Source organism: Variovorax sp. GW821-FHT09A10 (assembly GCF_059418385.1).
Genome location: NZ_JBWKPT010000001.1, coordinates 498715 through 609395, shown reverse-complemented (window position 1 = coordinate 609395; position 110681 = coordinate 498715). Strand labels below are relative to the sequence as shown.

Below are 110681 nucleotides of genomic sequence, written 5' to 3'. Positions count from 1 at the left end.
ATCCGGCGAATAGCACCGATCCGGCCCTCGCATGGACAAGCGGAATGCCACGCCAAATACTTGCCCCACACGCCGCCGGTGCGGCGAGAGGGCAAGCATGCAGCTGGTGTCGCTTTACGAAATGGCCGGGCAGGTCGAGACGCGCAGGGTGCTGCGTCCCGGCCCGCGCGGCCCCCGCATGGAAATCACTTTCGCGGGAGCGCTCGCGGGGCGCGGGCGCCTGGTCGAGCTCTCGGGGCAGCTGAGCTGCACCTTCGTCGCCAGCCCCGAGTCGCCCGGCGTCTATGGATGGCGCGGCGAAGCCATCGGGTTCGGTGCTTCGGGCCCGGCCTTCACGGCGCACAGCTGCGGTGTGGGCACGCGGGACGGCGACCACTTCGTCTATCGCGGCGGCATGCGGCTGCGTGCCTTCGATCCGTCCTTGCACTGGCTCGAAGGGCTGGCCTGCGTCTTCGAGTACCGCCAGCACGCGACGACGCTCGCGGTGCAGGTCGGCTGCCAGGCGCTGGCGCCCGACGAAGGCTGAGCGCGCATTTCTCTTTTCCCCCTGTTCTTCGCAACGCATCCATCACCGGAGGTTTTCCATGCTCATGCACCAACTGCTCCTCGAGGGCGCCGAACGTCATCCCGACAAACCCGCCTGGACCTGGGTCGACCGTCAGCGAACGCTGAGTTACGCGCAAGCGGTGGGCGCCATGAACGACATGGCCGGTGCGCTCGCCCAACTGGGCGTGGTGAAGGGCGACCGCGTGACCGTGTTCGCCCACAACGGCATGGACTACCTGGCTGCGATGTTCGGTGCGTGGCGCATCGGCGCGATCGCCGCGCTCGTGAACGTGAAGTTCGCGGACGACCTGGCCTACTACCTGGCCGATCACACGCCCAAGGTCGTGATCTACACCCACGACATGGTGGAGGCCGTGAAGCGCGCGGCGGCGCAGGTGCCGGGCATCGCGCACCTGGTGTGCATGGACGGCGAACAGCCCGGCGCCCAGGCGTTGCCCCAACTGATGGCCGCGCGCTTCACGCCGCCGGCCGATCCCTGGGACGAGGCGGCCATCGCCCACCTGTCGTACACCTCGGGCACGACCGGCCGGCCCAAGGGCGCTTGCCTGGCGCATGAACCGACGGTGACGGCCGCGCGCTGCATCGCCGAGCGGCTGCGCGTGGGGCGCGACGACGTGTCCTTCGGCCCTACGGCGCTGTCCAGTTCGTACCAGCTGGTGGCCAACCTGTTGCCGCCGCTGGCGCAGGGCGCGAGCCTGCACGTCATGCGCTTCTGGGCGCAGGCCACGGGCTGGCAGGCCCTGGAGGACGCCGGCGCGACGGTGTTCGTCGCCAACCCGACCTTTCTGGAAGACCTGCTGGCCGAGAGCCGCCTGCGCGGTCGCGCGCCGGGCCGCCTGCGGCTGGGGCTGTCCGGCGGCGGCCCCGTGCCGCCGACGCTCAAGCGCGGTTGGCGCGACGCATTGGGGCTGCCGCTGGTCGAGAGCTTCGGGCAAAGCGAGCTCGGCGGCTTCATGGCCATGGGCAGGCCGGAGCTCGAGGCGGACGACCATCGGCTGATGCGGGTCGGACCGCCGCTGCCCGACAAGGAAGTCCGCATCGTGGACGGGCAGGACCGCCCCGTCGCACCTGGCGCCGTCGGGGAGATCGTCCTGCGCGGCGGCTTCATGGCGGGCTATTGGGGCCGCCCGGAAAAGACCGAGGAATCGACGCGCGGCGGCTGGTTGCGCACCGGCGACCTGGGGCTCATCGACCATGAGGGCCACGTCACCATGCGCGGGCGCCGCGCGGAACTGGTGATGGTCGGCGGCACACCGTGGTACCCCCGGGACGTGGAGGAAGCGCTGTGCCGCCAGCCGGGCATTCGGCAGGCCGCCGTCATCGGCGTGCCGGACGCAGCGCTCGGGGCGCGGCCCTGCGCTTTCGTGACGCTGCACGATGGCGCGCGCGTCGATGCGACGCAGCTCAAGGAGGCCATTCGCGCCGACGTGGCCTACACGCTCGATCCGCTGACGGTCGATGTGCTCGCCGAGTTGCCGATGACGCCGACCGGCAAGATCGCAAAGGGCGAGCTGGCCTCGCGGATCGCGGGCGCCGCCTGAGCGGTGCGTGGCGTGCGGCGCCGGGCCGCACGCCGGGAGCGGGTCAGGCGTCGAGCTCCCGGAAGTCGGGCAGCGTGGTGTCGATCAGGCGGCCCGCGCGCAAGACCTGTCGCGGCGCCTGCGGGCGGCTGCACAGTTCGTCGCTGTCGCGCCCTTGCAGCAGGACCAGGTCCGCCGGGCACCCGGGATGCAGCACGCCGTCCCAGGCAAGGCCCATGGCGCGGGCCGGTCGGCTCGTGATGCTGTCGATCCAATGTGCGAGCGGGTCCGGCAGATGCGCCGCGAGGGCCGTGACGGCGAGCACGTGGAGCAGGTCGAAGTCGGCGTAAGGCACGAAGGGGTCGCGCACGTTGTCCGACGCGATGCTCACCGGCACCCCCAGCGCGACGGCCTCCCGCACCGGCGCGATGCCGCGCGTGCGCGGCGTGCGCGGCATGGCACCGGGTTGCCGGTCCTGCAACTGGAGGTTGGCCAGCGGGAGGCTCACCAGATGGATGCCGGCCCGCACGAAGTCCTGCAGCAGGCTGTGCACGCGCGCCGGCGGCGCCACGGCCAGCGCGCAGCAATGGCCGCAGACGACGCGGCCGGCCCAGCGGTGCTGCAGGGTCAGGTCGGCGATGGTCTGCATGCCGGCCGTGTCGTCCAGCAGATGCTCGTCGACATGGAAGTCGAGGTTCAGGTCGTGACGCACCGCCAGTTCGAACACCCGCTCCAGCAGCAGCCGCTGCTTCGGCACCGGGTGCACCGAGGCGCCCAGGATGCCCGCCCCGGCGGCCAGCGTCCGGGCCACCTGCGCGCCCGCGGCGGCATCGGCGAACAGCGGCAGCGGGCAGATCGACGACAGCTGCAGCGCGATGCGCCCGGACCACGCGTCCCTCAGGTCCTGTGCCACGCGCCAGGCCAGCGGCGCGTCGCCATGGACCCAGTCGAGGTGCGTGCGCACCGCCCGCGTGCCGTGCGCGTGTGCGGTGCGCAGCGAAAAATCCATGCGCCGCCGCAAGTCGGATTCGGTCCACGTCGCCCGGTCGGCGGCCGAGCACGCGATGGCCTGCTGCAGGGAGTTGCCGTTGTGCGCGAGGCGGGGGCCGGTCTGGCTTTTGTCGAGGTGCGTGTGGGCCTCGACCCACGCGCTGGTCACGACGCCGTCGCGCAGGTCGATGGCCGCGCTCGCATCGGCGGGGGCACAGGCTTCGATGGCCCGCACGCGTCCGCCCTCGATGCACAGATGCGCGCGGTGCAGCCCCGGTGCGGCCACGGGCAGCTTCGCGCGCGTGGCGGGGTCGAGCAGGCGCCCTGGAATGCGCGCGTGGAGCAGCCAGGCCGGCTGCGCCCCTGCCACCAGGGCGCCGGCCGGATCGGTCTTCACCACGCGGGCTCTGCGCTCAGCCACGCCAGGGGAAGCCGGTCGATCTCGTCCATCAGCGAGGCGAAGCGTTCCGCGACATGCGCGATCACGCGGTGCCCTTTGTCGGCGGTTGCGCGGGTCGCATCGCCGCAGGCGCCCATCGGATTCAGGTCCTGGGTCTGCCAGGCGATGAGCCCGTTGCCCGCGTCGTAGGCCAGTTGCTCGAAGGTGCGCACGGCCAGGCGTTCGCGCGACTCGAAGTTGCGCGCCTCTTCCATCTTCACGAGCGTCGGGTGCAGCGCCAGCAGGATGGAGGTTTCGAGGTCGCCGGCATGCAGGCCGAAGCGCAGTTCGTCGGCGTCGATCAGCCCTTCGGGCAACCCCAGCCCGTACCAGTTGACGCACACCACCAGCAGGTCGTGCTGCTGGCGCAGGTCGCGTGCCACGATGTCCATCACCGAGGTCTGTCCGCCGTGGCTGTTGAACAGCACCAGCTTGCGCACGCCGGCCGCGGCCACGCTGGCGCCGATCTCCATCCAGTTGGCGGCCAGCGTGGCGGCCGACAGCGTGAGCGTGCCGGGATAGCGCGCGTGCTCGTTGCTCTTGCCGATCGGCTGCGCGGGCAGGAACAGCACGGGCGACTCCGCCGGCAGCCGGGCGGCGCAGGCGTCGACCATGCCGTTGATGATGGCCGTGTCGACCGCCATCGGCAGGTGCGGCCCGTGCTGTTCGATCGCCCCGACCGGCAGCACGGCAATCAGCCTGGAACGGTCGAGCTGTGCGAAGTCGCGGCTCGTGTAGTGCGACCACTGGCGAAAGGGAAGGCGCATGGCGGGAGCGGTCATGGGGGACGGCGTTTCCATGGCGCTCAGGCGACCCGTGCGGCGACCGGCACGGGCGGTGCCACCGGCACGCTGCGCACCGCGATGCGTGCCAGGCTGCGGGCGGAGCGGACTTCGGTTTCACCGTGCTCGCGCAGCAGCGCCAGGATGCGCCGCCGCATCGCCAGCCCGGGGCGGTCGGTGTACATGTGCGCTTCTTCCTCCCGCGAGGCCGAGAGCGGCACATCGGGCTCGACGCCGGCCAGGATCACGATGTCTTCGTTCGTGATGCGGCGGTCCATCTCGATGCAGTCGGCGGCAGGGACCTGCGCCTCGGTGTCGTTGCGGTAGATCCACTGGCACAGCATCGAATGGTCGTCGTCGATCGGCGTGGCGTACGTCACCAGCGAATGGATCAGGCCGTTCGGATACCGGATGCGCGACTTGCGCATGAACGGCAGGTACCACTTGCTTTCCATGTGCCGCGTGGAGTCATGTCCCTCGTCCTTCACCACGCGCTTGATGTGCGCGTCCGAGTTGACCACCGGCAGGTCGCCGCGCAGCGTGATCCCCTCGTCGGTTTCTTCCATTTCCGTGTCGCGCGGGCGCGGGTCCTGCAGGTTGCCGAAGGTGCCCTTGTGCACGAAGCTGGTATGGGAGAAATCGAAGAAGTTCTCCATCAGCCGCAAGCCGGACGCCTTGCACGGCTCGTAGAACTCCTGGATGCAGCGAAAGCCTTCGGCGCCGTCTTCCTCGAGGTCCGGGATGCTGTTGAGCGGGTTCATGTCGAGGCACACCCACACATAGCCGTAGCGCACCTGCGTCGCGTAGCTGGACACACGGTAGGGGATGTCCTTCGCGTCCGGGTTCTGCGGAATCTTGACGCAGCGTCCGCTGCAGTCGTAGGCCCAGCCGTGGTACGCGCACACGATGTTGTCGTCTTCCACCCAGCCCAGCGAGAGGCGGGCGGTCCGGTGGCAGCAGCGGTCTTCCATTGCGGCGTAGCCGCCTTCGGCGCGCCGCCACAGCACGATGTCCTCGCCCAGCAGCTTGAAGGGCATGGGGCGGCCTTCGTCCAGCATCTGCGCGGGCATCACCGGGTACCAGAAGCGGCGAAACAGTTTTTGTTGAGTGACGAGCATTGTTGTTCTCCTTGGGTTATGGATAGATCTGCTTGATGAAGCTCAGGTCGAAGACCCGGCGGGTGTCCAGTCCGGGCGGCAGGGCCTTCGCCGTCACCATGGATTGGTAGAAGGCGTCGATGCGTTGCTCGGTCATGATTCCGATGCGCCCGCCGGCGGCGTCGCCCGCATCGAGCAGGCCGTGCTTGCGGATCTGTGCCATCGAGAACGCGATCTGTTCGTCCGTCATCTGCGGGTTGTTGGCCTTGATGAGCCGCGCCGCCGGTTCGGGGTTGCGCATGAACGCGTGCCAGCCGTCGATGGTGGCGCGCACGAAGTCGGCCACCACCTTCGGGTGGTCGCGCACCATGCGCTGGGAGGTGTCGATCGAGTACTGGTAGCTGCTCCAGTCGAAGTCGGCGAGCAGCATGCAGCTGAGGTCGAGCTTCTCGCGCCGGAAGTGGAACTCGTCGGTCGAGATGTAGCCTTGCTGGACCATCTTCGGGTTCTGCAGCAGCGGTCCGTAGCCCACGTCGAAGGGGCGCAACTGCGAGTCGTCAAGGCCGTACTTCGCCTTCAGCCACGGCCAGAAGCTGCCGCGCGCGGCCTGCGAGATGCGCAGCGGCGCGCCCTTGAGCTCGGCCGGGCTGCGGTAGGCGCCTGTGTGCATGACCAGGCACTGCGGATCGCGCTGGAAGATTGCGGCGACGCTGACCAGCGGAATGTTCTCGCGCGCCGCGTTCAGCGTGCGCATCGTCCAGCCGTTGCCGAAGTCGGCGCGGTCGGAAACCACCAGCTGCATGTTGTTGGTCTGCGGGCCGACCTGGGTGATCTTCACGTTCATCCCGGCCCTCTCGTAGATGCCTTCGGCGACGGCCGCGTAGTAGCCGCCGTGCTCGGCGGAGGCGAAGAAGCTCAGCGCGACGGTGACATCCCGCTTGGGGGGCGGCGAGGCCGTTTGCGCCCGCACCGCAGCTGACAGGGTGATCAGCAGGATGGCGCAAGTCGCCATGAGGGGCCGAAGGGAGCGAGAAGGCATGGGGACTCCTGTGGGGGTGAGGGAGGGATCGATGCGCGCCGCTGTGGACGCGGGCGTCATGGCTCGTGTCATTGCTCGCTGGTGGCCGTGCTCTCGTGCCAGGCGCCGAGCGCCCGGTTCGACACGAAGACCATGAGCGCGAAGAGCACGATGCCGGTCAGTGAGATGAGGAACAGCGCGGCGAACATGCGCGGCACCTTCAACTGCACGCCCGACTCCAGAATCATGAAAGCCAGACCGGACTGCGCGCCGCCCGTGCCGGCCACGAACTCCGCCACCACCGCCCCGATCAGCGCGAGGCCGCTGCTGATGCGCGCCCCCGCGAAGAAGTAGGGCAGCGCCGCTTTCACCTTGAGGCGCCGCAGCGTCTGCAGGCTGGAGGCCCGGTAGATCTGGAACAGGCTGACCAGGTTGGCCGGCACGGAGCGCAGGCCGAGCGTGGTGTTCGCGATGATGGGAAAGAGCGCCGTGATGGTGGCGATGGCGACGAGCGCAACGAAGGTGTTGCTGATCCAGATGATGACCAGCGGCGCGATGGCCACCACGGGCGTGACCTGCAGCACGACCATGTAGGGCATCACACCGTTCTCCAGCACGCGGCTTTGCGCGAGTGCGAACGAGACCGCCACACCGATCACCACCGCGGCGACGAAGGCCATGCAGGTCACCTTCAGCGTGAACATCAGCCCGGTGAGCAGCAGCGTGCGGTCTTTCACCAGCGCCTCCAGCACATCCAGGGGTCCCGGAAGAATGAACACGGGGATCTTCAGCAGGCTGACCAACCCCTGCCACAGCAGCAGCAGCGCGATGCCGATGCCGACGGCCGGCAGGCGGCTTTTCTTCCAGTCAATGCGCCGCATGCTTTTCTCCTCCGAGCCGGCTGGCCCGTTCGAGCGCTTCCGTCAGGCGCTCCATGTGCCGAAGGTAGTCGTGCGACACGCGAAAGGCCGGGCCGCGCGGATAGGCGCTGTCGATGCTCACCTCGTCGATCACGCGGCCGGGCCGCGCCGCCATCACGATCACGCGCGAGGACATGTAGACGGCCTCGTGCAGGCTGTGCGTCACGAACACGGTGGTCAGCCGGCGCTCGTGCCAGATGGTGAGCAGGTCGTCGTTGAGGCGGTTGCGCGTCATCTCGTCCAGCGCACCGAAGGGCTCGTCCATCAGCATCAGGTTGGGCTCCGTGACCAGCGCCCGCGCGATCGACACCCGCATCTGCATCCCGCCCGACAGTTCGCGCGGGTAGGCTTTCTTGAAACTCTCCAGGCCCACCAGCGCGAGCGCCTCGTCGACCTTCCGGTCGCGCGTCTTGCGGTCGAAGCGATTCATCAGCTCCAGCGGAAGGGCTACGTTCTCGCCGACGCGCGCCCAGGGCATGAGGGTCGCGTCCTGGAAGACGAAGGCCAGCCGCTGGTCTTCGCGTTCGAGCACGGGCGTGTCGCGCTGCCACCAGCGGATCGAGCCGCTGCTGACCTGGCCCAGGCCCGCCAACAGGCGAAGCAGCGTGCTCTTTCCGCAGCCCGAGGGACCGAGCAGGGTGACGAAGTCGCCGTCGTGGATGTCGAGCGAAGCGTCCGCGAGCGCCACGGTGCCGTTGGCGTAGCGCTTGTCGACAGCGACGACCTCGATCACCGGCGCCCGTTCGTGCGGCGCGTGTGCCACCGGTGGCACCTCATGCAGATGTGCGGCTTGTCTCACTCGGCTTGCTCCTTCAGCGTGGGATTCGACTTAGTATCCCGAGGCGCCTCCCCCACGTCCATGCAACAGCCGGATAGCACCTATGCAGCAAAAGAGAAACGACAGCGGCGAACTCAATTTCTATCTCTTGAAGTGCCTGGTGGCGCTGGTCGATCACTCGCATGTCTCGCGTGCTGGCGACGCACTCTCGATCAGCCAGCCGGCAATGAGCCGCGCCATGGCGCAGCTGCGCGAGGTGACCGCCGATCCGATCCTGGTGAAGGGCGGGAGCGGCCTCATCCCCACGGCCAAGGCCATCCAGTTGCGCGAATTCGCCGAGCGCATCCTGAAGGAGATGGACCAACTGCTCGGCAACGCCGTCGCCTTCGATCCGAATGCAACGCGCTACGCGTTCCGCGTCGTCGTCACGGACTATCTGGAGAGTGTGTTCATGGGGCCGCTGGTGCAGCGGCTGGGCGCGAGCTTTCCGAGCATCTCCGTCTCGGTGCGGCACCCGCTGCATCCGTCGCAGCTCAACAAGGTGCTTGAAGCGGGGGAGGTCGATTTCTGCATCGGCATGTTGCCGCCCAGCCTGCGCGACCTGCGCCACCGGCTGCTGTTTCGCGACCGCGTGGTGTGCCTGGCGCGCGAGGGGCATTGGGCCGACGGGAAGACGCTCACGACCGAGGCGTTCGCGGCGCTCGACCACATCGTGATCATGCCGACGGTGAACTGCTTTGGCGATACGGTCGATCAGGCGCTGGAGGCCAAAGGGCTGCGGCGCAACCGCCGCTTCGTCACGCCGAACTACCTCACCGTGCCGGAGCTCGTGGAGAAGTCGGACATGGTGGCGCTGCTGCCGATGTCGCTGGCGGTGCGCTTTCGCGAACGCTTCAGGCTTTGCGAACTGGCGACACCGCTGGAGGTGCCGGCCTACGACGTCTACCTTTACTGGCACGACCGGACGCACCAGCATCCGGCCCACCTGTGGTTTCGCGATCAGGCGATGCAGACACAGGCGCTACAGGTCCAGAACCAGCAGCGCGCTGCGTGAACGCGCGCTGCAGACGGCGACGTGGGTCTGCCTTTCTCTGGCGCTGAGGCACGAGTCTCCATGCACCGGGTCACCGTCGATGTAGCGCGTGACGCAGGTGCCGCACACGCCTTGTTCGCACGATGTCATCAGTGGCACACCGGCGCCTCGCAGCACCGAGAGAAGGGACTGATCGGCCGGCACGTGAAGGCGCTGCCCGCTCTGCGCGAGTTGTACGTCGAAGGGGGCGCTGTCGCGGGCCGGCTCGCGTGTGACGGGCGCGAAGTGCTCGCAATGCAGCGTCGCTTCAGGCCAGTCGCGTGCGGCCTGAGTCACGGCATTCATGAAGCCGGCCGGCCCGCACATGTAGAGTTGTGAACCCGCAGGCGGGCTGCCCAGCAGCGTACCGAGATCCAGTTTGGGGCCATGCGGTGCATCGAAATGCAAGCGCACCCGATGGGCCCAGGGGGCGGTGCGCAGGCGCTCGGAGAAGGCCAGGTGCGCCTGGCTTCGCACGAAGCAACACAGCTCGAAGTCCGTTTTCTGATTCCACAGCTGTTCGGCCATCGACAGCAGCGGCGTCATGCCGATGCCCCCGGCGAGCAGAAGGTGTCTGGCGTCCGGTGCATCGAGCCTGAAGTTGTTGCGGGGCCGGCTGATGCGCAGCCGGTCTCCCGGGGCGATGTGCGCGTGCATCCACGCGGAGCCGCCGCGCCCAGTGGCTTCCCGCTTGACGGCGATGCGGTAGTTCTGCCCGTCGGCAGCGTCGTTGCACAACGAATACTGGCGCAGGCCTATCTCGCCCGCTTGGACGTCCACGTGAGCACCTGGCTCGAACGACGGCAGCGGATCAGGGGTCGCGGAAACCAGCGTATAGCTTTTCACGTCTTCGCATTCCTGCTGGACATCGGCGACGAGAACTTCGATGCTTTTCATTTCTTCTCTGCTTTCTCTCCAACGCGGCTTGCAGGAGTGGTTCCAGTTTGTGAGCGGCGTGGTGCAGAGTCCATCTGTCTTCCGAATTTGCGCTATCCACGTGCGGAATGCGCCGGGTCGAGTCGCCCCCCTTCGGCGCTGGTGTCCAAGCTGTGTCGTTGTCGAAGCGCTCCCGAACCTTGCAGGCCCTGCCGCAGTCAACAACCCAGGACAGCTTCGGCGCAGCGCCGACCCAGGAGCGGGGCAAGGATCACGCCGGGGTGCGCGACCACGGCATACAAGCCGTCGATCTTTCCCACAGCGCCGCAAAGTGGCCTGCCGTCGGTGGTCATGGGACGTTGCACGGCGTTGATGGACAGAAGCGATGGCGCCGTCGCGGCCCCAAGCAGATGCGCAATGGCGTGGCCCGTTCGCGCGGCAAGGGCAGGAAGGCCGGCCTCGCCTTCTTCTGGACAGTCGGCAGCAGACACAAGGCCGCCTCCCAGGGCGGGGCGCAGCTCCATGTCCTGCGCGCAGATCAGGTGGCGAATGCCGTGCGCCTGCGCACCGAATCGAATCAACACGGCCGGCGATGCATGGACCGGAAGGTCGACGCCGACCGTCGCGGCCAGCGTGCGCGCGCCATGGCCGTTGGCGAGCACCGCCGTGTCGGCAGGCAGGGTCTGCCCTTCGATCACGACACCTGTGATCCGATGGCCTGCGGCTTCGATGGCTTGAACCGTTCCGTGGCGGATGCATGCCCCCGCAGCCTGCGCGCCTGCCAGCAGTTGGCGCGCGAAGGCGGCGGGCTCCAACGCGAAGTCGCCGGGCGCCCAGGCAGCGAGCGGGGGTGGCTCTGCAAGCAGCGGTTCCATTGCGGCGACCTGGGCGCGAGTGAGTCGCTCCATCCGCGTGCCGGCGGCTCGATGCTCGGCAATCATGGCGGCCGTTTCATCTTCCGTAGACCCCCAGAGCAGCGCGCCGCGCGCTGCGATCGGCAACGGGCCGAGTTCGCGCGCGAGACGGGCGAACGCCTCCAGTGCCTTCAACCGCTCGGCGAACGCTGTCGGGTTGTCGGAAGGCGTGCTTGCACTGGCGCCCACCCATCCGAAAGAGGAGGCGGTTGCAGAGGAGCGATCGTCGGGGGCGCGTTCAATCAATGTGACTGCGGCGCCTGCCCTGGACAGATGCCACGCGGCCGACGCACCCAGGATGCCGCCGCCCACCACGATGACCTTGCTTCTGTGTTTCACGGAAGGGGCGGGCTCGATGGCCGAGCCAGCACAGGCGCTTCATGCCGTGACGCCACTTCGGGCACGCCATCCAGCGTGGCCCGCGCCCTGGCAAAGCAATCCACGTCGGCCGGCAAGGCCACACCGCTTTGCGCAGAGCGGGTCCAGATGTGGCTCGTGAGTTCGACCGCGTTCGGATCGTCGTAGCACCCGCGCGAGATGGCACGCATGTCGGGCCAGCGTTCGAAGGTCAGGCCCATCGTCGTGCCGCACGAGGGGCAGAAATGAACGAAGACCTGCTTGTGGCTGCCATCCGAGTGATGTGCGTACTGCCGCAGTTCGCCGTCGTTGAACTGCACGGCGTCCATCGGAAAGAGGGACTCGGCGTAGAACGACGTGCCGGTCATGCGCTGGCAGAAGGTGCAATGGCAGGCGAACGTGCGCAGCGGCGGCTGGCTCGTGCTGAATCGGACCTTGCCGCAGAGGCAACCCCCTTCAAGTACAGCTGGCATACGGCACCCAAAAAGAGAGGATTCTGCCCCGGCAGTTCTTTGGGGTCGACGAGCGCGCGTAGAGCGCGCAGTGGCGCGATTCGGTCATCTGACCAACGACACAGAGCGGCAGCTTGCCGTCAGTGCTCCCTTCGTGCGTGGATCACGCGTCGTTGTGGGCGGCTACTGAATAGGACCAAACTAGATCAGTGGTCTTGGTAGTGCAGGACTTTTGAAGGGTAGCAATCAGCAGTCGAACGGCGAAGGATTGGCCGTACGAAAATTCCTTCATGACTTTCTCATCTTCGGACCAAGCATCATGGTGATGATTCCAGAACTCCAGTTTTGCCGCTCCATGGACGAACTTTGATCGGAGATCATAGAGATTGCCTACGACGTTCCGACGATCTTCCCAAGAGCCAAGCCAAATCTTGGACTTTTCTGAGAGTTGACGCCTCAAGTCCCCAACACCATCACAGTAGAAGGCTTCAAGCCCTTGCATGGCACGGAAGAGCACGTCGCCGTGACGTAGCCAAGTCAATCCAACAACGTGGCTGAAAGATGCGAGTGCTCGCTGAATGCGGGAAGTGGCTAGGCCGCACTCGAGCATTCCAACGGACTTCGCCCATCGGGCGACATCTTGAATAGCGATCTGTTCCAGTGGTGGCCAGGTTGGATCGCTAGGTTCAGGAAAGCTCAGTTCTCTATAAGTACCCTTGCTATGTATCGAGTAGGACGCGAGCCCTTCGGCGCTAGCTAAGCCAGCAAGACAGTCGATGTAACCTGGGGCGGACAGCTCAGACAAGAGTTGCAAATTCTCGACAACCCTAGATAGATCCATGGCAGCGCAGGCCGCGATAAATTCTGGCTCCAGGTCCGCGACCTTCTTGGAGTTGGCTTCTGCGAGAGAAGTCAGGTCTATCGAGATGTCTGCATCCAGCCTGACATACTCACAGAGCTTGGTGTTGGCCATGAAGCTTCGTTCTGCCATCCACTGAAGCACATCGTCCGGCGGATCTGCGAATTCAAAACCGCGCAATTCAACAGTACTGCTTAACGTACGGCAAGCAGTCTCAAGGCCGGACACCCAAGAGTCTCGAGCGACGGCGTACGCACACTGCCGTTCTGGATGGAAGATCGATGGAGTGCGGAGGGCGATCCAAGCTGTGGCTTGCGAGCTATGCATTTGCGACGCCTAACGTTTGGCATGAGCGGCAGGTACCCAGCGGTCCGGGACGACTGTCTGTTCGATGGAAAGGTTAGCCCCTACCCGCTCGCCCGTAGTGGGCAACGATGAATTCTGCCTGCAACTCATACTGGTCAAGGAGACGCAGTCAAAAGGAGGTCCTCAAAGGTACTCCTTCCTATCCAGCCCAAGTGTGCGCATGGGACGGTAGTGCGACCGGTGGGCGCTCAGGCCAGCCCGAGCTCCTTGGCCTCGGCTTCGTAGTTCGGGTACGACGCCTTCATCGTCGCGCCATTGAGGATCATCTCGGCCACCAGCGTGCGCGATGGCATCTCGTACACCTGGGTGCGTATCCACACGGACTCGGTGCGCGCGCTTTCGCTCAGCGCGATGATTTCGCGCTCGAGTTCGTAGTCCTGATCCACGAAGAGCGGGCCCTTGATCAGGCGAATCTCCTGCCCGGCGAACAGGCCCACCGCCGGCTTGCGCCCGCTCAGTTGGGCCTCGGCGCTGGTGGAGCCGAGCAGCACGCTGATCATCTCGGTCGGGATGATGGCCCGGCCCCAAGGCGAACCCTTGCCGCCTTCGGGCGTGTACCAGTCGCAGGGCTCGGTGATGACCTTGAGCTTGTCCGCCAACGTGAAGGGGTAGTGGTCGCCCATGTGCTGGTCGAAGCCCATGCGGATCTTCTCGACGACGGCGCCGCGCTGGCCCACGCGCAGGTCGCGGTTGATGACCAGTCCCTGGGCCGGGCGCAGCTTCGCGATGCGCTGGCGCAGCTCGTGCGGGTGCTGCGAGGCATCGCCGATCGATGCGGTGCCGGTCAGCACCGGCGTGCCGTCGGCCTTCTCGGCACGCAGGCGAACGAAGGTGGCGCCGGGTGCGGGCAGGTCGACAAAGGCACGCACCGATTCGCCCTCGACCACCATGTTCTGGTAATGAGCGCTGATGCAGCCGGTCTCGAACCAGGCCTGGCCGAACACGTGGAACAGCAGGGGATCGAACTGGCTGAAGTGCGTCGGCCCTTCGATCGGCCCGGCGCGCAAGCCCAGGTTTTCCGCCGTCGCGTCGTCATGGATCGATTTGTGGTCGTCGTAGGTCTGGTCGGCCAGCATCTGACGCGGCTGGCGCAGCGGGCCGCACAGGCCCAGGGCGGTGGTGGTGAAAGGCGAGGTCATGGGGGGAGGGCTCCGTGTAGCAGGCGGCAGGCGGCAGTCGAATTCGCGATGATGGCAAAGTCTGTGCGCCGCGCCTGTCGCCTAGGGAACGCCCGATGCGGCCGCGCAGGCCCACGCGGTCAGCGCACCACCATCGCCAGGAAAACCACGATCAGCAAAGCCAGGTAGACCTTGGCGTGGAGTCGGTCTGGAATGCGCCCGATCCACAGTGCGGCGACGCGAATGCCGATCCAGGAGCCCACCACGAGCGTGGCCGCCGCGCGCACGTCGACGTACCCCAGATGCCATGGCCCGAACGACGGCGTCGATGTGGTCGACAAGGCCACGTAGGTGGCCGTGCCCGCCAGCGCCACCGGCAGGGACAGCGGGTTGGCCATGGCCGTCGCGCGGCGCATCTCGATGCCGCGACGGCGCATGAGGGGCACCGTCATCACGCTGCCGCCGACCCCGAGGAATGCGGCGATGCCGCCGATCACCAGCCCCGACAGCGTCGTGGCCGTGGCAGAGGGCGCTGTCTTGGGCGCCGCAGCCGGCGAAAGAAAACCGGGCCGGAGCCAGCAGTCCCCGATGGTCAGCGCGAGGTACGCCGCAAATGCCCAGCGCAGCCATTCCCCATGCACCGCGGTGGCGGCCAGCGCACCCAGCACCGCACCGGCACCCAGGGTGCCCAGCAGCGGGCGGACTTGCGACCAGTCCAGCGTCCCTGCACGCTGATGACGCCAGGTCGCCAGCAGCGCGCCGAAGATCATCACGCACGTGGAGGTGGCGACGGCGATCTGCATGGCCGACTGCCCGATGGCGCTGTCAGGCGCGTTCAGCTGGGACAAGAGCTGGTACAGCAACGGGACCACGACGAACCCACCGCCGAAACCGAACAGCACAGTGGTGACGCCCGTCAGGCATCCACACACCACCAACAACAGATACAACGACACGAGCAACTCCATCGACACAGAAAGAAGCCTCGAGGCTAGAGCGGGGCGGCTTGGCGCGCGTGCGCGCTTCGGTCAACAATATTTGCGTTCCGGCCAACCCACCGATTCGCTGTGCGCAACCAGTCCCTCGACGCCCTCGACCTCACGCCGCGTGCCGTTCTGGCCATCGGCACCGACTACGCGCCGGGCACCGTGCTCGAAATGCACAGCCATCGCCGCGCCCAGTTTCTCTATGGCGCGACCGGGCTGATGGAGGTGGGCACGGACGATGGCGCGTGGGTCGTTCCGCCTCACAGCGGCGTCTGGATTCCCGCCGGCAAGCCGCACCGGGTGAAGATGGTGGGCGTCAGCACCCGCAGCCTCTACATCGAGCCCGCAGCGGCACCGCGCGAGGGTTCGCTGTGCGAAGTGCTGGCGGTGTCGCCCTTGCTGCGGCAGCTGCTGATCGAGGCCATCGACGTGCCGGCGCTGTATGACGAGCGGGGCCGCGATGGCTTGTTGATGTCCCTGGTGCTGCAGGAGGTGCGCCGTGCGGCTGCATTGCCCTTCTTTGCGCCGCTGCCCAGCGATCCACGCCTGGCGGCGTTGTGCATCGCGTTCCTGCACCAGCCCGACGTGCGCACGCCTCCGCTCGCCTGGGCACGGCAGCTGCACCAGAGCGAACGCACGTTCAGCCGGTTCTTTCGCTTGCACACGGGCATGACGTTCGCCGAATGGCGCAGCCAGGCCTGCCTGCTTTCGGCCATGGCCCAGTTGGCCACGGGCCAGTCGGTGACCACCGTGGCGCTTCAGCTGGGCTACGACAGCCCGGGGGCCTTCTCGACGATGTTCCGAAAGCGGCTCGGGCAGAAGCCGTCGGCGTTCATGGCGACGTGACGTGCCTCATGGGGCGCCGGGCGGTCGCCCGCCTCATTGCGCCTCGACGCCCAGGTCGCGCATCCGCCGGGTGATGACGTTGAACTCTTCCTTGTACGACGCCGCGAACTGCTCGGGCGTGCTGTTCATCATCTCGAAGCCACGGCTCACGAACAGCTGGCTGACGTCGGGCGAGCCGACGATGGCGCGCACCTCGCGGGCCAGCTTGTCGACGATGGGCTGCGGCGTCTTCGCCGGTGCCAGCAGCCCGACCCAGACGTTGGTGTCGTAGAGCGGGTCCTTGAAGCCCAGTTCGCTCATGGTCGGGACCTGCGGGAGCGTGGTGGAACGCTGGCGCCCCAGCACGGCCAGCGGCACGACCTTGCCCGTCGGCACATGCTGCATGGCGCTGGGCACCGACGACAGGCCGAGGTCGATGGTGCCCGACAGCAGGTCGGTCACCACGGGCCCTTCGCCGCGTTGCGGCACATGGACCATGCCGGCACTCAGTCCGCGGTTGAGGCTCTCACCGGCCAGATGGCCCAGCCCGCCGACGCCCCAGGACCCGTAGCTCAGTTTCACGCCCTTGGCCACCTTGGCCTTCAGGTCTTCGATGCTCTTGATGCCGGTGCCGGGGTGCGTGGAAATCAGCGCCGGGCTGCGCACCACCTGCGTGACGCCGACGAAGTCCTTCTGCGGGTCGTAGGCCAGGGTCTTGAACAGCGCCGTGTTGTTGATCTGCGAATCGGTGATGGTCATCAGCAGCGTGTAGCCGTCGGGCTTGGCGCGGCCGACTTCGCCGGCGCCGATGGCGCCCGCCGCGCCCGCCTTGTTGTCCACCACCACGGGTTGCCCCATCGATTTCGAGAGGCGGTCGCCGAGGGTGCGCGCCACGAAGTCGGTCGCGCCGCCGGCCGCGTAGGGCACGACGAGGCGGATCGGCCGCGAGGGGTAGCTTTCCTGCGCGGCGATGGGCAGCGCCAGCGTGATCGCTGCGCAGGCGGCCGTCATTTTTCTGAACATGGTTGTCTCCAGTGGTGGGGTTGAGTTGTCTGCTTGTTATTGGGGGGCGTCAGAGATCGAGAACGAGCACGGCGCTGCGTGCGCGGGACACGCAGGGCAGGATGCAGGTGTGGCGGTCGCGCTCCTCGTCGCTGAGCACGAAGTCGCGGTGCTCGGCCTCGCCTTCGAGCAGCGGCACCTCGCAGCTGCGGCACATGCCTTCGCGGCACGAGAAGGGAACGCTGACGTTCGCACCTTCCAGTGCATCGAGCAGGCTCTGCTGCGGTGCGACCTCGATCCGCTGGCCGCTGCGATGCAGCACCACGGTGAAGCTGCCGGCCGGTGCCACGGGCGCGGCGTGTTCCGGCGGCGCGAAGCGTTCGAAATGGGTGGCCGCCTTGTCGATGCCGACAACGCCTGCGGCTGTGCCGACCGCGTTCATCAACCCTTCCGGGCCGCAGCAGTAGACGTGCGCGCCCGGGGCTGCACGGCGCAGCCAGCCCGCCAGATCGGGCGGCGTGCCTGCCGCTTCCTGGTCCACGTGCAGTTGCACGCGGTCAGGGTGGCGCGCCAGCGTCCACGCATAGGCGGCACGGGCCCGCGTGCGCACGCAGTACAGCAGCTTCCAGGGCCTGGCGTGGGCCTCGCACCAGAGGATCATGCTCAGGAGGGGCGTGATGCCGATGCCGCCGGCCACGAACACATGCTCGGTGGCGGCCGGGTCGATGCGGAACAGCGCGCGCGGCGCGCCCACCTCGAGCACATCGCCCACGGCAAGGCGCTGGTGAACGAAGGCCGAGCCGCCGCGCGAGGCTGGCGCCAGGCCCACGCCGAGCACGTAGCGGTGGCGCTCCAGCGGCGAGTTGGCCAGCGAATACTGTCGGCGGATGTCGCCGGGCAGCAGCAGGTCCACATGGGCGCCCGCGGTGAAGGGCGGCAGCACGGCGCCGTCCTGCGCACGCAACTCCAGGCCGAGCACATCCTGCGCCTCATGCGTGAGGCGGGTGACGAGGAGCTTCATGGCTCAGGCCCGGGCGGGTTCGGGCGCTGCTGTGGCGGCGGGGCGGCCCGCAGCTTCTTCGAGCGCTTCTTCTTCCAGCCGGCGCGAGACTATCCAGCGGAACTGGTTCAGCGCGGCGTCGATGCCGAAGGCCATCATCTTGAAGCCGGGCGCCAGCGCCAGGCTCTGTTGCTGCGCGGTGATGATGTCGCGGTCTTCGTCGAAGGCGTCCACCACGGCCTGGTGGATCGAGTGCGTGACTTCGGGTTGGTCGATGGCGAAGTTGTGGGGATGCGCGAAGAAGTAGTGGGTGGAGTTTTCCGTCTCGGGCGTGATGGCCTGGCAGCCGCGAAACTCGATCGCGCCTTCGCGATTGCCTTCGGCGGCGCCTTGGCCGGTGGGCGCCATGCCGGAGTCCATCAGCAGGATGGCGGGGAGGGTGAAGTTGTAGATGTTCCACCGGTCGACCCTGCTGCCCCAGTCCTTCACCGCCTGGGCGAACGGCGGCGGCTCGGTGTCGAGGGCCCAGCGGGTGATGCGCACGCCGTGGTCGATGCGTTCGACCTTGGGCTGGGCGGCGGCGTAGTCCGCACTGCCGCCCAGCGTGGTCGGGTGCACGAAGGGCAGGTGGGAAAAGTCCAGCAGGTTGTCGCAGATCAGCAGGTAGTTGACGTCGTAGTGGATGTAGCCGTCCAGGCTGCGCCAGTGCGGGTCGTCCAGCCAGGGCGTGTCGGGAATCAGCGCCGGGTCGGCCTTGTCGGGGGCGCCCATCCAGATCCAGACCCAGCGGTGGCGCTGCACCACGGGAAAGGTGCGCACTCGGGCCTGGATGGGAATGCGCTTCTGGGCCGGCGCCTCGATGCACTGGCCCGAGGCGTCGAACTTCAGGCCGTGGTACATGCAGCGCACGCAGTTGCCTTCCCGCCGCCCCACCGACAGGGGGGCGCCGCGGTGGCAGCAGCGGTCTTCCATGGCGACGATCTCGCCGTCGTCCTTGCGGTACATGAGAACGGGCACGCCGATGATGGTGCGGGCGAACAGGCCCTGCGGCGTGAGCTCGTTGTCCCAGGCAGCCACGTACCAGGTGTTTTTGATGAACATGGGGCGTCTCCTTTGTTGTTCGCCGCGTTCGGGTCACGGCATGGGCACAGCGTAGGGCGAGGGTTCTCATGTATCAACGTCATGCCAGTCATTCCTAGAATGCGCCGCATGCATGCGGAAAACCTCGACCTGAACCTGCTGGCGGTCTTCGACGCGATGTTTCGCGAGGCCAATGTCACCAAGGCCGCGCAAGGCCTCGGGCTGACGCAGAGCGCGATGAGCCACGCGCTCAACCGGCTGCGTGCTTTTTTCGACGACCCCTTGTTCGTCAAGGTCGGCAGCCGCATGGCACCCACGCGCAAGGCCGAGGGCATGCGCGCCGCGGTGGTCGAGGTGATGGCCACCGTGCGCCAGCAGATCCTGGCCGGCGCCCGCTTCGAGCCTGCGCTGGCGCAGCGCATCTTCACCCTGTGCCTGACCGACATGGGCGAGCTGGTGTTCCTGCCCCCGCTGCTCGAGCGCTTCAAGAAGGAGGCGCCCGGCTGCTCGCTGCGCACGCTGCAGGTGCCGCTCGAGCAGGTCGAAGGGCTGCTTGCGTCGGGCGAGGCCGACCTGGCGGTGGGGTCCATCCGTGCGGCGCCCGAAGGGCTGTTTCATCAGCGCCTGTTCCTGCACCCCATCGTGACCATCGCCAGCACGCGGAACAAGGACATCGGCGCCACCCTCACGCGCGAGCGCTTCGAAGCGATGCGGCACATCGTGGTCTCGCTCACCGGCCATCTGGCGGAGAGCTACGACAAGGTGCTGGAAGACCAGGGCATCCGCCGCACCGTGGCCGTGACGACGCCCCATTTCCTGATGGTTCCGCTGCTGATGGACCAGCATCCGGATCTGCTCGCGACCGTGCCGCGCGAGCTGGGGGAGGTCTTCGCCCGCATGGGCACGGTGCGCATCTTCGAGCCGCCGGTGCCCGTGCCCGAGTTTCAACTCAACCAGCACTGGCATCCGCGCTTTCATCACGACCCGGCCGTGGTTTGGCTGCGCGATGTGATGAAACATACCTTCGAGCACTACCCGCACATCACCACGCAGGCCGCACCCCCGGCCAGGAAGAGGGTGCGAACCCCGTCGCGTTGACGCTCGCGGCGGCATCGGCTTTTTCTCCACCGCGAACCTCATCCAAAACCAGTTTCCCCGCGTACAGGTGCCTGTGGCACGCTTCCCGGCGTGCCTTTGCCGAGGAGCACACCGTCATGCCGCAGGACATCGCATTCGCCATCCGCTGGGTCGAACGGGGCCTGGTGCCCGACGCCGTGGTGCGCCGGGGCATCCGCCGCCTGCTGCGCGAGCGGCTGACCGAGCTGCACGCCGGCAACGCGCTGGCAGCGGCCGAGCTGACGCAGGACTTCGTTGCCGGCATGGGCGCGGCGCACCTGGCGCCGCTGCCCGAGAAGGCCAACGAACAGCACTACGAGGTGCCGGCCGCCTTCTTCGGCGAGGTGCTGGGCCAGCACCGCAAGTACAGCAGCTGCTACTGGCCCGAGGGCACGCGCACGCTCGAAGAGGCCGAGGCCGCCGCACTGGCCGCGACCTGCGAGCGCGCCGGGCTGGCCAACGGGCAGGACGTGCTGGAGCTGGGCTGCGGCTGGGGCTCGCTCACGTTGTGGATGGCCGAGCGCTACCCGGGAAGCCGGATCACGGCGCTGTCGAATTCGCAGTCGCAGCGCGCCTACATCGAGGCGCAGGCGGCTCGGCGCGGGCTGGGCAACGTGCGGGTGCTCACGCAGGACATCAACCGCTTCGACACCGACCAGCGCTTCGACCGCGTGGTGTCGGTCGAGATGTTCGAGCACCTGCGCAACTGGCCGCAGGCCTTTGCCAACGTGGCGCGCTGGTTGCGACCGCAGGGGCGCTTCTTCATGCACGTGTTCGCGCACCGCGAGGCGCCGTACCCCTTCGAGGTGCGCGACGCGAGCGACTGGATGAGCCGCTACTTTTTCTCGGGCGGCATGATGCCCAGCGACGACCTCGCGCTGTACTGCCAGGACGACCTGCGCCTGCTGCGCCGCTGGCGCTGGGCCGGCAACCACTACCAGCGCACGGCCGAGGCCTGGCTGCGCAACATGGACGAGCGGCGCGAGGCGCTGCGTCCGCTGTTCCAGGCCACCTACGGCGCCGACGCCGGCCTGTGGTGGACGCGCTGGCGGCTGTTCTTCATGTCGGTGGCGGAGCTCTTCGGCTTCGAGCAGGGGCAGCGCTGGTGGGTGAGCCACTACCTGTTCGAGCCGCGTCGCGCATGAGCACGCTGCAGATCGCGCTTGCGGGGCTCGGCTGGACCGCTGTGCTGGCCCTGCTGACGTGGCTTGTCAGCCTGGCGCGGCGCGATGCGAGCCTGGTCGACCGCGTGTGGTCCATCTGCATCGCGGGCGCGGGCTTCGTGTACCTGGCGCTGCTGCCGTCGACCGGTGCGCGCGGGTGGTGGATGGCGGTGCTCGCGGGGGCGTGGGCATTGCGGCTGGGCGTGTTCATCACGTGGCGCAACTGGGGCCACGGCGAAGACCGCCGCTACCAGGCGATCCGCGAACGCAACGCGCCGCACTTCGGATGGAAGAGCCTGTACCTCGTGTTCGGGTTGCAGGCGGTGCTGGCGTGGGTCGTGTCGGCGCCGCTGTTCGTGGGCATGGCGGCGGTGCCCACGTCGCTGGGTTGGCTGGACATGGCGGGCATCGCGCTGGCGTTGTGCGGCATGGGCTTCGAGGCCGTGGCCGATGCGCAGATGGCGCGCTTTCGTGCCGACCCCGCCAACCGGGGGCAGGTGATGGACCGCGGGCTCTGGCGCCACAGCCGGCACCCGAACTACTTCGGCGAGGCCTGCGTCTGGTGGGGGCTGTGGCTGATCGCGATGGCCGGCGCGGGCTGGGGTGGGGCATGGAGCGCGGTGTCGCCGGTGCTCATGACCTGGCTGCTGCTGCGCGTGTCGGGCGTGCGGATGCTCGAGGCCGACATCGGCGAGCGGCGGCCCGCGTACCGCGACTACATCGCGCGCACGCCGGCCTTCGTGCCGGGGCCGCGGCGGCGGTCCGTCGACCAGAAGGCGTGAGCGGCGCCGCTCTTTCTTTTGCTTGTTTGCGCGCCCGCGCACTGTTACAAAGAGCGTCTCCATGCGCTCGCCCACCTTCTTTTCCGTTTCATTGCTCTGGCTCGTCGTGGCCGCAACGGCCGCGCAGGCGGAGGTGGTGCGCTGCACCGACGCCGACGGCCGCATCGTCTACACCGACGGCACCTGCCCGTCGGGCACCAGGCAGTCGCGGCAGCTGCGGATCGACGAGCCGCCGCCCGCACCGCCGCGTGCCCCCAGCGAGGAAGCCGAGCCTCGCCGGCCGGACTACGCGGCACCGTCCGCACCGCCATCGCAGCCCACGCCCTCGGGGCCGGCGATCATTCCGCGCTACCCGGTGGGCGAGGCGCCCGCGGTCGATCCGGCACCGACCTACATCTGGGGCGGCGATCCGTACTACGGCCCGCCGCGCCCCGGGTATCACCCCCGGCCGCCGCGTCCACCGCACGACCCCGGGCCGCCGCCCGGCCAGCGGCCTTGCAATCTCGCGGGCATCAAGCGCAGCAACTGCTGAGCGCGTTCGTCGCCTTTGCCTTTTTCTTCATGACCGTTGCTGCGCCCGAGCGCCTTCCCCCGTGGGTCGTCCATTGCGACGGCAGTGCCATGCCGAACCCCGGACGCATGGGCGTCGGCGTCGTCATCACCCAACCCGACGGCACCCGCCACACCTTCTCGCAGGCCACGCACACCACGGGCTGCAACAACGAAGCCGAGCTGCGGGCGCTGACGCTCGCACTGCGCGAACTGCAGGCGCGCGGCGCCACGGCCGTGCAGGCCTACAGCGACAACAGCACGCTGGTGGAGCAGTTGAGCGGCGGGGCCGACGTGCGGCCGATCGTGCGCATGGCGCCGCTGTTCGACGAGGCGCGCACGCTGCTGCAGGGCTTCGACGAAGCGCACGTGCAATGGATTCCGCGCCACCGCAACGCCGAGGCCGACGCGCTTGCGCGGGCCGCGCTGGGCTTCGGGCCGAAGCCGCCCGCCAAGGCCTGGAAGAAGCGGCGGTAGACGCTGCGAAGCGGGGAGGGCGGCAGGTTCTATCATTCGGGTCGATTCAGAAACCCGTTTCCCCATGACCGAAGAAGCCACCTCCAAGCCCGCATTGCCCGATCACCTCTCGACCGATCCGCGCAGCCCGCACCACATTCCCGCCATTTTCGAGCACCCCATCGGCATCCGCTTCAACGGCAAGGACCGCCTGGACGTCGAGGAATACTGCATCAGCGAAGGCTGGATCAAGGTGCCCGCCGGCCGCACGCTGGACCGCAAGGGCTATCCGCTGCTGATCAAGCTCAAGGGCGCTGTCGAGGTGTACTACCGCGATTGATGGCTGGCGGCGCATCGCCGCCGTTCCTGCTTCTCTTCTCTTTCTTTCAACGCCACTGCAGCAGCAGCGACCACGGCTGCCGGCTCATGTGGCGATCGACGCACGCCACGCCGTCCGTCGTGCAGCCTTCGGGCAGGTAGCTCGGGTCCAGCAGCCGCGTACCGGGCGCGAAGGCCAGGCGCCGCCACGTGACCGACTGCAGCACGTTGCCACCCACGGTGTCGAAGCCCGCATCGTCCACGTTCACCACCACATCGCAGTGCATCGGCAACGGCGCGCCGCCCGTGGGGCGTCCGGCCAGCACCTCTCCGATCTTGTCGAAACTGTCGAGCGCAGCACCGCTTGCGCCGCGCGCCTGGCAGACCAGGTCGCCCGGGCGCGGCGGCGTGCGCATCAGGTCGCAGGCGCGCAGGGCCTGTGGTGTCGCGCGGCCCGCGGCCTCGTCGAGGCCGGCCTGCCATGCGGCGCCCGCGTAGTCGACGTGGGCCTCGGAAAAGACGAACTCGTCGGCGCCGAGACCGGCCTCGCGTGCGACCCAGCTGATGAATGCGGCGGACCAGGGCGTGTCGATCACCGCGACACGTTGCAGGGCCACCTCGAGGGCGCGCTGGTCCGACGTGTCCAGTCCCTGGTCGGGGCCGACGCCCAGGCCCTGCAGGCGCGCGGTGCTCGCCTGGTTCAGCGCCTCGGTCAACAGCGTGCGGTCGGCCGCGCGCAGGGCGCCGAAGCGCACGAGGTACGGCAGCCGTTCGTTCGGCGGATCGACCGCGCGCCAGTAGCGCAGCACGCGTTGCCATGCGGGCAGCGCACCGGGCGCATGGCGCGTGTCTTCCGCTTCCGAATCGCCGGACGCGGTGAGCCGGCCTTCGGCATCCATCGTCTGGCCGCCGAAGGCCGAATGTTCCTGCCGGGCCAGCGCCGCCATCGCAAGGGCGCGCGGCGGTGGCGGGATGTGCGAGGCCGTGGCAAGGCAGCCGGCGGCGGCCGTTGCGAAGGCCGGCATTGCCGTCAACGCCAGGGCAGCGAACAGCATGCGCGCGGCGTGGCGGGGCGCTTGTCTGTGAGTGGAGGAGGGCGGTGGCGGCATGTGAGGCGAGCATAGCGGGGGCGTTCGCGCAGCAAGCCAAGCAGAATGCGGGCTGCGCACCCTGAAGCGCCGGGTCGTCCGGTGCAGGCGCCCCCACGGTGAAGCTCAAGAAGATCCTGCTCCGCACCCTCGGTGTCATCGCCGGCCTTGCCATCGTGGGCTATGCCGCATTCCAGTGGAGCCCGTGGCCCTCGGTGCTGATGATCCGCTACGCCTTCGGCAAGGGATCGGACGCCGCATCGCAGTCGCTGCAAAAGCATGTGCCGCCCGGCATCTCGGCGGTGCTGGACCAGCCCTACGACGAAGCCGACCCGGATGCCTACCTCGACGTGTTCCGTCCGGCCTCGGCGGGCACCCGGCCATTGCCCACCATCGTGTGGGTGCACGGCGGCGCCTGGGTCTCGGGCCACCGGCGCGACGTGGCCAACTACGCGCGCGTGCTGGCGGGGCAGGGCTTCACCGTGGTGGCGGTCGGCTATTCGATCGCGCCCGGGGAAGGCTATCCAGTCCCCGTGCGGCAGGTGAATACGGCGCTGGGGTATCTCGTGCGCGAGGCGGCGAGGTTGGGCGTGGACCCGGCGCGGCTCGTGCTGGCCGGTGACTCTGCGGGGGCGCACATCGTCGCGCAGGTCGCAAACGCGGGGGCCGTGCCGGGCTACGCGAAAGCCGTGGGCCTCACGCCCGTCATCGCACGCGAGCAGCTGCGCGGCATGTTGTTGCATTGCGGCGCGTACGACGCGGCGCAGGCCAAGCTCGACGGCGCGTTCGGCGGCTTCCTTCGGACCGTGTTCTGGTCGTACAGCGGCAGCAAGGATTTCCAGAATGCGCCGGCCTTCGAGACCGCGTCGGTGCGCCGTTATGTGACCGGGGCTTTTCCGCCGTCGTTCATCACCGCGGGCAACGGCGATCCGCTCGAAGGGCAGTCGCGGTCGATGGCGCAGACGCTGGCCGCGAAGGGCGTGCAGGTCGACAGCCTGTTCTTCCCCGCCGATCAGACGCCGGCGTTGCCGCACGAGTACCAGTTCAACCTCGACGATGCGTCGGGGCGGCTTGCCTTGGAGCGCTCGCTGCAGTTTCTTCGGCGCGTCACGGCGCCGTAGCTGCATCAGCCCTGGGGCTTGCTCGGCAGGTCGCCTTCGCGCAGCTTGCGGCCGACCCACATCAGGCCGGTGGCGTAGTCGGCGCTGCCGACCTGGACGCCGCCTACAGTGCGCAGTGCGCCGGTGCCGTCATCGGTGGCCGGGCCTTCGCCCGTGAGGTCGCCGGGGACCAGCAGGCGGCCGTCTTTCAGGAAGTCGGCAATGCGCAACTGGCGCATGCCGCGGCCCCAATGCCAGTGCTGCTTGAGGTCGAAGGATGTCGGCGATGGCGCAGGTTTGGATTTCTTCACGGGATGTCGGGGAGAGGCTTGCGAAAGGTCGCGTCGGCGCGATCAAACGTACAAGTGAACGCACCATGAAAAAAGCCTGCTACCTTGTGGGTAGCAGGCTTTCCAGCGTTGCCGCGATGTTGGTTGGTGGGCCCTGAGTGACTCGAACACTCGACCTACGGATTAAGAGTCCGCTGCTCTACCAACTGAGCTAAGAGCCCTTGCTTTGAAAACCGTTAGTGTTTTCTGGCAAGACCACGAGTATATACCAATCTTTTTGGGACTTCAAAAAATTTCTGCACATTTGTACGAGAGCGTTAGGATGCGCGACCTTCGGGGCCCGACCCCACCCCCTATCCGAGGAGTTTTCGATGAGCGATGCAAGCAACACGCCCCATGTACTGATCACCGGCGCCGCGGGCGCGCTGGGCCGGGCCGTGGCCCAGCACTTTCTTGACCAGGGCGCGCGGCTCGCGCTGGTCGATCACCACGCCGGTCGCCTGGCCGAAGTCTTCCCGGGCCTGGACAACTCGCAGCACCTGCTGCTCGCCGGCGACGTGACCTCGGCGCCCGACATGGCCGCGCTCACCGGCCAGGTGCTGCAGGCCTTCGGCCGCGTCGATGCGCTGGTGCACATTGCCGGCGGCTTCGAGATGGGCGAGGCGACGCACGCGCTCTCGCGCGCGAGCTGGGACCGGATGATGAACCTCAACGCCTGGTCGTTCGTCGCCGTGACGCAGGCCGTGCTGCCCTCGATGATCGAGCGCCGCGCGGGCCGCATCATCGCGGTGACGGCCAAGGTGGCGGCGCGCGGCCTGCCGGCGATGGCGGCGTACATCGCGTCGAAGAGCGCGCTGCAGCGGCTGGTGGAGTCGATGGCGGCCGAGGCCGCGCCGCACGGCGTGAACATCAACAGCGTGGCGCCCAGCGTGCTCGACACGCCGGCCAACCGCCAGGCGATGCCCGATGCGAACCCGGCCGAGTGGGTGTCCACCTCGGTCGCGGCGCAGACCATCGGCTTCCTGGCATCGCCGGGCGCCGCGGCGCTGCACGGCCAGCATCTGACGCTCGACGCCTGACATTTCCCGTCGGCAACGCACAGCTGCAAACGAAAAAGGCCTTGGCGATTGCCAAGGCCTTTTTGCTGGGTCGGTTGGTGGAGAGGATGAGGATCGAACTCACGACCTCCGCATTGCGAACGCGGCGCTCTCCCAGCTGAGCTACCCCCCCAACACAGCTCGGATTTTATCGAGCTGCGCCTTTCCATGCACGCTGTCGTGCCAAGATGCCGGCTGGAAAAACTAGGAGCAAGCACCGCATGGAAGCGCACGATCCCGCCTGGCTGGAAGGCATGTACAACAACCTGGCGCGGGTGAAGGACCACCCCGCGTACTTCGCGCGCTGGGGGCGCGATTCCGCCGCGGCGCGCGACACCCTGCCGTGCCGCATCGATGTGCCCTACGGCACCGGCCCGAGCGAAACGCTCGACGTCTTCCCGGCGCCCGTGCCCGATGCGCCGGTGCTGGTCTTCATCCACGGCGGCTACTGGCGCGCCATGGACAAGAAGGACCACTCGTTCATCAGCCCCGCCTTCCACGACCGCGGCATCTGCGTGGTGCAGCCCAACTACGCGCTGTGCCCGGGCCCGGTCGACCAGCCGGTGACGGTGCCCAGCATCCTGCTGCAGATGGTGCGGGCGCTCGAATGGACGTGGCGCCACGTGGCGGCGCATGGCGGCGACCCGTCGCGCATCACCGTCGCCGGGCATTCGGCCGGCGGCCACATGGCGGCGGCGTTGCTGGCCTGCGACTGGAAGGCGGTGGCGCCCGACCTGCCCGCGCAACTCGTGCGCAATGCGTTGTCGGTGTCGGGCTTGTTCGACCTGCGGCCGTTGCAGCGCACGCCGTTCCTCAAGCACACGCTGAAGCTCACCGATGCCGACGCGCGGCGTGCGAGCCCGGCGCTGTGGCCTGCGCCGGCGCGCGGCCAGCTCTATGCGGCGGTAGGGGGCAACGAGAGCGCCGAGTTCCTGCGCCACAACGCGATGATCCGCGAGGCCTGGGGTCGACACACCGTGCCGGTGTGCGAGGTGCTGCCGGGGCTGGACCACTTCGGCGTGGTCGATGCGCTGGCCGATCCGGCCCACGCGCTGCACCGCTACGCGGTGCAACTGCTCGAGGCCTGAAAGAAAAGAGACGGGCGGACAGGCCGCCCGTCGTACTCACATCAGCAGGTGTTCGCCGGCGTTGTCGCCGCCCAGCGTGACGTAGTTGACCTTGCGGATGTCCATCAGCGTGCGGCCGCCCGCGTAGCTGATCGAGCTCTGCACGTCCTGCTCCATCTCGACCAGCGTGTCGGCCAGCTTGCCCTTGATGGGCTCGAGGATGCGCTTGCCTTCGACGTGCTTGTACTCGCCCTTGTTGAAGTCGCTGGCCGAGCCGTAGTACTCCTTGAAGAGCGTGCCGTCGACGTCGACCGTCTTGCCTGGCGACTCTTCGTGGCCCGCGAACAGCGAGCCGATCATGACCATCGACGCGCCGAAGCGGATGCTCTTGGCGATGTCGCCGTGGTCGCGGATGCCGCCGTCGGCAATGATCGGCTTGGTGGCCACGCGCGCGCACCACTTGAGCGCCGACAGCTGCCAGCCGCCCGTGCCGAAACCGGTCTTGAGCTTGGTGATGCAGACCTTGCCTGGGCCGATGCCGACCTTGGTCGCGTCGGCGCCCCAGTTCTCCAGGTCGATCACGGCTTCGGGCGTGCCGACATTGCCGGCGATCACGAACGACCTGGGCAGCTTGGCCTTGAGGTAGCCGATCATGTTCTTCACGCTGTCGGCATGGCCGTGGGCGATGTCGATCGTGATGTATTCGGGCACGAGGCCCTGGGCGACCATCTGGTCGACCGTGTCGTAGTCGGGCTTCTTCACGCCCAGCGAGATCGAGGCGAACACGCCCTTGCCCTGCATGTCCTTCACGAACTGGATGTTGTCCAGGTCGAAGCGGTGCATCACGTAGAAGTAACCGTTCTGCGCGAGCCACAGGCAGATCGACTCGTCGACCACCGTTTTCATGTTGGCAGGCACCACCGGCAGGCGGAAGGTGCGCTCGCCCAGCGTGACGCTGGCGTCGCATTCCGAGCGGCTTTCCACGCGGCATTTGCGCGGCAGCAGAAGGATGTTGTCGTAATCGAAGATTTGCATGACCAGGCTCCAGAAAGGAATCGTTGAGTGGAACGAATGAGCGCTTGGTCCGGCCGGTTCTCGTGGTCGCGTCATGAAAATGACGGCCAAAAAAAACCGGACGCAAGAAACTTGGGCCCGGTGATTGATTTTACGGCCATGGCGGTGATGCGCAAGTTGCCGGGTCGTATTGACCCTATGGGTTGCTGCGTATACCCGACGACCGTGGTGCGGTTCTTCGTCAGAACCGGTAGCCGATGCCCACGCCGAACAGCCACGGGTCGACCTTCACGGTCGACAGCTGCACGCCGGCCATGTTCACGGCGCTGCGGATGCGCAGCTTTTTCACGTCGAGGTTGAGGTAGGTGTTCTTCGCCACCTCGATGTCGACGCCGGCGCCCAGCGCGAAGCCGAAGCTCTCGTTCTGCAGCTGCAGGCGGCCGACCGTCGGCACCTGCAGGTTGACGCTGCTCAGGCGCGTGTAGTTCAGGCCCGCGCCGATGTAGGGGCGGATCTTCGCGGTGGGCATGAAGTGGTATTGCAGCATCAGCGAGGGCGGCAGGTGCTTGAAGCTGCCGATGTCCACCGGCCCACCCAGCGCGCTCTGCTGCACGGTGACCGTCTGTTTCTGCGGCACCGTCAGCACCAGCTCGGCGGCGATGTTCGGCGTGAAGAAGTAGGTGACGTCCAGCTCGGGGATGGTCTTGCTGTTGACCGTGATGGCATCGGCCGGAATCGACAGGTCGGCCACCGGCGCCGAGTGGTTCGCCGGCTTCAGGTACACGGCGCGGGCGCGCACCAGCCAGTTGCCTTGGGCTTCCTGTGCCGCAGCCGGCAGGGCCACCATGGCGCCGAGCAGGGCGGCGAGGCAGGCGGGGGCGAATTTCTTGGGCATGGGTTCTCCAGTGACGGCCGGCGCGCAGGGCCGGCAACTGGAAGGCAGTCTCCCGCCGGGCGGGACCACGTCGCTTGATCTGCCGCAAGAGCGGCAGGCCTGCGCAGGCCTGCGGACCCTGCCTTGATCCAGGTCATGCCCGCAGGGGCAACCGGGCCCGGCGGCGCCTGCGGCGGGGCAGCTTTCTACAATGGGCCCCATGCTCCCTCACGACCTGTTTTCCGGCGCGTCCGCAGCCGATACGGGCGGCCCTGCCTCGCCGTTGCTGAACAACCTCAACGCCGAGCAGCTTGCTGCCGTCACGCTGCCCGCGGGCAATGCCCTCATCCTTGCCGGTGCCGGCTCCGGCAAGACGCGGGTGCTCACCACCCGCATCGCGTGGCTGCTGCAGACGGGGCAGGTGTCCGCCGGCGGCATCCTGGCCGTCACCTTCACCAACAAGGCCGCCAAGGAAATGATGACGCGGCTGACCTCGATGCTGCCGGTGAACGTGCGCGGCATGTGGATCGGCACCTTCCACGGCTTGTGCAACCGCCTGCTGCGCGCGCACTGGAAGCTGGCCAACCTGCCTTCGACCTTCCAGATCCTCGACACGCAAGACCAGCTCTCGGCCATCAAGCGCCTGATGAAGCAGTTCAACGTCGACGACGAGCGCTTTCCGGCCAAGCAGACGCAGTGGTTCATCGCCGGCGCCAAGGAAGACGGCCTGCGCCCCGGCGACATGGAAGCGCGCAGCGACGACGACCGCAAGAAGGTCGAGCTGTACCAGCTGTACGAAGAGCAGTGCCAGCGCGAAGGCGTGGTCGACTTCGGCGAGCTGATGCTGCGCAGCTACGAACTGCTGCGCGACAACGACCCGGTGCGCGAGCACTACCAGCGGCGCTTCCGCCACATCATGGTCGACGAGTTCCAGGACACCAACCGCCTGCAGTACGCGTGGCTGAAGATGCTCTCGGGCCACACGGCGGCCGGCGGCCACTTCACGCCGGGCGAGCACAACAGCGTGATCGCCGTGGGCGACGACGACCAGAGCATCTACGCCTTCCGCGGCGCGCGCGTGGGCAACATGACCGACTTCGTGCGCGAGTTCGACGTGCGCCACCAGATCATCCTGGAGCAGAACTACCGCAGCTACAGCAACATCCTCGACTCGGCCAACGAGCTCATCAGCCACAACAAGAAGCGCCTGGGCAAGAACCTGCGCACCGAGCAGGGGCCGGGCGAACCGGTGCGCGTGTACGAGTCGCCCACCGACCTCGCCGAGGCGCAGTGGATGGTCGAGGAAATGCGCCAGCTGGCGCGCGACGGCTTCGACCGCAAGGAAATGGCCGTGCTCTACCGCAGCAATGCACAGAGCCGGGTGATTGAAACGGCGTTGTTCAACGCCTCGGTGCCGTACCGCGTGTACGGCGGCCTGCGCTTCTTCGAGCGCGCTGAAATCAAGCACGCGCTGGCCTACCTGCGCCTGCTCGAGAACAAGGACGACGACACCAGCTTCCTGCGCGTCGTCAACTTCCCGCCGCGCGGCATCGGTGCGCGCACGCTCGAAAGCCTGCAGGACGCGGCGCGCGCCGCCGGGCGTTCGCTGCACGACGCGGTGAGCGCGGTCGGCGGCAAGGCCGGCTCGAACCTCACGGCCTTCGTCGCCAAGATCGACGTGCTGCGCGAGCAGACCCAGGGCGTGAGCCTGCGCGAGATCATCGAGCTGGTGCTCGACCACAGCGGCCTCGTCGAACACTACAAGGCCGACCGCGAAGGCGCCGACCGCCTCGAGAACTTGGACGAACTCGTGAACGCGGCCGAAAGCTTCGTCACGCAGGAAGGCTTCGGCCGCGATGCCGTGGCGCTGCCGGTCGACGAGCTGCGCCAGTCGCCTGCGAGCCAGGGGCTCGACCCCAGCCGGCCGGTGCTCGACGAGCCGCTGGCACCCGATGCCGAAACCGGCGAAACGCTGAGCCCACTCGCGGCCTTCCTGACGCACGCGGCGCTCGAGTCGGGCGACAACCAGGCGCAGGCCGGCCAGGACGCGGTGCAGCTCATGACCGTGCACGCCGCCAAGGGCCTGGAGTTCGACTGCGTGTTCATCACCGGCATGGAAGAGGGCCTGTTCCCGCACGAGAACTCGATGAGCGATTTCGAGAGCCTCGAGGAAGAGCGCCGCCTGATGTACGTGGCGATCACGCGGGCACGCAAGCGCCTGTACCTGAGCCATTCGCAGACGCGCATGCTGCACGGCCAGACCCGCTACAACGTCAAGAGCCGCTTCTTCGACGAGCTGCCGGAAGGCGCGCTCAAGTGGCTCACGCCGAAGAACCAGGGCTTCGCGCCCTCGGCCTTCGGCTATGGCGGCGGCTACGGCAGCACGCGCGGCGGTGCCGGTGGCTACGGCGGTGGCGGTGGAAGCGGCGGTAACCGCTACGGTGGTGGCGGCAGCAGCGCCGGCAAGGACACCTTCGCCAGCCCGCCCGTGCCGCCGCAGAAGACCGCGCCGTCGCACGGCCTGCGCTCAGGCATGCAGGTGTTCCACAACAAGTTCGGCGAGGGCACGGTGACCGCGCTCGAAGGCACCGGCGACGATGCGCGGGCGCAGGTGAAGTTCGCGCGCCACGGCGTGAAGTGGCTGGCGCTGTCGGTGGCGAAGCTCACGCCTGTTTGAATTTGCTACAAAATTTGTAGCTGACTGCAAAGACGGGCCGGGCGTTAGAACGTCTTTTCTCCTGTAGCAGTCGTACACTCCGGGCTCGCCAAAACAAGGGGAGTCAGGGATGTGGTTCGTAGGCATGATGGCCGGCCTGTTCATTGGGGCGATGCTCGAATCGCTGCCCATGGCGTTGCTTCTCGCGCTTGTCGGCGCGCTCGTGTTCCAGAAGCTGCTCGGCAAGAAGAAAAAGGACGAGCCGCAGCGCACCGAGGCTGAAGGCGCGTTGTCGGATAGCCGCGTTGCCGGTACGCCGTCAGCAGACGGCATGCTGAAGCTGCAGCAGCGGGTGACCGAACTCGAGGCGCGTGTCGGCCAGCTCGAACGCCGGCTTGCGCAGGGCGCGGGCGAGGTGACCGTTGCCCCGGCAGCAACGTCGGTCGGCGATCTCGCCACCTCCATGGCCAGCACGCCGTCGGCCGAGTCGCCTTCATTGCCGCTGGGTCAACCGGCGACCGCACGCGCCGCCGAGATGGCGCGGCCCCGCATCTCGACCCTGCAGGTTCCGCGGCCGGCCGTCGTTGCCAAGGAGCCCGCTGCACAAGCGCCGGCCGCACCCGCCATTCCCACTGGCGACAAACCCGCCGCGCCACGTCCGCCGGAGACCGTCGCGGCCCCTGCACCGGTCACCGTGCCGCCGCTGGTCCGCCGTCCACCCCCGCCGCCTCCGCCGCCACCGGTCCCGCTGCGCGACCGCCTCCCCGCACCGATCGCCAACCTGATCTTCGGCGGCAACATGCTGGTGAAGCTCGGCGTGCTGATCCTGTTCCTCGGCCTGGCTTTCCTGCTGCGCTACACGGCCGAACGCGTCACGGTGCCGATCGAGCTGCGCTACGCCGCGGTCGCCCTGGTGGGCGCGGGCCTGCTGGTGCTGGGCTGGCTGCTGCGTCACAAGCGCGCGGGCTACGCGCTGATCCTGCAGGGCGCGGGCATCGGCGTCTTCTATCTCACGATGCTCGCGGCCATGAAGCTCAGCGGCCTGCTGCCGGCCAGCGTGGGCTTTGCTTTCCTCTTCGGCGTGGCGGTGCTCAGCGCCGCGCTGGCCGTGCTGCAGAACGCGCCGCTGCTGGCCATCGTCGCCGCGCTCGAAGGCTTCGCGGCGCCGGTGCTGGCATCGACCGGCTCGAACCAGCCGGTGGGCCTCTTCACCTACCTGCTGGTGCTCGACGTGGGCATCGTGCTGATCGCGTGGTTCAAGGCCTGGCGCGTGCTGAACCTGATCGGCTTCGTCGGCACCTTCACGCTGGCGGCCGGCTGGGCGCACAAGTACTACACCGACGACCAGTACGGCACCGTGCAGCCGTTCCTCGTCGTGTTCTTCCTGCTGTTCACCGCCATCGGGTTGTTCTTTGCGCGCCGCACGCTGTTCGACGCGCCGGTGCAGCCCGCGCAGCCGCTGGCCACGCGCGCGCTGGACACGCTGCGCCGCGCGGGTCGTGTCGACAGCTCGCTCGTCTTCGGCACGCCGATGGTCGCGTTCGGCATGCAGTACCTGCTGATGCGTCCGTGGGACTACGGCGCCGCGTTCTCTGCCATGGCACTCGCGGCCTTCTATCTCGTGATGGCCCGGCTGGTGTTCGCGACGCAGCCCAAGGGGCTCGCGCTGCTGGCGGAGGCCTACGCCATCGTCGGCGTGATCTTCGGCACGCTCGCCATTCCGCTCGGCCTCGAAGGGCAGTGGACCGGCGCGGCATGGGCGGTCGAGGCGGCCGGCATGTACTGGCTGGGTGCGCGGCAGGGGCGTGTCTATGCGCGCGCCTTCTCGTTCCTCGTGTTCGCGGGCGCCGTGTGGAAGCTGCTCGAAGCCACGCAGCCGGATGGGGCGGTGGGGCACCCGCTGCTGCAGGGCTCGGTGATCGGCCCGCTGCTGGTGGCGGTGAGTGCTTTCGCGATGTGGGCCATGCAGCGCCGCGCCAAGCTCGACGAGGGCGACAGCATCGAGGCCATCGTCGGCAGCGCCTTGCCGTGGCTCGGCATGGCTGCGCTCACGCTGCTGCTGTGGCAGTGGTTCACGCCGCCGTGGGCTGCGGCTGCGACGGCCGTGCTTGCGTCGGCCACGTTCGCCGTCGCCGTGCGCTTCGCGTTGCTGCCACTCACCCATGTGAGCTTCGGCATGCAGGCGCTGGCGGTGGCGGGCTTCATTGCCACGCTGCATCGCGCAGGCGACGGGCTCGATGCGAAGCAGGCGCTCGAAAGCGGCTGGCAAGGCGCCGCGGCTGCGTGCCTCATTGCGCTCAGCGTGCTCGGCAGCGCCGCCTGGTCGATGCGGCAGGCGCACCGCGCGGCACTGGCGCGTGGCGTGCAGCCCGTGTGGTCGCTCGGCAATGTGGTGGGCGTGATCGCGGGCGTGGGCCTGCTGCACCTGGCGATGCTGTTCCAGATCAGCCTCACCCAGGCCGCGCTGCTGTGGCCGCTGACCGCCACCGTCGTGCTGTGGGTCGCGCTGCGCATGGCGCACCTGCCGCTCGCGGCGTTCGCCGGCGTGCTGCATGCGGTCTCGGCGGTGCTCTTCATCGTGCTGGCGGAGGCGAGTGGCGACATGCGCACGCTGCGTCCCGCCTTCGGGCATCTGGGCTTCTGGACGCCGGTGGTGCTGGGCCTCACGGCGCTGCTGGCCGGCGACTGGCTGCGCGATGAAGCACGGCCGCGCGAAACCGGGGTCGTCGGCGCGGCGCGCAAGCGCTGGGTCAACGCGTGGTGCGCATGGCCTGCGGTGCTGTGGACGCCGGTGGTCTGGGGCCTGGGCTGGTGGCTGGTCGGCATGCTGGACGAAAGCGTCCGGGTGCTGAACCTCCGCGCGCTGGCGAGCCATGTGCCCGCAGTTGCAACGGCGGTGGTGCTCGTGACCTCCGTGCTGTCTGCGCTCGTGGCACACCGGCGCAACTGGTCGCAGCTCGGCCAGGCGACGATCGCCACGCTGCCCGGCTTCGGCCTGATCGCCGCCTACGGCATCGCAGGCGGGCCGACGCTGTTCTACGTGCCGTCGAGCGCACTCGGCTGGATCGCCTGGCCGCTGGCGCTCGTGTGGCACCTGCGCCTGCTGCGAGCGCAGAAGCGCTGGCTCGACGCGTCGGCGCTGACGCCGTTCCACGTCGCGGGCTTCTGGCTCTTCCTGCTGCTGGCGGCGCGCGAATGCCAGTGGCAGCTCGGCCGCATCGGCGCCGAGTGGTCGAGCTGGCAACTGCTGGGCTGGGCCCTCGTGCCGGCGCTCGTGCTGTGGGCGCTGCGCTCGCGCGTGCTGCTGCAGCGCTGGCCGCTCAGCGAATACCGCAGCGCCTACCTGGAGTTCGCTGCGACGCCGGTGGCGGTGTACCTGCTCGCATGGGTGTGGGTGACCAACGCCGTGAGCCCCGGCGATGCGGCGCCGCTGCCGTATGTGCCGCTGCTGAACCCGCTCGAACTCGCGCAATGGCTCGTACTGTTCGCGCTGGTGCTCTGGTGGCGCGCGCTGCCGCAGGGCTCGTTCGCGCGCGTGCAGCCGATGGTCGCGAAGGGCGCAGTCGGCCTCACCGGCCTCGCGCTGCTGACCGGCATGGTGCTGCGCACCTGCCATCACTACGCGGGCGTGGAATGGCGCTTTGACGCGCTCTACGCTTCGTGGCTCACGCAAGCGGCGCTGTCGATCACCTGGGCGATCTGCGGTGTGGTCGCGATGGTGCTCGGCCATGGGCGCCGGGTGCGCACGTTGTGGATCGCGGGCGCTGCGCTGCTTGGCGTCGTGGTGCTGAAGCTGTTCTTCGTCGAGCTGGCGGACCGCGGCGGGTTGTTCCGCATCGTGTCGTTCATTGCCGTGGGCGCGCTGCTGCTGCTGGTGGGGTACTTCGCGCCGGTGCCGCCGAAGAAGGAAGAGGCGGAGCCAACCGAAGAAGAAGCGGCGCCGACCGAAGGAGGTGCGGCATGAGCGGTCGTTCGATCCATGTTGTCCTTGTCGCGCTGATGGCCGCGGCAGGCGCTGCACAGGCGCAGCCGGTCACTTCCGCGCCCATCGCGCTGCAGGGCGCGGGGCCGTATCACCGCCTCACGCTGCCACTCGCCATCTACGGCCGTGCCGCCCATGGCGACCTCAGCGACCTGCGGGTGCAGAACGCCGCGAAGCACGCGGTGCCCTACGCCTGGCTGCGCAACGAGGCGGCAGCGCCGCGCACGGCGTCGCAAGCGGTGCCGATCTTCGCGTTGCCCGGCAACACGGCAGCGGGCGACACCGCACTGGCTTTCACCGTGCGTCCCGACGGCTCGCTGGCGCTGGACCGCAAGGCCGCCGCCAAGCCGAACGACGCGGCGCAGTGGCTCATCGACGTGAGCCAGGTCAAGGGCAGTCTGCTGCAGGCGCGTTTCGAGGTCGCGCCCGATGCGCGTGGCCTGTTCGCCTTCCGGCTGGAAGCCAGCGACGACCTGCGGCAATGGCGCCCGGTCGGCGGCGATGAGCAGCTGGTGCGCCTGGCCCATGGCGGCCAGACCATCGAGCGCATGGCGGTCGAGCTGGGCAACCTGCGCACGCGTTTCCTGCGCCTGCGCTGGAGCGATCCGCAGCAGGGCGCGCCGCTGGCCAAGGTGGAGATCGACAGCGTGCAGGAGGTCGAGCCGGTGGCGCCGATCGAATGGTCCGGTGCGCTCAAGCCGGAGCGCTGCGCGGAGGATTACTGCGACTACCTGCTGCCGCGCGGCCTGCCGGTGCAGAGCCTGCGCGTCGACCTGGCCGACATCAACACGCTGGCGCAGATCGGCGTGTCGGGCCTGGTCGATGCGGTGCCGGCTTCGGCGGCGTCGACGCAGTTCGTGCCGCGCAATCCGCTCTACGCGTTGCGCCATTCGCAGCGCCGAACGACCGCGCTGCCCACGGGCCCGGGCGAGGTGCCGCTGCTCGACACGGTGGTGTACCGCCTCGCGCAAGCCGGCGGCGAGGCCCGCTCGCCGGTGCTGGCGCTCGACGGCGCCGTGTATTCGCGCCTGCGCCTGCGCACCTCCGGTCCGGTGAGCGTGCTCGGCGCCACGCCACCGACGATTGCCGTGGGGGCCACGCCGCGCACGCTGGTGTTTCTCGCGCAGGGCGGCGCGCCGTTCTCGCTCGCATGGCGTGCGGCACCCGAGACGGGCGCGGTCCGGGGGGCCGTGCCGGGTGCGCCGCTCGCGCTGTCCACGCTGATCCCGGGTTACGCGGCGGACAAGCCCGTCGTGGCGGACGGCGCTTCGGTCACGCTGCCGGTGGCGGCGGTCGAGGCCGCTGTCGCAGCCGCCGCGCTCGCACCCGTTCCCAAGACGGCACTGCACGATCCGTCGCGCAAGTGGTGGCTCTGGGGGGCGCTGGGCGTGGGCCTGCTGTTGCTCGCAGGCATGGCGTGGTCGCTGTTCGCGAGCCTGCGCAAGGACAGGGCTGGAACCGACTGACCGGACTCAGTTCGCGTCGAAGCTGTCGCGGAAGGTGAACCAGGTCGAGGCCAGCGACATGGCCGCCAGCACCAGCGCGGTGCCGATCATCAGGATGTTGCCGATCGCCAGCGCCGCGCCGTCGGAGCCCATGGCGCCGACGCCGATCAGCACGGTGGCGAGCAGGCCGATGGCGATGCCCGCGAGCATGAACACGCCGAACCACGCCAGGCCGAACAGCGCGTAGGCGCCGAAGTTGCGGAACAGCGCGACGATGCTGAAGAAGATGCTCTTCACCGGCTCCACGCGGTGCCAGTGCACCAGCGCCGGCGCATGCCACATGGCCAGCGACAGCGGCAGGTTCAGGCACATCAGCAGCGTGCGTGCGGTGAGGAACTCGCTGCTCTTCATGACCTCGGGCGTCACCGCTTCGTCGAGCAGGTAGGCGCGCATGAGCTGGCCGCCGTCGACCAGCGCCGTCAGCGTGACGGCCAGCACGAAGTACACGGCCGAGATCACGCCCAGCGTGACCAGGGCGCGCCATTCGGTGCGCATGGCGTCGAACACCGCGATGAACATGGCCGAGCCCGTGGGGCGGCCCTGGTCGCCCGCGTTGCCCAGGCCGTCGGCGTTGTCGGTCGCGGCCACCGAGGTCGCGACCATGAGGCCCAGCGTCATGAAGGGCAGCAGGATCGGCGCGAGCACGCTGCCGAGCAGCGGCAGCATCGACACCGTCGAGATCATCGCCATCAGCAGGAAGAACAGCGAGATGAAGGCCAGCGGCTGGCGCCAGAAGGTCTTGAGTCCGAGGCGGACCCAGTCGAAGCCGGTGCGCGCCGGCACGAGGTGGAGTTTCATGTGTACGGTCAGACGGCCAGCGCCGGCTCCAAGACGTGGGCGATGGCGTGCGGGTGGGTGGCGCGCTCGCGCAGCACGCGCTCGAAGTGCGTCGGGTCGTGGGGCTTGAGCATGCTGGCCTCGCGTGGCAGGTGGAAGTCCCACAGGCGCGAGATCCAGAAGCGCAGCGCGGCGGCGCGCAGCATCGCGGGCAGCAGGGCGCGCTCGGAGGCGTTCAGCGCGCGCACGCCTTCGTAGGCGGCGAGCAGGGCGTCGGCGCGGGCGGCGTCGTGCCGGCCGCTGGCCAGGTCGATGGCCCAGTCGTTCAGGCACACGGCCAGGTCGAACAGCCAGGTGTCGGTGCCGGCGAAGTAGAAGTCGAACACGCCGGTGAGGCGCGGCGGCGCATCGGGCCCGCCGTCGGTCGCGAACATCACGTTGTCGCGGAACATGTCGGCATGCACCGGGCCGCGCGGCAGCGCCGCGTAGGCCGACGATTCGGCGACGTGGTTCTGGTAGGCCAGCTCGGCGCGCAGCAGCGCCGACTGCGCCTCGTCCATGTGGGGCAGCACCACCGGGGCGGTCTCGTTCCACCAGGGCAGGCCGCGCAGGTTGGGCTGGATGCGCGGGTAGTCGCGCCCGGCCAGGTGCATGCGGGCCAGCATGGCGCCCAGTTCGGCGCAGTGGGCGGCCGTGGGGGTCAGCTCGCTGCGGCCCGAGAGCTTCTGCACCAGCGCCGCGGGCTTGCCGGCCACGCGGTGCAGCAGCTCGCAGGGTGCCTGCGCGGGAATCGACAGCGCATGGCCGGTCGGCGGCGCCACGGCCGGGTCGGCCACGGGCGCGGGCACCGGCAGACCGGCACCGGCCAGGTGCTTCATCAGGCAAAGGTAGTACGGCAGCTGCTCGGCGCTCAGGCGCTCGAACAGCGTCAGCACGAACTCGCCCGACTCGGTGGTCGCGAAGTAGTTGGTGTTCTCGATGCCGCCCTCGATGCCGCGCAGCTCGCGCAGGGCGCCCATGCCAAGGCGCTGGACGAGCGCGTCTGCCTCGCCGAACTGGACTTCGGTAAAAACTGCCATGGCGATGCTCAGCGCCGGACGGCGGCTGCGGGAGAAAAGAGGGAGGGCGGGAAGGAGAACGACGACGTCACGGTCAGAACTTCAGCACGTTCCAGACACGCGGGCCGTTGCCGCCGCTGTTCGCGTCGCCGCTGGCACCGGGGCGGGCGCTGCCGCCGTCGTTGGGCAGCACTTCGTAACCGGGCATGTTCGACTTGGGCTTGACGTTGATGCTCTGCGTGCGGCCACCGTAGCGCACCTCGTCGACCGAGGCGCCGCTGTCTTCCGTGTGGAGGTGCTCGACCTTCTGGTTGCGCCGGCCGTCGGTCTGCTCCTGATTTTGTAGCGGTTCCGCCGGTGCCGGCTGGGCGGCGGGCGCGGCCGGCGCCTGCGCAAGCGCGGCAAAGGGGGTGGCGAAAGCCAGCGCCAGCAGGATGCGGCGGGCGACCAGGAGTGGGGAGCTAGGCATGCGCAGATTGTAGGCGTGCACCCGCTGGCGGCGTGTCGGCCGCCAGCCGACCCTGGTGTCGTTCGGGATGCCGGTCCGGGCACGGCAAAATGCCCCGATGACCGACAAGAAAACGCTGCTGCTCGTCGATGGCTCGAGCTACCTGTACCGGGCCTTCCACGCGATGCCCGATCTGCGCGCCGTGCCCGGCGACCCGAAGAGCCCGGCCACGGGGGCGATCCGGGGCATGATCAACATGATGACCGCGCTGCGCCGCGAGGTGCGCGCCGACTACGCGGCCTGCATCTTCGACGCCCCCGGCAAGACCTTCCGCGACGACTGGTACCCCGAGTACAAGGCCAACCGCTCGCCGATGCCCGACGACCTGCGCAGCCAGATCGACCCCATCCACGAAGTGGTCAAGCTGCTCGGCTGGCCGGTGATCACCGTGCCCGAGGTCGAGGCCGACGACGTGATCGGCACGCTCGCCAAGGTGGCGGCCGCGCAGGGCGTCGAGGTGATCGTGTCCAGCGGCGACAAGGACCTGAGCCAGCTGGTCGACGAGCACATCACCATCATCGACACGATGAACGGCAAGAAACGCGACATCGCCGGCGTGACGGCCGAGTTCGGCGTGCCGCCCAGCCTCATGGTCGACTACCAGACGCTCATCGGCGACACGGTCGACAACGTGCCCGGCGTGCCGAAGGTCGGCCCCAAGACGGCCGCGAAATGGCTGCTCGAATACGGCTCGCTCGATGCGCTGGTCGAACGCGCCGCCGAAGTGAAGGGCGCCGCCGGCGAGAACCTGCGCCAGGCGCTCGACAAGCTGCCGCTGAGCAAACGCCTCGTCACCATCCGTACCGACTGCGACCTGAACGGCCATGTCGAAGGCCTGCCCTCGCTCGAAGGCCTGCCGGTCGGCGCGCCGCAGACCGCCGAGCTGAAGCCCTTCTACGAGAAGTTCGGCTTCAAGAGCCTGGTGAAGTCGCTCGAAGCACAGGAAGTGCCGCCCGAGCTGATCGAAGAGAACGCCAAGAAGAAGGCCGCCGCCAAGGCCGACCGCGACCAGGGCGGCCTGTTCGACGAGCCTTCCGAGCTGGAAGCGCAAGAGGCCGCCGCGCCCGCGAGCAACCTCAAGTACGACACCATCATGGAGTGGGCGCAGTTCGACGCCTGGCTCGCCAAGCTCGAGGCCGCTGAACTCACGGCCATCGACACCGAGACCACCTCGCTGGACGAAATGGTCGCGCAGATCGTGGGCATCAGCTTCAGCGTCACGCCGGGCGAAGCGGCCTACATTCCGCTCACGCACAACTACCCCGACGCGCCCGCGCAGCTGCCGATCGACGAGGTGCTTGCCAAGCTCAAGCCCTGGCTCGAGAACGCCGACAAGAAAAAGCTCGGCCAGCACATCAAGTACGACCGCCACGTGTTCGCCAACCACGGCATCGAGGTGCAGGGCTACGCGCACGACACCATGCTGCAAAGCTACGTGCTCGAAGTGAACAAGCCGCACGGCCTCTCCAGCCTGGCCGAGCGCCACCTGGGACGCAGCGGCATCTCCTACGAAGACCTGTGCGGCAAGGGCGCGCACCAGATTTCGTTCAGCCAGGTCGACATCGCCAAGGCCGCCGAATACTCGTGCGAAGACAGCGACCAGACGCTCGACGTGCATCGCACGCTGTGGCCCCTGCTGCAGAAGGAAGAAAAGCTGGCCTACATCTACCAGCTCGAAATGGATTCGAGCGAGGCGCTGTACCGCATCGAACGCAACGGCGTGCTGATCGACGCGCCCACGCTGGCCGCGCAGAGCCACGACCTGGGCACGCGCATCATGGCGCTGGAGCAGGAGGCCTACGACATCGCGGGCCAGCCCTTCAACCTCGGCTCGCCCAAGCAGATCGGCGAAATCTTCTTCACCAAGCTGGGCCTGCCCGTGGTCAAGAAGACGCCGAGCGGCGCGCCCAGCACCGACGAAGAAGTGCTCGAGAAGCTGGCGGAAGACTACCCGCTGCCCGCCAAGATCCTCGAGCACCGTGGCCTCTCGAAGCTCAAGGGCACCTACACTGACAAGCTCGGCCAGCTGGCCAACCCGCGCACCGGCCGCGTGCACACGCACTATGCGCAGGCCGTGGCCGTCACGGGCCGCCTGAGCAGCAACGACCCGAACCTGCAGAACATCCCGATCCGCACGCCCGAAGGCCGGCGCGTGCGCGAGGCCTTCGTGGCACCGGCCGGCAGCGTGATCGCCAGCGCCGACTACTCGCAGATCGAGCTGCGCATCATGGCCCACATCAGCGGCGACGAGTCGCTGCTGCGCGCCTTCACCGACGGCGTCGACGTGCACCGCGCCACGGCCGCCGAGGTGTTCGGCACCACGCCCGACCAGGTGTCCAGCGAGCAGCGCCGCTATGCCAAGGTCATCAACTTCGGCCTGATCTACGGCATGAGCAGCTTCGGCCTGGCGAAGAACCTGGGCATCGAGACCAAGGCCGCGGCCTCGTACATCGAGCGCTACTTTGCGCGTTACCCGGGCGTGAAGACCTACATGGACCAGATCGTGGAGTTCGCGCGCGAGCACACCTACGTCGAGACCGTGTTCGGCCGGCGCCTCTACCTGAGCGAGATCAACGGCGGCAACGGCCCCCGCAAGAAGGCGGCCGAGCGCCAGGCCATCAACGCGCCGATGCAGGGCACGGCGGCCGACCTCATCAAGCTCAGCATGGTCAAGGTACAGAACGTGCTTGACGAAGAAAAGCGCGCCACCAAGATGATCATGCAGGTGCACGACGAACTGGTGTTCGAAGTGCCCGAGGCCGAGATCGAATGGGTGCGCACCGAAATCCCGCGCCTGATGGCCGGCGTGGCTGCGCTCAAGGTGCCGCTGCTCGCCGAGATCGGCGTCGGTCCCAACTGGGACAAGGCCCACTGATCCCCGCTGATCCACGTTCGCACGACCCAACGAGACATCCCGAAGAAAGAAGAAGCACCTCCATGAAACCCCAGCCCCGCACCTTCCTGCTCGCCGCCGTCTGCGCGGCCTTCCTCGGTACCGCCTCCGCCGCGCCCGATGCCCGCATCGCCGCGCTGGCCGCCAAGGAAAAGCCCGCCCTGCTCGAGACGCTGAAGGAGCTGGTCTCCATCGAGTCGGGCAGCCGTGACATCGAAGGCCTCGAGAAAATCTCCGACCTCATCGCCGCCAAGTTCAAGGCACTGGGCGGCGAAGTGGAGCTCATCGACCCGAGCGCCGACGCTTACCGCATGGAAGACACGCCCGAGAAGATCGGCCGCGTGGTGCGCGCCACCTTCAAGGGCACGGGCACCAAGAAGATCATGCTCATCGCGCACATGGACACGGTCTACACCGTGGGCATGCTCAACAAGCAGCCGTTCCGCGTCGACGGCGACAAGGCCTACGGCCTGGGCATTGCCGACGACAAGCAGGGCGTGGCCGTCATCACGCACCTGGTGTCGATGCTGCAGGCGCTGAAGTTCAAGGACTACGGCACGCTCACCGTGCTGATCAACGGCGACGAGGAAATCAGCTCGCCCGGTTCGCGCGCCTTGCTCACCAAGCTGGGCGGCGAGCACGATGCGGTGCTGTCGTTCGAGGGCGCATCGATCAAGGACGACAAGCTCTCGCTGGCCACCGCGGGCATCGCCTCGGTCACGCTGAACGTGGCGGGCAAGGCCTCGCACGCGGGCTCGGCGCCCGAGCTGGGCGTGAACGCGCTGTACGAGCTGTCGCACCAGATCCTGCAGATGCGCGACCTGTCCGACCCGTCCACGGGCCTGAAGATGAACTGGACCATCTCGAAGTCGGGCACGAACCGCAACGTGATCCCGGCCAGCGCCACCGCGGGCGCCGACGTGCGCGTGCTCAAGGTGGCCGACTACGACCGCATCGAGCTGCAGGTGAACGAGCGCGTGAAGAAGCAGCTGGTGCCTGACGCCAAGGTCGAGCTGAAGTTCGAACGCCGCCGTCCGCCGCTCGAGGCCACCGACGCCTCGCGCGCGCTGGCCAAGCACGCGCAGGCCATCTACAAGGACGAGCTGGGCCGCCCGCTGGGCGCTGACGACAAGGCGGCCGGTGGCGGCACCGACGCGGCGTTCGCGTCGCTCAAGACCAAGGCGCCGGTCATCGAGCGCTTCGGCCTGCAGGGCTTCGGCGCGCACACGGCCGACGCGGAGTACGTGCTGATCGACTCCATCGAGCCGCGCCTCTATCTGGGCGTGCGCATGGTGATGGACATCGCCACCGGCAAGACCACCGTTCGCTGACCGCCACCGACCGCTGTCGGCCATGCGGCTGCGCCACATCGAGGTCTTCAACGCGATCATGCTCGCGGGCAGCGTGAGCGCGGCTGCGCGGCTCATCAACATCACGCAGCCGGCCGTGAGCCGCACGCTGCAGCATGCCGAGTTGCAGCTGGGTTTTCCGCTGTTCCAGCGCGCCAAGGGGCGGCTCACGCCGACCACCGAGGCGCTCACGCTGTACCCGCACATCGAGCGGCTGTTCGCGCAGCTCGACGAGGTGCAGCGGCTGGCGGCGAACCTGCGCGCGGGCAACGACACGGGTGAGCTGCGCATCCTCAGCGTGCTCGCGCTGAGCTACGAAATCCTGCCGCGCGCGCTCAAGGCCTTCCGCGAGATGCACCCGGGCTACGCGATCACGGTCGAGTCGCTGCACTCGCCGCAGATCATGTCGGCGCTGCTCTTGCAAGAGGCCGACGTGGGCTTTGCGTTCAGCCCCGCGGTGCATCCCTCGCTCACGCAGGAGACGCTGGCCGACAGCCGCATGGTGTGCGTGGCGCCCAAGGGCATGCTGCCGCGCGCGCTGGTGCGCAACGGCTCGGTGGCGCTGCACGACCTCATCGACCGCCCGGTGATCGGCCTGGACGGCCGCGACCCGGTCGGCACCAGCCTGAGCCAGGCCTGCCGGCAGGCGGGCGTGGGCTTCCAGCAGGCCGTGGTCACGGTGCAGACCTACCACGCGGCGCTGGCCATGGCGCACCACGGGCTGGGCGTGGCGCTGGTCGACGGCTGCACGGCGCGCTCGGCCGACCGCACCAAGGTCGAGGTGCTGACGCTGGAGCCGCACATTCCGGTGCCGGTGCGCGCGCTGCGCTTCGCGGGCCGGCCCGACTCGGTGGCCGTGCGCGGCATCACGCGCTGCATGCGCGAGGCCATCGAGCAGACCGCCTGAGAAAGATGCGGGGCATTCGCCTCGCGCCATAATCCGCGCCCATGCACGCCCTTCGAACCTTCTGCGCAATGCACCGCCTGGTGCTGGCGTGGTTCATGGCGTCGCTGTTGATCGCGGGCGCATCGCCGCTCGTGAATCCGCAGGCGATGGAGCTGGTGTGTTCCGCCGCGGGCACCGTCAAGCTCATCGTGCAGGGCGACGACGGCGCCACCGAAGTCGGCATGGCGGTCATGGACTGCCCGCTGTGCATGGTCTCCGGCCCGCCGCCCGCCACCGTGCAGGTGACGCTGCCCACGCCGCTGCCGCTGGGCCGCGCGCTGCAATCGATTCCCGCTGCCCGCCTCGCGGCAGCCACGGCCTCGCCGCCGCCGGCGCGAGCGCCGCCCACGCATCTCTCCTGAGCTTCGTCGTTCCTGCACCTGACGCCGCCTGAACGGGCCGCGCGGTGCGTTCCCGGTCGTTGTGCGGCCGGCGCTGCGCTTCATTGTTTTCGCCAGCGCCGCCGCAAGAGAGATGCCATGCCCACCCTTTCCCGTGCCCCCGCCCTGGGGCTGCTTGCCCTGTTCGGCGCCGTCCATGCGCCTGCCCATGCCCAGACCGCCGTGTCGTCGCTGCCCCCGATCGAGGTGGCCGACGACGCGCCGCGCCCCAACGGCCGGCTCGACCTCGACACGCCCGCCGACACCGCGAGCCGCCTGGGCCTCACGCCGCGCGAGACGCCGGCCTCGGTCACGGTGGTGAACCGCGCGGTGCTCGATGCGCGCGGCGCGCAGAACACGCAGGAGGCGCTGCGCGCCGTGCCCGGCGTGACCGCGCACGACGCGCCCGGCAACGTCGGCGTGAGCTACCGGGGCTTCGGCAGCGGCTCGATCGCGCAGCTGTTCAACGGCATCAACCTGCAATATTCGATCGCGGCGCGCCCGGTCGACAGCTGGATCTACGACCGCGTCGAGGCCATCGGCGGCCCGTCGAGCTTCCTGTTCGGCTCGGGTGCGCTGGGTGGTTCGATCAACTACATCACCAAGGCGCCCGAGCGCAGCGACTTCGCCGAGGCGCAGCTGCGCCTGGGCACGCAGAACCTGAAGGAGGCCTCCTTCGGCCTGAACCGCCGCATCGCCGGCGACGGCGGCGCGGGCAGCCACTACGCGCGCATCGACGTGAACCACCGCGATGCCCACGGCTGGACCGACGGCACCAGGAACAAGTCGACGCAGCTCGCGGCCTCGCTGCTGTCGGACTTCGGCGGCGGCCTGAAGCACACGCTGGCCTACGAATACCAGGACGAAGACGTCACGCGGCCCTACTGGGGCACGCCCGTGCTGAACCCGGCGGGCGGCGAGATGCGCATCGACCGCGGCACACGCTTCAAGAACTACAACAGCGCCGACGGCCTCTACGCGCAGCGCGTGCAGTGGCTGCGCTCGGTCACCGAATGGCAGGCCAGCGACGCGCTGCAGTTCAAGAACACCTTCTACGCCTACGACGCGCTGCGCGACTACCGCAACGTCGAGAACTACCGCTACAACGCACGCAACACGGCCGTCATCCGCTCGGGCGCCTTGCTGCAGCGGCACGACCATGACGTGTGGGGCAACCGCGTCGAGGGCCTCTACAAGGGGCAGCTCGGTGGGCTGAAGAGCGACTGGTCCTTCGGGCTGGACTTCAGCGTGAACCGGCAGACGCGCTTTCCCAACAGCCTGCCTGGCACCGTGAGCACGGTGAACCCGTACGTCTTCGCCACCGAGCGCTTCTTCGACGTGCCGGGCATGACGCCCGGTTTCCGCCCCGACCGCGACAACAAGGTGCGGACCACCGCGCTGTACCTGGAGAACCGCACCGCGCTGCAGCCGTCGCTGCACCTCGTGACGGCGCTGCGCCACGAGCGCATCGACCTCGACCTGGTCAACCGCCGCACCGTGGACGCGTCGAACCCGGCCACCTTCCATCGGGGCTACAAGCCCACCACCGGCCGTATCGGCCTGGTGTGGGACTTCGCGCCCGGCGCCAACCTGTACGCGCAGTACGCCATGGCGGCCGATCCGCCGTCGGGCGTGCTTTCGACCGCCTCGTTCGCCGACGTGCGCAACAACAGCGAGCTCACCACCGGCCGGCAGGTCGAGGTCGGCACCAAGCTCGACTTCTGGCAGGGCAAGGGCACGGCCACGCTCGCGGCCTACAGCATCCGCCGCAAGAACATCGCGACACAGGACCCGGCCAACAGCGCGCTCACGGTGCTCGTCGGCGAGCAGTTGTCCAAGGGCGTGGAGCTGGCGCTCGGGCTGCAGCCCACGCCGCAGTGGTCGCTGCAGGGCAACCTCACGTACGTCGATGCGCGCTACGACCAGTTCCGCCAGGGCGGCGTGTCGCTCGCGGGCCGCACGCCGACCAACACGCCAGCGGTGGTCGCGAACCTCTGGGTGTCGTACGCCATCACGCCGCGCCTGCAGGCCACGGCGGGCGTGCGGCATGTGGGCAAGGTGTACGCCGATGCGGCCAACACGATGCACTGGCCCGGCTACACGCTGCTCGACCTCGGGCTGAGCTGGCAGCTGAACCGCAACGTCACGCTGGTGGGGCGCGTGCGCAACGCGACCGACCGCGTGTACGCCGCGAACGTCGGTGCCGGCTTCGCCTACCTCGGCGCGCCGCGCACGGCCGACGTGTCGGTGCGCGTGAGCTTCTGAACCCGGGGAGCACCGCCATGCATGCCAAACGCTGGTTGTTCCTGGTCCACCGCTGGCTGGGCGTGGTCGTCTGCGCCTTCTTCGCGATGTGGTTCGTCTCGGGCGTGGTGATGATGTACGTGGGCTACCCCAAGCTCACCGAGGCCGAGCGTCTGCAGCACCTGCCGGCGCTCGATGCGAAGGCGCCCTTGCTGGGGCCTCGGCAGGCGCTCGATGCGGCCGGTATCGCGGGGCCGTTGCAAGACTTGCGGCTCGCGGTCGCCAGCGGCGGGCAGGCGGTGTACCTCGCGGTGCCGGCGAACGCGGCAGAACCCGGTGCGCGCCGATCACCGCCGGGGCGCGGCGTGGTCGTCGTCGATGCGCAGACCGGCGCCGTGCTGCGCCAGGTCGACCGTGCCCGCGCGCTCGTGAGCGCGCAGGCCTATGGGGGCGAGGGCGTGGTGCTCAGGTACCGGCGCATGATCGAAGAAGACGCCTTCACCCATTCGCGCGGGCTCGACGCGCACCGCCCGCTGCATGTGGTCGACCTGGCCGATGCGCAGGCCACGCGGCTGTACATCTCGGGCCGCACCGGCGAGGTGGTGCGCGACGCGCCGCGCGCCGAGCGGCTGTGGAACTACGCCGGCGCATGGATCCACTGGCTCTACCCGCTGCGCGGCACGGGCCTGGACCGCTACTGGGCCGACATCGTCAACTGGCTGTCGATCGTCGGCATCGCCGTCACGCTCACGGGCACCGTGGTGGGCGTGATGCGCTGGCGCTTCCGGCGCACTTATAAGAGCGGCTCGCACTCGCCGTATCAGGGCTTCATGATGCGCTGGCATCACATCAGCGGGCTGCTGTTCGCGCTCGTCACGCTGACGTGGATCTTCAGCGGGCTGATGTCGATGAACCCCTGGCGCGTGTTCGACAGCGGTGCGCCGGCATTGCGCATGGCGGCGATGCAGGGCGGGCCGCTCGTGGTGAACGCTGGCGATGCGGCGCCCGCTGCATTGCTGGCTTCCACGCGTGGCGACATCCGCGAACTGCGCTGGGTGCGCGCGGCGGGGCAGACGCTGGTGCTGGCCAGCACCGCGAGTGGCCGGCCGCTGGTGCGCGATGCGGTCAGCGCGCAGCCGCAACAGATCGACCCGGAGGCGCTGCGCAGCGCCGTCGCGCAGCTGCTGCCTGATCCGGTCGCACGCATCGACGTGCTCACCGCCTACGACAGCCACTACTACACGCGCGAAGCGCACACCATGACCGGCGGCAGCGAGAAGCCGCTGCCCGTCTGGCGCGTGGTGTTCGCCGACGCGCGCGCCACCTGGGTCCACGTCGATCCGCAGACCGGCGCCATGCTCGGCCGCAGCGACAGCACGCGCCGGTGGAGCCGCTGGCTGTTCGCGATGCTGCACAGCTGGGACTGGCTGCCGCTGCTCGCGCACCGCCCGCTGTGGGACGTGCTGCTGGTCGCGCTCAGCGCGGGCGGTGCGCTGCTGAGCCTGACCGGCGTGGTGATCGGCTGGCGGCGCCTGGGCCGCAAGCTCAGGCGCGCGGCGGGGCCGCGTCCAGCGCCTGCGCGATCCGCTGCGCCGAGCCGAAGGCCAGCGTGAAACCCAGCGCGCCGTGGCCGGTGTTGAACAGCATGTTCGACGGCGCATGCGGCAGCCGCCCGATGATCGGCAGGCCCTTCGGCGTGGCCGGGCGCATGCCGGTCCAGGGATGCAGCTCGGCGAGCCGGCTGGCGCGCGGGAACACGGCGCGCGTGGCGTCGGCCAGCGTCTCGATGCGCGTGGCGGGAATGCTCGCGTCGTGCCCCACGAGCTCGGCCATGCCGGCCACGCGCAGGCGCGAGCCGATGCGCGCGAAGACGACCTTGCGCGCGCTGTCGGTCACGTTCACGCGCGGCGCCGCGCCGGGGGCGAGGTCGACGTCGACCGTGATGCTGTAGCCCTTGAGCGGGTACACCGGCAGGTAGGCGCCGAGCGCGCGACCCAGCTTGTGCGAGGCCGAGCCCAGCGCCATCACGAAGGCATCGGCTTCGATGTCGCCTTCACTGGTCTGCACGGCCGCCACGCGACCTTCGCTGCGCGCGAAGCCGTGCACGTCAGCACCGAGCATGAAGCGCACGCCGCGCGCGCTCAGTGCGCGCATCAGCTCGGCGCACACCTTGAGGCAGTCGGCCGCGCACTCGCTCGGCGTGTGGACCGCACCCGCCATCTGGCCGCGGTAGTCCGCGAGCGCGGGCTCGATGGCCACGCACTCGTCGGGCGTGACGATGCGCTGCTCGCTGCCCAGGGTGCGTTGCAGTTCGACTTGCGCGCGCGCACCGGCCAGCGAGGCGGCGCTCGCATAGAGCACCAGCTTGCCGGTGGCGGAGAAGTCGCAGTCGGGCGCGATGTCGGCCTGCATGGCCTCGAAGCCGGTGCGGCTCGCGGCCGCCAGCGCAAGCAACTGCGCGGTGGTGTCGCGCGAGGTCGCGGCGTTGCATGCGGCCAGGAAGGCCAGGCCCCAGCGCCATTGCAGCGGGTCGAGCTGCGGGCGCAGCTTCAGCGGCGAGGTGGGGGAGAACAGCAGCTTGGGCAGCTGCGTCCAGATCGACGGATCGGCCAGCGGCTGCACGTACGAGTAGCTCAGCTGCGCGCCGTTGCCGCCGCTGGCGCCCGCGCCGGGCGCCGCGCGGTCGATCACCGTGACCTGGTGGCCCTGGCGCTCGAGTTGCCAGGCGGTCGCCAGGCCCACGATGCCGGCGCCGAGCACGCACACATGCATGGAGGCAACTTTCCGGAAGTGAAGAAAAAAGGGAACAGAAGAGACAGCGTGCGACTGTAGAGGCCCCTCGCCGTGCCCGGAAATGCCAAAAGAACCCAGCCCATAACCTTTGGGCATGACCCCGGGGTTAATTGGAATTGTCCCGATGTGTCACTCCTTCTTACACTGGTTGTCTGTTCAATCCAACCGATGAAGGCTCGAATGAAACTCTCCGTTTTGATGGCGTCCCTGGCTGCCGCGGTCCTCTTCACTGCACCGGCCGCGCAGGCTGCCGACACGCTCGCCAAGATCGCCGAGTCCGGCAAGATCTCGCTCGCCTACCGCGAGTCGTCGGTGCCCTTCAGCTACCTGGACGGCCCCAACAAGCCGATCGGGTTCTCGGTGGAACTCTCCAACGCCGTGGTCGAGGCGGTGAAGAAGAAGTTGAACAAGCCCAACCTGCAGGTCTCGCTGATGGCGGTCACCTCGCAGAACCGCATCCCGCTGATCACCAACGGCACCATCGACCTGGAGTGCGGCTCCACCACCAACAACACCGCGCGCGGCAAGGACGTGGCCTTTGCGGTGAACCACTTCTACACGGGCACGCGCCTGCTGACGAAGAAGTCTTCCAAGATCAAGGACTACGCCGACCTGGCCAAGAAGACCGTGGCCAGCACCACCGGCACCACCAACGCGCTGGTCATGCGCAAGTACAACACCGAGAAGAACCTCGACATGAACATCGTGCTCGGCAAGGACCACGCCGACGCGTTCCTGCTGGTCGAGAGCGACCGCGCCGTGGCCTTCGCCATGGACGACATCCTGCTGTTCGGCCTCATCGCCAACTCGAAGAACCCGGCCGACTACGAAGTGGTGGGCGAGTCGCTGCAGGTCGAGCCCTACGCCTGCATGCTGCCCAAGGACGACCCGGCCTTCAAGAAGCTGGTGGACGACACCTTCACCGCGATGATGAAGAGCGGCGAGTTCGAGAAGCTCTACACCAAGTGGTTCATGCAGCCGATCCCGCCGAAGAACGTGCCGCTGAACCTGCCGATGAGCGACCAGCTCAAAGAAAACCTGAAGGCCTTCAGCGACAAGCCGGCCACCTGATCGAAAGCAAGAGAAAAGACATGGTCGCAGCCACACAGGTCGTCGGCATCCTCGGGGGCATGGGCCCCGCGGCGGGCGCCGACTTCGTCCGGCTCTTCGTGCAGGCCTGCGCGCAGCAGATGCGTGCGCGCGGCGAGCCGGTGCGCGACCAGTCCTTTCCCGAACACTGGCTGGCGCAGGTGCCGGTGCCCGACCGCACCGGCGCGCTGGCCTCCGACGCGCAGGGCGCGCACCAGCCGCTCGAACCGATGCTGCAGGCGCTGGGCCGGCTGGCCGCGCTGGGCAGCCGCGCCGTGGCCATCGCCTGCAACACCGCGCATGCGTGGCACGCCAACCTGCAGGAACGCTTTCCGCAGGTCGAGCTGCTGCACATGGCGCGCGAAACTGCACGGCAACTGGCCGAACAGGGCGCGACCGAGGTGGCGCTGATGGCCACCGAAGGCACCTACCGCGTGCGGCTGTATGAAGAGGCGCTGGCCGAGGCCGGCCTGGGCTGCCACGTGCCGTCGGCCGACGAGCGCCAGACCATCATGCGCGGCATCTTCGACGGCGTGAAGGCCGGCAACCTGCCGCTGGCCGAACGCTGCTTCTCCGAGGTCGCGCTGCGGCTGGCCGAACGGCACGGGCCGGTCACGATCATCATGGGCTGCACCGAGGTGCCGCTGGGCCTGCAGGGCTCGGCCGCGGTGGCGGGGCTGCGCCTCGTCGATCCGGCGCAGGTGCTGGCCGAGGCGCTGGCACGGCGGGCCTACGGCACGTAGCCGCAGCCCGAAGCGGCCGGCTGCTTTACGGTCCGGTCACACGGCCCGGACCGATTTCGCCTACATTGCGGCGTGCGTTTTTCTACGCCACACCCCCTTGTCAGACGATTCAACCGGAGCCCTTGCATGACCTCCTTCGACGACAACCGTTCCGAATTCGATTCGCTGCGCCCCGGCGACAGCACCGAGCAGGGGGCCACGCGCCGCACCGCGCTCAAGGCCGCCCTCGGTGTCGGCTACGCCGCCGCCGTGCTGCCGGTGGCCGCGCAGACGGCCATCTCGACCCCGGCCGAAGGCCTGAAGGCCGGCCCGATCAAGTACACCGTCAACGGCTTCGAGGTGCCCGCCTATGCCGCGGCGCCGGCCGGCAAGACCGGGCTGCCGGTGGTGCTGGTGATCCAGGAAATCTTCGGCGTGCACGAGTACATCGCCGACACCTGCCGCCGCTTCGCCGAGCTCGGCTACCTGGCCATCGCGCCCGAGCTGTATGCGCGCCAGGGCGATCCGCGCGGCTACACCGACATTCCCAAGCTGCAGGCCGAGGTCGTCACCAAGGTGCCCGACGCGCAGGTGATGGGCGACCTCGACGGCGCGCTGGCCTGGGCCAAGGCCAACGGCGGCGACACCGCCAAGGCCGGCATCACCGGCTTCTGCTGGGGCGGGCGCATCGTGTGGCTGTATGCGGCGACGGGCAAGGTCAAGGCCGGCGTGGCCTGGTACGGCCGGCTGGTCGGGCAGGCCAGCGAACTGCAGCCGAAACACCCCGTCGACATCGCCGCCAGCCTGCAGGCGCCGGTGCTCGGCCTGTACGGCGGAAAAGACCAGGGCATCCCCCTTGACACGGTTGATAAGATGAAAGCTGCTCTGGCCGGTGGGACTCCGGCGGCCAAGGCATCGAGCTTCGTCGTGTACCCCGAAGCAGGCCACGCGTTCCACGCCGACTACCGCCCCAGCTACCTCAAGAGCGCCGCGGACGACGGCTGGCAGCGTGCCACGGCCTGGTTCAAAGCCAATGGTGTCGCCTGACCGAAGACGGCACCCGTAGCCACCCGCCGCCGAAGGCCGTCCGAAGTGACGGCCTTTCTCTTTTTATGAACGGAACAAGGTCATACCGGCCGTCCCTCTTGCGCAAGCAGCTATGAATTTGATAGTAATTCTCGTGGCGACCCTGGTCGCCGGCATCGGAAGCGTCTGGCTCGCGGCCCTGCTGCTGCGCGTGGGCGTGCGCAGCGGCGGCGGCGGCGTGAACCCGCAGCACCTGCTGAGCCTGGCGGCCGGCGCGCTGCTGGCCACGGCCTTCATGCACCTGCTGCCCGAGGCCTTCGAAAGCCGCATCGAGCCCGCGCTGCTGTTCGCGGTGCTGCTGTTCGGGCTGGTGTTCTTCTTCCTGCTCGACAAGGCCGAGCTGTGGCACCACGGGCATGAGCATCACCATGGCGATGCCGCACCGGCGAAAGAGGGCGCGCACGACCACCACGGCCATGATCATCACGACCATTCGCACGCTCATCACCACCACGCACCCCCCACGGGCGGCGGCGGCTGGGCCGTGCTCACCGGCGACAGCGTGCATTGCTTCGGCGACGGCATCCTGATCGCCTCGGCCTTCGTGGCCGACATCCGCCTGGGCCTCGTGGCCGCGCTGGCCGTGCTCGCGCACGAAGTGCCGCACCACATCGGCGACCTCGTGGTGCTGCGCCAGAGCTCGGCCAATTCGCGCGCGGCGCTGGTGAAGGTGTCGCTCGCGGGCACGATGACCATGCTCGGCGGCATCGCGGGCTGGTGGCTGGTCGACCAGCTGCATGGCTGGCTGCCGTACTTCCTGGTGCTGGCGGGCAGCAGCTTCGTCTACGTGGCGCTGGCCGACCTGATCCCGCAGCTGCAAAAGCGCCTGCCCGCGCGCCAGACCGCGGCGCAGATCGCGTGGCTCGCGGCGGGCATCCTGCTGGTCACGCTCGTGAGCCGCTTGGCGCACGGCGAGCATGGCCACGAACACGGCCATGATGAAGGACACGGCGAGCACGGCCACGTCCACAAAGACTGACGACAACGCGTATGGGTGGCCTCCGGTGACGGGAAACTTTCCGACACCGACGTCAGCCCGTCGATCCACCGCAAGGGGCAAAACAGGCGCACCATAGAGGGCCGTTTACTCATCTGCCGAGGAATTCGATCATGACGCCCCACGCCGATGCCACCGCGCGCACCGCCTCGTCGTCCGAAGACGACGATGACGACAGCACGCCTGCCGACGACTTCGATGAACTCGAAGCCGATGCGTCCGACGACCTGTCGGACGAAACGGGCATCGACCTCACCGATGCCAGCGAGCTCGATGCCGACAACGTGCCGGCCGACGAAGAGTTCGACCGCGTGATGAACGCGCCGGACTGACCAGGCCCCTTCAGACCGGTTCAGGCCAGCGCGCCTGCGCCGGACGCACCGATTCGTAGAAGCGCGCCATCTGCAGCACGCCCAGGTCGTCGAAGCGGCGCCCCGCGATCTGCAGGCCGATCGGCAGGCCGTTCTTTGCATGGCCGCAGTTGATCGACGCGGCCGGTTGTTCCGACTGGTTGAACACCGACGTGAAGTGCGAGTCCTTCAGCAGGTTTTCCGAGCCGCTGTTGATGGCCTCCGCCGCAAAGGGCAGCACCGGCGACACCGGCGACAGCACGTAGTCGAAGGGCTGCGTGGCCGCCACGGTGGCCGCGCGCAAGGCCTGCATGCGCGTGAAGGCGCGGAAGGTGTCTTCGGGCGTGAGCGAGGCGGCGAACTCCGCCGCCTGATGGATGTAGCCGGCCGCGAGCTTCGCGCGCTCCGGCGCCATCGCGGCCAGGTCGACGCGGCAGCGCATCGTGAAGAAGTGGGCCATGCCCATGCGCATGTCGAGCGTGGTCCAGTCGGCCAGCGGCTCGACGATGGCGCCGGCCTGCTCGAACAGGCGGGCCGCGGCCAGCACGGCCTCTTTCACTTCCGCATCGATGGGCCAGCCGCCCATGGTCTCGGTCCACAGGCCGATGCGCAGGCCCTTCACATTGCGTTCGAGCCGCTGCCACGCGAAGTCGTTCGGCGGCAGGCTCATGTAGTCGCGCGCGTCGGGGCGCGTCACCACCTGCATCAAGAGCGCTGCGTCGGCCACGGTGCGCGTCATGGGGCCGATCACGCGCGCCGCGGCGGGCGGGTCGACCGGGATGCGGCCGTGGCTGGGCTTGAGGCCGAACACGCCGCAGAAGCTGGCCGGAATGCGCACCGAGCCGCCGATGTCGGTGCCCAGGTGCAACGGGCCGTAGCCCGCGGCGGCGGCGGCGCCGGCGCCCGAGCTCGAGCCGCCGGTGTTGCGGCCCAGGTCCCACGGGTTGCGCGTAAGCGCGTGGAAGCTCGAGGGCGCCGCGCCGAGAAAGCCGAAGTCGGGCATCGTCGTCTTGGTCACGATCACCGCGCCGGCTTCGCGCAGGCGTGCGGCGGCGGGGGCATCGGCCACGGCGGGCGCCAGCACGGTGGCTGCGCTGCCGATCGGCGTGGGCGTGCCGCGCGTGGCGATGTTCTCCTTGAGCGTAACCGGCACGCCGTCGAGATCGCCCTGCGGCTTGCCCTGGGCCCAGCGTGCCTCGGAGGCGCGCGCCGATGCCAGCGCGGCTTCGGCGTCCAGCCCGTAGGTGGCGTGGATGTGCGGCTCCCAGCGTTCGATGCGCGCAAGCACGGCCTGCGTCACCTCGACCGGCGACAAGGCGCGGTCACGGTAGCGTTCGAGCAACTGGAGGGCACTGAGTTCGTACAGGGGTGTGGTCATGTCTTCGTTTCTTCTTGGGGTGGTGGGATGAAGGTGGGTTGAAAGAGAGGAGGGCGGCGGCGCTCAGCCGCCCCCGAACGCATAGCCCTGGCCCGGCGCCGCGGCCAGCAGCGTGCGCGTGTAGGCCTCGCGCGGCGACAGCAGCACGTCGTGCGCGCTGCCTTGCTCGACGATGCGGCCCTTGTGCATCACGATCAGGCGGTCGCAGATCTGGCTGGCCACGCGCAGGTCGTGGGTGATGAACAGGATGCCGATCGACAGCCGCTGCTGGATCTCCGCGAGCAACTTCAGGATCTGGTCCTGCACCGACACGTCGAGCGCCGACACGGCCTCGTCGGCGATCAGTACGCGCGGCTCGCAGGCCAGCGCGCGTGCGATGCACAGCCGCTGGCGCTGGCCGCCCGAGAACTCGCTCGGGTAGCGGTGCAGCACCTCGGGCTGCAGCCGCACCAGCGCCATCAGCTCCTCGGCGCGCTGCCAGGCCTTGGCGTGCGGCACGCCGAAATTCACCGGCCCCTCGACGATCGACTGGCCCACCGTGCGGCGCGGGTTGAGCGAGCGGTTCGGGTCCTGGAACACGACCTGCACCATGCGCCGGAACGCCGAGCGCTGCGCGCCGCGCGAGCCCTCGATGCCGGGCACGCGGATGTCGCCGTCGGTGGGCTCGATGAGCCGCGCGATGCAGCGCGCCACGGTCGACTTGCCCGAGCCCGACTCGCCCACGATGCCGACCGTCTCGCCCGCATGCAGCTTCAGCGACACGTCGGCCGCCGCGTGCACCGTGCGGCGCTTGCCGGGCCAGCTGCCCGTGCGGTAGACCTTGCCCACGCCGCGCGCATCGAGCAGCGGCGCCTGGGCGTCGATGGGTGCGCGCAGCACCGGCGCCAGCCGCGGCACGGCGTCGAGCAGCATGCGCGTGTAGGCCTCCTTCGGTCGGCGCAGCACCTCGTCCTTCGGGCCGCTCTCGACCTGCCGGCCCAGCTGCAGCACCACCACCTGGTCGGCGATGTCCGCCACCACGCCGAAGTCGTGCGTGATGAACAGCACGGCGGTGCCGTTCTCCTGCTGCATCTCGCGGATGAGCGCGAGGATCTCGGCCTGCGTGGTCACGTCGAGCGCGGTGGTGGGCTCGTCGCAGATCAGCAGGGCCGGACGCAGGATCAGCGCGATGGCGATCACGATGCGCTGGCGCTGTCCGCCCGAGAGCTGGTGCGGGTAGGCGTCGTAGATGCGCTGGGGCTCGGGCAGCCGCACGCGCTCGAAGATGGCCAGCACGCGCGCGCGGCGCGCGGCGGCGCCCAGCGTCGTGTGCTCGGCCAGGATCTCGTCGACCTGCGCGCCGCAGCGCATCACCGGGTTGAGCGCGGTCATCGGCTCCTGGAACACCATCGCCATGCGTGCGCCGCGCAGGGCACGCAGCCGCGCCGGGCTGGCCGCGAGCACGTCCTCGCCCTGCACCTCGATGCACCCGGCCGAGGGCCGCAGCGACGCGGGCAGCAGGCCCATCGCGGCCTGCGCGATGACCGACTTGCCGGAGCCCGATTCGCCCAGCAGGCACACGACCTGGCCGGGCAAGACGTCGAACGAGATGCCGTGCACCGCATGCGCGCGGTCGGCACCGGCGGGCAGGTCGATGGCGAGGTCGCGCACCACGAGGCAGGGCGCTGCAGAAGCCGAAGAAGGGGTGGATGTCATGCTCAGCCTCCGCGTGCCTTGAACTTGGGATCGAGCGCGTCGCGCAGGCCGTCGCCGAGCATGTTCACGGCCAGCACCGTGAGCGCCAGGAAGAGGCCGGGCAGCAGCACGGTCGAGGGGTGCGAGGTGAAGTGCGTGCGGCCCTCGGACATGATGTTCCCCCAGGTCGGCACTTCGGACGGCAGGCCGATGCCCAGGAAGGACATCACGGCCTCCGCCAGCATCGCCGCCGCGCAGATGAAGGTGCCCTGCACGATCAGCGGCGCCACCGTGTTGGGCAGGATGTGGCGCAACATCAGCTTCCAGGTCGGCGTGTCGAGCGCGACGGCCGCCTCCACGTAGGGCTCTTCGCGCACCGACAGCACCACCGAGCGCACCAGCCGCGCCACGCGCGGCGTCTCGGGCACCACGATGGCCAGGATCACCGTGAGCAGGCTGGGCCGCCACACGGCCACCAGCACGATCGCGAACAGGATGCCGGGGATGGCCATCATCCCGTCCATCACCCGCATGATCACGCCGTCCAGGCGCCGGAAGTAGCCCGCCACCATGCCCACCACGAGGCCGAACGCGACCGAGCCCAGCGCCACCGCCACGCCCACCGACAGCGAGATGCGCGCGCCGTAGGCCGTGCGGCTCCACAGGTCGCGGCCCATGCTGTCGGTGCCCAGCGGAAAGAAGCGATCGAAGCTGTCGCCCGCCAGCGTGGTGAACTCGGCGCGCGCGCCGGGCGGCAGGTGCGAGTTCGCGGGGTCCATCGCGTTCGGGTCGATGGTGCCGAGCCAGGGCGCGGCCACCGCCAGCAGCAGCATCGCGGCCAGCAGGACGCCGCCGATGCGCACGCCGCCGTTGGCGAGCAGGCGGCGCAGCAGCGAGCGGGCCGGGGCCCGGGGTGCAGCGGGAGGAACCGCGACAGAGGCAGGCGCGTCGTCGCGCAGGGAGATCGAAGTCATGGCGGGGCTTTCGAAGGAAGGTCAGTACCGGATGCGCGGATCGAGCAGCAGGTAGCTCAGGTCCACCAGCAGGTTGACCACCACGTACACGAGCGAGAAGAAGAGGGTGATCGCCTGGATCAGCGGGTAGTCGCGCGAGAGCACGGCATCCACCGTGAGCTGGCCCAGGCCGGGGATCGCGTAGATCGTCTCGGTGACCACCACGCCGCCGATCAGGCCCGCCACGCTCAGGCCGATGACGGTGGCGATCGGCACGGCCGCGTTGGCCAGCGCGTGGCGCAGCAGCATGCGCCACTCGGCGATGCCCTTGGCGCGCGCGGTGCGCACGTAGTCTTCGGTGAGCGCCTCCGACACCGCCGCGCGCGTGACCCGCGCGATGAGCGCCGCGTACATCACGGCCAGCGTGACGCAGGGCAGGGCGAGGTGGCGCAGCCACGGGCCCACGCCGTCGCCGATGCGCTGGTAGCCCTGCGAAGGCAGCCAGCCGAGCTGCATCGAGAACAGCCAGATCATCGCGTAGCCGGCCACGAACACCGGCACCGAGAAGCCGAGCACCGAGGCGCCCATGATGAAGCGGTCGAGCCGGCTGCCGCGCCGCGAGGCCGCGAGCACGCCCAGCGGCACGGCGATCAGCACCGTGAGCACCACCGTCACCGCCGCCACCGAGAGCGTGGGCTCCAGGCGCTGGCCGATCAGGTCGGTCACGCGCATCCGGTAGAAGAACGAGTAGCCGAGGTCGCCGCGCAGCACCTGGCCGAGCCAGTGCACGAACTGCGTCACGATCGATGCGTCCAGGCCCAGCTGGGCGCGGATGCGTGCGATGTCCTGCGCACTGGCCGCGTCGCCCGCGATGGCCGCCGCGGGGTCGCCGGGCGTCATGCGCAGCAGCAGGAAGACGATGACGGCCACGATCAGGAGCACGGGCGCGGTGGCCAGTCCGCGGCGCAACAGGAAGTGGAGCATGTGAATCAGGTCCTTGACGAGGGGCCGGGCGTGTGGCGCGGGCAAAGGAAGTCCCGCCCGGCTGCCGCGCAAGGCGCAGCCGGTCAGGGGTGGCGATCAGAAAGGGAGAGGGGCGGGCGCGCGGGCCGGCCTATGTCGCGGTCATGGCGATGGCGCGGACGTCTTGCGCACGTTCCAGTACAGCACCGCCGGCGACGGCAGCAGGCCGGTGATGGTGCCGCGGCGCACGGCCGTGGGCGCCTTGCCTTCGCCGAGCGGGGCGAGCACGCCGTGTTCGAGCACGACCTGCTGGATCTGCGTGGCGATCTCCTTGCGCTGCGCGAGGTCGGCGGTGGCGATGAACTTGGTCTTCAGCGCTTCGAGCTCGGGCACCACGGGCCAGCCGAAGTAGCCCTGGTCGCCGTTGCCGGTCAGCGGGCTGTAGCCGATGGGGCTGCTCGCGTCCACGCCGCCCCAGAAGGTGATGAAGGCGTTCCAGCCGCCGTTCTCGGGCAGGTCTTTCTTCGCGCGCCGGGTCACGAGCGTGGCCCAGTCGGTGGTCTGCACGTCGACGTTGAAGCCCACCTGCTTGAGCAGCTGGCCGTACACCGCGGGCAACTTGTTCAGCGCGGGCGCGTCGCCCGGCAGCAGGATCACCACGGGCTTGCCGTCGTAGCCCGATTCCTTGAGCAGCTTGCGCGCTTCTTCGAACTGCGGCTTGCCGGTGTAGAAGCCCGTCTTGTCGCTCGCATAGAGCGAGCCGCACAGGTAGATCGAGGCGCAGGGCTTGTAGAAGTCGCGGAAGGTGACCTGCGCGCGCAGCATCGCCTCCTGGTTGATGGCCAGCATCGCGGCCTTCAGCGCCTTGGGGTTGTTGAAGGGCGGCACCTTGTGGTTGTAGAGCACGGTGAAGGGGCCCGCCGGCATCACGTCGACGAGCTCGATCTTGTCGTTGGTGCGCATGCCGGTGTAGCCCGACGACGGCACGGTCTCGAGCATGTCGACCTCGCCGTTGAGCAGCGCGTTGGCCTGCGTCTGCGGGTCGCGCAGCATCACCCACTCGACGCGGTCGACGTGCACCACCTTGCCGCCGGCCAGGCCCGAGGCGGGCTCCTTGCGCGGCACGTAGGCGGTGTTCTTTCGGTAGATGACGCGGTCGCCCGGGCGGAAGTCTTCCTTGGCGAGCGTGAAGGGGCCGGAGCCCACCAGCTCGTCGATCTGCTTGTCGGCGGGCGTGTCGGCCACGCGCTTGGGCATGATGAACGGCACCAGCGGGTTGGGCTTGCCGAGCGCGTCGAGCACCACGCCGAAGGGCTGCTTGAACGTCATGCGAAAGCCGTTCGGCCCGTCGGCGGCGATGCTGTCCATCGCCTCGTACATCTTCTGGCCCAGCGTGTCGCGCTTGGCCCAGCGTGCCAGCGAGGCGATCACGTCCTGCGAGGTGACCGGTGCGCCGTCGTGGAACTTCAGGCCCGGGCGCAGCGTGAAGCTCCACACCTTGTTGTCGGCGCTCGCGCTGTACTTGTCGACCATCTGCGGCTTGATGACGCCCTTCTCGTCCATCGCGAAGAGGGTGTCGTAGATCATCAGGCCGTGGTTGCGCGTGATGTTGGCGGTGGTCCAGATCGGGTCGACGATCTTCAAATCCGACGAGGGCACGGTGCGAAGCACGGTCTGGGCGGACACGGTGGCGGCGAAGCACAAAGCGAGCGCCGACAGGGAAGCCGCCGCGACGCGGCGCGGTGAAAGGTGGATTGCCATGGAGCCTTACTTCTTTCGGGAGGGAGCGGAAGACGAGGGAGAGGAAGACGGGGGCGATTCCTTGCTTTCGCGCAGCTGCACCAGCAGGAATTCGAAGATGTCGCGCGAGCCTTCTTCGGCGTCGATGAGCTTGTGCATGATGCGGCGCAGGTTCTCGATGTCGGCGACGCTCAGGCAGTCGAGAAAGCGCGCTTCCATCTCATGCCCGATGGGCTCGGCGCGCAGCACCATGTCGATGCCGGCGGGGCTCAGGCACAGGCGGATCTGCCGCGCGTCTTCGGCCCCGATCTGGCGCTCGACCAGCTCGCGCTGCACCAGCGAACTCACCAGCTTGGAGACCAGCGTCTTCTCGATGGCGCAGGTCTGCACCAGCTGGCCCATGGTGATGCCGGGCGCGGCGCCGATCATGCGCAGCAGCCGCACGTCGCGGATCGACAGGCCGAGCTCGATCTCGTAGATGCGCGAGCCGCGGTCGCGCGTGCGCTGCGAGGCCAGGTCGAGCAGGACGTTGAGGTAGTCGTCTTTCAGGCGAAGCGGGGCGTGCATGGCGCGTTGGTAGAAGTCTTCAATAGTTGAAATGTTCAACTATGTGGGCGAACTACGCAAGCTCCGGGCCAGCTGTCGAGGGAAATCCCCTAGAAACGCACTGCCAGAGCGGAAAAGCGCAAAGAAGAAAGAAAAACCGGGCCTCTGAGGCCCGGCGTGTTTACCGATCCGGTGCTGCGCGTGCACCAGGATGCGAAGGCGGGCGCCGTGCAGGCGCCGCCGAGGTGCGCGCTGTCAGGCGGCGTCCTGGCGCACGATCACCTGGCCGTTGCGCGCACCGCTGTGCACGCCGTGGCGCCACGTCACGGCGCCGTTCACGATCACCGCGTCGATGCCTTCGGCCGGCTCGGTCGGCGTTTCGTAGTTCGCGGTGTCGCGCACGGTGGCGGCATTGAAGACCACCACGTCGGCGTGGTGCCCGACCTTGAGCGCGCCGCGCTCGTGCAGGCCGAAGTTGCGCGCCGTGAGCCCCGTCATCTTCCACACCGCCGTCTCCAGCGGGAACAGGCCCACGTCGCGGCTGTAGTGCCCCAGCACGCGCGGGAAGGTGCCCCACAGGCGCGGGTGCGGCTTGTCGCCCAGCGGAATGCCGTCGGAGCCGATCATGGTCTCGTCGAAGGCGAGCACGCGCTGCACGTCGTCCTCGTCCATCATGAAATAGATGGCGCTGCCGGGCGACAGGCGCAGCGCGGCCTCTTCGCCCGACACGCCCCATTCGGCCGCGATGTCCTTCAGGTCGCGGCCCGCGCATTCGGGGTGTGGCACGCTGGAGGCGATGAGCACGCGCCCGTCCATCATCCCGCGGTCGGTGCGGATCATGGTGGAGCCGGCCGTGTAGGGGTAGCAGTCGAGCCCGATGCACTGGCGCTTCATCGCTTCCTGGATGAAGGGCAGCGTCACCTTGGTCTTGCCGAAGTTCTGCGTGTTCTGCACCTTGTGGTGCGACACCACCACGGGGATGTCGAGCGCGCGGCCGATGTGGAAGGTTTCTTCGAGCGACTCCATCACGCGGTCGCTCTCGTCGCGCATGTGCGTCACGTACAGCGCCTTGCGCGCCGTGAGCGGGCGGCCGACCTCGATGATCTCCTCGGTGGTCGCCTTCACGGCCGGCGGGTAGAAGGTGCCGGTCGACAGGCCGATGGCGCCGGCCTGCATGGCTTCCTCGACCAGCGTCTGCATGGCGGCGATCTCCTTGTCGGTCGCGGGCCGGTCGAGGTCGGACATGGTCACGGCGCGCAGGGTCGAGTGGCCGACCATCGCCGCCACGTTGACCGACGAGGGCGTGGCGCGCAGCGCGTCGAGGTAGGCCGCAAACGTCGTGAAGCGGTCTTCGGGCGGCGTCTCGAGCAGGCTCAGCGGCATCGGCAGGTCCATGTCGGCACGCAGCGGTGCGGCGCTGATGCCGCAGTTGCCCGCCACCACCGTGGTCACGCCCTGCGACACCTTGAACGGCATCTGCGCGTGCGACAGCACGGCCTGGTCGTCGTGCGTGTGCGAGTCGATGAAGCCCGGCGCGACGATGCGGCCGGTGGCGTCGAGCGTCTGGTCGGCCGTGTGGCCCGCGAGCTTGCCGATGGCGGCGATGCGGCCGTTGACGATGCCCACGTCGGCGTCGAAGCGCGGGGCCTTGGTGCCGTCGATCACGGTGCCGCCGTGGATCAAGAGGTCGTAGTGGGGTGTCTTGTCGGTCATGAGGGCAGTGCTTTCAACGGAAGTGGCAGGCGACCCAATGGCCGCCCTGGGAAGACGAAGGGCGCTCCGTCAGTTCGGGCGTCTTCTCCTTGCACACGGCCTGCGCCATCGGGCAGCGCGTGTGAAAGCGGCAGCCCGAGGGCGGGTTGGCCGGGCTCGGTGGGTCGCCCTGCAGCAGCAGGCGGCGTGCGGGCGTGCGTGGGTTGGGCACGGGCACGGCCGACAGCAGGATCTCGGTGTACGGATGGCGCGGCGCCGAGAACAGCGTGTCGCGGTCTGCGATCTCCACGATGTGGCCGAGGTACATCACGGCCACGCGGTGGCTGATGTGGCGCACCACGGCGAGGTCGTGGGCCACGAAGAGGTAGGCGATGCCGAACTCGGCCTGCAGGTCCATCAGCAGGTTGACCACCTGCGCCTGCACCGACACGTCGAGCGCCGACACGGGCTCGTCGCAGACGATGAGTTTGGGGTTCAGTGCCAGCGCGCGCGCAATGCCCAAGCGCTGGCGCTGGCCGCCCGAGAACTCGTGCGGAAACTTCTTCACCGCCTCGGGCCGCAGGCCCACGCGCGAGAACAGCCACTGCACGCGCTCGCGCCGCTCGGCCACCGACACGTCGCCGAAGTTGCGCAGCGGCTCGGCCACGATGTCGCCGGCCGTGAGGCGCGGGTTCAGCGAGGCGTAGGGGTCCTGGAAGATGATCTGCAGGTCGCGCCGGCGCTGGCGCATCGCGTTCGCGGGCAGGGTCAGCAGCTCTTCGCCGTTCAGCCGCACCGAGCCCGAGGTGGGCTCGACCAGCCGCATCACCGACTTGGCCGTGGTGGTCTTGCCGCAGCCCGACTCGCCGACCAGCGACAGCGTTTCGCCGTGGCCGACGTTGAACGACACGCCGTCGACCGCCTGGATCGCGGGCTTGGTCGGTCGCAGCCAGCGCCGCGGCGAGGTGTAGTGCTTGCGCAGCTCGCGCACCTGCAGCAGCGGCGCCTTGGCGGATGTTGTTGTGGTTGTCGTCATGCGCTCACCTCGGCAGCCTCGTCGGTCCATTGTTCCTGCACCGCGAAGCAGGCGACCACGTGGCCGTCGCCCTGCGTGGACAGCGGCGGCGTCTCGCGGCGGCAGCGTTCGCGTGCCTGCGAACAGCGCGCGGCAAAGGCGCAGCCGCGCCCCAGCTCGTGCGCGGCGGGCACCATGCCCGGAATCTCGTGCAGCCGCGCGCTCGACGTGCTCATGGCGGGCATCGAGGCCATCAGCGCGCGGGTGTAGGGGTGCAGCGGGCGATCGAAGAGGTCGACCACGTCGGCCTCTTCCACCTTCTTGCCGGCGTACATGACGACGACGCGGTCGCAGCTCTCGGCCACCACGCCCAGGTCGTGCGTGATCATCACCACGCCCATGCCCAGCTCCTTCTGCAGCCGCTTGATGAGGTCGAGGATCTGCGCCTGGATGGTCACGTCGAGCGCGGTGGTGGGCTCGTCGGCGATCAGCACCTCGGGGTTGCAGGCCAGGGCCAGCGCGATCATCACGCGCTGGCGCATGCCGCCCGAGAGCTGGTGCGGGTACTCGTTCACGCGCCGCTCGGGCTCGGGGATCTGCACCAGGCGCAGCATCTCGACCGCGCGCTGCAGCGCCTCGGCGCGGCTGGCCTTCTGGTGCAGCTGCACGGTCTCGGCGATCTGCCGGCCCACGGTGAGCACCGGGTTCAGCGAGGTCATCGGCTCCTGGAAGATCATCGAGATGCGGTTGCCGCGGATCTGCCGCATCTCGCGTTCGCTCAGCTGCATCAGGTCGGTGCCGCGCAGGCGCACCGCGCCCATGTGGCGGCCGGGCGGCGTGGGCACCAGCCGCAGGATCGAGAGCGCCGTCACGCTCTTGCCGCAGCCCGATTCGCCGACCACGCCGAGCGTGCGGCCCGCGCGCACGGTGTACGACACGCCGTCGACCGAGCGCACCGTGCCCGCGAGCGTGCTGAAGTAGGTGCGCAGGTTGTCGACCTCGAGCAAGGGCTCGCCGGGGGCGAGGGTGGCCTGGGACATGGGAATGGTCATGACGCGTTCCTCTTCACAGCTGCCGCGCCAGGCGCGGGTCGAGCGCATCGCGCAGGCCGTCGCCGAGCAGGTTGATGGCCAGCACCGTGGCCGCCAGCAGCAGGCCCGGGTACAGGATGATGTGGAACGCCACGGTCACGAAGTTGCGGCCCTCGGCCATCATGTTGCCCCAGCTCGGCGTCTGCGAAGGCACGCCCACGCCGAGGAAGGACAGCGCGGCCTCGGTGAGCACGGCGGCGGCGGCCACGAAGGTGGCCTGCACCACCAGCGGCGCCACGATGTTCGGCAGCACGTGCCGCACGAGGATCACCGGCAGCCGCGTGCCGACCGCATGCGCGGCCTCCACGAACAGCTGCTCGCGCAGCGTGAGCGCCAGCGAGCGCACCAGCCGCACCACGCGCGGAATCTCGGGCACGGTGATGGCGATGATCACGGTGGTGAGGCTGGCGCGCGTCACGGCCATGAGCGCAATGGCCAGCAGGATGCCGGGGATGGCCATGAGCCCGTCCATCACCCGCATGATCGGGCCGTCGGCCCAGCGCACGAAGCCCGACACCAGGCCCAGCGCGATGCCGAAGAAGGTGGCGAGCACGGCCACCGAGGCGCCGACGATCATCGACACGCGGCCGCCCCACACGGCGCGGCTGAACACGTCGCGGCCCAGCGCGTCGGTGCCGAACCAGTGCTCGGCCGAGGCCGGCTGCATGCGCGCGAGCGGGTCGATGTCCTGCGGGTCGTGGGTGGCGATCCAGGGCGCGGCGATGGACAGCGCGGCCACCGCGATGAGCAGCAGCGCGCCGACGATCAGCGTCGGGTGCTTGCGCACCCAGCGCCAGCGCGGCGGTACGAAAGGGGCGTCTTCGGCGGAAGCAGCGGCGGCATCGGCAGGCACCGGCGCATCGACCTCGCGCAAGGGCAGGGCAGTGGACATGGCGTCGTTGGGCTCGTTCTTTGTTCTAGTACTGGATGCGCGGATCGAAGAGGCGGTAGCTCAAATCGATCAGGAGGTTGATCAGCACGTACACGCCCGCCGACAGCAGCAGCACGCTCTGGATCACCGGGTAATCGTGGCGCTGCACCGAATCGATCACGAGCCGGCCCACACCCGGAATGGCGAACACCGTCTCGGTGACCACCACGCCGCCGATCAGGAGCGCAATGCCCGCGCCGATGGTGGTGGCGATGGGAATGGCCGCGTTGCGCAGCGCGTGGCCCAGCACCGGCAGCACGCCCAGGCCCTTGGCGCGCGCGGTGCGGATGTAGTCCTCGTGCAGCACCTCGAGCACGGTGGCGCGCGTCATGCGCGTCACCAGCGCGATGTACACCAGCGCCAGGTTCACGCAGGGCAGCACCAGCGCGCGCAGCCAGGCACCGGGGCCTTCGGAGAAGTTCACGTAGCCCTGCACCGGGAACCACGGCAGCTGCACCGCGAAGGTGTAGACCAGCAGGTAGCCCACGAGGAACACCGGCACCGAGAAGGCCAGCACCGCGAACAACATCACGAGCCGGTCGATCCAGGTGCCCGCGCAGTAGGCCGCGAGCGTGCCCAGCGGCACGGCCGTCACCAGCGTGATGAGCATGGTCAGCGCCGCGATCGACACCGTGGGCTCCAGCCGCTGGCCGAGCAGCTGCGTCACCGGCACCTGCGTGAAGATCGAGGTGCCCAGGTCGCCGGTGAAGATCTTGCCGATCCACAGCCCGAACTGCTGCCACAGCGGCAGGTTCAGGCCGAGCGCGGCGCGCAGCTTGTCGATGTCCTCGGTGGTGGCGAGGTCGCCCGCGATGAGCGCGGCCGGATCGCCGGGCGACAGGTGGATCAGCAGGAACACCACCACGGCCACCACCGCCATCACCGGCAGCGTGGAAAGAAAGCGTCGAACGATGTAGCCCATGGTGGCGCGTGGCTTACTTGTCGAGCACCCAGACGGTGGGCATGCCGGCCCACATCTTGTCCAGCCCCTTGATGCTGGCGCGCGCCGCGAACGCGGCCGAGTACTGGCCGGCGTTGATGTACGGCACGGCCTCGTAGGCGCGCGACTGGAAGGCGTCGAGCAGTTCCTTGCGCTTGGCCGGCACGGTTTCCTTCAGCCAGGCGGTGCGCAGCTCGTCGAGTTTCTTGTCGCAGGGCCAGCCGGGCAGCGTGTTGCCGCAGGCCGCGCCCAGGTAGGCGTTGCTGATGGGCGAGTTCACGTCGAACTCGCCGGCCACCGTGACGTACATGTTCCAGCCGCCGGCGTCGGCCGCATCGCGCTTGGCGCGGCGCGCACCGATGGAGGCCCAGTCCATGGTCTGCGCATCGACGTTCAGGCCGATGCTCTTCATGGTCTGCGCGGCCATCAGCGCCTCGGCGTTGAGGTAGGGCACGTCGCTGGGCACCATCAGCACCACCTTCTCGCCCTTGTAGCCGGCGTCGGCGAGCATCTTCTTCGCCTTGGCGACGTCGGCCTTGCGGAAAGGCTCCGCGCCGGCCGAGGTGTCGTTGGGGCTGCCGCAGATGAACCAGGTGGCGCAGTAGGCCATGCGCATGTCCAGCGGGAAGCCCATGGCCGCGACGAAGCGCTCCTGGTTCACGGCCTGCAGCAGCGCCTGGCGCACCTTCGGGTTGTCGAAGGGCGGGTGCAGCTGGTTCATCACCAGGAAGCCCTGGTAGGCGCCGCCGGAGCCGATCTTGATGTTGCTGTCGGTGCGCAGCGGTGCGATGTAGTCGGGCGCCAGCTGCTCGATGTAGTCGACCTCGCCGCGCTTGAGCGCCGAGATCGCGCTGTTGGCGTCGGGCAGGTAGAGCCATTCGACGCGGTCGAGGCTGGTCTTCTTGCTGCCGGCCAGGCCGCTCGGCGGCTCGCTGCGCGCCACGTAGTTCGGGTTGCGCACGAACACCGTCTTGTTGCCCGGCACCCATTCGTCACGCTTGAAGATGAAGGGCCCCGAGCCGACGACCTCGGTGAGGGGCGCGGTGGCCGGCAGCTTGGCGATGCGCTCGGGCAGGATCACCGGCGGAAAGCCCGAGGGCTTGGCCAGCGCGTCGAGCACCATGCCGAAGGGCTCGTTGAGCGTGAGCGTGAAGTTGCGCGCGTCGGTGGCCTTCCACTCGGCACCCACGCCCGTCATGGCGCGGCCCAGGCTGTCGCGTGCCGCCCAGCGCTGCAGCGAGGCCACGGCGTCGGCCGAGGTCACGGCGGCGCCGTCGGAGAACTTCAGGCCCGGGCGCAGCGTGAAGCTCCACTGCTTGCCGTCCTTGGAGGTCGTGTACTTCTCGACCATCTGCGGCTGCGGCTTGCCGGTGGCATCCTGCGCGAACAGCGTGTCGTACACCATGTGGCCGAAGTTGCGCGAGATGTAGGCCGTGGTGAAGGTCGGGTCGAGGATCTTCAGGTCGGCATGCGCCACCACCTTGAGTGTCTTGGGCGGCGTCTGGGCGAGCGCGGGAAGGCTGGCGGCCGAAAGGGCCAGGGCAGCGAGGGCAGCAAGCGTTCGTCGGGTCATCGTCGGTTCTCCGGTCGGTGGGGCGAAACAAAAAAGAAAAAGGGAGTTCAGGCGGCGACGCCGATGGGCCACTTCGGCAGGCGAGCCTTGCGGTACGGCAGGGTGGTGAGGTCGAGCGTCACGGCGCCCGGTGCGCCGGCGTAGATCACGTGCTTGGCCACCTGGGAGTACGACGCGTAGAAGTGCTGCGACGACTTGACGACCACGATCTTCTTGGCCGCCAGGTCGCAGCCCAGCTGCGTGAACAGGTCGGTGCCCATGGCCTGGTTGCGCCGCGTGATCAGCACGATGTCGATGCCGTTGACCTCGACCAGCGCGCAGTCGCCCATGGCCGTGGGCGTGTTCGACAGGCCCGTCATCACCAGGTCTTCCTTCAGCGCCTTCACGGTGCATTCGAGGTCCAGCGGGTCGCCCGACAGCGGGCTGATCTTGCCGCCGATGCGCATCTGCAGCTTCGCGCCCACGCCGGCGTCGAAGGCGATGCGCACGGCAATCGGGTCCCACATCGGGCCGAGCGCGGCGTTGGTGATGCCACGTTCCAGCATGCGGCGCAGGATGAAGGTGGAGTCGCTCGCTGCGCCGCCGCCGGGGTTGTCGGCGCCGTCGGCCAGCACCACGGGGCCGCCGTCGAAGGCCAGGGCCTCGTCGAGCGAGTCGTCGATGCTGGGGTAGTTGACCGTGAGGCCGTCGCGCATGCCGATGACTTCGTCGGCCAGCTGGCGTGCCAGTGCATTCGCCTTGGCCTGGTCGCCATCGGTGTAGACCAGCACCTTGGTGCCCATCTCGGGCACGTCGCCCCACGAGAAGCCGTGCGTGAGCGAGACCGAGAGCACGCCGTCCTTGCCTTCGAGCGCCTGCATGCGCTGCACGAAGCTGCGCGCCGGTTCGCGCGAGGTGTGGACGGTGACGATGATGTCGCAGTCGACCATCGCGACCACCGGCTTGACCTTGCCTTCGACGGCCGCGGCACAGATGTCGACCAGCTCCAGCCCGCGTTCGAGCACGTCGGTGTGCGGGTACTCCTTGAAGGAGACCATCACGTTGGCGTTGTCCACCATGGCGGGCGTGAGGTGGTTGTGCGGGTCGAGCTCGGCGCCGATCACCACATCAGGGCCCACGATCTGGCGCACGCGCGCCAGCATGTCGCCTTCGCAGTCGTCGTAGCCGTCGGCCACCATCGCGCCGTGCAGGCCGAGCAGCACCATGTCGACCGGCAGCGCGGCGCGCAGGTCGTTCAGCATCTCGTCGCGCAGCGTTTCGTAGGCGTGGCGCGTGGTGATGCCGCTGGGCTGCGCGCCCGCCACCATGCCTTCGAGCAGCGTCCAGCCTTTTTCCTTGCCGCGGATGCGCGCGGCCCACAGCGGGCCCGAGTAGATCGTCAGCGCATCGGGATGCTGGCCGGCGGGAAAGTAGCCGCGGTCCTTGAAGGACGCGATGCCGGTCGGCATCGGGCCGAAGGTGTTGGTTTCGGTCGCGAGGGAAGCACTGAAGACACGCATGGGATGGTCTCTTGGGGTTGTGGGTTGTTCTTGTCAGGCGGCAGCGGCAGTGCGCAGGCGCTGCGGCCCGAGCATCTCGGCCGTGAGCCCGAAGCCCGCGATGCGCTCGGGCAGCGGCAGGCCGCGTGCCAGCGCGGCGCAGGCCTCGCCCATGGCGGCCGAGGTCTGGATGCCGTAGCCGCCTTGCGCCGCGACCCAGAAGAAGCCGGGCGCGTCGGGCGCGAAACCGCCCACCAGGTCGCCGTCGGCCACGAAGGAGCGCAGGCCGGCCCAGGTGCGCGTGGGGCGGCGGATGGCGAGCGTGGTCGCCTCCTCGATGCGGTGCATGGCCATGGCGATGTCCATCTCTTCGGGTTGCACGTCCTGCGGCTCGACCGGGTCGGCGTTGGCCGGCGAGCCCAGCAACATGCCCGCGTCGGGCTTGATGTACCAGCCTTCGTCGGCGGCGAACACCATCGGCCAGTGCGCCACGCTCTGGCCCTCGGGCGGCGCGAAGATGAAGGCCGAGCGGCGGCGCGGCTCGATGCCCAGCGGGCGCACGCCCGCCAGCTGCGCGATCGTGTCGACCCAGGCGCCGGCGGCGTTGAGCACCACGGGCGCTTCGTACACCGTGCCACCCGCCGTCACGCGCCAGCGGTCGCCCACGCGCTCCATCGCCGTGACGTCGGCGTCGCACACCAGCTTGCCACCGGCCTGGCGCATGCCGCGCAGGTAGCCCTGGTGGATGGCGTGCACGTCCATGTCGGAGGCGTCGGGTTCGTACACCGCGCCGGCCACCTGCTCGGGGCGCAGCGCCGGCACCATCTCGCGCGCCTGCTCGCCGTCCAGGCGCTGGGCGCCGACGTTCATGGCGCGCAGCAGCTCCCAGTGCGCCTCGAGTTCGTGCAGGTGCTCGGTGCCCGCGACCATCATCGCGCCGCGCGGCGTGAGCAGCGGGTGCTCGGCAAAGCCTTCGGGCGGGTGTTCGAGGAAGGCGCGGCTGGCCATGGTGAGGGCGCGCACCTGCGGCGTGCCGTAGCTCTCCATGAAGAGCGCCGCCGAACGGCCGGTGGAGTGGTAGCCCGGCTGGGCTTCGCGTTCGAGCAGGATCACGCGGGCATGCGGGGCGAGCCAGTGGGCCACCGAGGCCCCGGCGATGCCGCCGCCGATCACGAGGTAGTCGGCCGCGACGGGAGTGGTTGTGCTTGTTGTCATCGCCGAAAAGTGTAGGTAGAAATTTGCGGATACGCAAATTGATTTGCGCCAACCAAGGGGAAACCATGGGTGCACCACCGAGGTGAAATTTGCGTACACGCAATTTGCACATACGCAAAACGCATGCCGGAGCTGTCGCGCCGTGCGTGGCCGGCCGGGCGCGGGGCTGGCAGAATCGCCCGGCATACCTAGAGAAAGCCAAGCGTGACTCCACACACAGGGAACCGGGGCGGGGCGAAGCCGAAGGAAGAGCCGCCCACGCTGGACCGCACCACTTTCGGCCATCGCCTGCGCACCGCGCGCAAGCGTTTCGGCTGGACGCTGGCGCAACTGGCCGAGCGCTCCGGCGTGTCGATCACCACCATCTCGCGCGCCGAGCGCGGCCAGCTCGCGCTCGGTTACGAGAACTTCACCGCGCTGGGCCGCGCGCTGGAGATGGACATGAACGCCATGTTCGCGGGCGCCGGCGTCAAGCCCGAGCAGCTCGACGGCCCGGTCGTCACGCGCGCGGGCAAGGGCGTGGTCTACAAGGGGCTGGCCATCGCCTACGAGTTCCTGGGCACCACTGCCGCCGGCAAGCAGATGAGCCCCATCGTCGGCACCGTGCACGCGCGCCGCATCAACGGCCCCGAGGACTTCGTGCGCCACACCGGCGAAGAGTTCGCCTACGTGCTGTCGGGCGAGATCGACGTGTACTTCGACAACGGCGAAGTGGTGCGCCTGGCGCGCGGCGACTCGCTGTACTTCGACAGCCGCCTCGGTCACGCCTACGTGAGCGTGAGCCGCCAGCTCGCGAAGATCGTGGGCATGACCTCGGGGGAGAGCGGGCACATGAAGTCGGCGCGCGAAGCGCCTGCGATGAAGCCGGCGCGCAAGACTGTGGCGGCGAAGAAGACCGGTCGGGGCGGGAAGGGGTGAGCGCGTCGCCGACCGGCATGGTCCGGGTCTATGTCTACGGCGCCGAAGCGACCTACAGCGGCGTCTGCGACTTCGAGTGGGATGCACCGGCCGTGGGTGGCAGGCACAAGCTCATGCTCTTCCTGGCGCAAAGTGAAGACGTCCCTCGCGAAGAGGATGCTGCGTCGGAGCTTGCGAAATTCGGATTCGTCGATCTTCGCCTCTGGGAAGGGCGCCCGGTGGATGTCGAAGCGCTGAACGATCCTCGGATGAACGCGTTCAGGAAACACTACGAAGGCGCATTCGAGGAGGGGTGCTCGGTCGTCTGGTACCCCTAGCTGGCAAAAGGCAGAAGAGAAGGATGAGGCCGGGGGCGGCTGTCCATACCGTTGAAACCACATGGGAGTCTCGTGATGTCGATCGTTGAGATCACAGGCTGGAAGCCTGGATTCCGGAAGGTGTCATGCACCGTTCTTTTGAGGGAAGTCCTTCAGCTGGGCTTGGCAGAAGCAAAGGGAGTGACGGATGGCATCATGGCTGGAAAAGTGCAGCGCATTGAAGCCGCCACGGCATTCATCGCGGATGACCTGGTTGCGCGGTTGAACGCTTTGGGGGCAATCGCGTGCCTTGCCACTGACATGAAGGAGAAATGACGATGCTCGAGCACCGGATTTTCACAACACCGTTCGCCAAGGTGTACCCGATGTACGTCCAGAAAGCGGAACGCAAGCAACGCACGAAAGACGAAGTCGATGAGGTCATCTGCTGGCTCACCGGCTACGACGCGGCGGGGCTTCAGCAGCAGATCGACCAGCAGAACGATTTCAGGACCTTCTTCGCGCAGGCCCCGGCGCTGCACCCGAACCGCGCGCTGATCAAGGGTGTGGTGTGCGGCGTGCGCGTCGAGGAAGTCGAAGACCCGCTGATGCAGAAGATCCGCTACATGGACAAGCTGGTCGACGAGCTGGCCAAGGGCAAGGCGATCGAGAAGATCCTGCGGACGTAGTGCGTGTCTAGCCGGTCGCCACGATGACGTGCGCCTGGATCTTCCCGGCTACCGGGCCCGTGCCGTGTCGGCTGGCAATCGCCTCGGCCGAGCGGTCCGTCGCGAGCTGAAGCAGGCTCGCATCGCGCGCCTCGATCTCGTTGCGCAGCGGCGTGCCCTGGCAGTAGGCCATGGCCACCTCGCTGGCAGAAGGCGAGCGGCTCAGCTTCTCGAGCGTCTTGATCTCGATGTCGGTGAACCCCGCGCGGCCAAGGTCTTGGCGGATCAGTGCGACGTCGTGGTAGCCGTGCGGCGTGCGCGCGAGAAAGCGCGGCGGGTCGTCCGGGAACACGGTGGCGACGGCGCGGGTGACATCGTCGGCAAAGGCGTTGTCCTCGATGCGGTCCCAGACGCTGAACACGAAGCGCCCGCCGGGCTTGAGCACGCGGCGCGCCTCGCTGTAGCCGGCGACCCGATCGGGAAAGAACATCGCGCCGAACTGGCAGCACACCACATCGAACGAGGCGTCGTCGAACGGCAGGGCGAGCGCATCGGCCTGCCGCCATTCGAGGCGGCTGTCGGCGGCCTGCCGCGTGACGGCGTAGTCGAGCATGGCCGGGTTGAGGTCTGTCACCACGTAGCGCGCGTCGGCGCGCAGCTGGGGCGCCAGCGCCCGCGTGACCGCGCCGCTGCCGGCCGCCGTTTCGAGCACCGCGCCAGGCGAGAACGCCGCGATGAGCGCCGCCACGTCGGTGGCGTAGCCCTCGAAGATCAAGGGGACCATCAGCGTGTCGTAGAACTTCGGGATCGAGCCCGCGAACACCTTGTCGCTTTCGGCAGCCATGGGAACTCCTTGATAGCTCTGGGCAGTGCATGGCTTGACCATTCATTGCAGAGCGGGCCTGCTCCCTTGCTCCAGCGCGTCCGTTGCCTGTTTGGGCATGCGTGACGGGGACGATGGGCCATGGTGGCCCTGCCAGGCATCGGCGTCAACGCCGTTGCGCGGGCGTTCTCCCCTGTAGTGGGTACTGGAGATGTTGCCGGGCGTTTCCCGGCGCTTCAACGGCCGCGGTCGCCGTCGCGCACCGATTCGATGGTGCCGTTGTAGATGCGCACGATGCCGAAGAAGGTGCCCGGCCCGCGGTCGTAGGTCCATTCCTCCATCGGTACGCATTGATTGGCCAGCACCGCCTCGGGGCTGCCCGGCCGGAACGGCGTGAGGACCCAGCCCAGCTGCACCATCGGCACGCAGACCGCCTGCCGATAGACCGGCTCGCCGCAGGTCTGGAGCAAGGTCGCGGGCGACGCCCCCTTTCCGACGAGGTAGCCGTTGCAGGCGAGGGACTGTGCTGCCGCGGAACTGGCGATCAGCAAGGCGGCCGCTGCGATCGAAACCCCGGTGACCAGGCGTGCGAAACGAGCCGTGCCCGGCATCGTTGACCCTCTTGAATGCTTCATGCGGTCATCGCTCACTCACTCACGAACCAGCTGGGCGTACCGCCAGAGGCCCCAGATCGCGCCGACGGTGATGCCGATGCCCACGCTCCAGCCCGCCGGCACATCGAAGCCGAGGGCCAGGATCAGCATCAAGCCGACGCTGACCAGCGCGATGAACGTCAGCGTGACGAAATCGAAGCGTGCGACCTCGACGGTGTCTTCCGTCACGCTGCGGTTGCGCTGGCCGTGCTTGCGGCGCAGGCCCCGGAACAGCAGGACATCGAGAACGAAATCGAAGATGCCGACGACAAGGTCGGCCAGGATGCTCCACATCGGGATGCTCCATGTTTGTGGTGACACCCTGGGTTGTCGCAGACCTCGCGATGGTCCGACCCGGGTGGTGCGGCGGAGCCGGGCGAAATGTTAGCGTGCTTCCGGCAAGGCAGGCCATCGTCCTCCGACCCGCTTCACCCCGGCATCTTCGGCGGCCAGTGGTGCGTCTCGCCGCGGCCCTCGCTGCACCAGGCATACAGCGCGTCGTACATCACGAGCCCGTGCCGCAGCATCGCGTGGTCGTCGGCGAACACGCGCGACAGGCCCAGCGAGATGGCGTAGAGCCCTGCCGACTGCGGCGTGAGGTCGAGCCGCGAGGTGTCGGCCCCGCGCACGATGTCGGCCATCTGGTGCAGCGCAGGGTCGGTGAGCCGGTACTTCGCGAGGAAGGCATCGAAGCTGCAGCGCTCGCCGACGTGGCTCATCTCCACGCCCGGAATGTCGTAGGGCGTGGCGCCGGTGCTTTGCGCCATGGCCAGCACGTCGGCCGGCGGCACGTAGAGAAACTCGGCCTCGCGGTCTATGAACCGCAGGATCAGCCACGGGCAGGCGATGCGGTCGATCTTCGGGCGTTCGCGGGTGATCCATTTCATGACGTGGCTCCTGTGTCGGCAGGCTTGGGCTGGAGCGGCCGGCCGGCGGCCTGCCAGCCGTCGATGCCGCCGCGCAGATAGCGTGCGTCCAGGCCCGCAGCGCGCAGCCGCAGGGCCGTGCTGCGCCCCACCTCGTGGCCGTACACGCAGTAGACGACCAGCGCGCGATCGGCCGGGAGTTCGGCGGCCCAGCGCTCGACCGCCGCCGGGTCGCGCCAGCGGGCACCGGGGAGCATCGACGCGGCCTGCGCGAACACGCCGGCACGGCGCACGTCGAGCAGCATCGATCCGGCCACCTCGTCCTGCGTCGCGCCGAAGGGTTCGCTGGCGGCATGCACCGCCTGCTGGTAGCGCGCGTACACCGGGGCCCAGTCGATGTTCGCCATGAAGGCATCGACATACGCGCCGGCGGCGGCGCCGTGGTCCAGGTGGTAGGCGTGCTCATACATGTCCAGCGCCAGCAGCGGCGTGCCGCCCGCCAGCGCGTGGGTGTGGTCAGCAGCCCATTGGTTGACCAGCGTGCCCTCGCGCGGCTGGAAGCTGAGCAGCACCCAGCCCGAACCGCCACCAAGCGCCTTGCCCATCGCTGCGAATTCCTCGCGCCATCGGTCCACGCTGCCGAAGCTGGCTGCCAGGGCGAGTGCCATGGCGGGCTCCATCGTCTGGCCGTCGCCGCCGAGCGAGGCGAAGTACAGCTCGTGCAGCAGCATCGAATTGGTGGCGATGAGCTCTTCGCGCTTGAGGCCGTTGAGTTCGAAGCCGGGCATGGCGGCGAAAGATGCCGTGGCGAGCTTTGCGCGGATGGCGTTGAGGCGCTTGACCGCACCGCCATAGTTGTTCTGGTGATGGCTGTTCAGAAGTTGCGCCGACAGGCCGCGCAGCGCGGCGGGATCGAAGGGCAAGGCTTGAGTTCGGGCGTCCATGACGACTCCTTCAGCGCAGCAGCGGAAGCAACAGGGTGACCGCCAACCCGATGGCCGCGCAGGCACCGAGCAGTGGCATCACGCCGACCTTGAAGCGGAACAGGGCGAGCGTCGCGGCCACGGCCATCACCGCCGACACCGCATCGAAGCGGCCACCGAAGCCGTGTGGCCAGAGCACGTGGTACGCGAAGAACAGTGCCAGGTTCAGGATCACGCCCACCACCGCCGCAGTGATCGCCGACAGCGGCGCCGTGAAGCCCAGCCTGCCGTGCGTGGCCTCGATGGCGGGCCCGCCCGCCAGGATGAAGATGAACGAGGGCAGGAAGGTGAAGAAGGTGACGACCGTCGCGGCCAGCGCGCCGGCGAGGAACAGCGAGTCGGGCCCCAGCACCTGCGTCAGCCAGCCGCCGACAAAGCCGACGAAGGCCACGACCATGATGAGCGGCCCCGGCGTGGTTTCTCCCAGCGCCAGCCCGTCGATCATCTGCGCGCCGGAAAGCCAGTGGTACTGCTCGACGGCCCCCTGGTAGACGTAGGGCAGCACGGCATAGGCGCCGCCGAAGGTCAGCAGCGCGGCCTTGGTGAAGAACCATCCCATCTGCGAGAGCGTGCCGTGCAGGCCCTGGGTCGCGACGAGCGCGCCCATGGCCAGCAGCCACAGGCCCAGGCCGATGCCCAGGATCTTCAGCAGGTGCGCGCGGGAAAAGCGCGCGTGCGCCGGCGTGGGCGTGTCGTCGTCGATCAGCGCCGGGCCGTAGTGCTGCTGCGCGCTGCCATGGCCGCCGCCGAGCGCGAACACCTCGGGCGCCCGTCGCGCGCCGAAGTGGCCGATGAGGCCGGCGGCCAGCACGATCGCCGGAAACGGCGCGTCGAACGCGAAGATGGCGACGAAGGCCGCGGCGGCGATGCCCCACAGCCACCGGTTCTTCAACGCGCGGCTGCCGATGCGGTGCGCCGCATGCAGCACCAGCGCGGTCACCGCGGGCTTGATGCCGTAGAAGATGCCGGCCACCACCGGCACGTTGCCGAAGCGCAGGTAGACCCACGACAGCGCGATGAGGATGAACAGCGAGGGCAGCACGAACAGGGCGCCGGCCACGAGGCCGCCGCGCGTGCGGTGCATGAGCCAGCCGATGTAGGTGGCCAGCTGCTGCGCCTCGGGGCCGGGCAGCAGCATGCAGAAGTTCAGCGCATGCAGGAAGCGCTTCTCGCTGATCCAGCGCCGCCGCTCGACCAGCTCCGCATGCATGATCGCGATCTGACCGGCGGGCCCGCCGAAGCTGATGAAGCCGAGCTTGAGCCAGAAGCGAAGCGCTTCGGCAAAGGAAATGGGCGTGGGGGGCGCAGGAAGCGCAGAGGAGGCGTCAGGCAAGGCGGTGTCCACGGAAAACTCCGTTGAGGGTCACCAGCGCTTGGACGGGACACCGTCTTTCTTTGCAGCGCGGGAGGCTGTTTTCCCGCGGAAGGGCATCGTAGCAGTGGATATTCCCTGCTGGCAACGTGGGCCAGATCGTCAGATGCCGTCGTCCCCTGTGCCGTCCGGCGAAACAGCCGGAATGTCCTTGGCGAGCTTCGCCAGCTCTCGCTTGTACGACGGCGCGCGGATGGCGGCACGCACGCGCTTGAGCGTGGCCGCATCGCCGATGAGAGGCCAGCAGTCCATCAGCAGCCAGTCCCGGCGCTGGCTCTGCGCCTTCGAGACCGTGGCGTCGACGGCGATGATGCGCGCCAGGACCGCATCCAGCGCCGGGGGATCGTCTGCAGGTGCGTGCGGCGTGCTGGCGCGCAGGGCGTCCACCAGCAGCTGCAGGCGAGTCAGCGCATCGAGTGATGTGTCCAGCGCAGCCAGTTCGGGCGCGGTGTCCAGCAGGTGGTCCAGTTCGCGCACGGCGGTTTCTTTCGCCAGCGGCTGCAGTGCGATGAAGGCCATGCCGTGGACGTGGCCCTTGGTGCCGATCCGCTTGTCGCGCGTCAACGCCAGGGCGTCGCGCCAACCATGGCGCCGGGAGACGGCCTTGACCAACTGGCGCCGCATGCTGTCCACCCAGTGGCGTTCGTGGCGCGACACATAGTTCGGCCACAGCGCCAGGAACGCCCGCGCATCGGCATGCGCCGCATGGTGCTCGCCGATGGCCCGCCAACCGACCCATTGCGCATCGCCGAAGTGCGGGCTTACCGCGGCCTGCATGGCGCCTGGCAGATCCCCGTCGGCCAGCAGGCGGTAGACGATGGCGCGCTGCAGGAAGCGTGGCGCCAGGTCGGAGGCGCTCACCTCGATGGCGCGTTGCGCCGTGGCCACCGGAATCAACCCGCCCGCCAGCAGCATGCAGACAGCGTCGCTCACGTTGAAGTCGGTGTGCTCACTGATGACCGTGGGCGCGCAGGCGCTGAAACGCAGGGCGGATTCGTAGAGGCGCCGCGAGCAGAAGGGGTCAGGGTCGGGGCCCTGCGTCAGGCGCGTGCGCAGGGCGGTCCGCGCCGCGTCCTGGAACGGAACCAGCGCGGTCGGCATCGGATACGGCGGGCGTGCGGCCGCCTGCGACTCTTCATCCGAAGGCGCGTACCCGATGGCGGCGACGGCCAGGTCGTCGAGCGAGGTCGTCAAAGCGTCGTCATCCCGATCAACGCGCCTGAGCGCACACGTGCTTGAACACGATGCCGCTCACCGTGGTGGGGCCGCCCACGGGCTTCCAGTCGCTGCGCCGGGCGAGGTCGATGTCGTGCACCTCCAGCGGCCCGTTGTGGCTGATGACGCGGCGCATCTTTTCGCGCCCGCCCTTGCAGTCGTAGTCGTAGAGATAGCGCGAGGTGCGAAACGGGGTCTTGCCCACGTCGGTCTGCAGCTCCTCGTAGCGATAGAGCGTCCATGCCTCCACGGCATCGCCATGCGGTTTGACCGGATCGCGCTGGAGCAGCACCTTCTTGCGAGGGGTGGTGGCGATCTCGGTCCAGTTGTCGGCGGCTTGCGCAGGCACTGCCGTCAGCAAGGTCACTGCCGCGCAGGCGGATGCGACGAGGTGGAAGGCCCGCACTGCGCGGTGCTTGAGCGGATGAGGCTTCATTCTGTTCACTCCCTGTGTGTCAATGGGGCCCCGCGCGTTCGTTCTTCTCGGTGGCACGCTGCGAGGTTCAGCCAGTGGGGTCGACGCTTGACTGCTTGCAGCCAAGGCGCCGTCATCCTATCGAATCTCGCGCACACAGCGAGGCTCGAAGCCGCCGCCTGGCGGCAAGTGGCATGAGCGCCTTGTTTCTATCTGTCAGGCAGGTTCAGGCCGTAGGTCAGCAAATCTTCGAAGGCGCCGCGGTGGTTCACGTGCTTCACGAGGCGCCCTTCCAGGAGGAACCCTGCCCTTTGAATGACGCGCGCAGAGCCGATGTTCTTCGGAAGGCAGCTGCAGACGATGCGAGTCAATCCGAGTTCGTGGTGTGCGTAGTGGATGAGTGCACCGACGGCTTCGGAGCAGATGCCGTTCGACCAGTGCGCAAAGGCGATCCAGTAGCCCAGTTCGGCGCGGCGGTGGAGCGTGGACCGATGAGCGAGTTGCGCGGCGCCCAGCAACTCCCCGTTCTCTGCGCTCGTCACGGCGTAGACGACCCCGGTTCCGGCACTGAACATGTCCGTGTGGGAGGCGATCCACGCCTGCGCCGCACCGTCGGGGTAGGGATGGGGAACGTTGGCCGTCGGCTCGGCGACGCGCAAATCTCCTGCGATGCGTTGCACGTCATCCGCATCGGCGATGGTGAAGGGTCGAAGGACCAGGCGCGGGGTTCGAAGATGAGGCTGCATGGAGGCGTTTGTAGCGCATGCATCGACCGTACCAGCCCATGAGACTGCGGCATGGGCTGCGTGCAAAAAGTGATAACCGGCCCGCCGATCGATCCGCAACAATCGCCTCGCCATGGGACGTTCCCCTGTGAAAGTGCAGTGCGGAGTCGTGCTTCCTGGTGCTGCCGCGAGGGCAGATCGATCGTTTTCTTTCGCTCTGGCGGCGCCTGACGTTCAATCAAATCACGGAGACATATGAAGCTATCGATGATGCGGATGACCCGCCACCTTGCGTGCGGATTCCTGATGCTGGCGGCAGGCAGTGTGCCGGCGTTGGCCCAGGAGGCGAAGAAGGCCAACCTGGTCGTGATCGGGACCGGGGGAACGATTGCCGGCGTCGGTGCGTCGAGCGCCAACACCGGCGCCTACCAGTCCGCGGTCGTGGCCGTGGACAAGATCATTGCCGCGGTGCCCGAGCTGAAGAACGTCGCCAACGTGAAGGGCGAGCAGATCTTCCAGATCGGCTCCGAGAGCTTCAACAACGAGCGGCTGCTCAAGCTGGCGCACAGGGTTTCCGAACTGCTCAAGTCCGGGGACGTGGATGGTGTGCTGGTCACCCACGGCACGGACACCATCGAGGAGACGGCCTACTTTCTGAACCTCACGCTGAAGAGCACGAAGCCCGTGGTGCTGGTGGGGGCCATGCGTCCTGGCACGGCACTGAGCGCCGACGGCCCGCTGAACATCTACAACGCGGCCGTCGTTGCCGCCAGCAAGGAGGCCGTGGGCAAGGGCGTGCTGGTGGTGCTGAATGACGAGATCCACACGGCCCGCGACGTGACCAAGTCGAACAGCCTGAAGGTCGAGACCTTCAAGTCGCCCTATGGCCCGCTGGGCTACGTCGTGGAGAGCAAGCCGCTGTTCTACCGGGCGCCGATCCGGCCGCACACCGTTGCCAGCGAGTTCGACGTCGACCAGATCCGGTCGCTGCCGGAAGTCAACATCGTCTATGGGCACGGCAACATGAGCCGCGCGCCCTACGACGCACTGGTGGCCGCAGGCACGAAGGCGATCATTCACGATGGCACCGGCAACGGCAGCATCGCGGACTACATCGCGGATGCCGTCAAGGAGGCGCGCTCGAAGGGCGTCTTCATCGTGCGCGCCACGCGCACCGGCAGCGGCGTCGTGGTGCGCAACGGCGAAGTCGACGACGACAAGAACGACTACATCGTCGTCGACGACCAGAACCCCCAGAAGGCTCGCCTGCTGATGGCACTGGCGCTGACCAAGACCCGCGATACCAAGGAAATCCAGAAGATCTTCTGGAAGTACTGAGGCCTCTTCACGTGGCCATTGGCACTACGGGCGCGCCGCGCCAGTCGATGCCGCGAGCAGAAACTCCGTGACCTCGTCCGAGAACACGCCGCGCCGCGCACCGATGAGCGCACCGTCCGCACGCTCCGGGGCGGGCCGTGCGGAAGGCATGCCGTGGGCCACCAAGGCCTGCGCGCAACCGACCCAGTCGCCGCCGTCGACAGGCTCGTTCAGCGAAGCCCACGACAAGGTGCCGCAGGCGTTGTCACCGAAGCCGTGAGGCGCCTGCCAGTCCGCGCCGTGTTCGAGCAGGAACCGGACAAGCGCCGCATCGCCGCAGAACACGGCGTGGTTGAGCGCCGAGGCGTCCCAGTCGCCACCGCGGACCTCGAGTGGCCAGCCGAGCGTGACCATCACCTTCACTGCATCGCTGCAGCCCTGGGCGGCGAGTTCCGGCAGCAGGCGAAGCTGTGTGGTGTCGAGCGTGCCGATGAGGCCGGGGTGTCGTGCCTGCAGGTCTCGCGCCGTGGCTTCGTCGCCGCGCGCGCAGGCGGCGATGAAGGCTTCGCTGGTGGAGAGTGGCGCCTGTTCACCGCTTGCCGCCTGCAGCAGTTGCGCGACCTCGGTCAGCCCGAAGCGCAGTGCGATGGTGTGCGCGGGCGTGCCGTCTGGCGTGAACACGTTCGGGTTCGCACCGGCAGCCAACAAGGCTTCGATGTGCGCCGGCGAGCGACGGCGGCGAAGGGCCCACAGCAGCGGCGAACCCCAGTCCGAGATGGGCGGTCCCTGCGGGTGTTCGTTCGCATCGCCGCCATGTGCAAGCAACAGGCGCAGCGTCTCGACGTCGTCCAGGTCGAGCACCCGGTACAGCGCGTTCGAACCCGTCACGCGTGCGCCGGCTTCCAGCAGCAGCTTCGTGCAGGCAGGCTGGTCCAGCGAGTGGTACAGCGATTCGCCGTCGTTCGGGTCGGCACCGGCGTCGAGCAGCAGCTTCGTGAGTTCAGGGTCGTGGTTCTGGCCGGCCGCGCCGTACAGCGCGGAAAGCCGCTCGGTGTCGGCGGGCGCTTCGAGCGATGCGGGAGGCCAGCGGTTGCCGGCCGATTGATCGGGGGACGCGCCGGCGTCGAGCAGGAATTTCGCGCACGCATGCAGGCGCTCGCGATGGCTCGGCAGTCGCATCAGGCCGGAGTGCGTGACGGCCACGAGCGGCGGCAGTTGCAGCGGGCCGCCCGCGCGATGGACCCATGCCGGGTCTTGCGCGGTGACGTGGCGCAGCGTGGCTTCATCGCCGATGGCGCAGGCCAGGTACGGGTCGCCGTCCGTCAGCAGGGCGGGGTTCTCGTCGAGCATGCGCAGGGCCACTGCAGGCCGTGCGCGGTTCGTGCCACCGGCGATGTCGCCCGCATACACGAGGCGCAGCCAATGGAGCACCGCCTTGGCCGGGTCATCGACCTGCGCCCTGCGGGTGAGAACGAAACCTTGCAGGTCGGCCCACGATGCGAAGCCGTACTCGCGCGCCACGCACGACTGCGCATCGTGCAGGCGCAAGCCCTGGGCTGCCAGAGCGGCATCGGTCTTGCCCGCTGCGGCCGGCAAGGCGCTGCGAAACCGGTGAAAGGCCTCGGGGTCGTTGCTGCGGTAGAGCGCCAGCAGTTCCTTGGCTTGCTTCTTCAGTTGGCCGATGTCGGGCCGGGCGGGAATGCGCTTCATGGAAACCTCCGTGCACCAGGCGCCGATGACCCGCAAATCCGGCTGCACAAAAGGCGGTGGATCGTCATGAAGAAGGCAAGTGGGTTCAACCCTTCCCGCGGGCCCGGGCGCGGCTTGCACCGCGGCTCGGATGGTAGCGGATCGGGGCGGGGCGACGGCATGCGCCGAAGTGCAGGTCACCGCTTGCGCGCCACGATGAAGGGGCGGTTCTCGCCACCCTTCGTCGCGTGGTTCTCGCTCGCAAGCACCTCGAAGCCGGCCGCCTGCAGATGCGCCCCGAGTTCTGCCGCCCGGAACACCCCGGCATGCGGCGCCAGCCCGATCGCGCGCATCGCGGGGAGCAAGGCCAGCCGAAGCAGCGGGGTCATGTCACCGAGGCAGGGCGTCTTGGAGATGAACAGGCCCTGCGGTGCGAGCAGGGCGTGGATGCGGCGCGGCGTGCCGGGCAGGTCGCGCACCAGGTGGAGGTAGTTGAATCCGATGACGACGTCGAAGGTGCCTTCGCTCGATGCCAGCGTCTCGGCAGTGGCCGCGCGGAACGCCAGGCCGGGGACCGGGGCGGCGGCGTGTTTCTCTTCGGCGATGGCGATCATGCCGTCGGCGATGTCCGTCGCCAGGTACGCACGGGCGTGGCCCGCCAGGCGCAGGGCCGTCGTGCCGGTGCCGCAGCCCAGTTCGAGCACGCGCGCGTCCGGTTTGAACAGGGCGCGGGTCCGCTCGAGCGTGCGCGCGTAGCCGGCCTCGTCCGCGATGGCGCTCTTCGCGTAGCGGCGCGAGCTGCGGTCCCAGAATCTGGCGTCGTTCGCGAGGCTCATGGTCTTTGGTGGGCGGCGCGTGGAAGGGTGCGGCGCACTGTAAACCGCCGGCCGGGCGCTGTCGCCGATTTGCGCCGATTCGCCCGCCATGTCGCTATGCTGGCGCCCCGCCAATCACTCCAAGAAAAGAGACTCTCATGACCGTGCGTACTTTGTCTTTCTTTTCCCTGCGTTCCGTCGCCCTGGCCTGCGGCCTGACGCTCGGCGCCGTGGCTACCGTGCAGGCGGCCCCCGACGCGAAGCTGCTGGCCGCTGCCGAGAAGGCGCAGCCCGCCGTCATCGACAACCTGAAGGAAATGGTGTCCATCGAGTCGGGCAGCCTGAACGTCGAGGGCCTGATGAAGATGGCCGACGTGATCGAAGGGCGCCTGAAGGCGGCCGGCTTCAAGACGGAGCGCCGCAAGGCCTCGGCCGGCGCGGGCGCCGACATCGTCATCGGCACGATCAAGGGCACGGGCAAGCGCAAGATCATGCTGCAGGGCCACATGGACACGGTGTACGCGCCGGGCATCCTGAACAGCCAGCCCTACAAGGTGGACGGCAACCGCATCTACGGCCCCGGCATCGCCGACGACAAGGGCGGCCTCGCGGTGATGATGGCGTCGCTGAAGATCCTGGCCGACGCGGGCTGGCGCGACTACGACACGCTCACCGTGCTCGTGAATCCCGACGAGGAGGTGGGCTCGGTGGGTTCGGGCGAACTCATCGCCACCACGGCCGACCTGCACGACACGGTGCTGTCCTTCGAACCGACGGCCGCCAAGGCCGTGGCCAAGGGCGAGTCGCTGTTGCTCGGCGCGGCCGGCATCGCGCAGGCCACGCTCGAGGTGAAGGGCCGCGCGGCGCACGCCGGCGCCGCGCCCGAGCTGGGCCGCAACGCGCTGTACGAGCTGTCGTACCAGATGCTGCAGACCAAGGACCTCGCCAAGGACATCCCCGGCGTGACGCTGAACTGGACCGTGGCGCGCGCCACCGGCCCGATCAACCAGATCACCGAGAGGGCGCAGGCGCTGGGCGACATCCGCATCACGCAGCCCGGCGCCGAGAAGAAGCTCACCGAGGCGCTGCAGGCCAAGATCGCCAGCGGCAAGCTGATTCCCGACACCGAGACCACGGTGAAGGTCGAGGTGGGCCGCCCGGCGTTCGTTGCGGGCGACAAGGGCCGCGCGCTGGCCGAGAAGGCGCAGGCGATCTACAAGGAGCTCGACCGCGAACTGGCGCTGACGCCGATGACCGGCGGCGGCACCGACGCGGGCTTCGCGGGCCGATCGGGCAAGGCCACGGTGGTCGAGAGCTTCGGCCTCGCGGGCTTCGGCTACCACGCGCGCGACGAGTACATCGAGGTCGACTCGATCGTGCCGCGCCTGTACCTCGTGACGCGGCTGCTGACCGAGATCGGCAAGAACTGAGTTTGTAGCGCGCAGTGCGCCCGCGGCAGGGGCCGCGGGTTCACTGCGGTGCGTTGGGATCGCCCGGGCGGCGGCGATGGGCGGCGGCTGCGGCCGCTTGAGCCTGCGCCTGGGCCTGCTGCTGCATCTGTTGCTGCTGCGCCTGCTGGTGCCGCATCTGTTCCTGTTGTTGCTGCTGTTGCTGGCGCGCCTGGTTCTGCGCCGCCTGCTGCATCTGCTGCTGTTGCTGCATCTGTTGCCGGTGCATCTGCTCCTGCTGCTGGCGTTGCTGGGCCTGGGCGGCTTGCTGCTGTTGCATCTGCATCTGGCGCGCCTGTTCCATCTGGGCCTGGCGTTGCTGTTGCGCGGCCTGGGCTTGGGCCTGTTGTTGCTGTTGCAACTGCTGCTGGCGACGGGCCTGCTCCTGCTGAGCCTGCTGAGCCTGCTGAGCCTGCTGGGCTTGTTGCTGCATCTGCTGCGCGCGCCGGGCCTGTTCCTGCTGCGCCTGCGCCTGCTGTTGCTGCCGCTGCGCCGCCTGGGCCTGCTGCTGTTCCTGCTGGCGCCGTAGCTGTTCCTGTTGCGCCTGTTGCTGCTGCATCTGTTGGCGGCGGCCCTGTTCCTGCTGAGCCTGTTGTTGACGTTGCGAGTCCTGTGCGGCCTGCTGTTGCTGCATCTGTTGGCGACGGGCTTGTTCCTGCTGTGCTTGCTGCTGACGTCGTGCCTGCTCCTGCTGGGCCTGTTGTTGACGTTGCGGGTCCTGCGCGGCCTGCTGTTGCTGCATCTGTTGGCGACGGGCTTGTTCCTGCTGCGCTTGCTGCTGACGCCGTGCCTGCTCCTGCTGGGCCTGTTGTTGGCGCTGCGGGTCTTGCATGGCCTGTTGTTGCTGCATCTGCTGGCGACGGGCCTGTTCCTGCTGATCCTGCCGTTGACGCAGGGCCTGGTCCTGCTGCATCTGCTGCTGACGGCGCGCCTGTTCCTGCTGCGCCTGCTGCTGACGCTGCTGGTTCTGCGCCGCCTGTTGCTGCTGCATCTGCTGGCGTCGTGCTTGCTCCTGCTGGTCCTGGCGCTGGCGCAAGGCCTGATCCTGCTGCGCCTGCTGCTGGCGCCGAGCCTGTTCCTGTTGGGCCTGCTGTTGCTCGCGCAACTGGTTCTGGGCCGCCTGCTGCTGCATCAGCGCCTGTTGCTGTTGTTGCTGCTGGGCACGCGCCTGTTGTTGCAGCAGCTGTTGCTGCTGCGCTGCCTGCCACGCCGGCGCGCCGGGTGGCGGGCCGTTGCGATCGCCGCCGTAGTTGTTGTTGTAGACGTTGCGCACGTTGTTGACGACCGTGGTCGAGCGCGAGACATACGTGCTGTTGTTGTAGACCACCGCAGGCCGGTAGGCCGGCGGCGGCGGTGCCGCGCGGTCGCGCCAGCGCGGCGCGCCCCAGTTCATGTTCCAGGCGTTCCAGCCCCAGCCGTGGCGCTCCAGCGCCGAGCCGACGATCACGCCGCTGCCGAAGGCCAGCGCGCCCACGGCGGCCACCTGGCCGGGGCTGTAGCCGGGCTCGACCACCACCGGCGGCGGTGCATAGGCATAGCCGGGGTAGACGGGCATGGGCGCGTCGTACACCACCTGCGGGTCGTAGCGCGGCACGTACACCACGTCGGGCTGCACGGGCTCGATGGTGATGAGCTCCTCGGGCGGCTCGATCACCGTGGGGCCCGCGTACATCGGCTGCATGTCGGGCGCGGGCGCGTAGTTGGGCGGCGTCGCGGCGCGCGCGATGCGCAGCTTGTCGTTGTTCTTGAGGCGGCCGGCCTTCGACGCACGCTGGCGCATCACCTGGATCGCGTTCATCACATCGGCCGGGTCGTTGTAGTAAGCCTTGCCCAGTGAGGTGGTCCACGGGATGTTGCCGGCCATCTGGTCGATCACGGGGCGGAACGCGGTGAGCGACTTCACGCTCGGGTCCCAGGGCTGCTGGTTGGCGGCGTCGGCGAGCGGACCGGCCTTGAGCGTGCGGTTCTGCTGCAGCCAGTCGTGGGCCGCGGTGACCTGATCGGGGTAGGTGGCGCCGGCCAGGACCTGCGCGACGAGCTTGTCGGGGTACAGCGCAATCGGCGCGACCAGCTGGTAGAGCTGTTCGGCCGAGGGCGGTGTGTAGGCGGCCGGCACCGGCGCTGCGACGGGCGCGGGGGCCTGGGCGGTCGGTGCTTCAGCGGCTGGAGGCGGTGCTGCGGGCTTGTCGCAGCCTGCAATGAACAACGCTGCGACGCACAGCGAAGCCAGGAGGCGCCGCTGCAGCAAGGGGAGGCGGGGAGAGGGTGTCATCTGGCATGTCCTGAAGACGCCGGCATGGTGCCCGGAACTCCTTCAACGGCGGGCCAGCGCAGGCGATGACACAGCCTGCGCCCCGGATGCAACGGTCTGTGTCGGCGGTGCGCCGTCTGTGCTGTCGGCGCAGGACCACGAGACCACCGGGCGACGTGGCGGTCGCCCGGGGAAAGACCTCTAAGTCGTTACTTGGCGCCGCCCGAGTACTTGGTGACGCTGCTGGCCTTCACGTGGTACCCACTCACGCCCATCATCGAGTCGTTGCGCAGCGTCTGCAGCTTGCCGGTGACCCACACGGTGTCCATGGCGCGGAACTTGGCGCCCTTTTGCGGAATGACGTGCAGGATCTGGTTGGCCGGCGGCGGCGGCGTGTGGATGCAGGCGCCGAAGTAGGGCACGAGCAGGAACTCGGTGACTTCGCCCTTGGCCTCTTCGAGCGGCACGATGAAGCCGGGGATCTTCACTTCCACGCCGTTGAGCGCGGGGTTGGTGGGCGCGTTGTTCGACACCTCCTGCATCTTCATCAGCAGCTCGTTGGCGCGCGGGTCGCCATCGTCGAGCGTGCTCAGGTCGATGCCCTTGAAGGCCTTGGCCGGGTCCCAGTCCTTGGGCACCAGCTCTTCCCAGCTGATCTGGCGCGGCTGGCCCGCCGCGGCCTGGGGTGCGGTGGCGGCCGGCTTGCCGCCCAGCGGGTTGGTCGCGGTGGTGTCCTTCGGTGCGGGCTCGGCGGCCCAGGCGGCGGCTGCGAGGCCGGCGCCGGCCAGCAGCATCGACAGGGCGGTGAGCACGCGGGGTGTAGAGGTCTTCGTCATGGTCAGATTCTCGGAGAAAGGCCGTCGGCCAGCGACAGGCGGTAGGCCCGGATGCCGGGCAGCAGGCTCGCGAGCCAGCCGGCGACCAGCAGGCTCGCCGTCAGCAGCCATTCGTTCAGTGTAGGTTCGGACAGGCTCAGCGTCAGCCCGAACTGCGCCTGCAGCCATGGCGAGAGCAGGGCGATGCCGAGCACCGCCATCGTCACGCCCAGCAGCACGCCCAGCACGGTGACCAGCGCGCCTTCGAGCGCCAGCAGCGCCAGCACATGGCGCAGGCCCGCACCCACGGCGCGCAGCACGGCGAGTTCGCGGCGGCGTTCGTTCAGGCCCGCCATCACCACCGACACCAGCCCCGCCAGGCTCACGAGCGCGACCAGGGCCGACATCAGCAGCAGCGCGTTCTCGCCGATGCCGATCACGCTCCACAGCTCGTCGAGCGCCACGCCGGGCAGGATGGCCATCAGCGGTTCGCCGGTGTAGGTGGAAATCCAGCGCTGCACGCCGAACACGGCGGCGCGGTTCTTCAGGCCCACCAGCGCGGCCGTCACGTTCTTGGGCGTGAGGTCGAACTTGCGCACCTGCTCGGCGGGAATCTTCACGCCCGGCATCGGCGCGCCGCCCACCCATTCGAGGTGGATGGCTTCCATCGCTGCGAGGCCGATGTGCACCGTGCGGTCGACCGGCGTGCCGGTGCGCGCGAGCACGCCCACCACGGTGAAGGGCTTGTCGGCATGCTCGGCCACGTTGAGCTCGCCGCTGCCGTGCGCCAGCGTGATCTTCTGGCCCACGTGGTAGCCGAGCTTGTCGGCCACCTCGGCGCCGACCACGGCGTCGAACAGCGCGTCGAAGGGCTTGCCTTCGCGCAGCTTCAAGGTCTGGCGGTCGCCGTAGCGGAAGTGCGTGAAGTACTCGGGCGTGGTCGCGAGCACCGAGAAGCCGCGGTGCGAATCGCCCAGCGACAGCGGCACCACCCAGTCGACGCCGGGGTGCGCCTGCAAGGCCTGCACGCTCTTCCACGAGATGTTGTTGGTGGCCGCGCCGATGCGGAACACCGAGTACAGCAGCAGCTGCGTGGAGCCGGTGCGCGCGCCCACGATGAGGTCGGTGCCCGAGACCGAGGACGCGAAGTTCTCGCGCAGCTCGGTGCGGATGCGCTCGACGCCCAGCAGCAGGAAGGTCGACAGCGCGATCGAGAACACGGTGAGCGCGAGCGTGAAACGGCGGTTCCAGGCGCTGCGCCAGGCAATGGAAAAGAGGGCCTTCATGCGTCCACCGCCATCGCGCTCGATGCCGCACGGTTGATCTCCGGCAGCAGCACGTGCCGCGCAAAGCGCTGCGCGATGCGCTGGTCGTGGCTCACGAACACGAGCGCGCTGTGGTTCACGGCGCAGGCCGTGAGCAGCACGTCGAGAAAGGCTTCGCGCCGGTCTTCGTCGAGCGCGGAGGTGGGCTCGTCGGCGATGACGACCTCGGGCTGGCCGATGAGCGCGCGCGCCGCGGCCACGCGCTGCTGCTGGCCGACGGACAGTTGCAGCGCCTGGCGCTTCCACAGCGCGCGGTCCAGGCCCATCTGGTCGAGCAGGTGCTCGGCTTCGTCGCGCGAGCTGCCGTTGCGCGCGGCCTGCGCCTCGCGCCGCGCCGAGAAGCGGCAGGGCAGCAGCACGTTGTCGAGCACGCTCAGGTAGGGCAGCAGGTTGAACTGCTGGAAGATGTAGCCCACGTGCGCCACGCGGGCGCGGTCGCGCTGCGTGCCCGAGAGCTTGGACCAGTCGTGGCCCAGCAGCGTGACGCGGCCTTCGTCGGCCACCAGCACGCCGGCCAGCAGCGACAGCAAGGTGCTCTTGCCGCAGCCGCTCGGGCCGTGCAGGAACACGGACTCACCCGCCGTGATGCGCAGGGCCTCGATGTCGATGCACGGTGTCTTCACGCCGGGCCAGGTGAAGCGCAGGGCTTCGGCGGCGAGCACGGCGCGCAAGGGCGTGGTCTCGGCCTGCGGAGTGGTGCTCACGCTGTCACTTGCCCAGCGTCAGGCGGGAAGGCTGCGCCGCCTGCGCGCCGCTCGGGCGCTTCAGCTGGCGCTTGAACTGGCCTTGCGCGGAGGCGATCTGCACGTCGATCTGGCGCGCGCCCTTGAAGGCCGAGAACAGGTTCAGGTCGATGAACTTCGCGGCGGCGGCCTGGGTGCAGTTGAAGGAAAAAGAGGCGTCGAGGTCGGCGTGCCCGCTCGATTCGGCCGGGTCGGGGTTGCCCAGGCCGAGCGCGCCGGAGCGCAGGTCGACGGGGCCGAGCTTGCAGTTGGCGGCGGGGTCGATGGTGAAGAGCTTGTCGGCCGCGCGCAGCTGGGCGATGGCGGCTTCGACGGTCTTCTTCTCGGCGTCGGTCTTGGGCGCGCGCTCGAAGCCGACGATGTTGTCCAGCGGCGATTCCATGGCGATCACGATGGTGGGCCCGTCGATGGCCACGTCGAGCTTGAGCTGGCCGTGCACATGCGCGTGCTGTTGCTGGGCGTGTGCGGGAAGGGCGGCGGCCGCGAACAGCGCGGCGGCGGTCAGTGCGAAGCCGGAGGACGTGCGTCGAAGTCGGGTGTGCAGGGTGTGCATCATGGTTCTGCGCCTTGCCGGGTCGGCAGCCCCGGCGTGTTGCTCCATTCGCTCCAGCTGCCGGCATAGAGCGCGGTCGTCCCGAACCCCGCGATCTGCATCGCGAGCAGGTTGGGCACGGCGCTCACGCCGCTGCCGCACTGGTGGACGACGGTCGCCGCATCGCGCCCCGCGAGCAGCGCTTCGAACTCGGCGCGCAGTTGCGCGGCGGGCTTGAACTTGCCGTCGGGACCGAGGTTGTCGGCGAAGGGCCGGTTCAGGGCCCCGGGGATGTGACCCGCGATCGGGTCCAGAGGTTCCACCTCACCGCGGTAACGTGCACCGGCACGCGCGTCGATCAGGTTCTGGTCAGGCTGGCCGAGCCGGCGCACCACGGTGTCGGTGGTCACGAGCCTGGCGATCGGCTCGCCCTGTACGAAATTCGACTGGAAGCGCGCGGGCTCCTCGCGGTCGGTCACTTCGCCGCCCGCGGCCTGCCAGGCCTGCAGGCCGCCGTCGAGCACGGCCACGGCGTCGTGGCCCATCCACTTGAGCATCCACCACAGGCGCCCGCAGTAGTTGGCGCCGTTGCGGTCGTACACCACGGCCTGCATCGTGTTGGAGAACCCGACGGACGACAGCCAGGCCGCGAACTTCTCGCGGCTGGGCAGCGGATGGCGCCCGCCCGAAGCGGGCACGCCGTCGTCCTGCGCCACCACCACGTCGCCGCGCGCGCCGGGCAGGCCGTGCTTGGCGCTGAGGTCGGTGTCCAGGTTGGCGTACTGCGCGCCCGGGATGTGCGCGGCGGCGTACAGCTGCGCGCCGGCCTCGGGCTTCATGAGGTCGAAGCTGCAGTCGAACACCATGAGGGGCGAGTCGCCCTCGCGCAGCTGCCTGAGTTGTTCGACGGAGATGAGGGTGGTGTACATGGCGGGAGCTCCTTCGAAAAATGGTTCGGCGATGGGTGCCGTGGCTGCTGCGTTCAGTGTTCCTCGGCCGGCGCCTTCGGCACGGCCCGCTGGCGCAGCACGGTGGCCGCGATGCCGCTGGCGATGATCAGCGCCATGCCGGCCCAGCCGGCGGCGTCGATGCGGTCGTCGAACAGCACCACGCTGTAGAAGGCCGCGAACACGATGCCCGAATATTGCAGGTTCGCCACCACCAGTGTGCCGGCCTGGGTCTTCGCGGTGGCGTAGGCGCGGGTCATGCACAGCTGTCCGAGGGCGGCCAGCAAGCCGATCGGCAGCAGCCACAGCGCATGCTGCCACGTCCACGAACTGCCGCCCGAAAACCCGGTCGCGGCCGTGGCGAACGCGCCGGCCACGGCCGAGCCGACCGCGAAATAGAAGACCGTGCGCAGCTCGGGCTCGCCGATGCGCGACAGCGCCACCACCTGCATGTAGGCAAAGGCGGCCGTGACGCCCGACAGCAGGCCCAGCATGCCCGCGAAGCCGTCGCCGCCGCCCACCGTGGGCTTGAGCATGAGCACCACGCCGGCAAAGCCCGCGAGCACCGTCATCACCAGCGGGCCCTGCAGCGGCGGGCGCTCGATGCGGCCGTCGCGCCCGGGCACCGGCACCCAGGCCAGCAGCGCACCGCCGACCAGGAAGGCCGCGACCCACACGCTGCTCATGTAGTTGAGCGTGACGGCCGTGGCCAGCGGCATGTGGGCGATGGCGTAGAACCACGCGCCCAGCGACACCACGCCGATGGTGCTGCGCCAGGCGTGCATGCCGGGGTACTTGGTGGCCAGCGAGGTGCCGCGGTTGCGCGCCAGTAGCCAGAGAAACACGATGCCGATGAGGCCGCGCCCCAGGACCATCTCACCGCTGTTGAACCATTGCGAGGCCACCTTCACGACCACGCTCATGGTGGCGAACAGAAAGGCCCCGAGCACCATCCACAGCGCTTGCATCGATTGAATCCAGATCAGAAAAAAGAAAGCCCCGGCGGGTGCGGGGCGGGGCGGCGTTCAGGCGCGTGGTTGTTGCATCGCGTTGCGGTACCACTCGTGGAACTGCTGCATGCCGTCTTCCATGGGGCTCTGGTAGGGGCCGGTTTCGTTGTCGCCGCGCAGCATGAGCGCGCGGCGCCCGGCGTCCATGCGCTCGGCGATCTCGTCGTCTTCCACGCAGGTTTCCATGTAGGCGGCCTGCTGGGCTTCGACGAACTCGCGCTCGAAGGCGACGATTTCCTCGGGGTAGAAGAACTCGACCATGTTGAGCGTCCTGGTCGGGCTCACCGGGTGCAGCGTCGACACGGTGAGCACGTGCGGGTACCACTCGATCATCACGTGCGGGTAGTAGGTGAGCCAGATCGCGCCGTACTTGGGCGGCTTGCCGTCGCGGTACTTGAGCAATTGCTCCTGCCACTTCTGGTAGACCGGGCTGCCCGCGCGGCCCAGGCGGTTGGCCACGCCCACCGTCTGCACCGAGAACTCGGGTTTGAACTCCCAGCGCAGGTCGTCGCAGGTGACGAAGCTGCCCAGGCCGGGGTGGAACGGGCCGACGTGGTAGTCCTCGAGGTAGACCTCGATGAAGGTCTTCCAGTTGTAGTTGCACTCGTGCAGCTCGACGCGGTCGAGCGCGTAGCCCGAGAAGTCGAGGTCGGCCTGCGGGCCCAGGCCCGCCATGTCGGCCGCCACGTCACGGCCGCTGCCGTCGGCATTCTTCTCGAACAGAAGACCGTTCCATTCGGTGAGCGGGTAGTTGTGCAGGTTCAGGCACGGGTCCTGGTCGAAATGCGGGGCGCCGATCAGCGTGCCGGTGGTGCGCGCATCTTTCGCGGCGTAGGTCCAGCGGTGCAGCGGGCAGACGATGTTGCCGCCGGTCTGGGTGTCGAGCTGGCCCCGGCCCTGCAGGATGAGGGCCTGGCGGTGGCGGCAGACGTTCGAGATGAGCTCCACGCCCTTGGGCGTGTGGACCAGCGCGCGGCCCTGGTGTTCTTGCGGCAGGGTGTGGAAGTCACCCGGCTCGGGCACGGCCAGTCGGTGCCCGACGTAGCGGGGCCCTCGCGCGAAAAGGTTCTGCATTTCGCGGGCGTACAAGGCCTCGTCGAAATACGCGGTAACTGGAAGTTGGCTCGCGGCCTGCTGCAGTTGAAGACTTAAATCAGACATGGAGGACCTGACCAAGCTCCCCACAGGGAGAAAAAAAGAAAAAACGGAAGGCGCCGTCTGCAAGGGTGACGGCCCGAAGAGGTGTGCCGGTGTGACCGGCGGGGGAAGCGGGGATTGTACCCGGGGGGCATTTTTGCGCCCGCCGGGTTTTTGCCTCGCATGGCCGGGCGTCCTACAGGGTGTTGCAAAGGGTCGCGCGCGCGTGCGCAGGCTGCCCGGCAGTCTGTTGCGCCCCCGCCCTAAAATGCTTCGTTTCATCCACGATTCGTTGCATGCCCAAGGTGCCTTCTCCTTCCACGACCAGCCCGGCGGCGACGCCCGACACCGGGCCGCTGCCCGCCAGCTACGAAGCCGGGCTCCAGGAACTGGAACAACTGGTTGCAGAACTCGAATCGGGCCAGCTGCCGCTGGACCAGCTGCTGGGCAGCTACCAGCGCGGCGCCGCACTGCTCGGCTTCTGCCGCGACAAGCTGCAGGCGGTCGAAGACCAGATCAAGGTGCTCGACGCAGGCAGCCTCAAGCCCTGGACGGCCGAATGAGCGCCGTCCCGATGACCTCCACCGCCTCCACCACCGCCCCCTGGGACGCGAAGACGCTGGCCGGCTGGGCCGAGCCCCACCTGGCCATGGTCGAGGCGGCGCTGTCGCGCTGGGTCGGCGTCGACGCGCCGGTGCTGCTGGGCGACGCCATGCGCTATGCCGTGCTCGACGGCGGCAAGCGGCTGCGGCCGCTGCTGGTGCTTGCGGCCAACGAAGCGGTCGGCGGCAACGCCCACGCCGCGCTGCGTGCGGCCTGCGCCACCGAACTCATCCACGCCTATTCGCTGGTGCACGACGACCTGCCGTGCATGGACAACGACGTGCTGCGCCGCGGCAAGCCCACCGTGCATGTGAAGTTCGGCGAAGCCGACGCACTGCTCGCGGGCGATGCGCTGCAGGCGCTGGCCTTCGAACTGCTCACGCCCGAGGGCGACGAGGTGCCCGCCGCGATGCAGGCCCTGCTGTGCCGCCTGCTGGCGCGCGCGGCCGGCAGCCAGGGCATGGCCGGCGGCCAGGCCATCGACCTGGCCAGCGTCGGCATCGCACTGAACGAAACCCAGCTGCGCGAAATGCACCGCCTGAAGACCGGCGCGCTGCTGCAGGGCAGCGTCGAGATGGGCGCCGCCTGCGGCACCGTGTTGCCGGCCGCGCTGGCGGCGCTGCGCGACTACGGCGCTGCCATCGGGCTGGCGTTCCAGGTGGTCGACGACATCCTCGACGTCACCGCCGACTCGCAAACCCTGGGCAAGACCGCCGGCAAGGACGCCGCGGCCGACAAGCCCACCTACGTGTCGCTGCTCGGCCTGGACGGCGCGCGCGCGCAGGCGAGCCAGCTGCTGGCTGACGCGATTGCCGCATTGGGCAAGAGCGGCTTGACGAACACCGCCGCATTGCGCGCCCTGGCCCACATGGTGGTCGACCGCGACCGCTGAGAAGAAAAAAGAACCCACCTCCATGGCTCCGCTGCTTCCCACTCTCCACGACCCTTCGCCAATCCGCCAGTACGACCGGGCCCAGCTCAAGCAGCTGTCCGACGAGGTGCGCGCCTGCGTGCTCGACAACGTCTCGCGCACCGGCGGCCACCTGAGCTCCAACCTCGGCACGGTCGAGCTGACGGTGGCGCTGCACCATGTGTTCAACACGCCGCACGACCGGCTGGTGTGGGACGTGGGCCACCAGACCTACCCGCACAAGATCCTCACGGGCCGGCGCGAGCGCATGCCCACGCTGCGCCAGCTCGGCGGCATCTCGGGCTTTCCGCAGCGCACCGAGAGCGAGTACGACACCTTCGGCACCGCCCACTCGTCGACCAGCATCTCGGCCGCGCTCGGCATGGCCATGGCCGCCAAGCAGAAGGGCGAGAAGCGCCATGCCGTGGCCATCATCGGCGACGGCGCGCTCACGGCCGGCATGGCCTTCGAGGCGCTCAACAATGCGGGCGTGTGCGACTGCAAGCTGCTGGTCATCCTGAACGACAACGACATGTCGATCAGCCCGCCGGTGGGCGCGCTCAACCGCTACCTCGCGCAGCTCATGAGCGGCAACTTCTATGCCGCCGCCAAGAGCGTCGGCAAGAGCGTGCTGCGCAATGCGCCGCCGCTGTTCGAGCTGGCCAAGCGGCTGGAGCAGCATGCCAAGGGCATGGTCGTGCCGGCCACGCTGTTCGAGCAGTTCGGCTTCAACTACGTCGGCCCCATCGACGGCCACGACATCGACTCGCTGGTGCCCACGCTCGAGAACCTCAAGCACCTGGACGGCCCGCAGTTCCTGCACGTGGTCACGAAAAAGGGGCAGGGCTACAAGCTCGCCGAGGCCGACCCGGTGGCCTACCACGGCCCGGGCAAGTTCGATCCGCAGGTGGGCCTGGTCAAGTCGACCACGGCGGCCAAGCAGACCTTCACGCAGGTCTTCGGCCAGTGGCTGTGCGACACGGCCGCACACGACGGCCGCCTCGTGGGCATCACGCCCGCGATGCGCGAAGGCTCGGGGCTCGTGGAGTTCGAGAAGCGCTTTCCCGACCGCTACTACGACGTCGGCATCGCCGAGCAGCACGCCGTCACCTTCGCGGCCGGCCTGGCCTGCGAGGGCCTGAAGCCCGTGGTCGCGATCTACTCGACCTTCCTGCAGCGCGCCTACGACCAGCTGATCCACGACGTGGCGATCCAGAACCTGCCCGTGGTGTTCGCGCTCGACCGCGCGGGCCTTGTGGGCGCCGACGGCGCGACGCACGCGGGCGCGTACGACATCCCGTTCCTGCGCTGCATTCCCAACATGAGCATCGCCTGCCCGGCCGACGAGCGCGAGTGCCGTCAGCTGCTGACGAGCGCCTACGAACAGAACCACCCGGTGGCCGTGCGCTACCCGCGCGGCGCGGGCGCCGGCACCACGCCGCACCTCACGCTCGACGCGCTGCCCTTCGGCAAGGGCGAGGTCCGCCGCGAAGGCCAACGCATCGCCATCCTCGCGTTCGGCACCTTGCTGTACCCGGCGCTCACGGCGGCCGAGTCGCTCGACGCCACCGTGGTCAACATGCGCTGGGCCAAGCCGCTCGACGTCGAATTGCTGCTGCAGGTCGCGGGCACGCACGACGTGCTCGTCACGCTCGAAGAGGGCGCCATCATGGGCGGCGCGGGCAGTGCGGTGGTCGAGGCCCTGCAGGCGGCGGGCGTGCAGAAGCCGGTGCTGCAACTGGGCCTGCCCGACCGCTTCATCGAGCACGGCGATCCGGCCAAGCTGCTCGCATCGATCGGTCTCGATGCCGACGGCATTGCTGCCGCGATCAAGAAACGCTTCGTTTGACAAGAGGTCGCAGGGTAAACCCCCGCCGACCGCCTGTAAGCGCGTTTTTACAATCAAAAGGACTCACAAAAGTCCCTGACGCGGTCACAAGCCGCGTTTTGTTTTTTCCAAAGCACTCGGAGTGAATTCAATGGATCGTCGTTCCCTCATCAAAAACGCCGGCATCGCGGGCGTTCTGGCTGCCGGCATCGCGCCCGCGGTTCACGCGCAAGCCACCGTTCGCTGGCGTCTCGCATCGAGCTTTCCCAAGTCTCTGGACACCATCTTCGGCACCGCCGAGGTGTTCTCGAAGAGCGTGAGCGACATGACGGGCGGCAAGTTCCAGATCTCCGTGCACGCGGGCGGCGAGCTGATGCCCGCCTTCGGCGTGGTCGACGGCATCCAGAGCGGCGCGGTCGAAATGGCGCACACGGCGCCTTACTACTTCTACGGCAAGGACCCGACCTTCTGCCTGGGTTGCGCCGTGCCCTTCGGCATGAACACCCGCCAGCAGAACGCCTGGATGTACGAAGGCAACGGCCTGAAGCTGATGCGCGCCTTCTACGCCAAGTACAACATCATCAACCTGCCGGGCGGCAACACGGGCGCGCAGATGGGCGGCTGGTTCCGCAAGGAAATCAAGTCGGTCGCCGACCTGAAGGGCCTGAAGTTCCGCACCAACCCGTTCGCAGGCAAGGTGCTCGAGCCCTTCGGCGTGATCCCGCAATCGATCCCCGGCGCCGACCTGTACCCCGCGCTCGAAAAGGGCACGCTCGACGGTCTGGAATGGGTCGGCCCGTACGACGACCAGAAGCTGGGCTTCAACAAGATCGCCCCGTTCTACTACTACCCCGGCTGGTGGGAAGGCGGCCCCGAGCTCGACTTCTACATCAACACCAAGGCATGGGAAGGCCTGTCGGCCGATTTCAAGGCCGTGGTCGAAGCGGCTGCCGCGCACGCCAACATCACGATGACGGCCAAGTACGACGCCAAGAACCCGATCGCACTCAAGCAGCTCGTGGGCTCGGGCACCAAGCTGCGTCCGTTCTCGCAGGACGTGATGAACGCCGCCTTCAAGTCGGCCCAGCAGATCTACTCGGACCTGAACAACAGCAACCCCGAGTGGAAGAAGATCTACAGCGACTGGTCCAAGTTCCTGGCCGACCAGAACGCCTGGTTCCGCTACACCGAAGGCACCTTCGACCGCTTCATGCAACAGCAGAAGCTGTAAGGCACGCGGCGCCGCAACCCGGCGCTTCGCACCTCACAAGAAAAAAAGCCCCGCCGGTTTCGGCGGGGCTTTTTTCATTTGGACGCGGGGTCGGGGTCGGGAGAGGGCGGTGGCGCGGAGGGCAGCGTGCGCATCGCCACCTGCTCGCCGAACGCGATCAGCACCTGCGGGTCGTAGGCGTGGAACCAGGTGATGCCGCCGAAGCGCCGGCGCACCAGCAGGCGCGGCGCGATCACGCGCTCGAGCATGCGGATGTGCACCAGCTTGAGCTGCGCCACGTCCTGCGCGCTCACGCGCTTGTTCCACAGCCAGGTCTGCGTCAGCACGTCGCCTTCGAGGCGGGTGCGGCTGTAGACGATCCAGTAGCCGACCCAGATCACGCACAGGCCCGCCACGCCGAAGACGAAGAGGCTGGTGGCCGACCAGCTGGTGGTGCGCAGCGACGGCAGGCTCCACAGCGCGAAGGCGAAGAGATCGACCACCAGCACCACCGCCAGCGTGCGCAGCAGCGGCGGGAAGGCGGCGCTTTCGAGCGGGCCGCCTTCTGTCGTCGCGGGGTGGTCGTTCGGGGCGTCGCCGGGGCGGGCGTCGCTCACGGCTTGGAAGCTTCGCCCGCAGCCGGGGCCGCCGGCGCCGGCGTTTCCTCGGGCGTCTTCTGGTTGCCGAACGGGTCTTCCATGTTCACGCCGTTGTCGGTGGCGGGCGGCGCGTTCGGGTCCACCGGCATGTCGAGGTTGACCTTGTCGATGTCGACGACCTTTTCCTTCTCGAGGAACACGGTCACCGTCTGCGGGAAGAAGATCACGATGGCCACCAGCAGCAGCTGCATCACGACCCAGGGCACGGCGCCCAGGTAGATGTCGCGCGACTCCACCTTCTTGGGCAGCGCCCCGTTCTTGAACAGGGTGTCGGCGATGCCCCGCAAGTAGAACAGCGCGAAGCCGAAGGGCGGGTGCATGAACGAGGTCTGCATGTTCACGCACAGCAGCACGCCGAACCACACCATGTCGATGCCCAGCTTGTGGGCCACGGGGCCCAGCAACGGCAGGATGATGAAGGCGATCTCGAAGAAGTCGAGGAAGAACGCCAGGAAGAACACGAAGATGTTGACCGCGATCAGGAAGCCGATCTGGCCGCCCGGCAGGCCCGAGAGCATGTGCTCGATCCACTTGGCACCGTCCACGCCCTGGAACACCAGCGAGAACACGCGCGAGCCGATCAGGATGAACACCACCATCGCCGTGAGGCGCATGGTGCCTTCCATCGCGTCCTTCATCAGCGCCCAGTTCAGGCGCCGGTGAATGAGCGCCAGCACCAGCGCGCCCACCGCGCCCATGGCACCGGCCTCGGTCGGCGTGGCGATGGCCTTGTCCATGAAGGGCAGGCCGCCCATCGAGCCGAGCACCGCGAAGATCAGGATGGCCGAGGGAATGATGCCGCGCAGGCACTTGCCCCACAGCGCCCAGCCGTGCAGCGTGCGCGCCGTGGCGGGCAGGCCGGGCACGTAGTGCGGACGGATGCGCGAGACCAGGAAGGTGTAGATCGCGAAGATCACCACCTGCAGGATCGACGGGCCCCAGGCGCCCTTGTACATCTGGCCGACGTCGGTGCCGAGCTGGTCGGCCATGACGATCAGCACCAGCGAGGGCGGCACCAGCTGCGTGATGGTTCCCGAGGCGGCGAGCACGCCGGTCGAGTAGCGCATGTTGTAGCCGTAGCGCATCATGACCGGCAGCGAGATCATCGCCATCGCGATCACCTGGCCGGCCACCGTGCCGGTGATGGCGCCGAGGATGAAGCCCACGATGATCACCGAGTAGCCCAGGCCGCCGCGGATCGGGCCGAAGAGCTGGCCCATCGAGTCGAGCATGTCCTCGGCGAGCCCGCATTTTTCTAACACCGCTCCCATGAGCGTGAAGAACGGAATGGCCAGCAGCGTCTCGTTCGACAGGATGCCGAACACGTTGAGCGGCAGGTTGGCCATGAAGCCGGCCGGGAACCAGCCCATCTCGATGGCGAAGAAGCCGCAGATCAGGCCGAGGGCCGAGAGCGAAAACGCGACCGGAAACCCGATCAGCATGATCACCACGAGCCCCGCGAACATGATCGGGGCAAAATTTTCCATGTGCATGATGTCTACGTGTCCTGCGGTGCGGGAAAGGTCGGGGCGGTCTGGCGAAGCGCGACGAACGCCATCACTGCACCGGCTTCTCGTAGTGCGTGTTCATCTCGATCAGTCCGCGCAGGTAGGCGATGCGCTTGATGATCTCGGCGACACCTTGCAGGAACATCGTGCAGAAACCCACGGGCATCAGCAGCGCGGCGGGCCAGCGGATCAGCCCGCCGATGTTGCCCGACATCTCGCCCGACACCCAGGTGTTCCAGAAGAACGGCCAGGTGAGGTAGGTCATGAGGCCCATCACCGGCAGCAGGAAGAAGGTCAGGCCGAACAGGTCGACATACACCGGCCCGTGGCCCTTGAGCTTGCCGTAGAGGATGTCCACGCGCACGTGCTCGTTGTAGCGCAGCACCACTGGCGCACCGAGCATCACGGTGGCGGCGAACAGATACCACTGGATCTCGAGGAAGGCGTTGTTGCTGAAGTCGAAGCCGTACCGGACGAAGGCGTTGGCGGCCGAGATGAGCGACGCGGCCAGAACCGCATAGCCGGCAAATTTGCCGAATTTTTCGCTGATCCAGTCCATGACGGCCGCGAATTTGAGGAATACAGACAAGGGGTGTCTCCCGCGAAGCCCAAGGTGAAGCGCCGGCCCCTGGTGGGGGCTGCGCGCAAAGCCCGCAATGGTATCTCGGTGAACCTTAGTATTGCCTTGACACAAACTCGGGTTTACCCGGAATCCGCGTCGCCAGAGGGCCTGTCGGGCGGTCGCCATAATGGCCCATGTCTTCGAGCCCGCCGCCTTCGACGCCCTTCGGTGCGGCGAGCCCGCCCCTGTCGATCGACTCCCCCGACATGCGCCGCGCCGGCCGCGACCTGCTCTCGCTGGCCCTCATCGACGCCCGCAACCACACACTGCACCTGCTGTCCCTGTTCGAACAGGCGCTGGGCGAAAGCATGCGCGTGACGCAGCAGCCGGCCGTGCTGCCGCCGGTCTGGCTGGCCGGCCACATCGGCTGGTTCGCCGAATGGTGGATCGGGCGCAACACCCAGCGGGCCTTCGGCATCGACTGCCCCGTGCGCCCCACGCGGCTGGCCGCCATCGACCCCGACGCCGACGACTGGTGGAACCCCGCCCAGGGCGCCGCCGATCGCTGCTGGTCGCCCGACCTGCCCGGCCTGGGCCAGACCAAGGCCTACCTGCTCGAAACCCTCGAAAGTACGCTCGAGCTGCTAGAGAACGCCGCCGAGACCGATGCCGGCCTGTACTTCTACCGGCTCGCGCTCTTCCATGAAGACCTGCGCGGCGAACAGCTCGTGGTGCTGGCGCAGACGCTGGGCCTGCCGCTGAACATCGAGCAGCCGCCCACCGCCGTCACGCGCGAACCGCTGCTGCTGCCGGCCACGCGCTGGGAGCTCGGCCTGCCCGAGCACAGCGGCTTTCAGTTCGCGCAGGAAGGCGCGGCGCACCGCGTCGACGTGCCCGAGTTCGAGATCGACGCCCAGCCTGTCACCTGGGACCAGTACATCGAGTTCGTCGACGACGGCGGCTATGACCGCGAGGAGCTGTGGCACGGCGACGGCTGGCGCTGGCTCGCCGCGCAGACCGAAGGCCGGCGCGGGCCGCGCCATGTGGAGCAGATCGGCGTGTCGCGCAACGGCACCGGCGGCTCGGTGCTGCAGCAGCGCTTCGGCGTCACCGTGCGCGCGGCCGGGCACCACAGCGCCGTGCACCTGAGCTGGTGGGAGGCCGACGCCTGGGCGCGCTGGGCCGGCCGGCGCATCGCGACCGAGGTCGAATGGGAAATCGCGGCCCACACGGCCGCGCGGCGGGGCTTCCGCTGGGCCGACGTGCACGAGTGGACGGCAGGCACGCTGCAACCCTGGCCGGGCTTCCGGGCCGATCCGTGGAGCGCCGGCGGCGAGTTCGATCCGGTGGCCGCCTTCGGCCGCGCGCGCGTGCTGCGCGGCGCCTCGTTCGCGACGCGTGCGCGCCTGCGCTCGCCGCGTCGCCGTGGCTTTGCGCTGCCCGACAGCGACGACGGCTTCTTCGGCTTTCGCACCTGCAGTCTGTGACCCAGTCGAGCGCTAGAGGTCGAACGCCTCTCTGCCGTAGGGGTAGTAGTCGCTCAGGCTGAGATTCTCATAGGGCAGCCCCTCGAGCCGCGTTGTGCCCAGGAACGGCTCGGCAGGTTCCACCAGGATGATCTCCGGGGAGAAGCCGCTGTCGTGGAAGCCTCGCCGAAAGTGGACCCGGGACTTGATGGCGATGACGTCGAATTGCCGCGGATCAAGGCCCATGGTTTCCAGCATCTCCGGTTCGGTGATTTGCATGAGATTCGAACTCACGACGATCACGTTCTCATCGCCGAAGCGCACGCTGATCCATTGCGCCCGGCTGCCGGTGGCATCTGCGGCGATTCCCGTGGCGAGAATCGATCCGCTGATCCGCACCGGCTCGCCGGCCGATGCGTCGACCCGCCCACCGAGAGCATGGTCGAACGCGTCACCCGGCGTGGCGTTCCGGGCGAGGAGTTGCTGGACCAGCGCGCCGTCCGCGATGGTTGCGAACAGGGTCCTTCGGGCATCGAGGCGCAGCATTTCCGTGAGCAATTTTGTCGCATGGCCCGATCGGTCGCTGTGGTCCGCCAGCACGACGGGGCATCGCCCGCGAGCCGCCGCCTGCAGCGCAAGCCGCGCACCGTCTTCGATGGTGTGGACCGTGGTGGAGCCGAGCAACTGGCTTCGCAGCCGCCATGCCGTTTGGGCCATGTCCTTCGCCACGCGGTCCGCAAGGGTCTGGTTTCTGTTCGAGATGACCTGGACGGTCATTCCTGCGTCGGGCGTGTCGGCCCAGGGAAAACCGAAGAAGATGTTCACGTAGGTGTCGGGCTCGCGCGCCTCCCACGTCAGCGCGCGCTGCACCAGGTCCATCCAGGGGGATGCGCCAGTCCATTGGAGGACGGTCGCGGAAATGATGGGAACCTTGATGCACGCGCAGGTCGGCCGATAGTCGCCCCTGATCGTTCGCACCATGGTGCGCGCGGTGCGCTCTCCTTGCAGATGCATGTCGTAGTGCGGGTAGTACTTGACGCAGAACGCGAGGTCTGCGGCGGCCAGGAACTGTTCGTCTTCATTGCCATGGGGATCGAACGTTGCGCCCAGCACGGCCGTCGGCCCCACGCGCTGCCTCACCCGTGCAGCGAGTTCTGCCTCGGGGCGTGGAATGCCACGCACGGCCATGGCGCCGTGCAGGGCCATGTAGACGCCGTCGAAGGGTCCGCGTGCCTCGATGTCGCGAAGCATGGCGCCAACGAAGTGCTCATAGGCCTCTGTGGTCACCCAGCCCGAGCCGATGCCGGTTTTCGGGAAGAGCGGCGATTCGATGCCGACCAGCTCGACGTCGGCGTACTCCCTCGCGCATGCCACGAACCCGCCGATGTAGCCCTTGGGGTCGTGCCGCAACAACGCCTCGTCCTTGCATGGCGATCCCTCGTAGATGAAATCCGAGAGCTCGGTGTCGTTCGGGAGAAAGGTGACCGTCTCGTGCGAGAAGTGAAGGACGGCGATGCGGATCTTCTTCTTGTCCATGAAGCTCATCTCTGTGAGGCGCCGTCAGCTTGCGGCAGCGCCGCTCTTGCGAACAAGCGCCGACCATTTTTCCTGCTCGGCCTTCACGAACTGAACGAATTGAAGGTCTGTCATCGGAGCCAGGGGCTTGACTCCGGTCAGTCGATAGAACTCGAGGCTGGCGGCTGCGGTGTTTGCCTTTTCCACGGCCTTCTTCAACGCTTGGACCACGGGGAGGGGTGTCCCTTTCGGGGCCGCGACACCGCCCCAGGACACGGTCTCATAGCCCTTCAAGCCAAGTTCCTGCAGTGTGGGAACGTCGGGCAGAAGATCCGTGCGTTGCGCGGAGGTCACCGCGAGCACCTTGACCCGACCATCCTTGGCGTACGGCCCGACGGACACCAGGTTGTCGAACATGAAGTCGATGCGGCCCGCGACCAGGTCGGTGTAGGCGGCCGACGACCCCTTGTAGGGGACATGGATCGCCTCGAGGCCCGTCAGTTCCTTGAACAACTCGCCGCTCAGGTGACCGGTCGTTCCCGTACCGGACGAGCCCATGCTCAGTTTTCCCGGATTCGCCTTGCCATAGGCCGTGAGCTCCTGGACGGTCTTCGCCGGCAGCGTCGGCCGGACGACGAGAACATTCGCCGTGGATGCCGTCAGGGCAATCGGGACCAGGTCCTGCAAGGGGTCGTACTTTTGCTTGGGGAACAGGAAGGGGTTGATGGCCAGTGTTCCGACATTGATGGAAATCAGGGTGTACCCGTCGGGCGGCGAGGTCAGCCCCGCGATGGTTCCCGTGATGCCGTTGGCGCCCGGGCGGTTGTCGATGACAACCGGCTGCCCCAACACCTGCCCCAACTGGTTGGCGAACACCCGGTTGGTGGTGTCGGGAGAACTCCCCGCCGCGAAAGGGACGATGAGCTTGACCGGCTTCGTGGGCCATGCCTCGGCCCTGCTCGGCGTGGAAAGTACGAAGAGGCTCGCGAAGGCGCCTCCGGTGAAGTCGCGACGATTCATGGTGGATCCCGGGGCTGTGTGCGAGTGCTGGGGCCTGGCGTACGGGTGCTGTACGCCTTGCTCGGCACTATGCGGTTCATCATAAAATTGCTATGAAGTTGGGCTTGGAGGAGACGGCCCCCGTGAGCGAGCCGTCAACGATTTCTTCTTTGAAATCAAGGCAATCCTAGGTCTGCGCTCGCACCCTGGCTACCAATGTTGGCGCATGAGTTTCATGCGAAAAACTCATGAAAAGAAGCATCCACGCTGCGCTTCCCTCCATCGACAGCCTCATCGTCTTCGAGCAGGCGGCGACAACGCTGAGCTTTACCAAGGCAGGCCAGCACCTTGGACTCACCCAGAGTGCTGTCAGTCGCCAGGTCATCGATCTGGAAGCCCTGCTGCAAGTGAAGCTGTTTTCCCGTGAGAAGCAGCGGCCGAAGTTGACGAGCCAGGGCGCGGAGTTCCGTGAGCTCATCCGGCCCATCATTCAATCCCTTCGGGCCGCGACGCTTCAAATGCAGATGGGTTCGGTGCAGAGCAATGTGCTGAACATCTCGGTGGCGGCAAGCTTCTGCAACCTGTGGTTCATCCCCAACCTGCCCGCCTACTATTCGGAACAGGGCGCGCTGCAGGTCAACGTGATGCCGCACACGGGCAGTGTCCACTTTGAATCCAGCGCCATTGATGCCGCGATCGTCAATGCCGTGCAGCCACCGGCCGACTGCGAAGGGGTCAGGCTTTGCGGGATCGAGGTTGCGCCCTACGCGGCGCCGGGCCTGCTGGAGCGGCTGGGCGTCTCGCGTCTGAGCGACTTCGATCGAATTCCCGCGATCGGACTCAAGGAGATGGACGGAACGTGGCTCAGGTACCTCGCGCATGCGGGCGTGCCGAACGTGGGCATCGACTATGTGGGCGGAAGTCACTCGCTGCTTCTGCTCACCTACGAAGCAGCGGTCGCCGGCCTGGGCGTCGCGCTGCTGCCGCCGGAGTTCGTGCCCGCCGGGGATCGGCGCGGCGCGCTGGTTCGCCTGCACGACAAGTTGCTTCCTGCGGAAAGGTCCTACTACTACTGCTGGCCGTCCGTCTCCAGGAAGCAGGAGGCGGTCCAATCCCTTGGAAGCTGGTTGACGCGAGAGATTGGTGCCGCCCGTGAGCGCGGCAACCGAACGGCATCGGCCTAGTCGCTTGTGCCCGTGATGCCGCCGGCCTCCGACGACAGCGGCGGCGCCACTTCCTCCAGCGGCTTGCGTTCCGCATCGGCCGCGTGGCGCAACGCCAGCAGCCCCGCGACGATGACCAGCACGGCGCCGATCAGGTAGCCCACCATCACCGCGCCGCGGCTGCCGGTCTCGATCAGCATCCCGAACAGCACCGGCGCCGCGAAGCCGCCCGCGCCCATGCCGATGGCGTAGAAGATCGCGATGGCCATGGCGCGCATCTCCAGCGGGAACACCTCGCTCACGGTCAGGTAGGCCGAGCTGGCCGCCGCCGACGCAAGAAAGAACACCGCCGACCAGCACAGCGCCTGGCTGCGCGCGTCGAGCCAGCCCTGCATGAAGGCCCAGCCCGTGAGCGCCAGGCCCACGCCGGCCAGCACATAGGTCGCCGCGATCATCTTGCGCCGGCCCACGCTGTCGAACAGCGGGCCCAGCAGCAGCGGCCCCAGCACGTTGCCCAGCGCGAACGGAAAGATGTACAGCGCCACGCGGCCTTCGGCCACGCCGTAGAAGCGTGTGAGCACCAGCGCGTAGGTGAAGAAGATCGCGTTGTAGAAAAAGGCCTGCGACACCATCAGCGCCGTCGCCACCACGCTGCGCGCCGGGTAGCGCCGCAGCAGCACGCGCGCCACCTCGCGCATCGGCGGGCTGTTCTGGCGCGCGGCGGTGTACATCACGTGGCCCTGTGCGGCCGGCAGCGGGCCGTGCTGCACTTCGACTTCGCGCTCGATGTCCGCGACGATGCGCTCGGCCTCATCCGCGCGTCCGTGCGCGATGAGCCAGCGCGGGCTCTCGGGCACGTGGCGTCGCACCAGCAGGATCGCCACCGCCAGCACCGCGCCCAGCGCGAAGCCCGCACGCCAGCCCCACACGGGGCCGATCACGCGCGCGTCGAGCAGCACGAGGCTCAGCGCCGCGCCGAGCGCCGCACCGATCCAGAAGCTGCCGTTGATCGCCAGGTTGACGCGCCCGCGCACGCGCGCCGGAATGAGTTCGTCGATGGCCGAGTTGATGGCCGCGTACTCGCCGCCGATGCCCAGCCCCGTGACGAAGCGGCACAGCGCGAAGAAGGCGAAGTTGGGGGAGAAGGCCGTGGCCAGCGTGCCCAGCGTGTAGACCACGAGCGTGAGCAGGAAGAGCTTCTTGCGCCCGAGCCGGTCGGTGAGCCGGCCGAAGACCAGCGCGCCGATCACCGCGCCCGCGATGTAGATCGAGCCCGACCAGCCGATCTCCGCGGCCGTGAGCCCGAGCGTGTCGGGCCGCTCCAGCACGGCGCCGACGGAGCCCACCAGCGTGACCTCGAGGCCGTCGAGGATCCAGGCCACGCCCAGCGCGATCACCACGCGCCAGTGCCAGCGCGACCACGGCAGGCGGTCCAGGCGGGCAGGGATGTCGCTGCGCAGAACCGTCATGCGGGGCATTATGCGAAGCGCATCACCCCCTGCGTTGTAGGACCGGCGCTGCAATGCGCCGGTCTGCTCAGAGGGGCTTCAGGCCGCGACGGCCGCCGTCACCTGCCGGATGCCCATGGCTTTCAGCGTGTCGGCAATCGCCGCCACCGCGCCCGGGATGCCCGCGTCGCCGAAGTGCCCCATGCAACCCACACGGAAGGTCTCGACCTGCGTCAGCTTGCCGGGGTAGAGGATGTAGCCGCGCTTCTTCACCTCCTGGTAGAAGGTCTTGAAGTTGTAGTTGGCATCGTCGGGCGCATGGAAGGTGACGATGATCGGCGCCTGGATGGCCGGGTCGAGGAAGGGCCGGAAGCCCAGCGTGGCGAGGCCGTCGACCAGCGCCTTGCAGTTGCGCGTGTAGCGCCCGCCGCGTGCGGGCAGGCCGCCTTCCTCGATGTACTGCGCGATGGCGGTGTCGAGTGCGGCCACCACGTGCGTGGGCGGCGTGAAGCGCCACTGCGTGGTCTTCTCCATGTAGACCCACTGGTCGTACAGGTCCATGCTCAGCGAGTGGCAGTTGCCTTCGCACTTCTCGAGCGTGCTGCGCTGGATGACCACGAAGCCCATGCCCGGCACGCCTTCGAGGCACTTGCCCGAGGCGGCGACCACGGCGTCGAAGGGCGTCTTGCGCGCGTCGATCTCCAGCGCGCCGAAGGAGCTCATCGCATCGATGATCAGGCCGCGTCCGTGCTTGGCGACAACGAGCGCGATCTCGTGCAGCGGGTTGAGCACGCCGGCGCCGGTTTCGCAGTGCACCACCGCGACGTGGGTGATGCTGGGGTCGGCCGCGAGCGCACGGTCGACGTCGGCGGGCGAGACCTGCTTCTCTTCGGTGTAGTCGATGGTGGTGAGCTTGCGGCCCAGCACCTTGCAGATCTTGGCCAGGCGCTGGCAGTAGGCGCCGTTGCTCGGCACCAGCACGTGGCCGTTGCGCGGCACGATCGTGCCGATGGCCGCTTCGACCGAGAAGGTGCCGCTGCCTTGCAGGGGCACGCATTCGTGGGTGCCCGTGCCGTGCACGATGTTGAGCACCTCCTTGCGGATGCGCGCCGTGATCTGGTTGAAGTCGGCGTCCCATGAACCCCAGTCGCGCAGCATCGCTTGGCGGGTGCGGTCCGAGGTGGTCAGGGGGCCGGGCGTGAGCAGGATGGGGTGGGCGGCTTGACTCATGGTGTCTCCAGGCAGGGAAAGGGAATGAGGGGCAAAAGGGGGCGAAGGGTGAAGCGTTCGTTCAGCCGCGGCCGAGGTTGCGCCAGGCCTGCGTGCGTGCGAGCAGCACGCGCGTGAGCAGCGCGTAGGCGATGCACACCAGCGTCGAGGTAACGACGATC

General features: G+C 68.4%; 103 protein-coding genes and 2 tRNA genes (1 of these 105 running past the window's edge). 39 read left to right on the top strand and 66 right to left on the bottom strand.

Going from position 1 to position 110681, the window contains the following annotated elements:
* Positions 1 to 106 precede the first annotated feature (106 nt).
* Together AC07Q9_RS02905 and AC07Q9_RS02900 are read left to right on the top strand one after the other, a co-directional pair.
* Positions 107 to 526: a hypothetical protein gene (locus AC07Q9_RS02905; protein ID WP_495307261.1), complete on the top strand. Its 420-nt coding sequence runs from the start codon at positions 107 to 109 to the stop codon at positions 524 to 526.
* A 58-nt stretch (positions 527 to 584) separates the two neighbouring features.
* Positions 585 to 2108 carry a class I adenylate-forming enzyme family protein gene (locus AC07Q9_RS02900; protein WP_495307259.1) on the top strand — a complete coding sequence of 508 codons (1524 nt, stop codon included), beginning with the start codon at positions 585 to 587 and terminating at the stop codon, positions 2106 to 2108.
* A 43-nt stretch (positions 2109 to 2151) separates the two neighbouring features.
* Here the strand turns inward: AC07Q9_RS02900 and AC07Q9_RS02895 are convergent, their stop codons facing one another.
* The 6 genes from AC07Q9_RS02895 to AC07Q9_RS02870 form a co-directional block, all read right to left on the bottom strand.
* Entirely contained in the window at positions 2152 to 3498 is a 1347-nt protein-coding gene (locus tag AC07Q9_RS02895; protein WP_495307258.1) for a cytosine deaminase, read from the bottom strand.
* Positions 3471 to 4298: a creatininase family protein gene (locus AC07Q9_RS02890; RefSeq protein WP_495307256.1), complete on the bottom strand. Its 828-nt coding sequence runs from the start codon at positions 4296 to 4298 to the stop codon at positions 3471 to 3473. Before AC07Q9_RS02890 ends, AC07Q9_RS02895 begins: the two co-directional genes overlap by 28 nt.
* 23 nt (positions 4299 to 4321) lie before the next feature.
* Positions 4322 to 5416: an aromatic ring-hydroxylating dioxygenase subunit alpha gene (locus tag AC07Q9_RS02885; protein WP_495307255.1), complete on the bottom strand. Its 1095-nt coding sequence runs from the start codon at positions 5414 to 5416 to the stop codon at positions 4322 to 4324.
* A 16-nt stretch (positions 5417 to 5432) separates the two neighbouring features.
* Positions 5433 to 6434, bottom strand: coding sequence for an ABC transporter substrate-binding protein (locus tag AC07Q9_RS02880; RefSeq protein ID WP_495307253.1), 1002 nt, complete (start codon positions 6432 to 6434; stop codon positions 5433 to 5435).
* A gap of 68 nt (positions 6435 to 6502) precedes the next feature.
* On the bottom strand, positions 6503 to 7294 hold the full coding sequence (locus AC07Q9_RS02875) for an ABC transporter permease (RefSeq protein WP_489061835.1): 792 nt from the start codon (positions 7292 to 7294) through the stop codon (positions 6503 to 6505).
* On the bottom strand, positions 7281 to 8132 hold the full coding sequence (locus tag AC07Q9_RS02870) for an ABC transporter ATP-binding protein (RefSeq protein WP_495307250.1): 852 nt from the start codon (positions 8130 to 8132) through the stop codon (positions 7281 to 7283). Before AC07Q9_RS02870 ends, AC07Q9_RS02875 begins: the two co-directional genes overlap by 14 nt.
* Before the next feature lie 82 nt (positions 8133 to 8214).
* On the opposite strand from AC07Q9_RS02870, the gene AC07Q9_RS02865 reads away from it, so the two are divergent.
* Positions 8215 to 9165 carry a LysR family transcriptional regulator gene (locus AC07Q9_RS02865; protein WP_495307248.1) on the top strand — a complete coding sequence of 317 codons (951 nt, stop codon included), beginning with the start codon at positions 8215 to 8217 and terminating at the stop codon, positions 9163 to 9165.
* Here the strand turns inward: AC07Q9_RS02865 and AC07Q9_RS02860 are convergent.
* The 6 genes from AC07Q9_RS02860 to AC07Q9_RS02835 all read right to left on the bottom strand — a co-directional run bounded on the left by AC07Q9_RS02860 (position 9133) and on the right by AC07Q9_RS02835 (position 15093).
* Positions 9133 to 10080, bottom strand: coding sequence for a PDR/VanB family oxidoreductase (locus AC07Q9_RS02860; RefSeq protein ID WP_495307246.1), 948 nt, complete (start codon positions 10078 to 10080; stop codon positions 9133 to 9135). The two genes, AC07Q9_RS02865 and AC07Q9_RS02860, sit on opposite strands and share 33 nt — an antisense overlap.
* A 197-nt stretch (positions 10081 to 10277) precedes the next feature.
* A complete protein-coding gene (locus tag AC07Q9_RS02855; RefSeq protein ID WP_495307245.1) occupies positions 10278 to 11312 on the bottom strand; it encodes an NAD(P)/FAD-dependent oxidoreductase in 1035 nt (344 codons plus the stop codon).
* Positions 11309 to 11803 (bottom strand): GFA family protein, encoded by a 495-nt coding sequence (locus AC07Q9_RS02850; RefSeq protein ID WP_495307243.1) that lies wholly within the window; start codon positions 11801 to 11803, stop codon positions 11309 to 11311. The genes AC07Q9_RS02855 and AC07Q9_RS02850 overlap by 4 nt, the downstream gene beginning before the upstream one ends.
* 142 nt (positions 11804 to 11945) lie before the next feature.
* On the bottom strand, positions 11946 to 12755 hold the full coding sequence (locus tag AC07Q9_RS02845) for a hypothetical protein (protein WP_495307241.1): 810 nt from the start codon (positions 12753 to 12755) through the stop codon (positions 11946 to 11948).
* Positions 12756 to 13195: 440 nt separating this feature from the next.
* Complete coding sequence (locus AC07Q9_RS02840) at positions 13196 to 14146, bottom strand: hypothetical protein (protein ID WP_495307239.1); 951 nt, start codon at positions 14144 to 14146, stop codon at positions 13196 to 13198.
* A gap of 119 nt (positions 14147 to 14265) precedes the next feature.
* Entirely contained in the window at positions 14266 to 15093 is an 828-nt protein-coding gene (locus AC07Q9_RS02835; protein WP_495307237.1) for a sulfite exporter TauE/SafE family protein, read from the bottom strand.
* A 99-nt stretch (positions 15094 to 15192) separates the two neighbouring features.
* Here AC07Q9_RS02835 and AC07Q9_RS02830 point away from each other — a divergent pair, with 99 nt between their 5' ends.
* Positions 15193 to 15957, top strand: a complete 765-nt coding sequence (locus AC07Q9_RS02830; protein WP_495307235.1) for an AraC family transcriptional regulator — start codon at positions 15193 to 15195, stop codon at positions 15955 to 15957.
* A gap of 33 nt (positions 15958 to 15990) precedes the next feature.
* Here AC07Q9_RS02830 and AC07Q9_RS02825 read toward each other — a convergent pair whose 3' ends face one another.
* From AC07Q9_RS02825 to AC07Q9_RS02815, 3 genes are read right to left on the bottom strand one after another with little or no spacing between them, the layout of a single operon-like run.
* A complete protein-coding gene (locus tag AC07Q9_RS02825; protein ID WP_495307233.1) occupies positions 15991 to 16959 on the bottom strand; it encodes a Bug family tripartite tricarboxylate transporter substrate binding protein in 969 nt (322 codons plus the stop codon).
* Positions 16960 to 17008: 49 nt separating this feature from the next.
* Positions 17009 to 17959, bottom strand: a complete 951-nt coding sequence (locus AC07Q9_RS02820) for a PDR/VanB family oxidoreductase (protein ID WP_495307232.1) — start codon at positions 17957 to 17959, stop codon at positions 17009 to 17011.
* 3 nt (positions 17960 to 17962) lie between these two features.
* On the bottom strand, positions 17963 to 19039 hold the full coding sequence (locus AC07Q9_RS02815; RefSeq protein ID WP_495307230.1) for an aromatic ring-hydroxylating dioxygenase subunit alpha: 1077 nt from the start codon (positions 19037 to 19039) through the stop codon (positions 17963 to 17965).
* A gap of 108 nt (positions 19040 to 19147) precedes the next feature.
* Between AC07Q9_RS02815 and AC07Q9_RS02810 the strand changes: the two genes are divergently transcribed.
* The 6 genes from AC07Q9_RS02810 to AC07Q9_RS02785 all read left to right on the top strand — a co-directional run bounded on the left by AC07Q9_RS02810 (position 19148) and on the right by AC07Q9_RS02785 (position 23424).
* Positions 19148 to 20116, top strand: a complete 969-nt coding sequence (locus tag AC07Q9_RS02810; protein ID WP_495307228.1) for a LysR family transcriptional regulator — start codon at positions 19148 to 19150, stop codon at positions 20114 to 20116.
* 116 nt (positions 20117 to 20232) lie between these two features.
* Entirely contained in the window at positions 20233 to 21279 is a 1047-nt protein-coding gene (locus AC07Q9_RS02805; protein WP_492677746.1) for an SAM-dependent methyltransferase, read from the top strand.
* Positions 21276 to 22079: a DUF1295 domain-containing protein gene (locus tag AC07Q9_RS02800; protein WP_495307225.1), complete on the top strand. Its 804-nt coding sequence runs from the start codon at positions 21276 to 21278 to the stop codon at positions 22077 to 22079. Before AC07Q9_RS02805 ends, AC07Q9_RS02800 begins: the two co-directional genes overlap by 4 nt.
* A 61-nt stretch (positions 22080 to 22140) precedes the next feature.
* A complete protein-coding gene (locus AC07Q9_RS02795) occupies positions 22141 to 22611 on the top strand; it encodes a DUF4124 domain-containing protein (RefSeq protein WP_495307224.1) in 471 nt (156 codons plus the stop codon).
* 29 nt (positions 22612 to 22640) lie between these two features.
* Positions 22641 to 23105 (top strand): ribonuclease HI family protein, encoded by a 465-nt coding sequence (locus AC07Q9_RS02790; protein ID WP_495307222.1) that lies wholly within the window; start codon positions 22641 to 22643, stop codon positions 23103 to 23105.
* 64 nt (positions 23106 to 23169) lie between these two features.
* Positions 23170 to 23424, top strand: coding sequence for a DUF3297 family protein (locus tag AC07Q9_RS02785; protein ID WP_099795789.1), 255 nt, complete (start codon positions 23170 to 23172; stop codon positions 23422 to 23424).
* A 46-nt stretch (positions 23425 to 23470) separates the two neighbouring features.
* On the opposite strand, the gene AC07Q9_RS02780 is transcribed toward AC07Q9_RS02785, so the two are convergent.
* Complete coding sequence (locus AC07Q9_RS02780) at positions 23471 to 24457, bottom strand: DUF2272 domain-containing protein (protein WP_495307220.1); 987 nt, start codon at positions 24455 to 24457, stop codon at positions 23471 to 23473.
* Between the two features lie 152 nt (positions 24458 to 24609).
* On the opposite strand from AC07Q9_RS02780, the gene AC07Q9_RS02775 reads away from it, so the two are divergent.
* Complete coding sequence (locus AC07Q9_RS02775; RefSeq protein ID WP_495307219.1) at positions 24610 to 25611, top strand: alpha/beta hydrolase; 1002 nt, start codon at positions 24610 to 24612, stop codon at positions 25609 to 25611.
* A gap of 5 nt (positions 25612 to 25616) precedes the next feature.
* Here AC07Q9_RS02775 and AC07Q9_RS02770 read toward each other — a convergent pair whose 3' ends face one another.
* Both AC07Q9_RS02770 and AC07Q9_RS02765 read right to left on the bottom strand, forming a co-directional pair.
* Positions 25617 to 25901, bottom strand: coding sequence for a hypothetical protein (locus AC07Q9_RS02770; RefSeq protein WP_495307217.1), 285 nt, complete (start codon positions 25899 to 25901; stop codon positions 25617 to 25619).
* Positions 25902 to 26025: 124 nt separating this feature from the next.
* Positions 26026 to 26101, bottom strand: a tRNA-Lys gene (locus AC07Q9_RS02765).
* Between the two features lie 150 nt (positions 26102 to 26251).
* Between AC07Q9_RS02765 and AC07Q9_RS02760 the strand changes: the two genes are divergently transcribed.
* Complete coding sequence (locus AC07Q9_RS02760) at positions 26252 to 26959, top strand: SDR family NAD(P)-dependent oxidoreductase (protein ID WP_495307215.1); 708 nt, start codon at positions 26252 to 26254, stop codon at positions 26957 to 26959.
* Between the two features lie 75 nt (positions 26960 to 27034).
* Here AC07Q9_RS02760 and AC07Q9_RS02755 read toward each other — a convergent pair.
* Positions 27035 to 27110, bottom strand: a tRNA-Ala gene (locus tag AC07Q9_RS02755).
* Between the two features lie 88 nt (positions 27111 to 27198).
* Here AC07Q9_RS02755 and AC07Q9_RS02750 point away from each other — a divergent pair.
* Positions 27199 to 28065, top strand: coding sequence for an alpha/beta hydrolase (locus AC07Q9_RS02750; protein ID WP_495307214.1), 867 nt, complete (start codon positions 27199 to 27201; stop codon positions 28063 to 28065).
* A gap of 36 nt (positions 28066 to 28101) precedes the next feature.
* Here AC07Q9_RS02750 and AC07Q9_RS02745 read toward each other — a convergent pair whose 3' ends face one another.
* Together AC07Q9_RS02745 and AC07Q9_RS02740 are read right to left on the bottom strand one after the other, a co-directional pair.
* On the bottom strand, positions 28102 to 29079 hold the full coding sequence (locus AC07Q9_RS02745; protein ID WP_495307213.1) for a GMP reductase: 978 nt from the start codon (positions 29077 to 29079) through the stop codon (positions 28102 to 28104).
* A gap of 220 nt (positions 29080 to 29299) precedes the next feature.
* Positions 29300 to 29953, bottom strand: a complete 654-nt coding sequence (locus AC07Q9_RS02740; protein WP_495307211.1) for an OmpW/AlkL family protein — start codon at positions 29951 to 29953, stop codon at positions 29300 to 29302.
* A gap of 199 nt (positions 29954 to 30152) precedes the next feature.
* Between AC07Q9_RS02740 and AC07Q9_RS02735 the strand changes: the two genes are divergently transcribed.
* From AC07Q9_RS02735 to AC07Q9_RS02725, 3 genes are all read left to right on the top strand, one after another.
* Positions 30153 to 32609, top strand: coding sequence for a UvrD-helicase domain-containing protein (locus AC07Q9_RS02735; RefSeq protein ID WP_495307210.1), 2457 nt, complete (start codon positions 30153 to 30155; stop codon positions 32607 to 32609).
* Positions 32610 to 32718: 109 nt separating this feature from the next.
* Complete coding sequence (locus AC07Q9_RS02730) at positions 32719 to 36552, top strand: DUF2339 domain-containing protein (protein WP_495307208.1); 3834 nt, start codon at positions 32719 to 32721, stop codon at positions 36550 to 36552.
* Positions 36549 to 38036, top strand: coding sequence for a DUF3999 domain-containing protein (locus AC07Q9_RS02725; protein WP_495307206.1), 1488 nt, complete (start codon positions 36549 to 36551; stop codon positions 38034 to 38036). The genes AC07Q9_RS02730 and AC07Q9_RS02725 overlap by 4 nt, the downstream gene beginning before the upstream one ends.
* A gap of 6 nt (positions 38037 to 38042) precedes the next feature.
* Here the strand turns inward: AC07Q9_RS02725 and AC07Q9_RS02720 are convergent, their stop codons facing one another.
* The 3 genes from AC07Q9_RS02720 to AC07Q9_RS02710 form a co-directional block, all read right to left on the bottom strand.
* The gene (locus AC07Q9_RS02720) at positions 38043 to 38873 is read right to left on the bottom strand and encodes a BPSS1780 family membrane protein (RefSeq protein WP_489062356.1); all 831 of its coding nucleotides are present in this window, start codon (positions 38871 to 38873) and stop codon (positions 38043 to 38045) included.
* 8 nt (positions 38874 to 38881) lie between these two features.
* A complete protein-coding gene (locus AC07Q9_RS02715) occupies positions 38882 to 39931 on the bottom strand; it encodes a homoserine kinase (protein WP_495307204.1) in 1050 nt (349 codons plus the stop codon).
* 73 nt (positions 39932 to 40004) lie between these two features.
* Positions 40005 to 40379 carry a hypothetical protein gene (locus AC07Q9_RS02710; protein ID WP_495307202.1) on the bottom strand — a complete coding sequence of 125 codons (375 nt, stop codon included), beginning with the start codon at positions 40377 to 40379 and terminating at the stop codon, positions 40005 to 40007.
* A 97-nt stretch (positions 40380 to 40476) separates the two neighbouring features.
* Here AC07Q9_RS02710 and polA point away from each other — a divergent pair, with 97 nt between their 5' ends.
* The 6 genes from polA to AC07Q9_RS02680 all read left to right on the top strand — a co-directional run bounded on the left by polA (position 40477) and on the right by AC07Q9_RS02680 (position 49843).
* Positions 40477 to 43293 carry a DNA polymerase I gene (gene polA / locus AC07Q9_RS02705; RefSeq protein ID WP_495307201.1) on the top strand — a complete coding sequence of 939 codons (2817 nt, stop codon included), beginning with the start codon at positions 40477 to 40479 and terminating at the stop codon, positions 43291 to 43293.
* Positions 43294 to 43355: 62 nt separating this feature from the next.
* Positions 43356 to 44642, top strand: a complete 1287-nt coding sequence (locus AC07Q9_RS02700) for a M20/M25/M40 family metallo-hydrolase (protein ID WP_495307200.1) — start codon at positions 43356 to 43358, stop codon at positions 44640 to 44642.
* A 22-nt stretch (positions 44643 to 44664) separates the two neighbouring features.
* Entirely contained in the window at positions 44665 to 45567 is a 903-nt protein-coding gene (locus AC07Q9_RS02695; protein ID WP_495307198.1) for a LysR family transcriptional regulator, read from the top strand.
* A gap of 41 nt (positions 45568 to 45608) precedes the next feature.
* On the top strand, positions 45609 to 45968 hold the full coding sequence (locus AC07Q9_RS02690; protein ID WP_495307196.1) for a DUF2946 family protein: 360 nt from the start codon (positions 45609 to 45611) through the stop codon (positions 45966 to 45968).
* A gap of 117 nt (positions 45969 to 46085) precedes the next feature.
* Positions 46086 to 48251 (top strand): TonB-dependent receptor, encoded by a 2166-nt coding sequence (locus AC07Q9_RS02685; protein WP_495307194.1) that lies wholly within the window; start codon positions 46086 to 46088, stop codon positions 48249 to 48251.
* Positions 48252 to 48268: 17 nt separating this feature from the next.
* On the top strand, positions 48269 to 49843 hold the full coding sequence (locus AC07Q9_RS02680; RefSeq protein ID WP_495307192.1) for a PepSY domain-containing protein: 1575 nt from the start codon (positions 48269 to 48271) through the stop codon (positions 49841 to 49843).
* Here the strand turns inward: AC07Q9_RS02680 and AC07Q9_RS02675 are convergent.
* Positions 49776 to 51002, bottom strand: a complete 1227-nt coding sequence (locus AC07Q9_RS02675; RefSeq protein WP_495307191.1) for a D-amino acid dehydrogenase — start codon at positions 51000 to 51002, stop codon at positions 49776 to 49778. The genes AC07Q9_RS02680 and AC07Q9_RS02675 overlap by 68 nt on opposite strands.
* Positions 51003 to 51203: 201 nt before the next feature.
* Here AC07Q9_RS02675 and AC07Q9_RS02670 point away from each other — a divergent pair, with 201 nt between their 5' ends.
* From AC07Q9_RS02670 to AC07Q9_RS02650, 5 genes are all read left to right on the top strand, one after another.
* A complete protein-coding gene (locus tag AC07Q9_RS02670; protein WP_062468917.1) occupies positions 51204 to 52094 on the top strand; it encodes a transporter substrate-binding domain-containing protein in 891 nt (296 codons plus the stop codon).
* 20 nt (positions 52095 to 52114) lie between these two features.
* Positions 52115 to 52855, top strand: coding sequence for an aspartate/glutamate racemase family protein (locus AC07Q9_RS02665; protein WP_495307190.1), 741 nt, complete (start codon positions 52115 to 52117; stop codon positions 52853 to 52855).
* 126 nt (positions 52856 to 52981) lie between these two features.
* Entirely contained in the window at positions 52982 to 53881 is a 900-nt protein-coding gene (locus AC07Q9_RS02660; protein WP_495307188.1) for a dienelactone hydrolase family protein, read from the top strand.
* 112 nt (positions 53882 to 53993) lie between these two features.
* A complete protein-coding gene (locus tag AC07Q9_RS02655; RefSeq protein ID WP_139701903.1) occupies positions 53994 to 54899 on the top strand; it encodes a ZIP family metal transporter in 906 nt (301 codons plus the stop codon).
* 131 nt (positions 54900 to 55030) lie between these two features.
* Complete coding sequence (locus tag AC07Q9_RS02650; protein WP_489062376.1) at positions 55031 to 55249, top strand: hypothetical protein; 219 nt, start codon at positions 55031 to 55033, stop codon at positions 55247 to 55249.
* A gap of 10 nt (positions 55250 to 55259) precedes the next feature.
* Here AC07Q9_RS02650 and AC07Q9_RS02645 read toward each other — a convergent pair whose 3' ends face one another.
* The 14 genes from AC07Q9_RS02645 to AC07Q9_RS02580 all read right to left on the bottom strand — a co-directional run bounded on the left by AC07Q9_RS02645 (position 55260) and on the right by AC07Q9_RS02580 (position 72456).
* Positions 55260 to 56645, bottom strand: coding sequence for an amidase (locus tag AC07Q9_RS02645; protein WP_495307187.1), 1386 nt, complete (start codon positions 56643 to 56645; stop codon positions 55260 to 55262).
* 63 nt (positions 56646 to 56708) lie between these two features.
* Positions 56709 to 58340, bottom strand: a complete 1632-nt coding sequence (locus AC07Q9_RS02640) for a dipeptide ABC transporter ATP-binding protein (RefSeq protein WP_495307185.1) — start codon at positions 58338 to 58340, stop codon at positions 56709 to 56711.
* A 2-nt stretch (positions 58341 to 58342) separates the two neighbouring features.
* Positions 58343 to 59293, bottom strand: coding sequence for an ABC transporter permease (locus AC07Q9_RS02635; protein WP_495307183.1), 951 nt, complete (start codon positions 59291 to 59293; stop codon positions 58343 to 58345).
* A gap of 21 nt (positions 59294 to 59314) precedes the next feature.
* The gene (locus tag AC07Q9_RS02630; protein ID WP_495307181.1) at positions 59315 to 60256 is read right to left on the bottom strand and encodes an ABC transporter permease; all 942 of its coding nucleotides are present in this window, start codon (positions 60254 to 60256) and stop codon (positions 59315 to 59317) included.
* A 141-nt stretch (positions 60257 to 60397) separates the two neighbouring features.
* On the bottom strand, positions 60398 to 61996 hold the full coding sequence (locus AC07Q9_RS02625) for an ABC transporter substrate-binding protein (RefSeq protein ID WP_492734481.1): 1599 nt from the start codon (positions 61994 to 61996) through the stop codon (positions 60398 to 60400).
* Positions 61997 to 62002: 6 nt separating this feature from the next.
* Positions 62003 to 62542: a MarR family winged helix-turn-helix transcriptional regulator gene (locus AC07Q9_RS02620; RefSeq protein WP_095744276.1), complete on the bottom strand. Its 540-nt coding sequence runs from the start codon at positions 62540 to 62542 to the stop codon at positions 62003 to 62005.
* Between the two features lie 234 nt (positions 62543 to 62776).
* Positions 62777 to 64234 (bottom strand): N-acyl-D-amino-acid deacylase family protein, encoded by a 1458-nt coding sequence (locus tag AC07Q9_RS02615; RefSeq protein ID WP_495307179.1) that lies wholly within the window; start codon positions 64232 to 64234, stop codon positions 62777 to 62779.
* A 13-nt stretch (positions 64235 to 64247) separates the two neighbouring features.
* The gene (locus tag AC07Q9_RS02610; protein ID WP_495307177.1) at positions 64248 to 65249 is read right to left on the bottom strand and encodes an ABC transporter ATP-binding protein; all 1002 of its coding nucleotides are present in this window, start codon (positions 65247 to 65249) and stop codon (positions 64248 to 64250) included.
* On the bottom strand, positions 65246 to 66280 hold the full coding sequence (locus AC07Q9_RS02605; protein WP_495307175.1) for an ABC transporter ATP-binding protein: 1035 nt from the start codon (positions 66278 to 66280) through the stop codon (positions 65246 to 65248). Before AC07Q9_RS02605 ends, AC07Q9_RS02610 begins: the two co-directional genes overlap by 4 nt.
* 13 nt (positions 66281 to 66293) lie before the next feature.
* Entirely contained in the window at positions 66294 to 67211 is a 918-nt protein-coding gene (locus tag AC07Q9_RS02600; protein ID WP_495307174.1) for an ABC transporter permease, read from the bottom strand.
* A 25-nt stretch (positions 67212 to 67236) separates the two neighbouring features.
* Positions 67237 to 68172 carry an ABC transporter permease gene (locus tag AC07Q9_RS02595; protein WP_056574393.1) on the bottom strand — a complete coding sequence of 312 codons (936 nt, stop codon included), beginning with the start codon at positions 68170 to 68172 and terminating at the stop codon, positions 67237 to 67239.
* A gap of 13 nt (positions 68173 to 68185) precedes the next feature.
* On the bottom strand, positions 68186 to 69763 hold the full coding sequence (locus AC07Q9_RS02590; RefSeq protein WP_495307172.1) for an ABC transporter substrate-binding protein: 1578 nt from the start codon (positions 69761 to 69763) through the stop codon (positions 68186 to 68188).
* A 47-nt stretch (positions 69764 to 69810) separates the two neighbouring features.
* Positions 69811 to 71262 (bottom strand): M81 family metallopeptidase, encoded by a 1452-nt coding sequence (locus AC07Q9_RS02585; RefSeq protein WP_492677800.1) that lies wholly within the window; start codon positions 71260 to 71262, stop codon positions 69811 to 69813.
* Positions 71263 to 71295: 33 nt separating this feature from the next.
* Positions 71296 to 72456: an NAD(P)/FAD-dependent oxidoreductase gene (locus tag AC07Q9_RS02580; protein ID WP_495307170.1), complete on the bottom strand. Its 1161-nt coding sequence runs from the start codon at positions 72454 to 72456 to the stop codon at positions 71296 to 71298.
* A 204-nt stretch (positions 72457 to 72660) separates the two neighbouring features.
* Between AC07Q9_RS02580 and AC07Q9_RS02575 the strand changes: the two genes are divergently transcribed.
* The 4 genes from AC07Q9_RS02575 to AC07Q9_RS02560 all read left to right on the top strand — a co-directional run bounded on the left by AC07Q9_RS02575 (position 72661) and on the right by AC07Q9_RS02560 (position 74359).
* Positions 72661 to 73374, top strand: a complete 714-nt coding sequence (locus AC07Q9_RS02575; RefSeq protein WP_390345616.1) for a helix-turn-helix domain-containing protein — start codon at positions 72661 to 72663, stop codon at positions 73372 to 73374.
* Positions 73371 to 73691: a hypothetical protein gene (locus AC07Q9_RS02570; protein WP_495307169.1), complete on the top strand. Its 321-nt coding sequence runs from the start codon at positions 73371 to 73373 to the stop codon at positions 73689 to 73691. Before AC07Q9_RS02575 ends, AC07Q9_RS02570 begins: the two co-directional genes overlap by 4 nt.
* 75 nt (positions 73692 to 73766) lie before the next feature.
* A complete protein-coding gene (locus tag AC07Q9_RS02565; RefSeq protein ID WP_495307167.1) occupies positions 73767 to 74006 on the top strand; it encodes a hypothetical protein in 240 nt (79 codons plus the stop codon).
* 2 nt (positions 74007 to 74008) lie between these two features.
* Positions 74009 to 74359 carry a DUF2200 domain-containing protein gene (locus tag AC07Q9_RS02560; protein ID WP_495307165.1) on the top strand — a complete coding sequence of 117 codons (351 nt, stop codon included), beginning with the start codon at positions 74009 to 74011 and terminating at the stop codon, positions 74357 to 74359.
* A gap of 7 nt (positions 74360 to 74366) precedes the next feature.
* Here the strand turns inward: AC07Q9_RS02560 and AC07Q9_RS02555 are convergent, their stop codons facing one another.
* From AC07Q9_RS02555 to AC07Q9_RS02515, 9 genes are all read right to left on the bottom strand, one after another.
* Complete coding sequence (locus AC07Q9_RS02555) at positions 74367 to 75182, bottom strand: class I SAM-dependent methyltransferase (protein WP_489062397.1); 816 nt, start codon at positions 75180 to 75182, stop codon at positions 74367 to 74369.
* Positions 75183 to 75397: 215 nt separating this feature from the next.
* Positions 75398 to 75772 (bottom strand): DUF2845 domain-containing protein, encoded by a 375-nt coding sequence (locus AC07Q9_RS02550; RefSeq protein ID WP_495307164.1) that lies wholly within the window; start codon positions 75770 to 75772, stop codon positions 75398 to 75400.
* Positions 75773 to 75811: 39 nt separating this feature from the next.
* Positions 75812 to 76108 (bottom strand): hypothetical protein, encoded by a 297-nt coding sequence (locus AC07Q9_RS02545; RefSeq protein ID WP_495307162.1) that lies wholly within the window; start codon positions 76106 to 76108, stop codon positions 75812 to 75814.
* Positions 76109 to 76242: 134 nt separating this feature from the next.
* Complete coding sequence (locus AC07Q9_RS02540; protein ID WP_495307161.1) at positions 76243 to 76701, bottom strand: chromate resistance protein ChrB domain-containing protein; 459 nt, start codon at positions 76699 to 76701, stop codon at positions 76243 to 76245.
* On the bottom strand, positions 76698 to 77624 hold the full coding sequence (locus AC07Q9_RS02535) for a Fe-Mn family superoxide dismutase (RefSeq protein WP_495307160.1): 927 nt from the start codon (positions 77622 to 77624) through the stop codon (positions 76698 to 76700). The genes AC07Q9_RS02540 and AC07Q9_RS02535 overlap by 4 nt, the downstream gene beginning before the upstream one ends.
* 10 nt (positions 77625 to 77634) lie before the next feature.
* Entirely contained in the window at positions 77635 to 79008 is a 1374-nt protein-coding gene (chrA, locus tag AC07Q9_RS02530; RefSeq protein WP_495307158.1) for a chromate efflux transporter, read from the bottom strand.
* Positions 79009 to 79137: 129 nt separating this feature from the next.
* Complete coding sequence (locus AC07Q9_RS02525; RefSeq protein WP_495307156.1) at positions 79138 to 80229, bottom strand: hypothetical protein; 1092 nt, start codon at positions 80227 to 80229, stop codon at positions 79138 to 79140.
* Positions 80230 to 80245: 16 nt separating this feature from the next.
* Positions 80246 to 80686 (bottom strand): surface-adhesin E family protein, encoded by a 441-nt coding sequence (locus AC07Q9_RS02520; RefSeq protein WP_495307154.1) that lies wholly within the window; start codon positions 80684 to 80686, stop codon positions 80246 to 80248.
* 188 nt (positions 80687 to 80874) lie between these two features.
* Entirely contained in the window at positions 80875 to 81411 is a 537-nt protein-coding gene (locus AC07Q9_RS02515; RefSeq protein WP_495307153.1) for a GNAT family N-acetyltransferase, read from the bottom strand.
* A 285-nt stretch (positions 81412 to 81696) separates the two neighbouring features.
* Here AC07Q9_RS02515 and AC07Q9_RS02510 point away from each other — a divergent pair, with 285 nt between their 5' ends.
* A complete protein-coding gene (locus AC07Q9_RS02510) occupies positions 81697 to 82728 on the top strand; it encodes a type II asparaginase (protein WP_495308212.1) in 1032 nt (343 codons plus the stop codon).
* A gap of 24 nt (positions 82729 to 82752) precedes the next feature.
* Here AC07Q9_RS02510 and AC07Q9_RS02505 read toward each other — a convergent pair whose 3' ends face one another.
* Together AC07Q9_RS02505 and AC07Q9_RS02500 are read right to left on the bottom strand one after the other, a co-directional pair.
* Positions 82753 to 84417 carry an ankyrin repeat domain-containing protein gene (locus AC07Q9_RS02505; protein WP_495307152.1) on the bottom strand — a complete coding sequence of 555 codons (1665 nt, stop codon included), beginning with the start codon at positions 84415 to 84417 and terminating at the stop codon, positions 82753 to 82755.
* 176 nt (positions 84418 to 84593) lie between these two features.
* Positions 84594 to 85232: a class I SAM-dependent methyltransferase gene (locus tag AC07Q9_RS02500; RefSeq protein WP_495307150.1), complete on the bottom strand. Its 639-nt coding sequence runs from the start codon at positions 85230 to 85232 to the stop codon at positions 84594 to 84596.
* 137 nt (positions 85233 to 85369) lie between these two features.
* On the opposite strand from AC07Q9_RS02500, the gene AC07Q9_RS02495 reads away from it, so the two are divergent.
* Positions 85370 to 86641, top strand: coding sequence for a M20/M25/M40 family metallo-hydrolase (locus AC07Q9_RS02495; protein ID WP_495307148.1), 1272 nt, complete (start codon positions 85370 to 85372; stop codon positions 86639 to 86641).
* A 40-nt stretch (positions 86642 to 86681) separates the two neighbouring features.
* Here the strand turns inward: AC07Q9_RS02495 and AC07Q9_RS02490 are convergent, their stop codons facing one another.
* The 8 genes from AC07Q9_RS02490 to AC07Q9_RS02455 form a co-directional block, all read right to left on the bottom strand.
* Complete coding sequence (locus AC07Q9_RS02490) at positions 86682 to 88931, bottom strand: DUF3300 domain-containing protein (RefSeq protein WP_495307146.1); 2250 nt, start codon at positions 88929 to 88931, stop codon at positions 86682 to 86684.
* Between the two features lie 188 nt (positions 88932 to 89119).
* Complete coding sequence (locus AC07Q9_RS02485) at positions 89120 to 89746, bottom strand: DUF3299 domain-containing protein (protein ID WP_070061814.1); 627 nt, start codon at positions 89744 to 89746, stop codon at positions 89120 to 89122.
* A 2-nt stretch (positions 89747 to 89748) separates the two neighbouring features.
* Positions 89749 to 91011, bottom strand: a complete 1263-nt coding sequence (locus AC07Q9_RS02480; RefSeq protein WP_139701878.1) for an ABC transporter permease — start codon at positions 91009 to 91011, stop codon at positions 89749 to 89751.
* Positions 91008 to 91754, bottom strand: a complete 747-nt coding sequence (locus AC07Q9_RS02475) for an ABC transporter ATP-binding protein (protein ID WP_492677834.1) — start codon at positions 91752 to 91754, stop codon at positions 91008 to 91010. The genes AC07Q9_RS02480 and AC07Q9_RS02475 overlap by 4 nt, the downstream gene beginning before the upstream one ends.
* Positions 91755 to 91758: 4 nt before the next feature.
* The gene (locus AC07Q9_RS02470; RefSeq protein ID WP_495307144.1) at positions 91759 to 92349 is read right to left on the bottom strand and encodes a DUF2796 domain-containing protein; all 591 of its coding nucleotides are present in this window, start codon (positions 92347 to 92349) and stop codon (positions 91759 to 91761) included.
* Positions 92346 to 93254: a sulfurtransferase gene (locus AC07Q9_RS02465; RefSeq protein ID WP_492734517.1), complete on the bottom strand. Its 909-nt coding sequence runs from the start codon at positions 93252 to 93254 to the stop codon at positions 92346 to 92348. The genes AC07Q9_RS02470 and AC07Q9_RS02465 overlap by 4 nt, the downstream gene beginning before the upstream one ends.
* 53 nt (positions 93255 to 93307) lie before the next feature.
* Positions 93308 to 94240: a DMT family transporter gene (locus AC07Q9_RS02460; RefSeq protein WP_070061818.1), complete on the bottom strand. Its 933-nt coding sequence runs from the start codon at positions 94238 to 94240 to the stop codon at positions 93308 to 93310.
* Positions 94241 to 94297: 57 nt separating this feature from the next.
* Positions 94298 to 95443 (bottom strand): aromatic ring-hydroxylating oxygenase subunit alpha, encoded by a 1146-nt coding sequence (locus AC07Q9_RS02455; protein WP_062468820.1) that lies wholly within the window; start codon positions 95441 to 95443, stop codon positions 94298 to 94300.
* A gap of 272 nt (positions 95444 to 95715) precedes the next feature.
* Between AC07Q9_RS02455 and xseB the strand changes: the two genes are divergently transcribed.
* The 4 genes from xseB to AC07Q9_RS02435 all read left to right on the top strand — a co-directional run bounded on the left by xseB (position 95716) and on the right by AC07Q9_RS02435 (position 99991).
* Positions 95716 to 95982, top strand: coding sequence for an exodeoxyribonuclease VII small subunit (xseB, locus tag AC07Q9_RS02450; RefSeq protein ID WP_062468817.1), 267 nt, complete (start codon positions 95716 to 95718; stop codon positions 95980 to 95982).
* Positions 95979 to 96914, top strand: a complete 936-nt coding sequence (locus AC07Q9_RS02445) for a polyprenyl synthetase family protein (protein WP_495307141.1) — start codon at positions 95979 to 95981, stop codon at positions 96912 to 96914. The genes xseB and AC07Q9_RS02445 overlap by 4 nt, the downstream gene beginning before the upstream one ends.
* A gap of 22 nt (positions 96915 to 96936) precedes the next feature.
* Positions 96937 to 98781, top strand: a complete 1845-nt coding sequence (dxs, locus tag AC07Q9_RS02440) for a 1-deoxy-D-xylulose-5-phosphate synthase (protein WP_495307139.1) — start codon at positions 96937 to 96939, stop codon at positions 98779 to 98781.
* A 130-nt stretch (positions 98782 to 98911) separates the two neighbouring features.
* Positions 98912 to 99991, top strand: coding sequence for a TRAP transporter substrate-binding protein (locus tag AC07Q9_RS02435; protein ID WP_354347505.1), 1080 nt, complete (start codon positions 98912 to 98914; stop codon positions 99989 to 99991).
* 74 nt (positions 99992 to 100065) lie between these two features.
* On the opposite strand, the gene AC07Q9_RS02430 is transcribed toward AC07Q9_RS02435, so the two are convergent.
* The 3 genes from AC07Q9_RS02430 to AC07Q9_RS02420 form a co-directional block, all read right to left on the bottom strand.
* Positions 100066 to 100587, bottom strand: a complete 522-nt coding sequence (locus AC07Q9_RS02430; RefSeq protein ID WP_139701873.1) for a hypothetical protein — start codon at positions 100585 to 100587, stop codon at positions 100066 to 100068.
* Positions 100584 to 102122 (bottom strand): TRAP transporter large permease, encoded by a 1539-nt coding sequence (locus AC07Q9_RS02425; RefSeq protein WP_062468805.1) that lies wholly within the window; start codon positions 102120 to 102122, stop codon positions 100584 to 100586. The genes AC07Q9_RS02430 and AC07Q9_RS02425 overlap by 4 nt, the downstream gene beginning before the upstream one ends.
* 64 nt (positions 102123 to 102186) lie before the next feature.
* Entirely contained in the window at positions 102187 to 102726 is a 540-nt protein-coding gene (locus AC07Q9_RS02420; protein WP_492677848.1) for a TRAP transporter small permease subunit, read from the bottom strand.
* Positions 102727 to 102893: 167 nt separating this feature from the next.
* On the opposite strand from AC07Q9_RS02420, the gene AC07Q9_RS02415 reads away from it, so the two are divergent.
* Positions 102894 to 104186: an SUMF1/EgtB/PvdO family nonheme iron enzyme gene (locus tag AC07Q9_RS02415; RefSeq protein ID WP_495307136.1), complete on the top strand. Its 1293-nt coding sequence runs from the start codon at positions 102894 to 102896 to the stop codon at positions 104184 to 104186.
* A 12-nt stretch (positions 104187 to 104198) separates the two neighbouring features.
* On the opposite strand, the gene AC07Q9_RS02410 is transcribed toward AC07Q9_RS02415, so the two are convergent.
* Both AC07Q9_RS02410 and AC07Q9_RS02405 read right to left on the bottom strand, forming a co-directional pair.
* Positions 104199 to 105701, bottom strand: coding sequence for a M81 family metallopeptidase (locus AC07Q9_RS02410; protein WP_495307134.1), 1503 nt, complete (start codon positions 105699 to 105701; stop codon positions 104199 to 104201).
* Positions 105702 to 105725: 24 nt separating this feature from the next.
* Entirely contained in the window at positions 105726 to 106700 is a 975-nt protein-coding gene (locus AC07Q9_RS02405) for a Bug family tripartite tricarboxylate transporter substrate binding protein (protein ID WP_495307133.1), read from the bottom strand.
* Positions 106701 to 106927: 227 nt separating this feature from the next.
* Here AC07Q9_RS02405 and AC07Q9_RS02400 point away from each other — a divergent pair, with 227 nt between their 5' ends.
* A complete protein-coding gene (locus tag AC07Q9_RS02400) occupies positions 106928 to 107863 on the top strand; it encodes a LysR family transcriptional regulator (protein ID WP_495307132.1) in 936 nt (311 codons plus the stop codon).
* Here AC07Q9_RS02400 and AC07Q9_RS02395 read toward each other — a convergent pair.
* The 3 genes from AC07Q9_RS02395 to AC07Q9_RS02385 form a co-directional block, all read right to left on the bottom strand.
* Entirely contained in the window at positions 107860 to 109311 is a 1452-nt protein-coding gene (locus tag AC07Q9_RS02395; RefSeq protein ID WP_495307130.1) for an MFS transporter, read from the bottom strand. The genes AC07Q9_RS02400 and AC07Q9_RS02395 overlap by 4 nt on opposite strands.
* A 78-nt stretch (positions 109312 to 109389) precedes the next feature.
* Complete coding sequence (locus AC07Q9_RS02390) at positions 109390 to 110520, bottom strand: 2-aminoethylphosphonate--pyruvate transaminase (RefSeq protein WP_495307128.1); 1131 nt, start codon at positions 110518 to 110520, stop codon at positions 109390 to 109392.
* Positions 110521 to 110581: 61 nt separating this feature from the next.
* Positions 110582 to 110681 carry the 3' portion of a putative 2-aminoethylphosphonate ABC transporter permease subunit gene (locus AC07Q9_RS02385; RefSeq protein ID WP_495307126.1) on the bottom strand. It continues 1625 nt past the right edge of the window, so only the last 100 of its 1725 coding nucleotides appear in the window; its start codon lies off the right edge, out of view; its stop codon occupies positions 110582 to 110584.

What these genes read in the sequence shown, in the direction of transcription:
- AC07Q9_RS02900 (WP_495307259.1), top strand. Translation starts at nt 585, where the DNA reads ATGCTCATGCACCAACTGCTCCTCGAGGGCGCCGAACGTCATCCCGAC.
- AC07Q9_RS02890 (WP_495307256.1), bottom strand. Translation starts at nt 4,298, where the DNA reads ATGACCGCTCCCGCCATGCGCCTTCCCTTTCGCCAGTGGTCGCACTAC.
- AC07Q9_RS02885 (WP_495307255.1), bottom strand. Translation starts at nt 5,416, where the DNA reads ATGCTCGTCACTCAACAAAAACTGTTTCGCCGCTTCTGGTACCCGGTG.
- AC07Q9_RS02880 (WP_495307253.1), bottom strand. Translation starts at nt 6,434, where the DNA reads ATGCCTTCTCGCTCCCTTCGGCCCCTCATGGCGACTTGCGCCATCCTG.
- AC07Q9_RS02875 (WP_489061835.1), bottom strand. Translation starts at nt 7,294, where the DNA reads ATGCGGCGCATTGACTGGAAGAAAAGCCGCCTGCCGGCCGTCGGCATC.
- AC07Q9_RS02865 (WP_495307248.1), top strand. Translation starts at nt 8,215, where the DNA reads ATGCAGCAAAAGAGAAACGACAGCGGCGAACTCAATTTCTATCTCTTG.
- AC07Q9_RS02860 (WP_495307246.1), bottom strand. Translation starts at nt 10,080, where the DNA reads ATGAAAAGCATCGAAGTTCTCGTCGCCGATGTCCAGCAGGAATGCGAA.
- AC07Q9_RS02850 (WP_495307243.1), bottom strand. Translation starts at nt 11,803, where the DNA reads ATGCCAGCTGTACTTGAAGGGGGTTGCCTCTGCGGCAAGGTCCGATTC.
- AC07Q9_RS02845 (WP_495307241.1), bottom strand. Translation starts at nt 12,755, where the DNA reads ATGGCCAACACCAAGCTCTGTGAGTATGTCAGGCTGGATGCAGACATC.
- AC07Q9_RS02840 (WP_495307239.1), bottom strand. Translation starts at nt 14,146, where the DNA reads ATGACCTCGCCTTTCACCACCACCGCCCTGGGCCTGTGCGGCCCGCTG.
- AC07Q9_RS02835 (WP_495307237.1), bottom strand. Translation starts at nt 15,093, where the DNA reads ATGGAGTTGCTCGTGTCGTTGTATCTGTTGTTGGTGGTGTGTGGATGC.
- AC07Q9_RS02825 (WP_495307233.1), bottom strand. Translation starts at nt 16,959, where the DNA reads ATGTTCAGAAAAATGACGGCCGCCTGCGCAGCGATCACGCTGGCGCTG.
- AC07Q9_RS02820 (WP_495307232.1), bottom strand. Translation starts at nt 17,959, where the DNA reads ATGAAGCTCCTCGTCACCCGCCTCACGCATGAGGCGCAGGATGTGCTC.
- AC07Q9_RS02815 (WP_495307230.1), bottom strand. Translation starts at nt 19,039, where the DNA reads ATGTTCATCAAAAACACCTGGTACGTGGCTGCCTGGGACAACGAGCTC.
- AC07Q9_RS02810 (WP_495307228.1), top strand. Translation starts at nt 19,148, where the DNA reads ATGCATGCGGAAAACCTCGACCTGAACCTGCTGGCGGTCTTCGACGCG.
- AC07Q9_RS02805 (WP_492677746.1), top strand. Translation starts at nt 20,233, where the DNA reads ATGCCGCAGGACATCGCATTCGCCATCCGCTGGGTCGAACGGGGCCTG.
- AC07Q9_RS02800 (WP_495307225.1), top strand. Translation starts at nt 21,276, where the DNA reads ATGAGCACGCTGCAGATCGCGCTTGCGGGGCTCGGCTGGACCGCTGTG.
- AC07Q9_RS02795 (WP_495307224.1), top strand. Translation starts at nt 22,141, where the DNA reads ATGCGCTCGCCCACCTTCTTTTCCGTTTCATTGCTCTGGCTCGTCGTG.
- AC07Q9_RS02790 (WP_495307222.1), top strand. Translation starts at nt 22,641, where the DNA reads ATGACCGTTGCTGCGCCCGAGCGCCTTCCCCCGTGGGTCGTCCATTGC.
- AC07Q9_RS02785 (WP_099795789.1), top strand. Translation starts at nt 23,170, where the DNA reads ATGACCGAAGAAGCCACCTCCAAGCCCGCATTGCCCGATCACCTCTCG.
- AC07Q9_RS02780 (WP_495307220.1), bottom strand. Translation starts at nt 24,457, where the DNA reads ATGCTGTTCGCTGCCCTGGCGTTGACGGCAATGCCGGCCTTCGCAACG.
- AC07Q9_RS02760 (WP_495307215.1), top strand. Translation starts at nt 26,252, where the DNA reads ATGAGCGATGCAAGCAACACGCCCCATGTACTGATCACCGGCGCCGCG.
- AC07Q9_RS02750 (WP_495307214.1), top strand. Translation starts at nt 27,199, where the DNA reads ATGGAAGCGCACGATCCCGCCTGGCTGGAAGGCATGTACAACAACCTG.
- AC07Q9_RS02745 (WP_495307213.1), bottom strand. Translation starts at nt 29,079, where the DNA reads ATGCAAATCTTCGATTACGACAACATCCTTCTGCTGCCGCGCAAATGC.
- AC07Q9_RS02740 (WP_495307211.1), bottom strand. Translation starts at nt 29,953, where the DNA reads ATGCCCAAGAAATTCGCCCCCGCCTGCCTCGCCGCCCTGCTCGGCGCC.
- AC07Q9_RS02735 (WP_495307210.1), top strand. Translation starts at nt 30,153, where the DNA reads ATGCTCCCTCACGACCTGTTTTCCGGCGCGTCCGCAGCCGATACGGGC.
- AC07Q9_RS02730 (WP_495307208.1), top strand. Translation starts at nt 32,719, where the DNA reads ATGTGGTTCGTAGGCATGATGGCCGGCCTGTTCATTGGGGCGATGCTC.
- AC07Q9_RS02725 (WP_495307206.1), top strand. Translation starts at nt 36,549, where the DNA reads ATGAGCGGTCGTTCGATCCATGTTGTCCTTGTCGCGCTGATGGCCGCG.
- AC07Q9_RS02720 (WP_489062356.1), bottom strand. Translation starts at nt 38,873, where the DNA reads ATGAAACTCCACCTCGTGCCGGCGCGCACCGGCTTCGACTGGGTCCGC.
- AC07Q9_RS02715 (WP_495307204.1), bottom strand. Translation starts at nt 39,931, where the DNA reads ATGGCAGTTTTTACCGAAGTCCAGTTCGGCGAGGCAGACGCGCTCGTC.
- AC07Q9_RS02710 (WP_495307202.1), bottom strand. Translation starts at nt 40,379, where the DNA reads ATGCCTAGCTCCCCACTCCTGGTCGCCCGCCGCATCCTGCTGGCGCTG.
- polA (WP_495307201.1), top strand. Translation starts at nt 40,477, where the DNA reads ATGACCGACAAGAAAACGCTGCTGCTCGTCGATGGCTCGAGCTACCTG.
- AC07Q9_RS02700 (WP_495307200.1), top strand. Translation starts at nt 43,356, where the DNA reads ATGAAACCCCAGCCCCGCACCTTCCTGCTCGCCGCCGTCTGCGCGGCC.
- AC07Q9_RS02695 (WP_495307198.1), top strand. Translation starts at nt 44,665, where the DNA reads ATGCGGCTGCGCCACATCGAGGTCTTCAACGCGATCATGCTCGCGGGC.
- AC07Q9_RS02690 (WP_495307196.1), top strand. Translation starts at nt 45,609, where the DNA reads ATGCACGCCCTTCGAACCTTCTGCGCAATGCACCGCCTGGTGCTGGCG.
- AC07Q9_RS02685 (WP_495307194.1), top strand. Translation starts at nt 46,086, where the DNA reads ATGCCCACCCTTTCCCGTGCCCCCGCCCTGGGGCTGCTTGCCCTGTTC.
- AC07Q9_RS02680 (WP_495307192.1), top strand. Translation starts at nt 48,269, where the DNA reads ATGCATGCCAAACGCTGGTTGTTCCTGGTCCACCGCTGGCTGGGCGTG.
- AC07Q9_RS02675 (WP_495307191.1), bottom strand. Translation starts at nt 51,002, where the DNA reads ATGCATGTGTGCGTGCTCGGCGCCGGCATCGTGGGCCTGGCGACCGCC.
- AC07Q9_RS02670 (WP_062468917.1), top strand. Translation starts at nt 51,204, where the DNA reads ATGAAACTCTCCGTTTTGATGGCGTCCCTGGCTGCCGCGGTCCTCTTC.
- AC07Q9_RS02665 (WP_495307190.1), top strand. Translation starts at nt 52,115, where the DNA reads ATGGTCGCAGCCACACAGGTCGTCGGCATCCTCGGGGGCATGGGCCCC.
- AC07Q9_RS02660 (WP_495307188.1), top strand. Translation starts at nt 52,982, where the DNA reads ATGACCTCCTTCGACGACAACCGTTCCGAATTCGATTCGCTGCGCCCC.
- AC07Q9_RS02655 (WP_139701903.1), top strand. Translation starts at nt 53,994, where the DNA reads ATGAATTTGATAGTAATTCTCGTGGCGACCCTGGTCGCCGGCATCGGA.
- AC07Q9_RS02650 (WP_489062376.1), top strand. Translation starts at nt 55,031, where the DNA reads ATGACGCCCCACGCCGATGCCACCGCGCGCACCGCCTCGTCGTCCGAA.
- AC07Q9_RS02645 (WP_495307187.1), bottom strand. Translation starts at nt 56,645, where the DNA reads ATGACCACACCCCTGTACGAACTCAGTGCCCTCCAGTTGCTCGAACGC.
- AC07Q9_RS02640 (WP_495307185.1), bottom strand. Translation starts at nt 58,340, where the DNA reads ATGACATCCACCCCTTCTTCGGCTTCTGCAGCGCCCTGCCTCGTGGTG.
- AC07Q9_RS02635 (WP_495307183.1), bottom strand. Translation starts at nt 59,293, where the DNA reads ATGACTTCGATCTCCCTGCGCGACGACGCGCCTGCCTCTGTCGCGGTT.
- AC07Q9_RS02630 (WP_495307181.1), bottom strand. Translation starts at nt 60,256, where the DNA reads ATGCTCCACTTCCTGTTGCGCCGCGGACTGGCCACCGCGCCCGTGCTC.
- AC07Q9_RS02625 (WP_492734481.1), bottom strand. Translation starts at nt 61,996, where the DNA reads ATGGCAATCCACCTTTCACCGCGCCGCGTCGCGGCGGCTTCCCTGTCG.
- AC07Q9_RS02620 (WP_095744276.1), bottom strand. Translation starts at nt 62,542, where the DNA reads ATGCACGCCCCGCTTCGCCTGAAAGACGACTACCTCAACGTCCTGCTC.
- AC07Q9_RS02615 (WP_495307179.1), bottom strand. Translation starts at nt 64,234, where the DNA reads ATGACCGACAAGACACCCCACTACGACCTCTTGATCCACGGCGGCACC.
- AC07Q9_RS02610 (WP_495307177.1), bottom strand. Translation starts at nt 65,249, where the DNA reads ATGACGACAACCACAACAACATCCGCCAAGGCGCCGCTGCTGCAGGTG.
- AC07Q9_RS02605 (WP_495307175.1), bottom strand. Translation starts at nt 66,280, where the DNA reads ATGACCATTCCCATGTCCCAGGCCACCCTCGCCCCCGGCGAGCCCTTG.
- AC07Q9_RS02600 (WP_495307174.1), bottom strand. Translation starts at nt 67,211, where the DNA reads ATGTCCACTGCCCTGCCCTTGCGCGAGGTCGATGCGCCGGTGCCTGCC.
- AC07Q9_RS02595 (WP_056574393.1), bottom strand. Translation starts at nt 68,172, where the DNA reads ATGGGCTACATCGTTCGACGCTTTCTTTCCACGCTGCCGGTGATGGCG.
- AC07Q9_RS02590 (WP_495307172.1), bottom strand. Translation starts at nt 69,763, where the DNA reads ATGACCCGACGAACGCTTGCTGCCCTCGCTGCCCTGGCCCTTTCGGCC.
- AC07Q9_RS02585 (WP_492677800.1), bottom strand. Translation starts at nt 71,262, where the DNA reads ATGCGTGTCTTCAGTGCTTCCCTCGCGACCGAAACCAACACCTTCGGC.
- AC07Q9_RS02580 (WP_495307170.1), bottom strand. Translation starts at nt 72,456, where the DNA reads ATGACAACAAGCACAACCACTCCCGTCGCGGCCGACTACCTCGTGATC.
- AC07Q9_RS02565 (WP_495307167.1), top strand. Translation starts at nt 73,767, where the DNA reads ATGTCGATCGTTGAGATCACAGGCTGGAAGCCTGGATTCCGGAAGGTG.
- AC07Q9_RS02560 (WP_495307165.1), top strand. Translation starts at nt 74,009, where the DNA reads ATGCTCGAGCACCGGATTTTCACAACACCGTTCGCCAAGGTGTACCCG.
- AC07Q9_RS02555 (WP_489062397.1), bottom strand. Translation starts at nt 75,182, where the DNA reads ATGGCTGCCGAAAGCGACAAGGTGTTCGCGGGCTCGATCCCGAAGTTC.
- AC07Q9_RS02550 (WP_495307164.1), bottom strand. Translation starts at nt 75,772, where the DNA reads ATGCCGGGCACGGCTCGTTTCGCACGCCTGGTCACCGGGGTTTCGATC.
- AC07Q9_RS02545 (WP_495307162.1), bottom strand. Translation starts at nt 76,108, where the DNA reads ATGTGGAGCATCCTGGCCGACCTTGTCGTCGGCATCTTCGATTTCGTT.
- AC07Q9_RS02540 (WP_495307161.1), bottom strand. Translation starts at nt 76,701, where the DNA reads ATGAAATGGATCACCCGCGAACGCCCGAAGATCGACCGCATCGCCTGC.
- AC07Q9_RS02535 (WP_495307160.1), bottom strand. Translation starts at nt 77,624, where the DNA reads ATGGACGCCCGAACTCAAGCCTTGCCCTTCGATCCCGCCGCGCTGCGC.
- AC07Q9_RS02520 (WP_495307154.1), bottom strand. Translation starts at nt 80,686, where the DNA reads ATGAAGCCTCATCCGCTCAAGCACCGCGCAGTGCGGGCCTTCCACCTC.
- AC07Q9_RS02515 (WP_495307153.1), bottom strand. Translation starts at nt 81,411, where the DNA reads ATGCAGCCTCATCTTCGAACCCCGCGCCTGGTCCTTCGACCCTTCACC.
- AC07Q9_RS02510 (WP_495308212.1), top strand. Translation starts at nt 81,697, where the DNA reads ATGCTGGCGGCAGGCAGTGTGCCGGCGTTGGCCCAGGAGGCGAAGAAG.
- AC07Q9_RS02505 (WP_495307152.1), bottom strand. Translation starts at nt 84,417, where the DNA reads ATGAAGCGCATTCCCGCCCGGCCCGACATCGGCCAACTGAAGAAGCAA.
- AC07Q9_RS02500 (WP_495307150.1), bottom strand. Translation starts at nt 85,232, where the DNA reads ATGAGCCTCGCGAACGACGCCAGATTCTGGGACCGCAGCTCGCGCCGC.
- AC07Q9_RS02495 (WP_495307148.1), top strand. Translation starts at nt 85,370, where the DNA reads ATGACCGTGCGTACTTTGTCTTTCTTTTCCCTGCGTTCCGTCGCCCTG.
- AC07Q9_RS02490 (WP_495307146.1), bottom strand. Translation starts at nt 88,931, where the DNA reads ATGACACCCTCTCCCCGCCTCCCCTTGCTGCAGCGGCGCCTCCTGGCT.
- AC07Q9_RS02485 (WP_070061814.1), bottom strand. Translation starts at nt 89,746, where the DNA reads ATGACGAAGACCTCTACACCCCGCGTGCTCACCGCCCTGTCGATGCTG.
- AC07Q9_RS02480 (WP_139701878.1), bottom strand. Translation starts at nt 91,011, where the DNA reads ATGAAGGCCCTCTTTTCCATTGCCTGGCGCAGCGCCTGGAACCGCCGT.
- AC07Q9_RS02470 (WP_495307144.1), bottom strand. Translation starts at nt 92,349, where the DNA reads ATGATGCACACCCTGCACACCCGACTTCGACGCACGTCCTCCGGCTTC.
- AC07Q9_RS02465 (WP_492734517.1), bottom strand. Translation starts at nt 93,254, where the DNA reads ATGTACACCACCCTCATCTCCGTCGAACAACTCAGGCAGCTGCGCGAG.
- AC07Q9_RS02460 (WP_070061818.1), bottom strand. Translation starts at nt 94,240, where the DNA reads ATGCAAGCGCTGTGGATGGTGCTCGGGGCCTTTCTGTTCGCCACCATG.
- AC07Q9_RS02455 (WP_062468820.1), bottom strand. Translation starts at nt 95,443, where the DNA reads ATGTCTGATTTAAGTCTTCAACTGCAGCAGGCCGCGAGCCAACTTCCA.
- xseB (WP_062468817.1), top strand. Translation starts at nt 95,716, where the DNA reads ATGCCCAAGGTGCCTTCTCCTTCCACGACCAGCCCGGCGGCGACGCCC.
- AC07Q9_RS02445 (WP_495307141.1), top strand. Translation starts at nt 95,979, where the DNA reads ATGAGCGCCGTCCCGATGACCTCCACCGCCTCCACCACCGCCCCCTGG.
- dxs (WP_495307139.1), top strand. Translation starts at nt 96,937, where the DNA reads ATGGCTCCGCTGCTTCCCACTCTCCACGACCCTTCGCCAATCCGCCAG.
- AC07Q9_RS02435 (WP_354347505.1), top strand. Translation starts at nt 98,912, where the DNA reads ATGGATCGTCGTTCCCTCATCAAAAACGCCGGCATCGCGGGCGTTCTG.
- AC07Q9_RS02425 (WP_062468805.1), bottom strand. Translation starts at nt 102,122, where the DNA reads ATGCACATGGAAAATTTTGCCCCGATCATGTTCGCGGGGCTCGTGGTG.
- AC07Q9_RS02415 (WP_495307136.1), top strand. Translation starts at nt 102,894, where the DNA reads ATGTCTTCGAGCCCGCCGCCTTCGACGCCCTTCGGTGCGGCGAGCCCG.
- AC07Q9_RS02410 (WP_495307134.1), bottom strand. Translation starts at nt 105,701, where the DNA reads ATGGACAAGAAGAAGATCCGCATCGCCGTCCTTCACTTCTCGCACGAG.
- AC07Q9_RS02405 (WP_495307133.1), bottom strand. Translation starts at nt 106,700, where the DNA reads ATGAATCGTCGCGACTTCACCGGAGGCGCCTTCGCGAGCCTCTTCGTA.
- AC07Q9_RS02400 (WP_495307132.1), top strand. Translation starts at nt 106,928, where the DNA reads ATGAAAAGAAGCATCCACGCTGCGCTTCCCTCCATCGACAGCCTCATC.
- AC07Q9_RS02395 (WP_495307130.1), bottom strand. Translation starts at nt 109,311, where the DNA reads ATGACGGTTCTGCGCAGCGACATCCCTGCCCGCCTGGACCGCCTGCCG.
- AC07Q9_RS02390 (WP_495307128.1), bottom strand. Translation starts at nt 110,520, where the DNA reads ATGAGTCAAGCCGCCCACCCCATCCTGCTCACGCCCGGCCCCCTGACC.